The following is a 115,343-nucleotide window of genomic DNA, read 5'->3' as shown; positions in this document are numbered from 1 at the left end:
GAAAACCATTTTCTTCGTTTTTTATTTAGGTCGAGTTTACCATTTTGCTTTTCAAAATATGCTCCAATGGCAAAGGTTCTAAAAAGCGACATTAGATTATAAGCAATCATGGCAAAAGTCAGTGCGGCTTCGGTTGGGTAAAATCCATTTAAGTTAAAGCTGTCAAAACCAAAGTCTTGTTTCAGTTCCTTAATTCTGTTTTCCGCATCCCCTCTGCCACGGTACATCCGCCACACTTCTGCGGGAGCAAACTCGAGATTGGTAACATAGGTAGAATAGCGATAGTTTCGACAGGTTTCATCTTCGGCAAACAGGCGCAATCTCTTTGTTAGTTAAGGATACATCGAATTCCATAGGCTACTTTCTCTAACGCTCTACGCATTAGGATTTTAAGCTGAAAAAATACCCCTTTTTTCTATTGCGTCATTTGGGTTGAAAGCGCTCAAAAGCCCGAAAAAACCCGAAAATGAACCAAAATCAGCCTTTTTCAGCAATTCCGGCCTCAAAAGCTAATTGGAAAAAGTGTTTTCCCTATAGGAATCAGGACAAGCTAATTAGAAAAAGTGTTTTTCCTATAGGAAAAGAGGACAAGCTAATTGGAAAAAGCTTTTTTCCTATAGGAATCAGGACAAGCTAATTAGAAAAAGTGTTTTTCCTATAGGAAAACAGGGCAAGCTAATAGGGAAAAGGGGTTTTCCCTATAGGAAAACGAGTCAAGCAAATAGGAAAAAGTATTTTTCCTATAGGAAAACAGGCTATGCAAATGCCCCTTCCGGTCCTTTTATTTCCGAAAATCAATGCACCATTATTTTTTAACCATTAAAACCTAAACAACATGAGAAGAGTAAGGGTAGCACTTAAATTTTTAAAAAATCTGCCACAGAGAAAGTGGCGCTGGGAGATAGTAACATTGCGAAGATTGCGGCCAACCCCGGCACCTTTGTCACCCCCAACGTGACCCTCGCGGATATGACCCCAAAGAATAATCAACTGCGCACCGCCATCACGGCCGCCGCCAATGGCGACTGGCAGAAGATTGCCGACATGCACAACGTCGAAAGAGATTGGGACGGGATGTAACTATCCATGCCTTCGTACATAAACCCTTCAAAATCTATAAATTACCCCGTAGATCCTGCTCTCTCTCAATCGCTTCAAACAGCGCTTTGAAATTTCCTTTGCCAAAACTCTTGGCACCGCAGCGCTGAATGATTTCGAAGAATACCGTAGGTCGGTCCTGAACAGGTTTAGTGAATAGTTGAAGGAGGTAACCTTCTTCGTCACGATCAATGAGTATATTGAGTTTTTTAATCGCCTGATGGTCTTCATTGATTTCGCCGACTCTACTCCACACCTCGTCATAATAGGTTTCGGGAACATAAAGAAACTCTACTCCCCGCGCTCTCAGTTCAGTAACTGTTGCTATTATATCATCTGTGGCAACGGCAATGTGTTGTACACCAGCACCGTGATAAAACTCGATGTATTCCTCAATCTGTGATTTCTTTTTTCCATTTGCCGGTTCATTGATGGGGAATTTGACGTACCCGTTGCCGTTGCTCACTACTTTGCTCATCAGGGCAGTGTATTCGGTAGAAATATCTTTGTCATCAAAGGTGATAAGAAGTTTAAAACCCATCACCTGTTCATAGAACTTTACCCATTCATTCATCTTGCCCAGTTCCACGTTGCCAACACAGTGGTCCACATATTTCAAACCTACTCCTTTAACAGGAAAGTTAGATTTCTTTGGCTGATAGCCAGGTAGAAATGCTCCCTTATAATTTTTACGTTCCACAAACTTGTGGATGGTTTCTCCATAGGTTTTAATAGCCGAAATCACCACCTCACCGAATTCATCCTTCAGTACAGTTGGTTCCATGATCCCTATACCGCCGCGCTTCGTTGTCTCTTCATAACTCTTACGCGCATCATCCACCCACAAGGCTAGTACCTTGATACCGTCACCGTGTTTTAGATAATGTTTATTGATTTCGCTTTCGGGGTGCATACCGGAGGTGAGTACGATCCGGATTTTATCTTGTTGCAGTACATAGCTGGCACGATCACGCAACCCGGTTTCTGGCCCCGCATAAGCTACCAGTTCATAGCCCCAAGCTGCTTGATAATAATAGGCAGATTGTTTGGCATTGCCGCAATAGAATTCAATGTGGTCGGTACCGTTAAGCGGAAGGAAATCTTCAACTATAGGGGTTTGTTTGCTTTTTTTTGTTGCTGTTTCCATGATATAGCTGTGTTTAAGTAATTGGTTATAAAATGCTCCGGTCTTCTTGTCTTGATGTAAAAGATATTTCGAGATGGCGAATAGCACTACTATCACTATATCTCCTAGGCCTTTCAGCGATATTATTCATGGTGGAAAGTGCTGTCCGTTTTAGTTGATCTTTGATAGTATAGTCTTTTGACAATGGTCGCAGCACAAGCAAACCACAGGAACAGTTCACCAACTTTCTTACCGCTTTACGGCAGTCTAAGTCTTCTAATTGTTCCATCTTTCTCATTTCTAAAACTTCAATAATTAAATGCTTGCGCGACATTTAGTCTATCCAACTCTTATAATAGTCCGGACTTTCAATTTTCAAGGCCTCTTCGGTAATCCATAAAGGGTTAAAAGTATCTACCATGACGGCTAACTCTTTAGTCTCCTTTGCCCCGATGCTTTTTTCCACCGTTCCGGGATGCGGACCGTGGGGAATTCCAATAGGATGCAGAGTAATCATTCCGCGCTCTACATGTTTGCGGCTCATGAAGTCGCCATCAACATAATAGAGTACTTCGTCGCTATCCACATTGCTGTGATGATATGGAGCAGGGATTGCCTTAGGATGATAATCATAAAGACGAGGGACAAAAGAGCAGATCACCAAGTTGTGGGCTTCAAAAGTTTGATGAATTGGTGGCGGCTGATGCAATCGGCCGGTAATCGGTTCAAAGTCATGAATGGAAAAGATGTATGGATAATGTTGCCCATCCCATCCTATAGCATCGAAAGGATGCGCAGCATAGTGGTAGGGCCACAATTGCCCCTGTTTTTTTATATAAACTAGAAAATCACCTTTCTTATCAATAGTCTCAAGATTTTTGGGGGCGCGGATATCGCGTTCGCAGTATGGAGAATGCTCTAATAATTGTCCAAATTCATTGCGATAACGTTTGGGATAAGCCAAGGGGGAGAAAGACTCTACAATCAACAGGCGATTAGCCTTAGTATCAAATTCAATTTGGTAAATGGTTCCGCGAGGGATGTTGATATAATCTCCGTAACTGAATTTCAAATCGCCATAAATACTTTTCAGCGTCCCGGTTCCTTCGTGGACAAAAATCAATTCACAGGCATCACTGTTTTTATAGAAGTAGCCTTTAGTGGATTTGCGCGGGGCAGACAATATGATGTGGCAATCATTATTGACCAACACCGGAACTCTGGATTTTAGAAAATCATCTTGAGCCGCCACCTGGAAACCATTATAGCAACGGTTCTGCAAACTTTTCTTCATAGCGACCTTTGGACTCACATCTATCGGATCATCAATTTTCTTCACCATGGTAGGTGGATAGCAGTGGTATATAAGTGAGTAAACACTGGAAAATCCTTCGGTCGAAACCAACTCTTCGCTATAAAGCCCTCCTTTGGGTTTGGGAAACTGAGTATGGCGTTTGTGAGGCACTTTGCCTCTCGTTACATAATGTGGCATAAAAAGGAATTAGAAATTTGAAACAATAGCAAGTTATTCTCTTGACGTTTCAAAGTTATCCAGAATCCGACGATAAGACAAATTTATTTTTGTCATGGGAACTTATAGCCCTGGTGGAATGAATGATGGCTTATAGCGAACTATGGTTTGCCAAAATAATCTTTCAGTATTTTTGAACGAGTAGTTTGACGTAGACGTTTTAGTGCCGCAGTTTTTAGTTGTCTTACTCGTTCATTAGAGACCTTCATTCTTTGTCCTATCTCTTGTAAATTTAACGGCTCTTGTTCCCCAATGCCAAAATAGAGTTTAATAACCTGCGCTTGTTTTTCGGTAAGTAAAGAAAGCGAACTATGTAACTCCTCTCGCAATGATTCGTTATGAACAATCTCATAGTCCGTCGGTTCAGCATCTTTATTCTCCAACACATCTAACCAAGAACCGTCAGCATCTAGAGAAATAGGGGCATCTACTGAAACCTGGTTTTTATCCAATTCAATCAGAAGATGTATTTCATTGGTATCTACTTCTAAAATACGTGACAATTCTTCGCAACTGGGCTCTCGCTCAAATTCCTGCTCAAGCATGGCAAATGCATTTTTTATTTTGTTGAGTGACCCTAGCTGATTTTGAGGAAGCCTGATAATCCTCGAATGTTCTGATAGCGCCTTCATTATGCACTGCTGAACCCACCAAATGGCATAAGATATAAATTTGAATCCTCTAGTTTCATCAAATCGTTCCGTAGCCTTCAGCAGGCCTAAATTCCCTTCACAAATTAAATCGGGTAAACTCATACCATTATTCTGATATTGTTTAGCTACCGCAACCACAAATCGGAGATTGGCTCTTGTAAAATGCTCTAAGGCATTCGTATCACCAACTCTTATCCTTTTTAAAAGAGCAATTTCCTCCTCACAGGAAAGGACTTCGATATCACCAATTTCTTTTAAATAGCGATTCAGGGAGTTGCTATCCCTTGTGGTAACCCTTTGACTAATTCTTATCCTGCGCATATTGGCTTTTAAATATGTTATCAGCAGTACGACAAGTCACTTGAACTAAGTGCTTGATCCAAACCATCTACTCAATTTGGATTGTACTGCTCACCGATAAGATATGGGTGACCTATACTTTTGTCAATACCCAAACCACTATTATTTCATTATTTTGAAAGAATAAATGAGTTATAACACAGATTGTTTTCTGGAAACGAAACGAAAGGCAGGAAAATGACAGCTGAAGCTATCGCTTTAGACGAACCGGCACTTTAAAATAAGAAATCAAGGCATCCATAGCTCTCCGTGGACCTTCATCCTTTGAGGTGCGCTTATAATTATCCTCTAATTTTTTTAGATACTGTACACTCTGAGTACTTAACCATTTTGCAAGATAATAGTAGGTATGAATACTAATGTCATTGCCCTCGTAGATTGGTTTGTTCTTTATGGTTTTTTGATACCGCCTAAAAGTCTCGTTACATTTCTCATAATTCCCTATTGAAAAATACCCTACCATCAGACTCAGAAATACGCTATCCGTACTACCCGAGAGATTGATTTGTTGATATGAGAGAAGGAGCGACTCTAACTCTTTAATCCCCCTAGAAACATTTTTACCCCCTGAAAAAATCAATAAACTCCCGTATAACATCCGGAGGCTGATTATATCATTTTTATAAATGGCCCCTCCGCTGTACTTCTGCAGCACCTCTCCAGTTTTTGTGATTAACGATTCTATGGTTGCAAGATCCTTAGGACGTATGACATCATGATAGTCAACCCTATGAATCTGGAAGTGATACCGAGATAGAAATTCTGAAGCACGAATGGCTATAAGAAACATGAGTGGCACATTGAGAAAATGCTTCCAAAACAATATAGAATCAAAATGCTTATGAAGTTCTTGCAGGAATTTTTCTCCTTCCTTTGATCCAGATTTGATGAGAGAAGAATTAAGTACTAGAAAGCCCAGCACCCCTTTGATATCAAGGAGGAAATGAAAAACCACATAACTACTATCCCGTAGGTCTTTTTCAAGTGATTTGATAAGAATCAAATCCTGAGCTTTGTCAAACATACCCGGGTTGTAATAGTATAAAGAATAGATGTGCGCGTATTTGCTTACAATGCGGATAGAAGCGGACACATCATTCTGGAACTTCTTGTAGAACAGAATTAAATTCTTCAGGTTCTCAGGCTTATGGCCTGAGTCTGGCTGATAAAATGTTTTGCGCAGCGATAAAATTATCTGTTGATAGTTTGCCTCGTTTTCATAGGCCTTTTTTAAACGCGAATTTAGTTGAAACCCTATGGCAATATCTTTCGTTAAAAAGGCCTGCTGTGCTAAGATTTTAAGAACACGGATTTCACAATGAAAATCTTCTACTAATCCCGATATATCCAATAAGTTGTCTGCAACTATCTGAGCTTCAATCAGTTGTCCTTTGTTAATGAGCTGTTCGATTAAAGATATGTTGTGTAGGAGGTAGGAAGGGTAGTTTCTTGATAAATAGGCCGAAAGGCGAAAAGTGTGCGCGGTTAGTTGATTAAAATTCCGCTTCTCTATAGTTTGATTGTTGCCATACATAACTGTACATAACTCTGCCGGTGTATGGAAATCTGGAAGCTTTTTGCGAATGGACTTTACCAGTTTCTCAGGGAGTACAGCTTTGAGATCAGCCAAATGACCGATAAACACTTCAAAATGAAAATCATCCAGTAGAGAAACGAATTTCTGAATGGTTAATAGACTAACGTTAGCCCTCATAATCAGAGCAGTAAATAATTTAAACCAATATTAGTTGTACTAGTGTCAGGAAGCAGAGTTCAACAAAAGTAATAAAACTCTGCTGACTAACTAAGGATAGACAATGATTGTAGTCATTTAGCGATCTAAAATTTCATAATGAAAACAAGCAGGCTGAACTGGTCTTCCTTGATGAAACGAACCTTCTAAACCCTTTCTTCAATTTGGCTAAAGGTAACCTTTGAATAGGTTGGGCATGTTTGCTTGGAACAGGCAGTAAATCCAAATATAAATATGAACAAAGCACCTACAACCACAATTTTTTTCATGACAGTTTTCATAGAAGTTTACTTTTGATTTATAAACGCAAAGGTACCAGAAATATTTTGTTAACTTATGTACAAATAAAGAATCCGTGAATATTCATTTTATAGCAATAGGCGGGGCGGTGATGCACAACCTTGCTATAGTTTTACGCAGGAAGGGTAATAATGTTACCGGCTCAGACGATAAAATTGTAGACCCGGCTAAAACCAATCTCAAATCTGAATCAATTTTACCCGCTCAAGTTGGCTTTTTCCCGGATAAAATTACTAGGAACTTGGACGCTGTTATACTGGGAATGCACGCACGTGCTGATAACCCTGAATTATTGAAGGCTCAAGAATTAGGTTTGAAAATTTATTCCTTTCCTGAATATCTTTATGAGGTCTCCAAGGAAAAGAAGAGGGTAGTAATCGCAGGGAGCCATGGAAAGACAACGATAACCTCTATGGTGATGCACGTGTTGAAAGAATGTGCCTATGATTTTGACTACATGGTCGGTGCAAAAGTGAAAGGATTTGATACGGGAGTAAAGATTACTGAATCGGCCCCGTTAATCATTCTGGAGGGCGATGAATATTTAGCATCCCCTATTCATCCGGAATCTAAATTTATGTTTTACAAACCGCATATTGCACTGATCAGTGGTGTGGCCTGGGATCATGTCAACGTTTTCCCAGATTACGGAGAATATGTTAATCAATTCAGAAAATTCGGTTTAAGCCTTGAAGAAGGTGGGGTTATCACTTGGTTTGCTGAAGACGCAGAATTGAAAAATATTTTCAAGAATTACCCGGGGAAGGCAGCTACAATTCCATATCACACGCATCCCAATATCATTCGCGGCGATACTTCTTTTCTTTCTACTCCTACTGGCGAATTTGCTTTAAAGGTATTTGGTGACCATAACCTTCAGAATATTGCTGGCGCTAAAATTGTTTGTAATCAGTTGGGCGTAACGGACATGGCATTTTACCAGTCTATCTCTTCCTTTGAAGGAGCAGAAAACCGACTACAACTTGCTGGCAAAAATGCACACACGGTTATTTATAAGGATTTCGCACACTCCCCGTCTAAACTTAAAGCCACTATCAAGGCGGTTAAACAACAATTTGCAGGAAAACAATTGTTGGCCGTAATGGAACTTCACACGTTTAGCAGTTTAAACCGTGAGTTTTTAAGTCAATATAAAGATGCCATGAACGAAGCTGATATTCCGGTGGTGTTTTATGACCGGGAAACATTTGAACTAAAGAAAATGCCAATCCTAAATGATGATTTTGTTAGGAAATCCTTCAATAACCCACATTTAAATATTTTCACCGCTCCCGAATCGCTGGCAGAGTTTCTCCAAAAGCAAAACTGGAAAAATAAAAACTTGTTACTGATGTCCTCAGGTCATTTTGGTGGGATGGATATTAAAACCTTATTTTCAGTCATTCTGAATTGACCAGTATCTCAAATTTTCTAAACAATACATTATTAATCTAAAAATGCCTGACCAACTAAATCTTTTCGGCGCTGCCACTTCGAAGCTAAACCTGAAGCGACCATTAGCTTTTTTTGATATTGAGTCCACAGGAGTTGACTTTGCCAAGGACCGCATAGTGGAAATCAGTATTTTGTTATTGAACCCCGATGGAAGTAAATCCAGCAAAACAATTAGGATTAATCCTACAATTCCCATTCCAATCGAAGCTTCTAAAATTCACGGGATATACGATGAAGACATTATCACTTGTCCAACTTTTAAGGAGGCCGCAAAAGAAATTTTTGACCTGATGGACCCAGCAGACCTTGCAGGATTCAATTCCAACCGGTTCGACGTTCCAATGCTGATGGAAGAATTCATTCGGGCTGGGTTTAGTTTTAGTATTGATAACCGAGCATTAATTGATGTCCATCGAATATACACCCATTTTGAAAAACGTACGCTCGAAGCAGCCTACCAGTTTTACTGCGAAAAAAATCTAGATAATGCTCATAGCGCTGAAGCAGATACAACTGCTACTTATGAAGTATTTTTAGCGCAACTTGAACGATATAATACCGAGCTAAAACCAGATATACAGTTTCTTCATGACTTTTCCAATGAGGAACGCTTTATTGACAGTGGAAGACGGTTTATTTTTTCAGGAGGAAAAGCGGTTTTTAATTTTGGCAAATACAAGGGAAGACCTGTCGTGGATGTTTTGAAAACTGATCCGGGATATTATAGCTGGATAATGCAGGGAGACTTTGCTCAACACACCAAACAAAAACTGACAGAGATAAAAGAGCGAATGAAAAAAGCCTAATGTCAGGTTCTAGAGCTATATAGTTCTCATATCTACTATTCATTGTTCTTCCATTTTAATCTGTTGGCAATTTTCCCCAGATTTCCTTTATAAAAATTTTTCCTTTACCCCCTTAATTTTAAACACAAAAGAGAGATGTTATTGTTGAACGGAAAAAAGATTTCGGAAGAAATTAAAGCTGAAATTCGCCAAGAAGTTCAAAAGATAAAAGCAAACGGAGGCAAAGTACCACATCTGGCTACCATTCTGGTTGGTGATGACGGAGGCAGCCTAACCTACGTCGAAAAAAAATGAAATCCTGCGAAGAAGTTGGATTTAAATCCACCCTACTTCGCTTTGATAAATCTATATCACAACCATCCTTACTTGAAGAAGTCAGAAAGCTAAATGACCATCCGGATATTGACGGGTTCATTGTTCAACTACCGCTACCGAAACATATTGATACGGACCAAATTATTATGAGTATTCATCCTGGCAAGGATGTAGATGGCTTTCATCCTGAGAATGTGGGTAAAGTCACTCTGGGGATGCCTGCTTATGTGTCTGCCACTCCTCTTGGTATTACCAAATTGCTTGAACGCTATGATATCGAAACTTCTGGAAAGCATTGTGTGATTATTGGCAGAAGTAATATTGTAGGCAGGCCAATGAGTATCTTGATGAGTGGTTCGGGTAAGACGGGAAATGCCACAGTTACTATCTGTCACTCTAAGACCAAGAATATCAAAGAGGTTACGGTTCAGGCAGATATTATTATTGCAGCCCTCGGTAAACCTGGCTTCCTAACTGCCGATATGGTAAAGGAAGGAGCAGTAGTAATTGACGTAGGAACTACTCGGGTGGGCGATCCCACGGCAAAAAACGGATGGAGATTGAAAGGAGATGTTTGTTTTGATGAGGTTGCGCTTAAATGCCGGGTTATATCACCCGTACCCGGTGGGGTAGGTCCGATGACCGTAGTATCTTTATTACTCAACACGTTAAAAGCCGCTAAACATGAATTTTGACAAAATCAGCAATCCTAAATCAAAAGACCGAAAATTCTCCTTACTTAAAGGGGGAAATCCGAATTGCCATGTTCAGCATAAGACCATATTTCTGGTGTTCTGTTCTCTGTTTCTTATCACCTTATTCTTTGTTTCATCATGTAGAAATTCAAGCAAAAAACCCCAAAGCGATACCGCGGCTATTTCTGGAAAAGAAACATATATAGACACAGGGTCATCTTCGGTTCGTGTATTTGATGAAAACGGAAGGGTATGCATTCAACAGAGCAACACTAACTATGAGGTAATAAACGTTTACAACCGCAGGATTAAAATCCCTCTGTTGCTGAAGATAAAAAAAACGGAATTGTGTTTTGCTGATTCCATCAACAAGCACAAGGTTTACGAAATTTCAGCGAAGAGCGTGAACGCTGCGGAGCCGTTGCATTGGGAAGCAAAATTTGCAGCCACTGATTTGCAATTTACTGACAATACCTTGTTGGCAATTCATGAAGGTGTTGGGCAGGAAGAAGATTATTTCAAACGGTTTAGCCTGACGACTGGTGAGGAAATATTTAGTTGCTCTTACGGAGAATTAAAAGTGGTTATTCCCAACGTAAAAGACAAATATTTTGTGGGTTTTACCTCGTTGGATGCCACTTCCGAACCCATTCAACAGATGCAAGAGGAAAACCTATTGGGTATTTTAATGTATTCTGATGGGCAGAGCAAGATTAACCAGATCATGGTTAAGTTAAAACGCTCAAAAGTGGCTAATAGAATACAGCACGCTACCCCCGATATGATATTTGAAGCTGTTGAAGGTGCTACCACGGCCATAGATAATGGCAAAACCATTATCTTGATGAAAGCAGATGAGCACTTCACCTCAGCTGACATTAAAGATTTTTCAATAAAAATGACTTTTTATTATGGCGACGATAACGAATTTACTACCATCATCATACCGGTAGAACATAATCGCTTGGATTTAGCTCATGCCCTATTTGATAAGGAAGTCTTTGAACTACATGAGAAAACACCGTAGCTCTTTCCTGTTACCGATCGCTCTAATTATTGTTTTATGCAATTAAGCAATAAATCTCCCAACCTTCTTCCCGTTATGGAGCACTTCTACACCATTCAGGGGGAGGGTTTTTATCAGGGGAAAGCAGCGTATTTCGTGCGACTAGGCGGCTGTGATATAGGCTGCTCCTGGTGTGATGTAAAGGAAAGCTGGCTTTCCGAAAAGCATCCACTTTGGACTGTAGAAGAGATCATCAATGAAGTGACGCGTTCCGGCTCACAAATATGTGTGATCACCGGTGGGGAACCCATGATGTATGATTTAACAGAATTGACAAGCCAACTTCAAGCCAATCAAATTAGAGCTCATCTGGAAACTTCAGGTGCTTATCCAATTAGTGGTAACTGGGACTGGATTTGTATGTCACCTAAAAGATTCAAATTGCCATTAGAAAAATGCTTGAATGTTGCAGATGAACTGAAAGTAATTGTAGCTCACCGAAATGATTTGCGTTTCGGCGAAGAACATGCAAGAAAAGTAAACAAAGATTGCAAGCTTTTTTTTCAGCCGGAGTGGAGTGTTGAAAAGGAAATGTTGCCAATAATCGTTGAATATGTGAAACAACATCAAGTTTGGGAAATATCTTTGCAGATACATAAATACATGTTGGTGCCTTAAATCAAACGCATGAAGTTGAACCGAATAATTTTTTATATCGTATTTCTTATGCCTGCTTTCACCATGGCTCAGGTGATTACAAAGGAAACCGTGCGAGGAAACGCAAAAGAATTTTATGAGAGGGGCGATAACAGCTATGCCTTTGGCAAACTCGAACAGGCCGACTCCTTGTTGCGCCTTGCGGTTCAAGAGAAACCTACATTCATAGACGCCTGGTTGCTGATAGGTCAAATAAATTTGGAGTATCTGAATCAATATGAAAAAGCCTTTCAAGCATACCAAACGGTTAAGACTTTACAGGCAAACTATCTAAGTGATGTGGACTTTCAACTTGCTAAATGCCATTTCAATATGAGCGATTATGCACAGGCAAAAGAATTGCTAAATACCTATTTACAAACACCAAAAATTCCGGCTCAAAACAAAATCATGGCTGACAAAATGTTGTTGGATTGTGGTTTCGCCGCCGAAGCGATAAAGCACCCTTTGGATTTTAAACCTGTGAACCTTGGACCCGGCGTCAATACATCAAACGATGAAAGTATGCCTTCGCTCACCGCCGACGAAGCGTATCTGTATTTCACCCGCCATACCGGTTCAGGAAGATATCAAGATGAAGATTTGTATGTTTCGAAGAATGAACATGGAATATTTTCTCAGGCCAATCCAATATCCGCCATTAACACTGAAAACTATGTAGAAGGCGCACAGAGTATTTCTCCCAGTGGCAAATACCTGTTCTTTACCAGTGCAGATCGCAAAGATGGAGAAGGCAGAGCCGATATCTATATGACCCGAAAGACCGGTGAGACTTGGGAGCGCGCTAACAATATGGGTCCGCCGATCAACAGCCCCGGCTGGGATGCCCAGCCCTGCATCAGTTCCGATGGAAGAACATTATATTTTGCCTCTGTGCGCGCAGGTGGACAAGGAGGAAGCGATATATATGTAAGCCATTATGAAAACAAAACTGGTTGGAGCCAACCCGAGAATCTGGGGGAATCAATCAATATCATGTTCGATGAAATGCGTTCTTTTATTCATCCCGATGGTCAAACGCTCTATTTCTCTTCTAATGGCTGGCCTGGCATGGGAAACTTCGATATTTTTATGAGTCGAAAACAAGCTGATGGTACTTGTGGTCAACCGGTAAATTTGGGCTATCCGATTAATACAGCAGGCGATGAACTGGGTATTCATATTACTACGGACGGCAGCAGGGCGTACTATGCCTCGGAACAAAAAGACAGTTATGGGCAAAAAGACCTATACAGCTTTGAACTTTCCAGTGACTTCCGCCCGAGCTTTACCTCTTACATTCGTGGCAACGTATTCGATGATGAAAGCAGAGAACCAGTGTCAGCCAATATACAGATTTATGACCTTGAAACCGGAAACTTGTATACTACTCTATCCTCCGATAAGGTGAACGGAACTTTTCTCTCCACCCTTCCTGCCGGAAAAGATTATGCAGTGGAAGTGCTGAAAGACGGCTATCTTTTCTATTCACACAATATTTCCTTGAAAAATGTGAAGGGAGGAAAACCCTTTGATGTGGATATACCACTGCTGAAAATTAAAGTGGGCCAAGTGGTAGTGCTAAACAATATCTTCTTTGAACCTGAAAAATATGAATTGAAACCTGAATCGAAAACCGAAATGGGAGTCATGATTAAATTATTGGAGAAAAATCCAGAATTGAAAATTGAAATCAGCGGTCATACCGATAATAGCGGCATAGAAGAAAAGAACAAAACACTGTCGCAGAACCGGGCCAAGCAAGTATTTGAATATCTGGTCAGCAAAGGCGTTGAGGCATCGCGAATTAGCTACAAAGGCTATGCCTCATCACGTCCCATTGCGTCTAATTCAACAGCAGAAGGCAAAGCCAAAAATCGTCGGACGGAATTTATCGTTGTAGCGATTTAGCGAGTCTGTGGAATAAACGGTGTTAGAGTTAAAATAAACCAGAGAAGAGCGTCGGCGCTATTCCACGTAGATTTAGGGAAGGATAGTGATATAATCCTTCTTGGATGCTTGCTTGCCTCCATTTATTACCAGAAGGAATATCTCAACGGTTCCTGCGCTATCGAAGGAACGGGTTACAATTTTCTGGATATAGGTGGAAGTATCAGAAGGAGTGTTGAACTCCCAATAGAATTCTTTCCCCGAATCGCTACAAGTAGCATCGAAACTCACTTCTTGGTTAACATGAATACTATCCATGGGGACATTTGTAATATAGCAAGGAAAAGGTTTTAATCCACAGGAATTAAACAGCACTATTACAAGAGCGACAGAAGCGATAAAAAATGATGCCCCCTGCTTCATAACCTATCCAGCGATGATAAGATAATAGTTCTTCTTTCCTTTCTGAACCAAAAGATATCTGCCGTGCAACAAATCAGCTTTGGTGATTCTCTTTTCCAACAACAACTTTTCTTTGTTAATACTCACTCCATTTCCCTGAATACTTTTTCGCGCTTCACCTTTTGATGGGAAAATATCCGTCTTTTCTGCGAGCAGACTGACCGGTTCAACTTCGGCAGAAAATAAATCCTGCTCAACGCGAAAAATGAGGTTTTCATCAAAGGCATCTTCAATATCCTTTCCATCCAGTTTTTTGAATTCATCAAAGGAAGAACCAAAAAGGATTTCGGTAGTTTGCTTCGCACGAGTCAAATCTTCAATCGAGTGAACCCGCTCTGTGATTTCATCAGCAAGGTCTTTTTGCAGCAGGCGAAGATGTAATGCTTCGATATGTTTTTTTTCCAGTATTTCTATTTCCTCTTTGTCTTTCATAGAGAAATATCGAACGAGTTTAGATACATCTTCGTCTGAAACATTCAGCCAATATTGATAGAAGCGATATGGAGAGGTCTTTTTCGGGTCTAACCAAATATTTCCCTGTTCCGATTTTCCGAATTTCTTCCCATCTGATTTGGTAACCAAGGGAATGGTAAAGGCAAAGGTTTCCCCTCCATCCTTTCGCCGAATCAATTCTGTACCTGTAATGATATTACCCCATTGATCGCTACCTCCCATTTGTAGTTTTACTCCCTTGTTTTTCCAGAGGTAATAGAAATCGTACCCTTGAATTAATTGGTAGGAAAATTCGGTAAAACTAATTCCTTCATCAGAGGTCATTCTGGATTTCACACTATCCTTTGCCATCATATAGTTGACGGTGAGTCGCTTTCCAACATCACGGAGAAAGTCGAGAAAACTCATTCCCTTAAACCAGTCAAAGTTGTTGACGAATTCTGCTGAGGTAGCCCCACAGTTAAAGTTTAAAAACTTTTCAAGCTGTTTTTTTTGACAGGCCAAGTTGTGTTGAAGCGTCTTTTCATCCAGTAAGTTTCTTTCAGTAGATTTTCCCGAAGGATCCCCAATCATTCCTGTGGCTCCACCAAGCAAGGCAATAGGTTTATGTCCCGCCTTTTGGAATCTCATTAATAGGGTAACTTGAAGCAAACTGCCTATATGCAAGGAATCGGCGGTAGGATCAAAACCAATATAACCGGTAACCAATTCGCGGTTTAATAAATCTTCGGTACCAGGCTTGATGTCCTGCAACATATTCCGCCACCTTAACTCTTCTATTAGCCCCATAAACTGTTTTGAATTTTGACGCAAATATATTCTAACAAAGTAAACGCGATTTCTACATTAAAACCAGTTGTCCATCTCATAAAAGTGGTCTCGGATTTTTGAGATACCTATGTCGTACTCGCTCTTTTTAACCGGTCATTTATAGCTCTTCCCAACCCAATGTCAGGAAAGTGTACTGCCAAAATCAAATCCACATTACTATTATCTAACCTTCTCATGGCGGCAAATAAGTTCTTTGCTGCCTCGCTCAAATCTCCTTTAGGGGAAAGTAAAATTTGGTTTTCCTTCGAAATCGTTTCTATATATTTATCAAAAGCAATGACTCCCATCCTTCGCTTGTCCAACTTCTCAAGTTCATGACTCTCCTCTCCTACTAACCTCAATTTTTTAATCGGTGCATAATGACTGCTCAACATGCCCGGAGCAGCCGGATTGGAACTATCCTGTATCCGTATCTGAACCTTGCCAATGACCCTTTCGATTTTTTCAATCGTCAATCCACCAAGTCGGAAGACTACCGGTTGCTCGCCTTCAAAACCTACTATGGTGGACTCTACTCCTACCGTAGCCACTCCGCCATCAAGGATGTAGGGAATTTTCCCTTGCAGTTGGTCAGCCACGTGCTGCGCTGTTGTTGGGCTGATATATCCGAATGGATTGGCGCTGGGCGCAGCCAAAGGAAATTCTAGTTCCCTAAGCAAAGAGAGGGTCAAAGGATGATTGGGGATGCGCATGGCTACGGTATCCAAACCGGAAGTAACCAAGTCAGGAATAATTATTTTCTTTTTAAGAAGTAGTGTGATGGGGCCGGGCGAGAACTGCTGCAATAGTATTATTGCTTTTGCCGGTATGTCTTCCACATACTTTCTCATCGCATCTAATGAATAGGTATGTACAATCAGCGGGTCGAAAAAAGGGCGATTCTTCGCAGCAAATATTTTTACGACCGCTTCCTCAGACAATGCGTTAGCAGCCAATCCATAGACCGTTTCGGTGGGAATAGCGACAACCGAGTCCTCTAATAAAAGTGCTTTGGCTTTGTGAATGTCCTGGCCAATCTCTGTATGAAACATATATGCCTAATAACCACCCAAATATTTCCGAATGAACCACTCAGCGGAAATCAGCGACAGCAACAACAACAAAATCCACTTGAAATGAATCGCATTTTCTGTGGTGAAGGTGTCGTATAGAACGGGTTTCAAATGGTTTGCTGCATCAATTTCACCGGCGATTTTATCCATGTCATTCAGATGGTGCATGTTGCCCTGATGCTGCGATGCTAGTTGATACATCACTTGGTGATCTGCCCTAGTTCTAACATCTTCTAATTGAAGCGGGCTGACAGAAAACTTACCTTGGGTGTTTAACGTTGCATTGCCAAATCGGGCTGATGCTTCGTAGGAGTAATTTCCCACCGGTAGAAATCCGGCATTCAGGTTGTAAGCGTGCTCTGTTTTATTGAACGAATATTTGTACTCCTTTCCTTCTTCATCTTTTATAAGCATCGCAACCTCTGGCGCGTTGACCAACTCATAATTCGCATTATAGAGTTGTGCATCAAAAGTAATTGCCTCATTATCTTGAAAAATGTTTTTAGGCAAGGAAACACGAAATGGGCGCTTGTCGCCTTTCACAGATAAGTATTGAACCGTTTTGTTGATCAACTCATCTGTGGCCTCTTGATTCTTATTCATCATGAAGTCCTGCAAGCGCCACCGCCATAAACCCTCGCCGCAAATCACTCCTGTTTTCACCTCGCCCGTTTCGTTAAAGAGCCAGAGCGGAAAATCCGTTAGAACTGAATTGATTTTCTGGTAAAGCATTATTTTAGAAGACGGATTAGCGGTGAATTCCCCAAAGGCACAAAAGAATGGCGGCAATTTGGAAACGGTTTGCAGGGTGCGGTCTGACAACGTAAACAGAGCAAACTCCTTAGACACATTTGCGGTTACCTCATTCAACTGTGTACCATTGCCACGAATGGAAACTGCATTCTGCACCTTTGAGAATTCAGTCAACAGCGTTTGCGAACCCACAACAAACAACAAAGACTTTTTCTGCTCGGCAGCCTCCTTTAATATATTGCTGACATGATTGACGGACGAAGGTAATTGATGAAGTATCACCAGATTATATTCATTCAGTTTTTTCGAAAATGTTTGAGCGTATTCTACATCCAATTGATAATTCCGGTTGCTTTCAATAGCGGCTTTGAAGCAAGCGATATCGGGATGCGGGGAATTTGCTACCAACAAAATCTTCTGCCTTCCGTCCAATACTTCTATAAAAATATCGCGGCTGTTGTTCTTGTAAGTAACTTCTCCATCTACGTTCGCCAGTGTTATCCGATAATGAATGATTCCGGTTTTGTCGGCAGGCAGAATGAAATCAAGGGATTGGAAGAAATTGTCTGAATTATAATTCACCTCCTTCGACTGAAGCAACTTAGCTTGACCACCGGCTTGCAGTTCGTAGATATGTAGCGTTGAATTTTTCCCCGACAAGTTGGTTGCCTCCACATCTACCCGCATAGCGAATTGATCATTCAAAAAAGCGATGTTGTTGAAATAAGCGTTGGAAACCTTCTGATCTTTTTGAATCGTAGTATCTCCCAAGGCTATGGTATAGATAGAATAGCTTGCTTTGGCCGCCGAATAAACCGGATTGATACCCCGATTATAGATGCCATCTGAGGCAATGACCACGGCACCGAGATTCTGATTATAAAACAGATCGTTTATCTGCTCGATGGCTTCGCTCAGATTGGTAGATCTATCACGGAACGAGAAATCAATTCCCTTTCTCAAATCATCGCCCGCCGAAAATTCTTGCACTTCATATTTTCCGCTTAGTTCTTCCTCTAGTTTCGTTAACCTTTCTGCATAAGCAGCAGTATCCTTTCCCAAACCAGTTTTAACGGATTCACTATTGTCCTGAACAATGGCAACTATCGGTTTGAAGGTTTGCGTATTTCTGGCACGGATGAAGGGGGACAAAAGCAATATCGCCAAGATAGAAACGGCCAGAAAGCGAAACAAAGCCATGCCTCGTTTCCAGTTTGCGGTGCCGGAAGATTTTTCATCAAAGGTATGGTCGCGGTAATAAAGAATGAAAGCATAAGCTGCGCCCAATGCAAAGCACAGCAAAAGAAACCAGACAGGATATTGAAAAGAAAGGCCGCTGTTCAAAATGAAGTTTTAGGGAGTAATATTAACCAATATCAAATGGGCCGGTCTCCGCGAGGGAGATGTATCTTAGCGACTCATCGCTCCGCATACGCTGATGACCTGTCCCGAAACATAACTCGACAGGTCGCAGCCGAGAAACACCGCTACGCTCGCCACTTCTTCGGGCTGCCCCATGCGTTTCATAGGCACCTGAGCGAGAATGTTTTTCCGTGTTTCTTCGGGCAGCACAGCGGTCATGTCGGTTTCGATGAAACCGGGCGCGATGGCGTTGCAACGGATATTGCGCGAGCCAAATTCTTCGGCAATAGATTTGGTGAACCCGATGATTCCGGCTTTGGATGCTGCGTAGTTTGATTGGCCGGCTTGGCCCTTGACTCCCACAATGGATGTGAGGTTGATGATGGAACCGTTTCTATTCTTCAACATCACTTTCGATACGTGTTTGGTCAGGTTGAAAACAGATTTCAGATTGGCGGCTATCACTTCATCCCACTGCTGTTCATTCATCCGAAGGATTAAGTTGTCGCGTGTAATGCCTGCATTATTCACCAATATATCTATCGTTCCAAATTCTTTTACCACTTCCTCGACTAACTTTTCGGAATCGGAATAGGAGCCTGCATCACTTTTATATGCCTTGGCTTTGACACCCGAAGCAGCCAGTTCTTCTTCAAACTTTTTTGCTTTTTCATCCGAGCTTAGGTAGGTGAAAGCCACGTTGCATCCTTCGGCGACAAACCGCTTGACGAGGGCATAGCCAATTCCGCGGGAGCCGCCGGTGATGAGTGCTGTTTTGTTTTTTAATAACATCCCTTCTGTTTTGATTGTCGCAAAGAAAAAAGAATTTAAGCAGTAGGGAAGTTTTGAAGGTATACAAATTGGCGGAGATTGTTTCTTTTTCCATATTCTCTTCCAATCAAGTTAATTTTCGATTAAAAACAGAAAGTCCCGCCTCGGCGGGACTTTCATTCAGGCTATAAGAGCCTGTGACGAAAATGATGTGAATCATTTTTTTTGAAATAGTCCGCCAAGGGCGGACTCCAACATGTTAGATGCTCGCGGTGTGTACACTGATGTCGCTCGGCAATCCGGTACTGTGACGACCTACTGCGTAGATACGTATCCAGTACAATTTACCAGGCACCAAACCAGTGAAATCTAACCGGGTTTTGAGTGTGCAAAGGTGGAAACTGAACGGACCATTGGCATCCGTATCCGAAAGCTCCACTACATAGGCACCCGCTCCCACGACTCTGTCCCAGATAGCACGAATGCTACCGACAGGAATGCCGTGTTGGAGGCGCAGGTTATGCACCTGCGCCACCTGAGTAGGATCACCTCTCCTTACCACGTCAAAACCACTGGACAAGATGATTTCCTCACCCCCCGAAGACTCTGCCTGCACATACGCTGCCAGCTTCCTGTTAAGCTCCATTAGCTCTTTCAGGCGCAAACGCATGGTGGCTGTCAGTGTCTTACCTCCGTCGCGCGAATTGTTGTACGCAGCCAGAAGTGCATCCGCAGCGGTCGTTACATCAGCCAGCGTCGGATCAGGTGTGGGAAAGTTCGGGTTTCCCGTCATCTTAGTCACTATAAGCGTGGATCTATCTATCACCTCAGCGATACTCAATCCTAAAAAGCCCATTTTTAGTTTCATGACATTTAGTTTTTGTTGAACAAGTTTAGAAGTTTTTTCAAGCGAGACTTCATTCCTCTCTTTTGGTGAAACCATAGTAGAAGTTTTTTAAAGCGGGACTTCATTCCCCTCTGTTTATTTACAAGAACGATATTATGTACATAAAGCAAAAGCATATACAATATTATACGGCAGTACATTTCAGCTTGTTTCATTTTTATAAGCATATTATAAAACATATACTTTGTATTATACTAATAGTACTTTATTTTTAGGCTAATACATATAATAAAGCGGTCAATGCCGCTAATTAGCCTTATGGTTATGGAACATTTGGCTAACCAAATTATATAAACCCAAAGCTAACCTGCAAACAGACATGAACTAGCACCGATTAGCTTCTATTCTGCTAGATTAAAGTCTAATCTGTTACGAATTAGCTTTCATTCTGCTACGATTAGAAGCTATACCGCTACTTTTTTTTTTTTTCCGAATAGACTTTAACTTGCTACGATTAATGTCTATTCTGTTACGATTGAAGTTTAAGCTGCCACGCTTAGCTTTCATTCTGTTACGAATAGCCGCTGACTTGCTGCGAATAGAAATTAAGTGATTGAAAATGGGGGAAAACAATATGGGGTTTGTGGATTTCAATGACGAGATAAGCTATTTAAAGGATAAAGCCAAGGACTGTTAAAAAACAAAGCTTACCAAATACAAAAATAAATTTAGCTTGCTGTTCAATTGGTATAAAATACGCCGCATTTAGATAGATAGGAATGTAGAGATTTTGAATATTGTTTAGCGGTACATGAGTTGATTTATTAACCTCAAAATAAATACAATGAAAACAGTTTTACATCTTGGAGTTATTACACTCCTATCCTTAATTTTTAGCAATTCATTTTCTCAAACTCTGTTAAATCAGCGATGGGCGCTTACCAGCTCGATAGCTAACCAAGCCGACTATCATATCCTTAACTATGTAGATCAGGAGGATAATACCATTGTCATCACCAGCGATTATTCCACGCTTTTGGGAGATAACATTGCCATTCGCAAATATGACTCTGAGGGTGGTGCTTTGGGAAACCATGCTTGAAAATGTAGAAGCCTATGCTACTGATGCGGTAGTAAAGGGAGATGATATTTACTTAGTGGGCACTTTTGGTGAACCTGATTCCAGAGATGTCATTTTCGGTAGGGTAGATAACGAAGGGAATGTGCTTTGGGTACAGTATTATGAGGGTGATTATGAGGGTGACGATATTTCCTCCTCGATGCTCGTAGATGATTCGGGATTTGTTTATGTGGCGGTGACCGAGCAGACGGACGTAGATGATTACATGCTCACCTTACTGAAATATGACACTGCCGGAAATGAAATATGGATTGCATATCACGACAGTGTAGGGGCTCCGGATGTTGCTGTCCGGTTATTGAAAGATGAAGTTATAGCTCAACAAATAGGGGGCGGGCCTTGTATTGGATTGATTGGCGGAGTGGGAGTCAGCACCACGGAGTGGATACCTCAGATGGTAGCATTTTATAAAGATGATGGGGAAATTGACCATATCAATTATGGAAGCAATGATAGAAATCAATTTACGAAAGCCATAGATATAGCCGTAGATGGCGTCACTCGTGATATTTACCTGTTGGCTCTGGCTGATTCTGCCGGATTAGATCCGCATGTAAAACTGATGAAATTTGATGTAGGGCTAAACGTAAAATGGGTGGAAGAATGGAGAGCGCCGGGTAGTGTTGCTACGCTACCCACCGGATTGGCCTATAATCCATTTACACAAGTTTTGGCCGTTTCTGCTACGGCGATCAAATACACTGGCGAAAAAAATGCTGTAGCGCTGACATATCAAAGCGACAGTACTTTCTTATGGGACAGGACAATTACTTCCTCCATTCCCGGGGGTATTGCTATAGCCAATGCGGTTGCGATGGATGACAGCAGCAATGTTTTTATTACCGGAGGTATTCAGAATGGCAGCCATATCAACTTCCTGACCAGTAGCTATCAGGCGGATGTCGCTGCGCAGTGGACAAAAACATACAGTCGCTGTGCGGATTGTGATGATGTAGCTTACAGTTTTGCCAAGACCTGGGGTGGCACATATATTGAGCAATTAGTCAGTCGGTTTTTTTTACTAGTGACAGGGCGCAGCACCGGACCTGTGGATACGGTATATGCTACGGTGTTTTACCAACAAACAACCGCATTTATCCCAATAGATACCTCTGGCGCTAATGAGGCTTATGCCTTCTATGAAAACCGGGGGCAAATATTAGGTACCGACTCCTACCAGCAGATAGCGTGTTTTACTATACCAATGCCGGAAACCCGCAAATGTATGTGGGCGATGGAAGGTTATCTTATGTCACTGCACATCTTCACGCGCCGGATGACACGGTAAACACCACAGATACCTTATACCGGATAGATATGAGTTTCATATCAAGAGGAGAATATGTTTACTCAAAATTCAAAACTTATACTTCCGAAAAAACAGAAGCTTTTCTGAACTATTTTCTTGGCTATTTGCCGGAAGCTATTACCGGAGTTGAAGGGCATAGCCGAATTGTTCAAAAAAATGTTTACAACGGTATAGATTGGCAGGTTCATTCCAGCGGCGAGGGAATGAAATCATTATTGGTGATAGACCCCACGGTTACATTTTCTACCGGAGCGTTGAAGTATGACGGAGCCGACAGCATAATTGCAGAAGCCAACAAGTTGCGTATTTATGCAGGTGGTTCATATATATCAGAAGATACCCTCATTGCCTATCAATTTGATGGAGATGAGAAAGTTTATGTGGATATTGCTTATGAAGATTTGGGAGATAATGAGTTCGGGTTCGAGTTGGGGGATTTTGATGATGGAAAAAATTTGGTGATTGAGCAAAGAAGCGGGCCTCGCGATATTGAACACATAAGCTCACCTGACTGGTCCACTTATTTAGGTGGGTTAGGGTCAGATGAAGGAACAGATCTTGCAGTAGATGGCGACGGGAATGTCTATGTGTGCGGCTTTACGCAAAGCACTGATTTTCCCGTTAATAAGGGTGTATCTTTGGGAGCATTTAGGTTTTCGGCTGGAGGCTATGATGCTTTTATATCCAAATTTGGTTCTGCCAATGGCGCAACACAAGGGGTAGTGGAGGATGCAGACCGATTCCTGTGGGCAACTTACTGGGGAGGAACCTCAGATGAAAAATCTTATGGGATTAAAACGATTGGGAATGGTACGGCCACTGGCAAAGTTTTTATCACTGGATATACCGAAAGCGATGACTTTCCTACTTTTTCAAATAGCGGTGTTTATCACCAAACCGCTCTTGAAGGTAGCAGAGACGCTTTTATTGTAGGATTGGATAATGCGCGTGGAGGTCAGCTTCCTTTAAGCCGTTGGGCTACTTATTTTGGAGGAAGCGGAGAAGAAACGGGACGTTCCATCACGAACGATGGATCTAACAACCTTTTCGTGGGTGGATATACGTCGACAAATGCTTACTCCTCAACCAGTTGTGATGTTCCGGGAGATGGTGAATTTCCCAAGTGCCATCCCGTTGGCGCGTATAACAGCGACGGAGAGGGCGGGGCAACTGATGGTTTCATTGCGAGGTTTGACCCTACGGGTGAGCTTACCTGGAGTACTTTTTTTGGAGGTATAGACGATGATTATATTTATGACATAGCTATGGACGGCAACTCAAACTTATTTGTAACAGGTAAAACAACAGGTAATTTGCCAATCACAAACAATGCTTCTATCGGGGCTTATAATCAAGGAACTATCGGAGGTAACGAAGATGCTTTCCTCGCACGTTTCACTTCTGTCGGGGTAAATAATTGGAGTACTTATTTTGGTGGTGGAGGAAACGACGAGGCCAGAACAATAGCCCTAGACGGAAATAACAATGTTTATATCGGGGGGAGTACATCTTCATCTACACCTAATTCAACTTTATGTGAAGAGCCAACCAGTGGTGGTTTTCCTGTTTGCAAGAGCGGAACAAAATATTTCCAAGATAATGGTATCGGAGCCTACATTTATGGAGGCGGAGCTTCAGACGGATTTATGGCAAAGTTGAGCGCTGCCGGAGCTTTTGAATGGGGCACATATTACGGTGGATCGGGTGAAGATGTTATCAATGGACTATCCGTGGATTTTGAAAACCGGCTTTTCTTTTCCGGCCAAACAAACAGCACTAGTAGTTCTTATATTTATCAGCCCTCATCAGGCATCCCATGGTTTTATAATGAGGGATCAATTAGGGCATTTGGTTATGATGATGCCTTTCTGGGTTATTTTAATTCTGATAACGAAAGAATCTGGGCCACATATTATGGCGGTATCTTGTCTGATAAAAGCAATGCGATAGTTGTAAACTCCACTAGTAGCGATAATCACTACTGGTATATAGCCGGCAGCACAACTAGCCCTAATTATAAAGTTGCAACTAACTGGTCTGATAATTTTTTCACCTTATGTTGTTCCAATGCTTACAGGCAACTTGCCCCTCCGGTTATCAATTCCGATGCGATTATGGCACGTTTTAACTTTAACGAGCATTGGATGGTCGATGTGAAAGATATTTATTCATCAGGATTAGAAGTGCAGGTATTTCCCAATCCATCATCGAACACGATAACGATTAGATTGCCTAACTCAATAACAGAAAACGTTTCTTTTGAATTACTTTCAATAACCGGTCAAATTCTCAAAACATCAAGAGCTAGTAGTAATACCGCGCTAAGTTATCAGATGGATTTGAGCGATTTGACTAATGGTATATATCTTCTGGTAATCAACGTAGGTAGTCAGCGTACCGCTAAGCAAATAGTTAAGCATGATTAATAAAATGAGATTGATTTTCATGGGATTTGTTTTGCTTTCTCCCGCTTCATCCTTTTCGCAACACTGGAGTAAGGCCGGCACAGGCTTTAATTTCTCCCCTGATGTGTTTAAAGTGGATAATGCAAGTAATTTAATGTATGCTTCTGGAAGCTTTACTAAAGTGGGTGAAATACCTGTACATTATGCGGCCCAGTTTGACGGAACCGATTGGGATTCTATTCCATTTTTGCACCAATACTACGCAGACTATAACATCACTTCATTTCAGGGTAAAATTCTTTTTGGTGCGATCACTCTTTTAAGTTGGGATGGCAATCAGGTAGATACTTTTGCCAAAGTTTCCGGAGGATCTATCTTTGGAACAACAATTTACAAAAATGATCTGGTGGTTTATGGTCTTTTTGACAGCATAGCCGGAGTGGCCGCTAAATCAATTGCGAAATGGAATGGGGTGTCGTGGAGCGCGATTGACACTACTAACTGGGGAAATGGACCAATTGGTGTAGCAGTAGAGTATCAAGGCAATTTATACATAGGGGGCAATTTTGTGACTAAGGATGGGGTGCTTGATCGCCTGGCTTATTGGAACGGCGCTAAATGGCTTCCGGTCGGCAACGGCATAAGAGGCGGGGCTGCCGGTGTGGGAAGTTTTGAGATATATGAAGATGATCTTTACATCGGTGGAGGTTTTGACACCACGCTTGGTAATCCTGGATTTTGTGTCGCCCGGTGGAACGGAACACTATGGAAAGATGCGGGAGCAGGAATGACCAGTTTAAACGCTTTTATCAGCGACCTACAGGTTTTTAACGGTGAGCTATATGCATGTGGGAGATTTACAAGGATAGGGGATGTACCTATCTTGGCCATTGCGAAGTGGGATGGTTACAAATGGTGTGGATTAGGCCAAAAATTCATTCCGAATTTTACAATTGCAATGAACTGCATGGCGGTATATAATAATGAACTTTATGTCGGAGGCCCCTTTTTAGCTATTGATGGAGATACGGTTAACTATGTGGCGAAGTGGTTGGGGGGTGATTATTCGGATACTTGTAGCACTATAACAAGCGTGGATGAAATCAACAATGGAACTTTTCACGTAGGTATATTTCCTAGCCCTGTTTCAAATCACTTACATTGTATTTCTCATTCTCTTGCCACCAACGCCTTTATCCAAATTTATAATCTGGAAGGGAAAATAATTATGGATAATCTGGCAGTTCTAAAGAAAGACGTTGAAATTGATGTTTCTACTTTTTCTCCCGGTCTTTACTTTCTGGTTTTACAGGATGATAAACAGCGGGTGGTGAGAAAGTTTGTGAAGGAGTGAGGCTGGTGAAACGAACACCAACGCGGGCAGGGCTATTATATTTTGCGATTAAAATCTGGCAACAAACTTTTTAATACTAATTTCATCAAACAATGAAGCCGCTCTTTTTGCTATTACTGAGTTTTTGTTTCGCTATCCATTCATTCGGTCAATGGACAAAGGTCATGTTGCGTAATGATGTTTTAGTAACAGATCAGATATACGATGCCTATTTTATCAATACAGATACGGGGTATTTAACAACAAAAAATGGAGTGCTTTATAAAACACGTGACGGCGGATATTCATGGACATTTGATACTGTAAACCCTGGCGGCTCATTGAAACGGATATTCTTTGCTACAAATGATATCGGTTATATGACTGTTGGTGGTGGTAATTATCAAATCATTGGTACAGTTTTGAAAACTACAGATGGCGGGTCTACATGGTCTGATGTGGGCAGAGGCAATAAAATGGGCTTTGCCTACGGGCTTTATTTTTTGAACCCAGATACTGGATTGTAGGTTGTGGTGTTGGTCTTTATTTTACCACCTATAATGGCGGGCAATGGACATGGAATTTTTAGACGCGCTGGAGATTACCGATATCCGCTTTTTAACGATACCTCCGGGTATATGTTTCAGCGATGCGGGCTTATAGTTTTGTTGGGGGGTAACTACAACTAAAGATGGAGGTATGACTTGGAAAACACATTGTGACAATTTGACGTATCAGATGTTTGGCATAGGTTATGCATGTATGCTAAACGATTCGATCTATATTGGAATTAGCGACCGATATAAGTTGGTTAAAGGTCATATTGATAGTATCCAGGGCAGAGTATTACTTGAAAAAGGTCGCACAGGAGGAAATGTTTATCCTCGAAACATCCATTTTTATTCGGAGAAGTTGGGCATGATAGCATTTGGAAGTAGGGTGATGCGAACAGAAGATGGAGGGGAAAACTGGGTATATACAGATATGGAACCATACGATTCCACCGCTAACATGGCCATTTATGGCTATGCATATCCTGCCCTTCAATACATAGTAGCAATTACTGAAAATAAATGGATAACCTTCGGCGAATATGGCAGGGTATTTATCACTGAGAATAAAGGTGGATTGATGACAGGGTTAACAGAAGCTAAAGGCAATGAAATGTTCACTATTTATCCCAATCCAGCCAGGGAGAGAATTTCAATTTCTTTAAGTCCAATCTCTTCAATTCTGAGCTTCCAAATATTGACTCCGGATGGTCGGTTAGTTTTGCAAGGCCGCCTAAACGGTGAGGAGGCGGGAGTTAATATATCTGGCTTGTCCTCAGGTTTGTACTTCATGCTAGTGCAAGATGACAGACAAAGAGTGGTGAGGAAGTTTGTGAAGGAGTGAGGGGCGGCAATCGGCGCTTAGCGAAGAATCGTAACGCTTCCTTTATATAATTTCTCGGTATAGCCGTCCACAAAAATTACTTTGAACTGGTAAACATATACACCGGGGTTTTGCACCACGCCTTTGAACTTTCCATCCCACCGGAAGTTGATGTCGTTTGATTCAAAAACTTTTTCGCCGGTACGGTTGAAGACTTCTACATCCAAATATTTTACACCGGATTTGTTTCCGAAGTATTCAAAAAAATCGTTTACTCCATCATTGTTTGGAGTGAACACATTGGGAATGAAAATATCGTAGTTGGCCGTGACCGTTACCGGTAGTTTAATTGTAGCCTCACAATCCAGTTGATGTGGGTGCGCCACTGCGCGAATAGAATATTCGAGGCTGTTATAGGTGCCGACATTGGCGTTGGGGCAGGTAGGGCAATCGGTGCCGCTTTCGGGCGACCAGGAATAGATAACGTTCGGCGCAAAGTTGCTGATGATTTGGACCGCACGGCTTTCACCCAAATTCATTTGGATAGAATCGGGAATGATGGAAAGGATATGCGGTGGGGGTTCGTTGATGTTGGTGGCTGTTTGCAAAGAACATCCTCCTGCGTCGTTGATGGTGATGGAATAATTTCCGGGAGGTAGATTGTTGAAATTTCCGGAAGAAGAAGGGGCATTGTTATTGAGCACATATTCGAATGGTGGCACTCCGCCGGTAGCAACTATGGAGATAGCGCCGTCGTTGTAGCCATAACAGTTAACAGAATCGGCCACGATACTTTGAATGCTGATTAGCGGCGGCTCGTTGACGGTCAGTTGCTGAGATACCGCACAATTATTTCCGTCAGAAAAAATGATGGTATAGTTTCCTACACCGAGGCCGGTGAAGGATCCGGTGGTGTTGGTAGATATAGTATTCCCATTCTGAAGTAGAGAATAGGTATAGGTTGGAATTCCTCCCACACCGGTGGCGGTGATTGTGCCGTCGAGGTTTCCGGAACAAAGAACATTCGTTGATTGCGTTTGAATGTTTAATGCAGGTGGTTCAATGACGATAAATGAATTGGATAGGGTGCATCCGTTATTGTCGGTGATAGTTACATCATAAGTACCCATTTTTAGATTCTGGGCGGCGGCGGTGGTGCTAACAGATGGCTGCCAGGAATAGGTGTAGGGCGCTGTTCCGTTAGATACGATTAGCGCAATAGAGCCTTGTGCGCTGTCATGGCACAAGACATTATCAACGGTGGAGGTAGAAGAAAGTTTGGTGGGTTCATTAATAACAACCGTTGTGGTGGCCGTGCAAAGGCTGTCGTCGGTGGCGGTCACCACATAATTTCCGGCGGATAGGTTTGAAGCCGCCGTATCATTTTGGATGGGGTTTGTATTCCATGAATATATATAAGGTGCATTGCCGCCTGAGGCAGAGGCAGTTGCCCTACCGGTATGACCGCCAAAGCAGACGTTGTCGGTTTTGGAGGTGATGGAGATATTCAATTGGGAAGGTTCGCTGACCACAGATGAAACAAGGGTTGTGCACTGGTTGTTGTCGGTAATAGTTACCGTATAGCTGCCGGCACCGAGATTGGAAATAGTTTGAAACGATTGGGGAGGATTTGTATTCCAGGAATAGGTGTAGGGCGGTGTGCCGCCGCTCATGAGCGCGGTAATCTGTCCATTGTTTCCGTTATAGCAGGATACGTTTTTTATAACCGGATCCATGACCGCAGGCGGTGGCGCGCTGATGACCGCACTGGCCGTGGCTATGCAGCCTGTCGAATCGGTGACACTCACTGTATAAGTGCCCGCAGAAAGATTTGATATGGAATCGCCTGTCGAGACCGGTATGGTATTCCATTGATAGGAATAAGGAGGGATACCCAGGTTTGCATTAGCCTTGAGCACCGCATTGTTATCGCCGATACATTGCAAAGCAAAGCCTCCGCTGCCGGAGCGGATGTTAGCCGTAACGAGCAATCCCTGCGGAATTAATACTTGTTTATGAAGCGTATCGGGACAACCATACGAGGATTCGGCAATTAAGGTGACATCATAGCTGCCTGCAGCGGGAAAAGAGAAGGTAGCCGCTGGCTGGGTGGAGATAATCGAATCATTAATAATCCATTTCCAGCCGGTGACCTGCGCACCGGTGGCCGATATGGTAGAGGAATCAGAGAACACCACCTGATTGTTTCCGCAGACAGTGTTGATGCTGTAGTTGGCCTCGACCGGTGGGTTTTGAAGGAATATGTATTTCAAAGTAGAGGTACAAGTAACCCCTTGGAAAGGAACACATACCACAGTAATAGAGTCGCCGGGAACCGGATTAGTGACCGTAATGGCTTGAGCAGATTCTCCGGTGGACCATTGATAAAACTGAAAACCAGGTGGAGCGGTGAGGTCGGCAATAGGGTCGCCGGGGCAATAGTTGGTAAATATTCGGAGGGGCGCACAAGAGGCATCAATATATGCATAGCCGTAATGGCCACCCAAATCACAATCGCCGGTAGAAAACTCCACCGTGATATTTTGTCCTATATATGAGGACAAATCCACCGCAACAAATGACCAGTTCTTCCAAACTATGCTCCCCGTGCGTTGAAAGCCGGGGATGTTGCCACTGGCAACTACGTTATAAAAGCCACAGGGAATGGTAGCGCCATCTGTATCCATCACATTTACCTGAAAGCGCGGTTGCTGGGCCGGAGTGTGGCTGGGGTCTTCGAGTATTACCGCATATTGATAGGTGAAATTGGGATTGGCAGCAGTTACGTTAAGGGTATAAGTTAAACGCTCGGCTTGTGCTCCTATAGAAGAATTTCCGAGGCGAACAGAATAGGTGCCTCCATAAGGCGATACGACGGGAATCTGCGGGATGACCGGATCATTACCTGCCCCGGTCATAATGGTGTGGCGGGTAGAAACAAAACCGACTGTATCGGCGGTAATGGGACAACAAACGCCTGTATATCCTGTCCAGTTTGCAAAAGTGCCGCTTTCAAAGTCAACGTTGTTGCAATTTACTTGTGCAGAGACGGTGTTGGGTAAAATCAACGAAGCGAATCCGATTAGAAAACAATAAAACAGCTTTGCTTTGATACGCATAGTTATGATAAACATAAAGCTATTTTTCCCATGTAATAGCGTGAATGAAATTAGCAATCATAAAGGTTCTCCATAATATTGAGTTTATCTAGGTGCCTCGCGTTGTTTATATCCGGTTAATTTATTTTCCTTTTGTGAAAATTATCAGCACTTGCTAATTGATACAAATCAAATTTGTTTCCGCTATAAATTTTTATAAAGTCTTGTGAGGGCACCTTATCTGATTTTCCGGAGTAAGTAATATAATAGTTGGTTTCTATTTCCGAATCTGGCATACATATCTTGATCTTATAAAGACGAGATAAATAGGAAAAGAGATGCCATTCGCTGTTTAATTCCCACGGTCCTCGCAGAATAGCACCATCGCCGGTTAAAGTTTGCATCTCCGCTAGGTCATTTAATAGCGCCTTGTCTCTTGAATAAATCCCTCGGTTGTTAATGCAAAGAACAATACACAATATGATGATGCTAGCAGATAGAAATTTTGTGGCGCTTAGTATTTTATACCTAAGAGGATACCTGTCAAATAAGTCCATTGATTTTTTTAACGCAGGAAGCAGAAGCAGTGAAAACCCTAAAGAAAAAATACTCAGAGAAGGCAGCAGATAGAATTTGCTTTGCTTCGTACTCATCATGATAGGTATAGAAGCGGTTAGGCCTATCAACAAAAAGGAAAGACCGATTAGGTTCTTGTCGTTTCGAGACAGCAGGCTATCATCCTTTTTAATCGCGGTGTATAAAACCACGATAATTACTGCCCCGAATATTGGAAGCAAAGCCAATAGAAGTTGCAAGATGATTTCAAAAGAAATTCCTCCGTTTTGATGATTCAAGGCCGGCCTTAATTGCACGTCTAAATATTGATGTAAAAAAGTTTGCGGAGCCTCCATTGAAAACACCACCACAAAGACCAAAAAGAATACGAAGGCTTGAACGAAAGTGAAGTAGAAAAATCTTTGTCGGATAATATTTTTGTTCATTAACATAAACACCAAAGGCGCCGCTAGGGGGAAAAGGCCTACGGGGCCTTTTGATAATAGAGCAAGAAAAATCAAGATCCCTCCGGCAACGGCGTATTGTATTTGCTGATTTCGCAGATACAGTAACCAGACCACGATGGAAGAGGTGGTGAAAATGGACATGGAGTTTTCCATCAGATTATTGGAATAGCACCAGCCGGTCAAAGGAGAAGCGAGCCAAAGCAAACAAGGAAACCATCCATATTTTCCGCGCTCATCGTTCTTATCGAAACAGAGCTTCCATGCCCACGCGATTAAGGCCATTTGTATGAAGCCGCAAATCAGAGAGTATATCTTTTCAATAAAAAAATAATTGCCAAAACATTTATAAAGCACGGATAAGATATAGATACTTAGCGGAGCCGAACCCCATGCTGAGGGATTGCCTATATAGTTGGATTTAGGCGCCCAGAACGACGCAGTGCCTTCTGCAAGGTTCACCGCATAGAGCGCATTGCACACTCCATCTAAAAACATGCCTTTTGCCAATAGAAAAGGGAGCCAGTATAAACAAGAAATTGCGATGACTAACCACCACCCAACACTAATGTTTCTCAAAATGCTTTAAATTATGAATAGAGAAAACTGCTAAACGAAGCTAAGTAATTGAATATGCCGACCGGTATCTACTGCGTCAATTCTTTAAACACATCCTCCAGAGAAAATTCTTCTTTGTTCAAGTGCAATAAGGTCAGATTTTTTTCTTTAGCAAAATTGAAAACGCTTTCTCGGACATCTTCTTTCCCCGAGGAAACAAGATTCCATCTTCCATCGTTTGATTTTGTTAGGGACTTGACGCCCTTTATCATGCCCAACATTGCTTTGTCAACAGGCTGTTTGAATTCAACCGTAACAATTGTTTCGTTGCGCAGTCGGCTCTGAAGGTTACTGGTTAAATCATCTGCGACAATCTTTCCCTTGCTGATAATAATCACCCGGTCGGCGATTGCCTGTACCTCCTGCATGATATGAGAAGAGAAAATGACCGTCTTGTTCTGCCCCAGTTGTTTTATCAGCGACCTGATTTCGAGCAACTGATTCGGATCAAGACCGGAAGTAGGTTCATCGAGAATAAGAACCTCCGGATCGTGAAGCATGGCCTGCGCCAGCCCCACTCTTTGTTTATAGCCTTTGGACAATTGCCCCACTTTCTTTTTTCGTTCCGCTGTCAATCCGGTGACCTCAATCATCTCATCAATGCGTGTCTGTATTTTGCTGCCCATCTTATGAAGCCCACCCATGAACTCAAGATATTCACGCACATACATATCGTAGTAGAGCGGATTGTTTTCGGGCAGGTAACCAATCTTCTTTGTTACTTCTAAAGGCTCGAAGGAGGTATCATGTCCACAGACGCTGACTGTGCCTGATGTCTGCGGCACAAAACAAGTGATCATTTTCATTGTCGTGCTTTTCCCCGCACCGTTCGGTCCGAGAAAACCTAATACTTCGCCCTTCTTGGCTTCAAAGGAGATATTGTCCACTGCGCGTTGGGTTCCGTAAATTTTTGAAAGTTCGTTAATGATTACTGACATATTTCATTGGTTAAAATTTATACTTCCGACTATTCAATCCAAATTTCTTCTTTTCCTTCTTGCTGATACAAATACAACTCAGCTTCAAAGGGGTCGCTAACAAACGTACATTAGGTGGGATTTTCCCTACCATTCCACAAAACGAAACCTTCAATCCTTCCTTCTTATATTCATCGGGAAGTTGATTAGAAAAATATCTTCCGTTTGGGTTTTCATCTGGAATAATAATCCATGTTTGTTCAAATTCAAGCATGGTGACCTTTCCTTTCACCCCATTGATCTTCCGAATCCATTCAAAATTATCTTCCTGACTGAAAAGAGAGGTAAACAGAAATAGGCAGGCACCAATAATCACCCATTTATTCGCCGAACATATCCTAAACATAGACGCCAAAAATACAATCAATATTAAATTGACAGGTAAATACTAAGCATGGCAGAAGAATAAAGGCCTAACGCTAACGCTCTTTACTTCTTTCTAAACCACTTAGCATCCAATTCAAATTGAGTCCTCACCGTTAAGATATTATCCTTCAAATTACGGCTTATATCGGTAATTCCTGTTGACTCATTAATCACCCAATCGTAATACACCATCAACTTGAAAAAGTCCAATGGGCGGAACACATAACCCAAGCCCACCGTGTGATATTTTACATCAGCCGCGCTTACTTTAGAATCACTAATCGAATTTAGTTTCTGTCCTGCCAATTGAGTGTTCGGATCGAAAAAATCATACTTCACCACCAGCTCGTGCCACATAGAATGCCTTGCATCATGAATCGCCTGCACAAAGTAGGCATAAGCTCCACGAAATTTCCGATTATAAATATCATTACCGAGAACGGTAGGAGTGCCGCTGCCAAATGCCGTACCGGGCTGCTTGCCAAAAATATATTCCCCACGAAGTGTTGTGCTTCCCCATTTATATATCCCGCTAACCTGCAAATCAAAGCCAACATATTTCCGCTTGAAAAATCGCTTTCCCACACCGGTAGAATCCTCATGAGCCGTATATCGAGGTGGATTGCCACTACCGGCTGTATTCTCCAAAGAATAATACACCGGAGTACTTTGAAGAACCCGTCCGTTATAATATGAAGCCCCGCCAGAGAGTTTCAAGTGATCGTTCAAAAACAATTTATTTAAAACCACCTGTCCGATAAAGTCTTTACCCTTATCTATTTCATTAAAACCAAGTCCGGTGCCATTATAAAGCCCAGCGTTTATTTTGAAGAAACCCCATTTACTCGTTTTGGGTGGTTCAATCGTAGCCATAAAGCCCAAATCGCGTTCCTGAGGAAAAAGTGTCTGAGACATCCTGGCTCGATCGGGTGTTTCACGTATGCGCGATGAATAGATGATTTCATATCCAAACGGACGGTTCATCATGCCTCCGGTCAGGGAAAACCAGTGAATGAACGGATCATAAACCCTACCGAAATATTCAACAAGATTAAATCCTGCCTCGGAAAAATTTACTTGAACAGCGGTATATAAGAGACTCTGTCCCTTTTTATCAGCATGATTAAACTCTAGTTTCACTCGTCCTCTCCTTATCCGAAAGCGGTCAGACGATGCCACAGGGAAATCGCCGCCCGAATATGTCTTTGCTCCTGCCGTATCCGCATGCTGATATTGCATCTGAACATATCCCCAGAGATTAAACTTGTTGAGAATGTCGAGGGCGGTAACTTTCTTCTTTAAATCCGCCACATCCTTGCTCAGCGAGTCGGTTTGATTTTGAGCTGATAGCCCCGAGCAGACAAGCAGAAAACATACCAGTATAGATATTTTAATCATGAAATAATACGTTTAAAATTTCCCATCTTTAAGGTAAAAAGAAAGTCCACAAAGGTAATGATAATGCAAGCTAATTGTTATCGCAATTCTCAATTTGAACAATTGCTATTTTCGCCGCCTATGAGTCAAGTCAATACACAGAACCTTTTTCAGGAAATCATTTCGCACTGCAAAGAATATGGTTTCATCTTTCCATCTTCCGAAATCTATGATGGTCTCAGCGCTGTTTATGATTACGGCCCTTATGGAATCGAACTGAAAAAGAATATTCAGGAATACTGGTGGAAGAGCATGGTGCAGCTTAACGAAAACATCGTGGGTCTGGACGCTGCCATCTTCATGCACCATAAAACGTGGAAGGCCTCCGGTCACGTGGACGCTTTCAATGACCCATTGATTGACAATAAAGATTCCAAGAAACGCTATCGTGCAGACGTGCTGGTTGAAGATGCGATGGCCAAGATGGAGGAGAAGATTAATAAGGAAGTGGACAAGGCACAGAAAAAATTTGGCGACAGCTTCGATAAGGAGATGTTTCTGAAGACCAATCCAAATGTGCTGCGTGTAAAAGAAAAATTAAACGGAATTGAAACCCGCTTCAAAAAAGCACTAGACGACAATAACCTCGAAGATGTTCGTCAAATCATTATTGATTTAGAAATCGCCTGCCCAGTCAGCGGTACCCGCAACTGGACCGAAGTGCGACAGTTCAACCTCATGTTTTCTACCGAGGTAGGTTCTATTGCCGAAGAATCCTCTACCATTTACCTACGCCCCGAAACGGCACAAGGGATCTTCGTTAATTTCCTAAACGTACTCAACACCTCCCGTCAACGCATTCCTTTCGGCATTGCACAGGTGGGCAAAGCTTTTCGTAACGAAATCGTAGCGCGGCAGTTTATCTTCCGCACCCGTGAGTTTGAACAAATGGAAATGCAATTCTTCGTGCGTCCCGGCACCGAGATGCAATGGTACAACCATTGGAAAGAGTCGCGCATGAAGTGGCACCGCTCGCTTGGTTTCTCTGAAACGAACCTGAAGTTTTATGACCACCTCAAGTTGGCGCACTACGCCAACGCTGCCGTGGACATTCAATACAACTTTCCTTTTGGTTTCAAAGAAATCGAAGGCATCCATTCGCGCACCGACTTTGATTTGACACAACACCAAAATCTCTCTACCAAAAAGTTGCAATATTTTGATTCGGAATTGAATCAAAGCTATGTTCCTTATGTAGTGGAAACCTCTGTCGGTTTGAACCGCACCATCCTCGCTGTGCTGTGCAACGGTTATAAAAACGAAAAGCTGGAAGACGGCAGCGAGCGCACCGTACTCGCTCTTCCGCCTTTCCTCGCCCCGGTACAAATCGCCATTTTCCCCTTGGTCAAAAAAGACGGATTGCCCGAAAAGGCAGACGAAATCTTCAGCGACCTGCGTTGGGACTTTCGTTGTTTCTATGAAGAAAAAGATTCCATCGGCAAGCGATACCGCCGCCAAGACGCTATCGGCACGCCCTACTGCATCACCATAGACCATCAAACCTTAACCGACAATACCGTCACCCTCCGCGAGCGCGACAGCATGAAGCAAGAACGTATCTCGATTGACCAATTAAAATCTGTGGTAAACGAAAGAGTGGATTGGCGCAAGGGCTTGAGGTAAAATTATTGTGTGATAATTTTGCAGCGCTCGAATTTGACTTGAGAGCCTGTCTGTCTTCTTTGCATTGGATAATCTTCTGCTCAAACCATTTTAATTTGTGAAAAAGAACAGTTTGTCTTTCCGCTTATGTATCTACCTTTACAACATCAACAAAATAAAACAATCTGCTTATGAAAAACATTAAAATCCGATACCTACTGCTGATGTTGTGGTGTATCGCGCTGACCAAAGTGCAGGCTCAGCAATCAACCACGGCTGCCGGAGGCGATGCAACAAGCACCGGAGGCTCCATCAGCTATTCCATAGGACAGGTAGCCTACATTGCTGCCACCGGTGGAGGTGCTTCGCTAAGTCAGGGGGTGCAACAGCCTTACGAAATCTACACCCTAAGTGTAAAGGATGAAGCACCGTATATTAACCTGCTGCTGTCGGTCTATCCAAACCCGACAACCAACCTACTGACTTTGAAGGTCGAAAACAACGAAACGCAGAATTTATCCTACCGTCTTACTGACCTAAAGGGACAGGTTTTGGGAAATAGATCTGTTGAAGAAAGTGAAACGAACATTCCTGTTTCGCAATTTGCGGCAGGCATTTATTTTTTAACCGTATCTGAAAATCAAAAGGAAATCAAACAATTTAAAATCATCAAAAACTAAAAACCATGCGTAAACTATCTACCTTATTCCTATCCCTGATTCTATTGCATACTGCTTTCGCGCAAGCACCCCAAAAAATGAGCTATCAGGCCGTGGTGCGCAATGCCAGCAATAGTCTAGTAACCTCTGCCGCCGTCGGAATGCGCATCAGCATTTTGAAAAGCTCTGCCTCAGGCACCGCGGTTTATGTTGAAACCCAAACCCCCACCACCAACGCCAACGGACTCGCTAGTCTGGAAATTGGCACAGGAACGGTGGTCAGCGGAACTTTTGCAAACATAGACTGGTCCTCAGGATTATATTTTATCAAAACCGAAACAGACCCTGCCGGAGGCACTGCGTACTCCGTCACTGCTACCAGCCAGTTGATGAGTGTGCCTTATGCCCTCAATGCAAAAACCGCTGACAGACTGTCCAAGAGAAGCATTTCGCTAAACATCTACGGAGCCTACCTGCCGAGTGGCAACGCAACTTTTTCAAATGGCTTTGGAGCTAGTGCGGCTATCCAGTTCCCCGACGGTGTGAATTCTAGCTTCTTTCACAATTTTACTGTTCCTGCCGATTACAAAGCTGGAGATTCGATTGTGTTGCATTTTATCGTGAGCTCTACTGCAACCGGTACTATCTATTTTTCGCCCAATGCCATCAGCATAGCGCACGCGGGTGTCGGCTTTGTTCAGGGGGGAACAGCTGGTTCAGGGCTTACTATCAGTCCTATTAATATTACGACGGCCAATAAGCCCATCGAAGTCTTAGCATACATCCTCTCACCAGATCCCCCAACCAAGATTGCTCCCGGCGATGGAATTTCCTTCGGTTTCTATAGAGGAACAGACGCTAATACCGGCACCTTTAAGATTCATGCAATGAACATTACCTACTAATTCTATCCCGCCTGTGTGGTAGAAACGAAAACATTAAAAACCAAAAAGCCCTGACTCCTTGTCGGGGCTTTTTTATTTCCGTAAACTACAAAGGTCATAAAGCCTTTTGTTTTTGAAGTTCCAAAACAGCTACGAGTTGCAACCATCGCAAGGAACGTATGCAAAAAGCCTACAGAAGCCTAATACACCACCTTTCGAATTACCTTCTTGTTTTCAGATGCAATCAGGTAAATGCCCGACGGCAATGCGACTATCGTTGTTTCATCAGGCGGCAAAACACAAGACCGGACAACTCTCCCCGCCATATCGGTAATCGTGATCCGCTGAACGTCAGCCATCGTAGATTGAATCGTCAACGAGCCACTGGCGACCGGAGAAACCACGAAGCCTTCCTCCTGCCTGTAATCCAAAACACCGGTAGAAAGACACTGTTGATTATAGAGCATATAATAAGACCGCACCGCTTTATTTTTCAAACCATAATCCGGATGATTGACCACTTCATTTCCATAAGCAGACAAAGAACCGAACTGCCCATTAGTGCTCAACTGTCGCGCTGTACAATTATCGTGGCTCCATCCCCAACAAATCCACGGCATTTGAAAAGTTTCACAAAGATGAAACAGCGCACGATAATTTAAACCGTACTGACAAGGATTTGCATCATCCTGATAATTAGCCACCTCACCCAATATCACCGGAAAATTCAGCGCAGATGCCGCAGAAAGCAGCGCGGCCATTTGCAACGAATCATTTTGCGCATAAGAATACCAGTAAGCATGCGCGCTGAACATCAGATTATGCTTCGGGTCGGCATTTTGCAACGCGGCAGCCACCGAACCAATGAGCGAAATATCCGTGCCACAATCCGGTGCGTCAATCATCAAAGGAAAATTAAGCCCTCCGTTGCGCAAGCGGTTGACAATCGTACTGTACGTATTGATATAACTATTCACCGCTGCCGAAGGCACCGCCGCCCAACGATGATACAACACCTCGTTTGCAATGTTTACAATCAAATAGGCCTGATGCTTCTGCAAAATAGCCGCCACATCCGGCCCCGTGTACCAATCTGCCAGCGACACTAATTGGGCACTGTCATTCTGACAAGTCTGGTCATGCAACTCAAGAACAGGTATCATCCGCCGTTCAGCACAACGCGCCAACACGCTATCCAGATTTTCGTTCGTATAATAAGGCGCACTGCCATCGGCATACCACACCAACCGCACACAATTCGCCCCCGTCTTCTCTATTTCAACCGTCTCCTCACTACTCTGGTCATAGCCCCAATTATATGGCGCATAATTGATGCCTCGCAACAGCACCGTATCGCCACAAGGATCCAAAAGATATTTCCCCGACACATAAAACGTGCTTTGCCCCTGAAGAAAGCAGATAGCTATCAAGCAAAAGAAAAGAGCCGACAAAAATTTACCACCACCTGTCTTCATCCGACGAAGATGTAGATAATATGTATTGCGCCTCATTAAATTTTATCGCGCCACCAATCGCCTTCCCCCATTATCCCTAAACAACCTATTCCTAATCAATACCCAAACAAACACAATGCAAAAAATAATGGCGCGTCCCCCGCCTCGTTCCTCGGCGTCGGTCGGGCTTTACGTTCCAATCTTTTCTACTCGTATATTCTTAAAAGAAGAAAAGGATTTCCACTGCAATCTCTCGCGCAGCTCAGCGCTCATCAATATAGATTGTCCTTACAAGGTCTTTTCAAATCAAGAATACATTTCACGCGGAGCGCGCAGAGATGCAGAGTATGGAGTCTTTTTACTGTATTTTCTCTGTGTTCCCAGCTACGCTGCGCCCTCTGCGTGAAATAAAGTCAAAACCAAAGGTTTTAAAGACTTTTGTAGTCTTCGTCCACCTATTTAGTTTGGTGAGACGCCTACCGGTAGGGGAATTTCGATTATTTTTTGAGGATAAATTCCTCTTTGAATTCCAAATACTCGTGCCGATTTCTAAATAGAGATCTCAAAATATCGTCGGCAGTGATAGATGTAGATTGGTAGGCCATATCTCTCCTTGCTAAAGCAGCCAATTCTGCCCAATTCCATAAACGATAGCCAACTTTCAGTTGATTTTCTTCCCACTCAAAAAACTTTCGAATAATTTTATCATTTCCATACAACATTAAGTCCCTCTTTACATTCATTAGACGACTTAAAGTTTCATCCTCTGATATTGTCGTTAGCTTCTGTTGCTGCTTTACAATGTCAAAAAGCACCGCCAGTATTTCATTATAGGTATCAAATTTTTTTTCAGATAGTTTTGACTTAACATCTCTTAATTCATCATGTGATTTTTTTAAAAAAACGGTAATTAATACTACCAATATTGACAGTACTCCAATTAGCACTTGTAATGATGATTGAGACATATTTCTATTTTACTTTGTTGCTTCTGGATCTCTTCCCTAATTTCCCCAACTCTCCTTCCGCAACAAATCCTTCACCGTAATCGGTACAATTTCTATTTCGCCGTCTTTGTCGAGGCGCTTGATTTCTTTGATGGCATCGGAGGTGTAGTCGAAAGAGATGAAGTAGCCTTTGCGGCGGCCGTCGCGGCGGATGGCGGTTTCAAAGGCATCAATGTCGGGTCGGCCCGCTTTGTCTTTTTGTTTCACTTGGATGGGATAATAAATATCGCTGTCGCCAAACAAATCGGAGCCGGTTTTCTTCTGCTTTACTAAATCTACCGGATAAAGTTTTCCATCTATTCCATAATCACCCACTTTGATTTTGTTTGGAATGCCGCCGAGGGCAATGACCGCCCAGTTCTCAAACTCGAAGTGCGGAATCTGCCGCAGTTCTTCTTCGGTGTGTGGCAAGTCGGAAAGTTCAAAGTCTTTGCCTTCATCCAGTTTAAAAATATCCCAAAGTCTTTGCGCCATCACGCGGCAAGCGGTGGGCGAAATGTCTATGCCTATCCATTTTCTGTCCAGCTTTTGCGCTGCCACCAAAGTAGTGCCACATCCGCAAAAAGCATCTAACACTATATCGCCTTTGTTGCTGCTCGCTTCCAGTATTCTTTCCATCAGCGCAATGGGTTTTTGTGTAGGGTAGCCCAATGCTTCTTTCGATGCACCTTGCAGGTTTTGTATATCCGTCCAGACATTTGAAATCAATTGCCCTTTTTGTTCGTTCAAATATCTTTTGAAAGCCAGCCGCTTTTTAAAGTCAGGAACTCCTTTTTTATCTATCGGAAAATAAATTTTACCCTCTTCATCCAATTTCTTCATGGTTTCTTCGGAATATCTCCAACCTCTTTCTGGTGGTTCATATCCTTTATAGTAGTACCATCCATTTGACTTTCCGGTTTTCTTGTTTATTGCAGCCATTCCTCCACCTGCTGGTGCTGACATGTCACCCATCCGATATACTCCCTTCCCATCATTATCATCGAACCTGTAAAAGTTCTTGATGTAATCTTCATCGTAAGCAGTGTATTGAACATTAAAAGAAGTTTTATCTGATTTAGCATAATAGAAAATAGAATCGTTCACTACACCAAACTGACTCTTTGCATCATTGTGTGCATTGGTTCTTTGCCAAATAATATGATTGCGAAAATTATTTGCCCCAAATATTTCATCCAACATGAGGCGCACATAAGAGTCGGCGTGCCAGTCGCAATGGAAATAGAAACTGCCCGTCTTTTTCAACACGCGATAAAGTTGTTCGGCGCGGGGGCGCATGTAGTCTATGTAGGCTTGTGCATCGCCAAAGCGGTCGTTGAAGGCGCGCTTTTCGGCGGCATCGCCCCAAAACACTTCATAGTTTCGGTTGCTGTTGAAGGGCGGGTCTATATAAACAAGGTCAACAGATTCGTCGGGCACTTCTTGCAGCATCTTGAGGTTGTCGCCGCAATAGATGGTGTGGGGTTTCAGTTGGTGTTTTGCCATTGGGCGAATAAAAAGATTATTTGAGTAGTCGAGCTTTTCGATTTAAACATAGCGAATGTGGAATCCCGCCTCCTGGGTGTAGGCATAGCCCACACCCTTCCAAGCATCCAGCATATAGCTGAATAACCCCCACTTGACAATTTCCCTTTTCCGCTTTATCTTAGCAAGGCATACACAATTGTCATTTTGGTACACCAAAAACCCAATATCGCTATGGATGATTATTTCTTGCTACCTGTGCAGGGTTTCGAACGATCTGTTAGAATTTTTTACGACCAACTGGTGCTGGCCACCAAGCTGTCTAACTACATCCGGTATCACCACTTGGAGCAGGACGAAGGGAGCGGGTCTCCTAAATCCAGAGAATACTATGTGAAGCTGACCGTAAAGGACTGCCACCTGTTGAAGCTCCCCGAGTTTATGACCGTCAATCGCGGGGTGATTATCAACCGCAAACATGTGGTGGACTGCTATCAGGCGAAAACAGCCAGTAAACAACTACACCTCCTAATGTCCAACGGAATGACGGTGGCCGTTTCGAAGACACACATCAAAAAAGTGCGCGAAATTTATTTTCCGCACGGAAAAATAAAGGCCAAAATACCGGACTAAATCGCCGTTCATACCCACTTGGTGGCCATTCATCACCTTTTTCTGCCGCAATGCCCGCCGCATATACTTTTGCAGTTCTAAAACAAAAACTATATGAGCAAAGCAATCTTAAAAATGTATGGCAAGACCGCCACGGTGGTCATCGCCCTCTTCCGCGCCTGCATCGCAGCGATGACCGGCAATATTAATTTTTCAGTACCCCTTCCATCCTTGGCAGACTGGACTCTGGCCACCGATGCCTGGGAAGCAGCCGAAACGCTGGTAACCACTCTAAAGCATCAGTTGAGCATGGCGGTGGCCGACTCTAAACTGAAAAAGAAGGCAGCGATGGATATAGGCGTAAAAGTAACGGCATACGTTCAAAACGTGAGTGGTGGCGACCCGGCGATTATTGAAAGCGCTAACATGTTTATTCAGGACTTCAATGCTCCCGATGTTACGAGTCCGCCGCAGGCTCAGAATCTTTCTTTAACGCACAATGACTTGTTCGGACACATAGATGCGCATTGGGATGCCGTGCATCACTTCGGCCATATTTGGTACAACATGCGCTACACTTTCAATGACCCTTTTGGCACAGACCCCATCGTCTGGGTGCCGTTCGACCATGATGTTTCTTCTACTGCTATTGACCTTTCCAATCCGGCTCATGCAGGTCAGCGGGTTTGGGTACAGGTGCGGGCGGTAAATTCTGCGGGTGCAGGTCCCTGGAGCGCCGCCAATTCTATTATTATTGCTTTAGGAGCAACATCTTAAACCCCTTCAAAGGTTCATTTTATTCAAAAAACCCCGCTTTTTGCGGGGTTTTTGCGTTTTACGCTCTTAGCATAGACTCTTATTTTCAATTTTCGGGTCCTTGTCAGCCACCCAAGGGCCCTCATTTTCCAGAACAGGAACCTCATGCGCCAGTCAAGGGTCCTTGTCGCAATAAACAAGGGTCCTTATTCTCTGGATAAGGGTCCTTATGGCAGAGAGGAGAGCCCTTCGCTGCCAGAGAAGAACCCTCATCCGTCAGACAAGGGTCCTCATCGGAAAGAGAAGGGCCCTTGTGCCGTGCCGAAGGGCCCTTATTTTTGGGCTGTATTCGCGCAATAAATAGATATTGGTTGCGGGAAATGGATGGTAGCAGTAATGCATAAAAATCTCTGCAAACATCAAACCCAACTGAGCGTAGGCTGTGCCCATAAGTGTTCGAAAGCTTATATAAAGATGTGTGGCACTGATTCCTTGACCCGTAGGGTCAAAGCCTTTGGTAGAGAATTTACAGTCAACCAAGCCAAGCCCCATCGGGGCGACCGAATGTTTTGTATCGAACGTTCCGACGGAAATTGAATGAGTGGCTGTTTATTTACTACCAAACATATAGCTCCTACGGAGCTATAATGCACAGTCAGTATTTGTTTTGTGCTATTCAAAAACAAACGTCCTAAAGACTTTTGTTTTTATCTATAGAACTTGATGAAGAGCGCTGCACTGCGGCCGGGATAGAGGCGGCATCCTTTTTCATCCTTTAAAATATAAGCGAGTCGAAAAAGATATAGCCGAAAGCCCGTAAGCCGCCCAAATGATTTGCTTATTTCTTACGGCCTTCGAGCACGGTGATGACATCGGCCAGTCCATAGCCCTTTGCACGCAGCAGGATGAGGTAGTGGAACAACAAATCGGCGGCTTCGTTCAGAAACAAATCCGGATTGTCATCCTTGGCTTCGATGATGAGTTCGGTGGCTTCTTCGCCCACCTTCTGTGCAATCTTGTTGATGCCTTTGGAGAAAAGTTTTGCGGTGTATGAATCTTCCGGCGCTGCATTTTTGCGCGCGGCGATGGTGGCTTCCAGTTCGGCAAGGAAAGCAAGCGGAGGGGCGCTGTTCTTTTCATTCCAACAGGTATCGGTACCGGTGTGGCACACCGGTCCGTGGGGTTTTGCTTTTATAAGAAGCGTATCATGGTCGCAATCAATCAGGATGGAAACCACATCAAGAAAATTGCCGGACTCTTCACCCTTGGTCCACAAGCGGTTTTTGCTGCGGCTGAAAAAGGTGACGCGCTTTTCGGTCTGCGTTTTCTGAAAGGCTTCTTCGTTCATAAAGCCGAGCATGAGCACCGCACCGGTAGCAGCGTCCTGGATGATGGCGGGAACAAGTCCCGCGCCTTTGGTGAAATCAATTTTCATAGTCCGTTTTTCCTTTTTATAAATTATTATTTATCGCACGGAGACACAGAGATAACAGCCGAGAATTGTATTCTCCGTGCCTCTGTGCGAAATATCTTTTCATCCTAATAGCTTCGTATGACTAATCCTTTTTGTTTGAGATATGCTTTCAAATCGGGGATACTGATTTCTTTAAAGTGAAAAATGCTGGCAGCCAAAGCGGCATCGGCTTTGCCTTCGGTGAAGGTATCGAAAAAGTGCTGCATGGTTCCGGCGCCACCGGATGCAATGACCGGTATGTTGACGGTTTGAGAAAGTTGCCGCAAGGCATTGTTCGCAAATCCGTTCTTTGTTCCGTCGTGATTCATAGAGGTGAAAAGAATTTCACCGGCACCGCGTTGCTCGCCCTCCTTCGCCCACTCAAACAATTCTCTTTCGGTTTCCAGTCGCCCGCCGTTGAGAAATACTTTCCAAATTCCATTCACCTCTTTGGCATCTATCGCCAACACCAAACATTGATTGCCGAACCGGTCAGAGATTTCATTCAGCAGTTGCGGATGGCGCACCGCCTCGGAGTTGACCGAAACTTTATCGGCCCCGCTTTGCAACAAGGCATAGACATCATCCACCGAGGCAATTCCGCCGCCAACGGTGAAAGGAATGTTGATGTTCTGCGCCACGCGCTCTACCAGTTCAATCAAAGTTTTTCGGCGCTCGTGCGTGGCGGTGATGTCGAGGAACACGAGTTCGTCGGCTCCTTCGGCCGCATAAATTTTGGCAAGCTCCACCGGATCGCCCGCATCGCGCAGGTTGACAAAGTTGACCCCCTTGACCGTGCGCCCATCTTTGATGTCAAGGCAAGGGATGATACGTTTGGCAAGCCCTCCCAACCCTCCCCGAAGGGAAGGGCTTTGAAATGAAGAGAGTTGATCAAGCGAAATATTTCCCTCGTAAATTGCCTTGCCGACAATAGCGCCGTACAAACCCATTTCGTTCAGACGGATTAAATCATTCATCTCGCTAACGCCTCCGCTGGCAATCAGTTTTACTTCAGGAAAACGCAAAAGAATTTTTTGATAAAGATTGAAGGAGGGTCCCTGCAACATGCCATCTTTAGAAATGTCGGTGCAGATAACATACCGGATACCTTGCTGAATGTAATCTTCTAGGAAGTCGAAAAGATTGAGCGAGCTGCTTTCCTGCCATCCGTTGATGGCGATGGATTCGCCTTTTACATCGGCACCAAGAATTATTTTCTCGGGGCCATAATGCTTCAACCATTTTAAAACTGTCTCGCGCGATTTTACGGCAATACTGCCCACGGTGATTTGTTTTGCTCCGTTTTCAAAGGCGAGCTTTACATCCTCATCACTTTTTATTCCGCCGCCAAAATCAATTTGCAGAGAGGTGTTGCCCGATACTTCTTTAAGAACGGCGTGATTAACGATGTGATGCGACTTCGCTCCATCCAAATCAACCAGATGTAGGCGCTCGATACCTGCTGCTTCAAATTCTTTCGCGACTTCGAGCGGGTTCTCGTTGTAGATTTTCTTCTGCGCATAGTCGCCTTGCGAAAGGCGCACGCAATGTCCGTCAATGATATCTATGGCGGGTATAATGAACATTATAGCTCTAAAAATTTCATGAGTAATTTTTCTCCGGCCTCGCCGCTTTTCTCGGGATGAAACTGCATACCGTAGAAATTGTCTTTCTGAATCGCGGCAGAGAACTCCGTGATGTAATTGCAACTCAGAGTGGTGTATTCATTTTTTGGAACGTAGTAACTATGAACGAAGTAGAACCAGTCTTCATTAGTTGTTAGTTGTTGGTTGTTAGTTGCTGGATAAGAAGTGATGACCTGATTCCAGCCCGTGTGCGGCACTTTGAGTTTTGGCTCAAAGAGTTTAACCGTTTCATCAAAAATGCCAAGGCAGTCTGTATTTCCTTCTTCACTAAATCGGCACATAAGTTGCATGCCGAGACAGACTCCTAACACCGGCTGCTTTAATTGTGGAATCAAACGGTCGAGCTGTTTCTCCTTCAACACATTCATCGCCGCTTTTGCATGACCGACACCTGGGAAGATTAGTTTATCGGCGGAAAGTATTTCGGTTTTATCATCGCTCAATATCGGGCTTGCGCCTAATCGTTGCAATGCAAACTTCACGGATTGTGTATTGCCGGCTCCGTAATTGATGATGACTACTTTCACAAGAGCCCTTTTGTGGAAGGTAGTTGAAGGTTGGTCACATCACGCTTCACCGCCATTTTAATGGCCTTGGCAAATGCTTTGAAGATGGCTTCGATTTTGTGATGTTCATTTTCGCCCTCGGCTTTGATGTTGAGGTTGCATTTGGCTGCATCGCTGAACGACTTGAAGAAATGAAAGAACATCTCGGTAGGCACATCGCCTACCTTTTCTCTTTTGAATTCAACGTTCCATTCAATCCAATTCCTTCCACCGAAATCAATGGCCACTTGTGCCAAGGCATCATCCATCGGCAGACAATAACCATAGCGCTCAATTCCTCTTTTATCGCCTAAAGCTTTAAGAAATGTTTCGCCCAGAGTAATCGCGGTGTCTTCTATAGTATGGTGTTCGTCAATGTGCAAATCTCCTTTGGCAACTATCTTCAAATCAATACCACCATGTCTGGCAATCTGCTCCAACATGTGATTAAAGAAATTCAAACCGGTAGATATTTCCGCCTTACCGGTTCCGTCTAAATCAACTCCTACCACGATAGAGGTTTCTTTGGTAGTGCGAATATGTCTTGTCCTTCTCGATCCGCCTTTCAGAAAATTGTAAATCTTTTCCCAGTCGCGGGTATCGAGGGCAATATACTCGGCCAGTTCCTGTTCCTTTTCCGAGATTTCAGTTACGCCTAAGCCTCTGCCATCGTTCAGCCAGATACATTTACAACCGAGGTTCTTAGCCAGCATCACATCCGTAATCCGGTCGCCAATAACGAACGAGTTTTTCAAATCATACTCAGGCGAAAAATATTTTGTCAACATTCCGGTGCCCGGTTTGCGCGTTGGCAGCATGTCGTGCGGAAATGATTTGTCAATATGAACCTCCTTAAACTCAACGCCTTCTCCCTTAAAAGTCTCCATGATAAAATTTTGGACAGGCCAGAAATTTTCTTCGGGGAATTCCTTAGTTCCCAACCCATCCTGATTGGTGACTAAAGCCAATTCGAAATCCATCTCGCAGGCAACCCGTGCGAGATACTGAAATACTTTCGGAAAGAACTTTAGTTTATCAAAGGAATCAATCATAAAATTATCCGTCTCAAGGATAATGGTTCCGTCGCGGTCTATGAACAAAACTTTCTTCATGAATATTGTTTTAAGGTTTTTATGAGCAGCGTATTTTCTTCCTGAGTTCCTACGCTTATTCTTAGGCAACCTTCGCAAAGTGTCACATTACTTCGATCGCGAACGATAATACCTTTCGATACGAGATAATCGTAAACCTTCCTTGGTTCTTTCATTTTCGCTAGGAAGAAATTTGAATCGGTAGGAAATATTTTTTCAATCAGCGGAAGAGATTTTATCTGCTCTATTATCTGCTCCCTTTCCTTCACCGTTTGGCGAATATGGTCATTCACCCAATTGATATTATCTAGTGCGGCCATAGCTAATTCCTGAGTGGCTAGATTTACATTATAGGGCGGCTTCACCTTGTTCATGTATTCAATGATTGCTTCGGATGCGAAAGCCATTCCAAGTCGAAGAACCGCCAAGCCCATGCCTTTGAAAGGTTTGCATCACAACCAGATTTGGATAGTCAGTCAGTAGCCTGATGAACGAAGGCTGCATGGAATAATTGATGTAAGCTTCATCTATCACCACTATTCCTGTAAACTTTTGAATGAGTAATTCAACATCATCTATGTTCAAAGAATTTCCAGTCGGATTATTAGGAGAGCACACAAAAAGCAATCTGGATTGCGCATCTTCATTTTCAAGAATGCTCTCCACATCCAGTTCAAACGTCGGAAGAAGAGGGACTTTCTTTAAAGTCACGTTATTAATGTTGGCACTCACCTCATACATGCCGTATGTAGGCGGACAGATGATGACATTGTCTTTTTGGGGTTCGCAAAAAATACGGAACAGGATATCAATGGCTTCATCGCTCTTGTTGCCTAGAAAGATGTTCTGTGCAGGAACGCCCTTGATGCTACTCAGCCTTCCCTTTAACTCCAATTGCAAAGGATCTGGATAACGATTGTATTTTTCAGGCAGAGGAGAACCAAAGCTATTTTCGTTGGCATCCAAAAACACCTGAGCATCACCCTGGAACTCACTGCGTGCGGAAGAATAGGGTTTCAAATTCCGGATATTATCCCGGACTATAGTTTCTATATCAAACATGTTCTACTTTATTTTTTTCAAACGGATGCCGACTGCATTTTTATGAGCGAGCAAACCCTCTGCTTCCGCCATCGTTTCAATTGTGTTTCCTAATTTTCTTATTCCCCCCTTTGAAATCTTTTGATAGGTTATTTTCTTGACAAACGAATCGAGCGATACTCCACTATATGCGTGCATATCCATTAGTAGGCAGTGTGTGATTGGTCCCGCTAGCATAATCGCCCGCGCTTTCGGGTGTGTAGTTGCCAATGAAAACCGAGCCTGCATTATTCACGTTCTTTAGGAAGTACTTTTCGTCTTTCGCCGCAATGATTAAATGTTCGGGAGCGTATTCATTGATAATATCTACTGCATCTTGCTTGGTCTTCACCAAGAAGAATTTGGAATGACTCAAGGCATCTTGTGAAATAGTTTTACGTGGTAGGTCCTTCAATTGCTTCGTCAATTCACATTCTACCTCACGCAAAAGATTCTCCGTAAGTGAAACAAAGATAACCTGCGAATCAGGTCCATGCTCCGCCTGCGAAAGCAGGTCAGCCGCAATGAATGAAGGATCAGCAGTTTCATCCGCCACAACTAATACTTCAGAAGGCCCGGCGGGCATATCAATAGCGACTCCGTCTTTTTGCGCTAGTTGCTTTGCCATGGTAACATAGGAATTTCCGGGTCCGAATATTTTCTGCACGGGTCGAATGCTTTCTGTACCATAAGCCATTGCGCCAATCGCTTGCGCACCTCCTACTTTGTAAATTTCATCTACACCACAATACTGTGATGCAAGTAAAATAGCAGGGTGAATGCCCCCCTTTTTATCAGGAGGGGTGCACATCACTATTCTTTTACAGCCAGCAAGTTTTGCCGGAATGGCAAGCATCAGCACAGTAGAAAAAAGGGGCGCACTTCCGCCGGGGATATATAAGCCAACCTCTTCAATCGGGCGACTTTCGCGCCAGCAAACCACGCCTTTGGTGGTTTCTATCTTCTTCACCTTTTGTTTTTGAGCAGCGTGAAATTTCTGAATGTTTCTACAAGCCGTCAGAATAGCTCGTTCCAGTTTCTTGTCTCCTTTTTTAATGGCATCTCTAATTTCAGAAGCCGAAACACGAAAACCTTTGATACGGACTTTGTCAAACTGCAAGGAGTATTTCCGCAGTTGTTCATCACCTTTAACTTGTACCTGCCATAGTATTTCCAAAACCTTTGTCTCATCCGCATCATGTTTCGGCCGGCGGAGTAGTTTCGGCAAATCTTCTTTAGAGGGATATTTAATAATTTTCATCTTACATCACCATTTTTTCAATCGGAACTATTAGAATGCCTTCGGCACCGGCGGATTTAAGCGCGTCTATCTTTTCCCAAAATTCTTTCTCGCTAATCACCGAATGCAGCGAGCTCCATCCTGATTCTGCCAGTGGAAGAATCGTAGGACTCTTCATTCCAGGAAGAATAGAAATAATTTCTTTGATCTTTTCGTTAGGGGCATTGAGCAAGATGTATTTGTTGTTGCGAGCAGCCAGAACCGAGTGTATGCGAAACAGAAATCTATCGAATAATTTTCTTCGATCCACATCCATTTTCTGAGCGGCAATCAATACCGCCTCGGAATAGAAAAGGACTTCTACTTCTTTCAATCCATTCTTAAACAAAGTGGAGCCGGTACTCACAATATCGCATATCCCATCTGCCAGACCGATATTGGGAGCTATCTCCACAGAACCTGATATCTCGTGAATCTCGGCAGTGAGTTTATTCTTCTCCAGAAATGACTTTAACGTCTTGGGATAAGAGGTTGCCAATTTTTTTTGGTTGAAATAGGATAAGCCTGAGTACTCTTCGTTTTTGGGTATGGCAAGCGACACCTTGCATCTGCTGAAACCTAATTTTTGAATGGTATTCACCTGATTAGGTTTCTCCATCAGAACATTCTCACCGATGATTGCAATGTCTGCTACTCCGTCTTCTACATACTGAGGTATGTCAGAATTACGAAGAAAAAACACCTCCATAGGAAAGTTGCGCGCAGTAACCTTAAGCTGATCCTCTCCATTATCTATGGAAATGCCGCAGTCTTTGATAAGTTTGAGCGAGTCCTCGTTCAGCCTGCCTGATTTTTGAATTGCAATCCGTAATTTGTTATCCATACTTTTTTAAATTAAAACGCCCCGCAGCGTGCGGGCTTTATATAATTGGATGATCCCTCATCAAACATCATAACGCTCCGCACTCATGCAGATTGAATGAAGATGGTGATACATGCTCTGAATTTTCTTAACTAACATACGGGTGCAAATATAGAATATTGAAAAAGATTTACAATAGACTAACACAAACCATTCATTTCTCTATTTTGCAGATGATTATATTCGAAATATGAATGAGCAACTACTACAGTTTATCTGGAAGTTCAGAATGTTTCAGCCATTTACCCTAACATCGGTTCAAGGACATCTGGTTGATATACTTCACCCAGGAGAACAGAATGCAAACTCTGGAGCTGATTTTCAAAATGCCAGGGTTCGACACGGCGATGTGGTTTGGGCCGGAACAGTGGAATTGCATGTCAATGGAGATGATTGGCACAAACATCGGCATGATCGAGACAAGGCGTATAATAACGTCATTCTCCATGTCGTTTATGAAAATGGGAACAAGAACACCTATAATGAAAAAGGCCAAGCCATTCAGGTCGTAGAGTTAAAAGACCTTATCGTGCCCGGAATATTAGCACGCTATGAAGAATTAGAGCAGCGAAAAAGCTGGATTCCTTGTCAAAAGTTTTTTAATCAGGTAAATCACTTTACCGTTAGGCATTTTATGGAACGCCTTGCTATAGAACGCATGGAGCACAAAGTGCAACAGATACAAGCATTACTTTCTGAATCAAAAAATGATTGGGAGCAAATCATGTTTGTAATGTGCGCACGCTATCTTGGTGCATCCATTAATAAAGAACCCTTTACTCGGCTTGCCCAGTCCCTGCCCGTCAAGATTTGGGCGAAGCATCGTGACGAATCATTGCAACTCGAAGCGCTGGTTTTCGGCCAGGCTGGTTTCTTAGAAGAAGAATCGGAGGATGAATATCCTAATCAGCTTCGTAAAGAGTATTTATATCTCAAACGCTTATATTCTCTTAAGCCTATCGAAAAACATGAGTGGAAATTTTTACGCCTTCGGCCTTCTAATTTTCCTACAATACGTTTAGCTCAATTGGCTTCTATTATGAACAACGAGGAAAAGATATTTTCTCAAATTTTGGAGATAAAGAGTCCTAAGAAGATTCAGATGCTTTTTGATGGGCTTGTATCTGACTATTGGCAGCAACATTATGTATTTGACAAACTTTCAAAATAAGTAAAGTTTCGTCTGGGTAGCGGGGCGAAAAACGTTCTCCTAATCAATGCGGTTGCACCAGTGCTATTTGCCTATGGAAAGTATAAGGACCAAGAGGAATATTGCGAACGCGCATTGAAGCTTCTAGAAGAATGTGAAGCAGAAGATAATGCTATAATTAAAAATTGGATACTATTAGGGATAAAACCTAACGATGCATTCGATACCCAGGCTTTGTTACAATTAAAAACTGAATACTGTAGTCATTTTCGTTGTCTGGAATGTGCTATTGGAAATAAGATTTTAAAATGATTTTATAACTTTCGGAATAAAACCATGAAAATGATGTCCTTGGAGTCCACTCGTTTTGTCATCGAGTCACGTATATTCGGTGTTTGTGAGCGTATTGGAGAAAAACTCAAAATGCCCGCTCGAGACATTCGGCTGTTCTTTATTTATACCAGCTTTCTTACTGTAGGCTCACCAGTTATTCTCTATATGATCCTTGCATTTTGGATGCGGATGAAGTATTTCATCCATAGAAAACGAAACCCGGTTTGGGATTTCTAATCCGTTCTCTAAACAGAATATTTAGCGATATCCCAGCGCCCTATTAGTGTTAGCTAAAATCAGCAATCCCCAACGAGAATTGTCGGGGATTGCTGATAACAGGGTAAATTACTATGGATGTATCATGACTGAAATTGTTTTAGTAGTCACCATCGGAATGTGGTTTTCGGCTTTTGCCTCAACAAATGCATTTGTGGGAGTTACTACTGAAGGTGTGATGAAGAAAGTGTCAAAATCAAAACTTTCTAAATCATGAGTGCTGTAATTAGCAGAAAACATTACGGAGCTGTCTGCCTGCCATTTAACTGCCACCATCACCTCGTGCAATAAATGAGCGTCATCTGTTCCCGATGCCAATGCCGTACCTTTCAGGTACATCGTATCGCCAGAGCTAAACATCTGTGCTGCAGTAGGTGATGAAATACTCAGGTTTGGATAGCCTGAATCCTCTTTTTTTGTGCAAGCCGCAATGGATAAAAGAAAGATTGCTGTGGCAACGATGCCGGTTGTTTTGATTTTCATGTTGTTTGTTTTAATTGATTGAATAAAAATTTTAGAAATTATAGAATAGTCCTGCCTCTAGCATCAACTTGCGAGTAACATCTCCCACACCCGCATAGTTATATGCTACAGGCTGAACTGAAAGGCTTAGAGCCAATGGTTTATAAAAAATATCACAGGAAAAATTAGTGCTAAGCACTTCGGAGGGCGAAAGATAGACTGCTTCTCCACGATTATAGTTATGAAAAGAATGAAGGTACTTTATACCAACAGCAGGCATAAAACTCCAACTGCCACTCTTCAAAATGTAAAAAGCATTAGCCCCGCCTTCTAGCTTGTCTCCAAATCTAAAACGATAGGAGTTTACCGTATTGGCTCGATACGATCCACTGACATTCATGCCGAAATCGTTATAGCGATATGTGTAAATAGCGTTAAAGAAAAAATCCGTACTGCCCGTTCCGGGTTGAACGCTAGTGGAGTAAAGATTATTATCCTCTTTTTTGTGCTTACCACTCGGCAATTTGAAGCCGACTCCTAAGCGAAGCTGGTGTTTGGATTTGCTTCCGTGACATTTCAACGGGTCGAGTACAAGAAACTGCATCATCATGCTAATATCTCCCAAACCAGTGGTTTTTTGATTGGAAATCCTCGATTGTTCACTCACAAAATTTACTGGAACAAAGGCGGATAACTGCAATAGTCTATTCAGATTAAACCGACCGAAAAATTCTGCCGTATTAAAATTTATGTTGGTCCGCATACCGTTCAGTTCTGGATTTAGACTGATTTTTTCAGAATATAGGTAGCTGTATGTCCACCGCAGCCCAACTACATTCTTGTTGAGATTAGGAAGAATGGAATAATTAGAGCCCGCGCCGGTACAACAGCAGGATTGACCCAGCGACTTAGAACTCCATCCTACCATGAAGAACAACAACATGACGAAGCAGAACTTCGTCATGTTGCCATAATCCTTTTTATATGAAATTATGGGATGCATTTGAAACTTACTTTTTTGCCGATTGAATTACCATCGTGGTCAAGAGCAGCAATAATCTCAAGCTCTACATCAGTCGTATCGGTAATTATTGTATTCACCCAAAACTGATCTATAGTAATTTGGGTCGCATGTTCGTGAACATTAAATATCGCAATAGACGATTTGTCGGCTTTATTACGGAGATATATCTGATAACCATGAAGCGTAGAATCTGATGTGATTGTACCACTAATTTTTACTGTATCATTTGGCGAATAAATTGAAGAAGACAAAGGTGAATCGATGATAATGCTTGCCGTAGTCAGCAAATGGGTGTTTTCATCTTTGCTGCAAGACACGAAGAAAATACTGAACAGGGCAGAAATAGCTAAGAGGGATATAATGAGTGATTTATTGTTTTTCATTTATTAATTGATTTAGAATAGAAAATAGTAGCAAATACGCGATATCGCCTCCAGCCTAAACATTTAGATCTGTACGAACGGCAATAACCAACAAGAATGTTTATGCGACTAACTTAGGCGGCGGAATGATTTCCGTGAAAGGAGGAGTAGTGCCTGAATTAGGATAAGGAATATAAAGACCCGTTTCCACAAACTGGGGGAAATAGGAAATGCGCAATACTTCGTGAGTCGTAACCACCTGCTCTTCCTTTTCTTTTAAGGATTGCGATTGTTGCTTTTCGTTTTCTTCGGCTTTCTTCAATTGCTTGGTCAGATAACAATGACCATTACAATGCAATTGGGGATTGTTCTTGTTGATACAAAGTTTCTCGGCAATCATTCTTTTGTTCAGGTTATAGTAAGCATACAACCCTAAATTCATCAAGCCCTGAGCAACGATTATGAAAGCCAATAACACCCCAAACGTCTTACGAATCACGCGGCAAAAATAGTTTTAGCCCACAAACTTCCTAATGAGTCTCATCAAGCGAATTTCTGACCTTCATCATCAAACAGCAAAGCATATCTTGTTCAAACCAATATTTTCGTCGCATGAAAAGACAGCTTATTTTAATCCGCCACACAAAATCTAACTGGGACAACCCACTTGATTCAGATTTTGACCGACCTATCAATAAAGACCGGGTAAACGATACTTTAAGAATGTCAAAGAAGCTGAAAGACTTAGGTTTGAAACCTGACCTCATTCTTTGCAGCCCTGCCAATCGCACCCGGCAAACCGCTGAATACTTTTGCAAGGCTTTAAATTTTGAAACAGAGAATGTACTTTTCGATAAGCGCCTCTATGAATCCCCTGCCGAAGAATATCTCGAGGTCGTACAAGAAACAGAAGCAGACATAAAGACGCTCGTCGTCGTAGGTCACAATCCATCTACCACACACTTTGCCAACTTGTTCCTTGACGAAAAAGTTCTCCAAGTACCAACCACCGGCGTGGTCTGGATAGAGTTCAATCATCCCGATTGGCACCTATCTCCTCCATCAGTGAAAGGCCACTTGAAATACTTCCTGACTCCAAAAGCCTTATAGGTGATTATGAAATCTTTACCCGCCACCATTAAGTGCCAAGAACTCACAAAATTCATGTTAGCTAACGTTAATTATACCAGTTGGGTTCGGGTGCCGGAATACTTTTGTTCTTGAAATTTTTCAATCAAAAAAAACCCAGTAAAATGAAACATGTTTTTTTGACGCTATCCGTAGCGTTCGCAGTACTCGCAGTCAGTGCTCAAGGTGTAAAAACTGAAAACAAGACTGCACACAAAGCCGAAACCAAAATGGTAAAAACCGAAGCAAAGGTTGGCGAGAAAGCCGCTAAGACCGAAGCCCGGACAGAGACCAAAGTAGCCCACAGCGGAGCTAGGGTTGAAGCTAAAGCTGTTAAAATGGAGGCTAGACCTGTCAGCAAGGCCTCCGAAATCAAACCGGTTGACAAGACTGCCCCTAAGAAATAGGTGCTTTTTTCAAAAGATTGAAATAAATCCCTGCCATTCGGTGGGGATTTATTTTTTTAGCCCCTCATGAACGCTACAAAATCCGTTGCTATTATCCTCGCCGGTGGCTTAGGCACGCGCCTTCGCTCGGTGATTTCCGACTTGCCCAAACCAATGGCACCGGTCAACGGAAAACCTTTTCTGCACTATATCTTTCAATACCTTGCCAAGAACCAAATTAGTGAAACCATCCTATCCGTCGGATACAAGCATGAAACCATCAAAGAATATTTTGGTGAGGAATATTTGGGAATAAAAATCCGGTATTCCATCGAAGAAGAACCACTCGGAACCGGCGGAGGAATTAAGAAGGCTTTCGATATGGTGCAAGACGAAGCATACGTCCTTAATGGCGATACCTTTTTTGACGTGGACTTATCTGCCCTACGCAATTTTTATTTTCAATCAAACAGTGATCTTGTTCTTTCCTTGAAGAAGCTAAGCAACTTTGACCGCTACGGAACCGTAGAGTTGGATGCCAACAACCGCGTTACCGAATTCTGTGAAAAGAAATTCATGACCGAAGGCCTCGTTAACGGTGGCGTCTATTTCTTCCGCAAGAATCTTTTTGCACAAGTAGAAGTCTCCGAAAAATTCTCCTTTGAAAAAGATGTTTTAGAGAAATACTCCTCTTCCCTGAAATTCAGCGGAAAGGCATTTGATGGCTATTTCATTGACATCGGCATTCCCGAAGACTACCAAAAAGCCCAACATGAATTTAAGTGAACTGAAAATCAACAAAACCTGGACGCTCTTCCTCGACCGAGATGGCGTGATCAATCTTCACTACCCGAACGATTACGTCAAAACCTGGGACGAGTTCTATTTCCTCGAAGGCGCGCTTGATGCCATCCGCGATTTATCTCAACTCTTTCGCCGAATCATCATCGTCACCAACCAACAAGGCGTGGGCCGCGAAATTATGAGTCAGGAAGATTTAGATTTTATCCATGCCGAAATGATGCGCGAAGTGCGCAAACATGGCGGAAGAATCCACGCCATCTATTCCGCTACTGAATTGAGAGAGCGAGACGTAAACCAAATGCGCAAGCCCGCCATCGGTATGGCCAAAAAGGCAAAACGTGATTTCCCCGAAATTGATTTCTCCAAAGCCCTGATAGTGGGCGATGCCGCCACCGACATGCAGTTCGGCCGAGCCGCCGGTATCTTCACCGTCTTTGTAGGCGATAAAAAGAAATTGAATGAACCGGAGCAGCAACAGGTGGACACCTATTGCGATTCCCTCCGCGACTTTGCTAATTCACTAAAGCACTAACCTCTGTCTTTGCATACTCTTTCAGCCCTGCTTCCAAACAAGAAATAGCTGCTTTCAAATCTTCCGTGTTCAACACATAAGCTATGCGCACTTGGTTCTTACCCGAACCCGCCGTGGAATAAAAACCCGAAGCCGGTGCCATCATCACCGTAGCGCCCTGATGCGAAAATTGCTCCAACATCCACTGACAAAAAACATCCGTATCGCGCACCGGCAGCGATGCCACCGCATAAAAAGCCCCGCCGGGATTCGGGCAATACACACCCGGTATTTTATTCAACCCCTCCACCAACACATCGCGACGCTTCTTGTATTCTGCCAGAATCGAATCATAATATTCCTTCCCTAAATCAAACAAACCTTCACCGGCTATCTGCCCCAGCGACGGCGGACTCAACCGCATCTGCCCGAACTTCAACACCGTATTCAGCACCTCCTTGTTCCTCGTCACCAAAGCTCCAATCCGCGCTCCGCAGGCGCTGAAACGTTTAGAAATAGAATCAAACACAATCACATGCTGCTCCATCCCCTCCAGATTCAAGGCGCTGAAAAATGTTTTATCGCCATACAAAAACTCTCGATACACCTCATCCACAAAAAGATAAAGATCATGCTTCAAACAAATTTCCCGTAGCGTCAACATCTCTTCTTTGCTATAAAAATAACCCGTCGGATTATTCGGATTACAAATCAAAATCGCTTTCGTTTTCGGCGTAATCACCTTTTCAAAATCCGCCATCGGCGGCAATGCAAAACCACTTTCAATCGAAGTCGGAATCGGCCGCACCCGAATATGCCCCGCCGTCGCAAAACCAATATAGTTGGCATACATCGGCTCCGGAATAATAATTTCATCCTCCTCATTCAAACAACTCATCATCCCAAACGACAACGCCTCGCTCGCCCCCTCCGTAATCATAAACTGCGACGCATCCACCTCAATCCCTATCCGGTTATAATAACCCGCAAACTTCTTCCGATACGCCTCCAGCCCATTGCTCGGACAATACTCCAGCACCTTCATATCCAACTTCTTCAGCGTCTCCCAAAACTGCTTCGGCGTCTCCAAATCGGGCTGCCCGATGTTCAAGTGATAAATCTTCGTCCCCCTCTTTTTTGCCGAGTCGGCATAAGGAACTAATTTGCGAATCGGCGAGGCGGGCATCTCCTGCCCTTTCTTTGAAATCTTTGGCATAGTCTTTAAAAATGAACCGCGAAGAAAACAAAAAGCGAGGAGATAATAAATATGAATCTTTGGGCGGCTTACGGGCTTTCGGCTATATCTTTTTCGACTCGCTTATTTTTAATGGATGAAAAAGGATGCCGCCTCTATCCCTGCCGCAAACAGCCAGTGACCGCATTCTAAATTTATCAACTTTCTAAAATTTTGTTTCCTCCACCTCCGTCTTTTTCTGCTCCGCAGAAAAAGACACCTCCGCCAGCCGGAGGACAAACAGCCGCCCTCATATCGAAGGCTACCAGTAAATTGTAGGGCTACCCTTGTCCTCCGATTTCTATGGTTTAAGCAAGTAAAGGGTAATATATTTTTTCATACACTCTGTTGTCCCTGACACATGCAAAAATCTGATGCACAATTTTATTTCTTACTGCATTAATCACATTCATTTTGCTTTTCCCTTCAGCTACCTTTCTTGTATAGTATAATTTCATTTCAGGATTGTGAAGGATAGCGGTCATGGCAACCATGTGTAATAGAGATTTTGCATGCAGGTTGGCTTTACGAGACACCCTTGTTTTTCCTCTAACACTACTCCCTGAAGAATGTTCAAAAGGTGCTACTCCGGCATAACAAGCATACTTTCTCGGCTCCTTAATGCGCTTAAATTCATTGGTGCTAATAACAATTGATGTAGCGGTTACCACTCCTACACCAGGCACAGAGGTTACAATGGTAAATAAACGTTTAAGCTCGGAGTCGTTCTCAATCACTTCCTTTATTTTCTTTTCAGTAGCAGCAATATCTGTAGCTAAAGCATGAATACTTTTCTTGCAACAAGCCGCCATGTATTTGGTCACTTGTTTGGCCTGGAAAGATTCATTTTCCTTTAACACAACTTCCAACTGTTTCTTAGCTGCAATTAAACGGTCGCGCATCCCTGTAAGCTGCTTGAGTTGCGTAATGACTGCTCTGGGAGATTGCCATAGTTTTATTTCTGCTCTGTTTTTGTAAACATATTGAGCAATTCGAAGCGCATCTACCTGATCGTTTTTGCCTCGCTGTAACCCTCCGGATTGCTTAATATGAATAGCCGATTCCAAGCACAAGTTCCATTGCTGTTCTTGGGCCACAACAAGTAAATGGTTATTGTAAATACCGGTATGCTCTACTCCAATCAAGCATACCTTTAAATCAAAATCAGGATACTTCTTCTGAAGGTCTTTGATTAAAGACTTTATAGCCGGAACCCTGTTCTCGATGATTCCCTGATACTGCTTTTCATTGCCTTTGAGAAGTGCAATATCTAACTTCCCTTTGGATACGTCTATGCCCATAAACCATTCATAAGTTTTCATACTTTTATATTTAGGTTACAAACTTGCTGACCGCATTTGAACACAATCAATACCTTGCTAATGGGTCTTACCCAAATTTCTATTTGATGCTTGTTCAAATAACCAACTGTAGGCTCAATCGGAGGATGGGTCTTACCCTGCTGGCGGAAGAGTTCCCTACAGTTGGTGGTCAGCTTGTTTAATAAGGTTAAATTATAAAAACAAACCTAAAGGGCTGGCGGAGGTGGCCCCGACGTTTCAGTAGGGGACGGAGGTGGTAATCAAACAAATGTCGTGGAAGTAATTAATCCCAACTGTCTCAAGTTTGCAACTTAATCCCGTACTCAATTTTCCCCCAAAAATAATCGCGCTTCCACCACAGCCGTGTGCGTTTAGGTGGGAAGTGAGCGCATTAAACTCAGAAATTAGCGCATCTGGCCATGAGGCGTATGCACTAAACTAGGAGATTTGTGCAGTTGGCTATGCGACGTGTGCACTAAGCGCCGGAATGAATGCACCTGGCCAAGCGGTGAGTGCATTTATCCTATAAATTAACGCAGGTGGCCGGAGGTGGTAATTGCACTTAATCTGCGAGCCAATGCAACAAGCCGGAAAATGAGCGTATTAAAATTGAAAATTAGAGCGCATTGAACCCGGCACAAAACGCAAAAAACAGGCAAAATCGCCTCTTTTTGTGTTTTATGGACTCTTATTTTCAATTTTAGGGCCCTTGTCCACCACATAAGGGCCCTCATTTTCCAGACTAGGAACCTAACGCTCCAAATAAGGGTCCTTAGCCCGTTAACTAAGGGACCTAATGCTATGGAGAAGGGTCCTCATCGTCGTGAGAAGGGCCCTTAACTTCAACAAAAGGGCCCTCATTCCTCAGACAAGGACCCTCATTGGAAAGAGAAGGGCTCTTGTGCCAAGCGGAAGGGCCCATATTTCCGGGGGGTATCCTCTCATCCGTTTTTTCTTTTGCCATAATTTTCAGGATTAAAAAATTACGATCTTGAAATTAAACAAGAATTTCAAAAAAAGAAGCGATGGAAGGGAGTGTGAATGGGAAAGGTGAAAACTTTCGTTATCTGGTTTATATTTGACTAAACCATTGCAAAAGCCCCAAAGACCTTTGTTTTTAACTTTATTCCACGCAGAGGGCGCAGCGTAGCTGGGAACACAGAGAAAATACAGTAAAAAGACTCCATACTCTGCATCTCTGCGCGCTCCGCGTGAAATGTATTCATTCGATCGCTCCGATGGAGCTTGCACAGTGGAGACTATTCATTTCTACCAAAAGATAGTTCCTACGGAACTTGATAGATGTTATTCGCGAATGTTTGTTTGCGGTGGTTTTCAATCCGTAGGATTGATGCCTGGCCGAAGACTACAAAAGTCTTTAAGACTTTTGTAGTTTAAATCACGGCTAAAGCCAATACAAATCTTCCAAACCCTCCGCCATGAATGGCGGAGTTATTAACAGCGTGCTTCAGCGTGGTGAGAATCTGGCTCTTGTTAAATGGCTTTAGCCATAATGGTCGAAGACTACAAAAGTCTTAAAGACTTTTGTAGTTTAAATACTCTGATTGATTTTAATGGAATTGAAATCGTAATGACAATCCGTTTAAAGGAGCGCTGAGCTGCGCGAGGGATTGCAGTGGAAATCCTTTTCTTCTATTTAAAATATACGAGTAGAAAAGATTGGAACGTAAAGCCCGGCCGACGCCGAGGAACGAGGCGGGGGACGCGCCAAAACAGTTGGTAGTTGGCTGATGGTCCGTTATCAATTAACTTTTTTTGCGGCGAGTTGGAAGGGGAAAGGGAGGATGGTCGAGCATTAATTAATTACCTTCGATGTCCTTTGGGAAAATGAAAAAGGGATTCTTCGTTGCGCTTCTGGGATGTTTGTTTTTGAGCGGTTATGGTTTTCATATCGTGGGAGGTTTTATGTCGTACCGGTATGTTTCGGGGACGACGTATCAAATCAGGTTGACGGTCTATCGCGATTGTAATTCTACTACGCCTTTTGACGGCACGGATCCGCTGACGGTGGCGCCGGCGTTGGTGGGGGTCTATGCGGACGGCGACCCGAATGCGCTGGTGATTCTGGATATGGGCGCACCGGTTATTACGCGCATCAATCCGCCGATTGATAATCCGTGTCTGACGAATACGTCGGGCGTTTGTGTGGAGCAGGGCACGTATATTTTGAATTATACTTTTCCTTCGGGTACGACCGGTTATACGCTGACGCACGTGCGCTGTTGTCGCAATAGTTCTATCAGTAATTTGTTTGATCCGGATAATCAGGGCGCGACGTTCACGGCGCGCATACCGGCTACGAATACGTTTCATAATACCAGTCCTTCGTTCACGCGCTTCCCTCCTATTTTTATTTGTTTGAATGCGCCTTTGCGGTTTGATCATTCGGCTACGGATAACGACGGCGATCAGTTGGTGTATAGTTTGTGTTCGCCGCTTCAAGGAGCAGATAATTTGATCCCGGCTCCATCGCCTCCGCCGGGTCCGCCTTTTACTGATCTGAACTGGGCGGCGGGTTTTTCGGGTGCTAATCCGATGGGAGGTAATTCGCTGAAGATAGATCCGAACACAGGGTGGTTGAGCGGTGTGCCGAATACGGTGGGGCAGTTTGTGGTGGGGGTTTGTGTGAGTGAATATCGGAACGGGGTGCTGATTGGAAGCTATACCCGCGATTTTCAGTTTAATGTAACGGAGTGTAAAATACCGATTGCCAATATTCCGAGTACTGAAATAAATCCTGCATCGGGTATTGGTTTGTATGAGTTGAACTGTGAGAATTATACGGTCAGCTTTCGAAACAATTCGTACAATCCACCTCCTACCGGTACGCCGCTTGGATTCAACTGGGACTTTGGTGTGAGAGGGATTTCGACGGATACCTCTACGGCAGCGCTGCCTACGTACACGTATCCCGACACGGGAACTTTTTTAGTGAGGTTGGTGGCGAATAAAAGTAATGGCATACAACCGTGCACCGATACGACGTATGCTTTTGTGAAAATCTATCCAACGTTTAGAAGTGATTTTATGGCGGCGAATCGTTGTCAGGATTCGGCGGCGCATTTTACCGATGCCAGTGTTTCGACTTGGGGAACGGTGAACCAATGGAACTGGAGTTTTGGTGATGGAAATAGTTCTTCGCAAAAGAATCCTGCTCATTCTTATTCGGCACCCGGAACTTATGCCGTGACGTTGATGAGTGAAAACACGGCGGGATGCCACGATACGCTGGCGAAGAATATCATCATCTATCCGGTGCCGGTAGCAAATTTTTCTTTTGGAACTACCTGCGTGAATTCGCCGGTGATGTTTACGAATAGTAGTACGGGAAACAATTTGGGTTATAACTGGAATTTTGGAAATGGACTAACAAGCAATCAGCAGAACCCTTCACCTATCTATTCCGCTTCGGGAAATTATTCTGTGCGTTTGGCCTTGGCCTCTTCAGACGGTTGCCGAGATACCGCCACGCAGAGTTTGACGATACACCCCTTACCGGCCGTAACGCTGAACAGCGATACACAGATTTGTCCATTCACGTCCGTACAACTTTTGGCAAGCGGAGGGACGAGTTATGTATGGACACCGACAGCAGGATTGAGCAATCCAAATATTTCAAATCCTATTGCTACTCCGTCTCCGCCTGCTCCGGTTGTTTATACCTTGCGGATAACCGATGCTTTTCAATGTAGCAATACGGGTATGGTGCGTATTTCATTCCATCCGATTCCGAATATTGATGCAGGGTTAGACACTTCGGTTTGTTTGAACCCGGGAAGTTTTCGGGATAGTGTATTGTTGCGCGCTACCGGAGGAGTTAATTATCAGTGGAGTCCAACTACCGGCTTGAGCAACCCGAACATTTCTAATCCGGTCAGCCGGCCAACAACGAATACGACCTATTACTTGACTGGTACAGATGTCAATGGTTGTTCGCTCACCGATTCAGTGGCCGTCTATTTTCTGGATCCTTCGCTTGAATTGATTATTGATACCTCCATAGGTTTTTGTGTTGGAGATACTGCGCGTCCGCGTATTCTGAATCAAGGGGCTTCGCTTTATTTATGGAATCCAATTCAATATCTGACGCATCCTACTTCATTTAATACAGGGTTTTTTCCGCCAGATACCCTACAGTATGTACTGACCGTTTCTAATTATTGCTATACCAAAAGTGATTCCTTGTCGGTCATAGTTTGGCCGCTTCCGGTGTTGGGATTGAATCCATTAGATTCTGTTTGTATTGGCGATTCGATTCAACTGAATGTAAGCGGGGCAAAGACTTATCAATGGAATAGCGAACCAACGCTCAGTGATTTACAAATTCCAAATCCGGTGGCGAATCCGGTTTCAACTACTCAATATACGGTTACCGGAACCAGTATAAACGGCTGTATTAAACACGACTCTACTACCATACTTGTTTATCTTCCTTCGGTTATTCGTTTGGCTCCGCAGGTGTCTTTTGTCTGCGAAGGAAATCCTGTTCAGCTATCGGCAACGGGAGCGGCAAGTTATGTTTGGAGTCCCGCAAGCTCTTTGGATTCTTCCACTTCGGCTAATCCAATTGCTTCACCGGCTGATACTACTTGGTATTTTGTCAAAGCGACCAATGTTCATGGCTGTACGAGCAATGATTCTCTTCTTCTGCGGGTGCAACATCCGGTGACGGCAAATACAGCATCTCCTTTTAATGCTTGTGTCGGCGTACCGCTGCAACTTGCAGCTTCCGGTGGTTTTTATTATGAATGGTTTCCGTCGAAAGGATTGAATGATGCGTTCAGTAATCATCCGTTTGTGCTAGCTGATTCAACCACCAATTACATCGTGCGGGTATCAAACGATTGTTTTTCTGATACGGCTGTTGCCGAGGTGATTTTACATCCGTTGCCAGAGGTAGATGCGGGACCGGATACATTGATCTGGAGAGATACAGACGCTATGCTTGAGGGCGCTACGAATGAAAGCAATCATTTCTGGCATCCTTCGGACTGGCTGAACCGGCCCTTTGAATTGAATACAAATGCTACGCCGCCACGGACCATCTGGTATGAACTATTTGCTGTGGATGAATTTGGATGTGTTGGAAAGGATTCGGTTTTGATTACCGTAGAACCGCACACCATTCTATTGGTTCCGACCGGTTTCTCTCCGGATGGCAGTGGGGTGAATGATGTCTTTCATATCGTTCGATGGCTGAACATCGAAAGGCTAAAGGAGTTTTCTGTTTATAACCGTTGGGGAGAAAGAGTATTCAGCACGAAAGATATTTCGCAAGGATGGGATGGTAGTTTTAGAGGAAGGCCTCAACCTATTGGGGTATATGCGTGGAGCATCATCGCTCAAACCAGAGACGGAGAAGAAATTATGCGAAAGGGAAATGTCACCCTGCTTCGATAATGTTATTCCTGAAAATAAATCCTTTTGACGCGAGCAGAAATGCCGGTAAGAATATCATAAGAAATAGTTCCTGCAGCCTTCGCCACCTCTTCAATCGGTAGGCCGGTTCCAAAAATAATCACTTCATCTCCTTCCTTGGCATCAATACCGGTGATGTCAAGCATAGTCATATCCATACAAACATTCCCGATAATAGGTGCGAGGTGTTTTCCGACAAGCATTTTGCCGTTTCCGTTGGAAAGACTTCTTATTAAGCCATCAGCATAGCCGATCCCTACGGTTGCAATGGTTTTGTCTTCTGAAACTTTCCCCACTCTTCCATAGCCCACCGTATCTCCTTTCCTAACCTTTTTGATTTGGGAGATAGTGGTTTTAAGTGTAGAAACTGTCATCAACTTTCCCTTTATTTTTTCTGAAGCATCAATTCCATATAAGCCAATTCCCAATCGGACCATATCCAATTGTCCCTCCTGATGTCTTGAAATACCGCTGCTGTTCAGAATATGTCGGAGAATCTTATAGTCAAATGCAACACATAAAGTTCGGCTCATGGAATCGAATTTCTCCATTTGCAGTTTGGTGAATTCATCCTGCGACTTATCCTCGCTTGCCACGAGATGAGAGAAAACGGAAGCTACTTCCACAAAATGGTTTTCGCTTAGTTTTTTCAACAATGATGGAATTTCATGTTCTTCAAATCCCAGCCGGTTCATACCAGTCTCCAGTTCAATATGAATTTTGATTTTATTACTTAGTCCGTTTCCAAAAAGCATCAGCACTTCTGAAAATCTTTCGAGCAGAGCAAACGAATAAATCTCCGGCTCTAAATTGTATTGAATCATAGTTTCAAAACTATGCCACTCCGGATTCATCACCATGATAGGGAGCGTGATTCCATTTTTTCGCAGTTCCACTCCTTCATCTGCATAAGCCACGGCGAGATAATCTACCCGGTGGAACTGAAGAACATTAGCAATTTCAAAACTGCCGCTACCATAACTAAAGGCTTTGACCATAGCCATGATTTTAGTTTCAGCCTTTAGTAGAGATTGGTAGGCTTTTAGGTTATGTGCTATCGCATTCAGGTTGATTTCCAAAACGGTCTCGTGAGCTTTCCTTTCCAAAAATCTACTAATAATTTCAAAGCGGAACTTGCGAGCACCTTTTAATAAAATAGCTTCATCCTGAAATGAAGATGTATCTAAATGCTTTAAATAATCATCCGTGCTTTCATAACACTCCCACTGAAGATTTGCGTTTTTCTCAAAAAGCCTCTTCTGTCTAGAAAGAGAGGGGCCAATGCCTATCAGTCTATTTATTTTGTTCTCCCCCATCAGTTGAGCCACCTCCAAATAAAGTTCAACCTCGCTACGACCGCTTTGAAGAATATCAGAAAGGATAACTGTTTTCTTCGGATGTTGTTGTTGTTGTTTCAAAAAATCCAACGCAATCTTTAGTGAGCCTATATCAGAATTGTAAGAGTCATTAATAAGGGTACAGTTATTTACAGCCTCCTTCATTTCAAGCCGCATCTGTATGCCGGTCAGGTGCTTCACTCTCTCCTGTATGACAGAAACATCCTTGCCAAGATACAACATCACACAGGCGCAATGAATGGCATTCTCCACAGAAGCCTTATCAATGAAAGGAATCTGAAAATCCAGTTCTTTTCCCTGATACATGCAGGAAATATATGATTGGTATGCCTTCTGCATAACATTTATCACGTTAACATCTGCTTCGCCGTTCAAACTCCATGTAAAAGTTCTAATCCGACTATCAGTCTCATTTACCCCTTTTGATAAAGCATTGATTTCTGCAATGCTCTGGTTGATTTCGGGATAGTCTCTACAATAAATCAACATTTTTACATTGATAAAAAGATTCAGTTTTTCTTTTGTCTTATGTCGCATGCTTAGAAACCCTTCACTGTGCGCTTCGCTGATATTAGTGAACAAGCCGATAGAGGGGCGAATCATCTTTGCCAATTTCTGCATTTCGCCAGGTTCAGAAATCCCCGCTTCGATAATGCCCAACTCGTGGTCTTCATTGATTTGCCACAAGGAAAGAGGTACCCCAATTTGCGAATTATAACTCTTGGGACTTCGTACAATATTGAAATCCTCATGAAGCAGTTGGTAAAGCCACTCTTTGACCATTGTCTTTCCGTTGCTCCCGGTAATGGCAATTATCGGAAAATCAAATTTGTTTCGATGAAATTCGGCTAGTTTCTGCAAAGCTACAACGCTGTCTTTCACTATTATAAAGCCGGCTTCCGGAAAATTTTTCAAATCCGGAACTTTGTTCACCACGAAATTTCTTACCCCCTTTTGATATAAGTCTATGATATAGTCATGACCGTCCTTCTTCGGCCCGGTAATAGCAAAAAAGATTGTCTCGGTAGGGTGAATTAACTTACGCGAGTCAGTTAAAATCTCTTTGATAGCAGAAAACTCACTTTTATGAACGGCTAAAGTCCCGACCACCGCAGTAGCAATCTCTTCTAATGTATAACTTTTATTCATGGGTTAGTAAGCAGTCCGAGATATAGTTGGCCCCGTGCCAAGAGTTCTTCTTCGATTGTCAACAGGGTTAATCATCTCATCCTCATTCAAAAATACCTATTCATTTCAATCCTATCTGAAGTAATGTGAACAATAGAAACAAGTATGGATTGAAGGGTTGCTCCAAATGAGATCAGCAACTATCCATCCATATCTTATGAAGAAGGGCAATTATGGTTGTTAGATATGACCTTTAAAAATAAAGGCTTCGATTATTAAACTTCATAAAATGTTTGATAACGCATCGAAATCCAAAAAGACGTCTTACTACATTGTCTGATCGTCAATCCCATCTAAATAAACCTCTAATTCTTTGAACAAAGGTTCTAAGAAACCTTCTTCAAAAGGAGAGTGCAAGTTTGATAGTTTGACCAGTTCGAGAAAGGACATACTTCCTCCGGCCTTGCACAAGCGCAGGTAGTCTTTCCATGCGCTCTGGAAATCACTGCGGCTGCGACTCCAAAACTGAAAGGCACAAATTTGAGCAAGACAATAATCAATATAGTAGAAAGGGGTTTTAAAAATATGTCCTTGGCGTTGCCAGAAACCACCACGCTCTAAATAACTCAGACCATCATAATCTACCCAAGGCCGGTATTTTTTTTCCATTTGTAACCATAGCTCCTTGCGCTCGGCTGGACTAAGATCTGGGTTCTCATAAATATGATGCTGGAACTCATCAACCGCAACCCCATAGGGCAGGAATAGTATGTTGGAGGATAAGTGAACGAATTTATACTTCTCGGTATCTGCTCCAAAGAAAAGGTGCATCCACGGATAAGTAATCTGCTCCATGCTCATAGAATGAATTTCACAAGCTTCCATGGTGGGAAATAAATATTCCTCCACTTCAAAATCGCGACTCTCATATCCTTGAAAAGCATGCCCTGCCTCATGAGTTAGTACATCTACGTCGCCAATTGTACCGTTGAAGTTAGCAAAGATGAAAGGTGCTTTATACTTATTAAACATGGTACAGTAACCGCCAGCAGCCTTCCCCTTTTTATTCACCAAATCCATTAACCCGTTGCCCACCATGAATTTGAAAAACTCATTGGTTTCAGGAGACAATTCCTCATACATTTTCAAACCATTAGCAACAATTTCATCCGGCGTTCCTTTTGGTTGCGGATTGCCTGAATTGAAATTATGTGCCCAGTCGTATTGCTTAAGGTTTTCTACACCAATTCTTTTTTGCTGGCGCTGACGAAGTTTGGCTGCCAAAGGCACAGCATACTTCAACACCTCGTCGCGAAACACCGTCACCATCTCAGCATTATAGTCGGTCCGCGACATCCGGTTATACGCTAACTCAATGAAGTTTTTGTATCCCAGTTTTTTAGCAATGGACGTTCTAACCTTAACCAATTTATCGAAAATTAAATCAAACTTCTCTTCATGTGCGGCAAAAAAACTCCAGTTGGCCTGATAGGCCTTTTTTCTGATTTCGCGGTCCGTAGATTCCATAAAAGCCGAAACAGCAGGCAGCGTCAGCTTCTTCCCGTTAAAATCAATCTCTGCACTAGCAACCAATTTAGAATACTCCGTGCTCAGTTTATTTTCCTCTTTTAAATCATCCATCACCTCTATCGAAAAAGTTTTTAAGCTGATTTCTGCTAAGCGAAACAATTGCTTTCCATACTTCTTCTCCAGTTCTGGTTTAAATTTCGAATTGTTTAATACCACATAGAGTTTGATATAAAGATCCTTAATCCGTGGTTCGTTCGTGTCAAAAACTCCTGTTCGATTTCAAAGAAGGAATTGGTTGTGTCTATTGAATTATGAACCGATGCTAATGAAGCATTAGTTTGAAACTCATTTCTCAAGCGATTGATTTGAGCCAAGGTATTTATCTGTTCATCAGCCGTTACGGCTTCGCTGAACTTTTCGATCAACTCATTAAAGTCCTTCTCAATTTTTGACAAGTCCGGGCGGACATAAACCATTTCATTAAACTTCATGATTCGATTTTTGAGGTGCAAACCTATTATTTTCTGCCGGTCGTGCCACTGTCCAATTTTCTCCTACCAAACCATAACTTGTTAAAAGATGACCTGGAATATTAATGCATTAATAGCCAAATTTGCGTTTATGAATCAATTGGATACCTATAGGCAACAGGGACTACGGAGAGAATTGGTTGTGGCACTTAGCAAAAAGGAAATTAGTGATCGAAATGTGTTAGATGCCATTGGGAAGGTACCTCGCCATCTTTTTTTCGGTGACGACAGTATTTTCTTCGAAACTCATGCCTATCAAGATAAGGCATTTCAGATAGGTGAAGGCCAAACCATTTCACAGCCTTATACCGTCGCTTTCCAATCCCAATTACTTCAGATTCGACCAAACGAAAAAGTTCTCGAAATTGGAACAGGAAGCGGTTACCAAGCGGCAGTACTTTCTTCAATGGGTGCCCGAGTCCATTCCATTGAACGGCAGCGCAATCTTTATGACAAAACAAAACCTCTTCTACAAAAATTAGGATACACGAATATTAGATGTTTTTTCGGTGATGGGTTCGAGGGTTTACCTACCTATGCTCCATTTGACAAAATCATCATCACAGCAGCCGTAAGTGAGCTTCCTAAGAAACTATTAAAACAACTCTCCATCGGAGGCAAAATGGTTATCCCATTCGGTTCAGAAACCAATTGCGATATGGTTCGCATTACTAAACAGGGTGAAAATCAATATAGCGAAGAAGTATTTGGGAAATTTGCTTTTGTACCGATGCTTCGTGGAAAGGTTTCTTAGGAAAATTATTTCCGAAACTTTTTCATCACTCGATCCATTTCTCTTTTATTCTCTTTTAGTTTTAGGCTCTCTCGTTTATCAAATCGCTTCTTACCACGGCCCAGACCTATTTCAATTTTTGCAAAACCCCTCTGATTGATAAACAGGCGAAGCGGAATTAAAGCCAATCCTCGTTCACGGATTTTTGCATCAATCCTTTTCAATTCCCTTTTAGTTAAAAGTAATTTTCGTAATCGCGTTGGGTCATGGTTTGAGTAGGACCCGTGAGAATACTCAGGGATATTCATGCTTTTAATAAACACTTCATCATCACGCACAATGCAAAAAGCTTCATTTATGCTTCCTCCACCATTGCGGATAGATTTTATTTCACTGCCAGTTAATAGGATGCCAGCTTCAAAACGGTCAGAGATTTCGAATTCAAAACCTGCCTTTTTATTCTTGATATTTATCTTATCTGCATTAATCATAACAAAACATAAAACATTGATTGCCTTTATAATGATAACTTCTGGCGAGAATCATCTCTGCACAGAATCAACATTCTATTTAAATTTCAAATTGTCCAACAGTCGTTCTATTTTTTCTTTCTTCAAAATCTTCTGCCCGGTTTTTCCTTCGGCAATCACTCGTCCATTTACTTTGGCAATAAAAGAACAATTCAATGCGTTGTCAACTAATTCATCTATGAAAGATTCAAACAGAACGATATCGCCTTCTAAAGCTGGCGATATATGATTCACGTGAACAAAGTTGCCGATTCCTTCCTCGTCGTCGTCTTTTATTTCCAATACAAATAACCGGCTACTCCACTCAGCGTCGCGTGCAATAGCAAAGGTGGCATATACCGGATGCACATTGCTGCTATCAAAAGTAGCAATGTCTTCTGGTCGCACCTTTCTTTCAAAAGTTTTTTTGTCGCCTTTATTGAAAATGGATTTCATAAAAATATTTGATGTGCATTAGACTACTAATACGGTACATTTCACTTTGTGTCGTACTTCAGCAATGGTTTCGCCAAAAATCATGTCTTTGAATCCACGGTGACCATGTTTCCCTATTACCAGCATTTCAATATCCAATTCATTTGAAATACGCGGTATCTCCTTTTTGGGATCACCAAACCCAAGTTTTTCTTTTATACTAAATCCTTGTAAACGCAGCCTGTCTCCATACTCCTTCAACTCTTTGAAATCCTCATCTGTCTCAAAATCTTCAATTTCACTTCCCATCGAGCGCGCTCCTGCGCTTTCAACCACGTGCAACAAATAAAAATCGGTTTCCTTATCTCCCTGAGATATTCCTTGAGTGATCGCTTTGATATCGCTCGAAGAAAAATCAATACAAATGAGAATACGACTATATTTCTTCTTTTGAATTACCGGAATATCCTCTGCCCTTCCATGTGGTGTTTTCATCCGGTGTTCAAACTTTTTTCCAAACCAGGCATTCCAAACAATGTAACATAATAATACACCCGCCAACATCACCACCGGCATAATGCCAAAATTAAAAATCCAGGAATGTTCACTTAATTCTATACGCCAATCAGCTAAAGTATCCAACACTAATTTAAGATTCAACAAGACTATGATTAGGGCAGAAACCCATGCCAGAGTTTTTAAGATAGGTCCAATCGCAAATTTGCCCATTTTCTCTTTGTCGCTGACAAACTGGATTAAGGGTATGACTGCAAAGCCAAGTTGTAAACTCAAAATTACTTGAGAAAGAATGAGCATGTCACCTACTTTTTCATCGCCCATAAAATAGATAACCAGTACTGCAGGCACCACCGCAATCGCTCGAGTAATTAATCTCCGAAGCCAGGGTGCAATCCGCAAATCAAGATAACCTTCCATCACAATTTGTCCTGCCAACGTACCAGTGATGGTGGAACTTTGACCTGCAGCAATTAACGCTATAGCAAAAAGTATTGGTGCCAGTTTTTTGCCCATCAGAGGTTCAAGTAGATTATATGCATCTTGAATCTCGACAATACTAGTATACCCTTGTTTGAAGAATACTGCCGCGGCCACCACCAGTATAGAAGCATTGACAAAAAAAGCGAGATTCAGGGCAATGAAAGAATCAATAAAATTAAATTTGATGGCTGTACGGATGCCGCTATCGTTTTTATCTCTTCGACGAGTCTGGACTAAGGAAGAATGAAGATATAAGTTATGGGGCATCACTGTAGCACCAATAATTCCAATAGCAATATAAAGCGCTCCGCTATCTTCTAGACCGGGAATAAAACCGATTATCAATTCGGAAGGATCGGGATGAGCAAAAAATATTTCTACCAAAAATGACAACCCGATAATAGCAACCAGTGCGAAGATAAAAGCCTCTAAATATCTCATCCCCTTGCTTTGGAGATAGAGAATAATAAAGGTGTCGAGTATAGCAAGAGAAACACCCCAAATCAAGGGTAGGTTAAAAAGAAGATTAAGGCCGATGGCCATACCGATTACTTCGGCCAGATCGCAAGCGGCAATGGCTATCTCAGCTAGGAACCACAATGAATAATTGGCAAGAGGATGATAGTTTTCGCGAGAAGCTTGTGCTAAATCGCGACCACGCACAATACCCAAGCGGGCAGATAAGCTTTGCAGCAGAAGCGCAATCAGGTTGCTCATCAACAATACCCAAAGAAGAGAATAGCCATACTTGCTCCCACCTGCAATATCCGTAGCCCAGTTGCCGGGGTCCATATATCCCACAGCAACTAAAAAGGCGGGACCTGTAAACAGTTTAAACCGTTTCCACCACCCTTGTGCATTCGTGGTATCAATCGTTCCGTGAACTTCTTCTAAAGATTCGTGTCTCACATTAAAAAAGGCTTCGTCTCAAACATAAAAAGGAATGGCCGAGGGTTTGCCAATTCGGACAATGCCCTTATATTTCTTTGAAAGAATTTAAAATACGGTCAATATCCTTTTTAAATCTCAGCTTCCGATCTTCGCCCCGTGTCCAGATACTTAGATGATAAAAACTGTTCTTCTTCCCCTCTATCACCAGTTCGCTGAAATAAATATTCTCATCATTCATCTTTCCATATACTTCAGTTCTGATTCCTGGCAAGCCGTTAATGATTACCGACATCGAATCGGTTACCACCGGATTTTTCATAGATTGCTTCAACACATTCAAATAACGGTTCGTCAGAGTTGAAATATCCTGATGTTCCTTGGATTCAGTATTCCCAATCATATAGAAATTCCGAAACCGATTGGCATATTGTAGTACAGCGCCTGGCTTTAAGTCATCTTCTGTTTTTAGCCAACCGGGAATAGAAACCGAAAAATCATTCCCCGCATTCACCGTTTGATATTCTTCAGAATAGTTACAGGCGGATACCCCTAAAAGAATTAGAAAAATGAGAGAAAATGAATAACGAATCATTTTTTTTCTTTTAGTATTTCAACTCCAACACTTTTTATAGCGACGAGTGGATTGACCCTCATATCCTGTGATAATTTAAAAGTGTATTTACCCGTCAAAGGGAAGTGTGCAGCTTGTTGAATCGGGATGTGAATGTCGCAGTTATCACTCAGACAACTTCCCAGCCAATGCCCATCAGCTTCCCCTAATACCAAATTAACTCTTCGCTCAAATTCTCTTCCATCCGGGAAAGTTGTTTCAATTTTTACCCAAACATTCCTCCATTCGAAATCAGCACTATGGCGCAGGTTGATGTAAATATCATATTGAAGTGTCGTGTCCATTATTTCCGCAATAAAAGTTTTGGAGTCGGCATATTCCCATTTATAATCCTTCAGTATTTTGTTTTCATCCAAGATGTAATTCTTTTCGCAGGAAATAAGCATTAGGCCAATGAACATTGGAACGATAGCTCGCGAAAGCAAATTTTGTTGCTTTTTACTCATAGCATATCTCATCTTTCATGCTAATTTTTCTTTTGGGGTGGTTTGTTTTTATCACCTCCCTTACGCTTTCCTTTATGCTTTTTCTTTCGGTCCTTTTGTTCCAGCGTTTGCAGCGTAACCTGACCTACTAAGTCTTCGTGCTTGGACTCATCAACCTTTATATCCTCAATAATGGCAAAGTCTTCAAGGCTCTTGGGTTTTTTGCCACCACGATTCATTTCGAGTAGTTCTTTGACATCCTCAATGTCCAATTTGAAATAAGTGCCCCTGTTATCTTCATATTCATAGATCATCTGCTTCTTCAAAATCACTGTTTTGCGAAGATAGGCCAGTCCTTGTTCGGTTTGTATCTTATCGGCATTGCGTGGAAATTTGCGCAACGCATCATTATATGTATCCAACTCATAATTGAGACAGCATTTCAATCTGCCGCACTGCCCACTCAGTTTATCCGAGTTAATCGCAAGGTTTTGATAACGCACAGCCTGAGTAGTAACCGATTTAAAATCGGTCAACCAAGTAGAGCAACACAACTCGCGACCGCAGGTTCCGATGCCACCAATTCGTGCTGCTTCCTGTCGGGCACCAATTTGTCGCATCTCGATTTTTACTTTGAAATCACGGGCATATATCTTTACTAATTCGCGGAAATCCACCCGGTCGTCAGCAGTATAGAAAATGGTGAGCTTTTTGGCATCACCCTGATATTCCACGTCGCCGATCTTCATCTCTAATTTGAGCGTGCGGGACATAGCTCGTGCGCGAACCATTGTATCTTGTTCCCTAGAGCGTATATCTATTAAAGTATTGATGTCCTGATCATCTGCTAAGCGCAACACGCTACGGATGGTATCGTCGCGCTCGGTCACGCGGCGCTTCTTCATCTGCATTTTGACCAATTCTCCTTGCAAAGTCACTTCACCTACATCATATCCCTGCGCTGCCTCCACTACCACTAAATCGCCACGGGTTAAATCCAGTGCTGAGCTATTACGGTAAAAGCCTTTGTGTGCCCCTTTTTTAAAACTTACCTCTATAATATTAAACTGTTCATTGAACGAAAGCGGCACATCGGCCAACCAGTTCGTGACGTTCATCCGAGAGCATCCGCCGCTAGAGCATCCGCCCTTGCTTTGGCATCCGGCCACCACTCCGTCCTTTGCTGTGGTGCATGTTTTACATCCCATCTTCTACAATAATTTATGATTAGGGCAGATATTTTACCCGAAATTTTACTAAGCGACGAAAGTATAAGAAATAATTAAAGAGCAGAGAGAATGAGCCATCTCACGCGTCTGCTGAAATTGAACGAAATGCCTCAACTCAGTTTAATCATCAATGCATGTCCGTTAAGGTTGTGAATTATCATCCTATCTGATTTGCTTTTTTGTTCATTCACATACTTGGTTACTCCATCGCATGTGTGAAATCCATAATCATCAAAAACGATGACCCCTCCTACGATCATTTTATTCCAAATCCAATCAACAATGCCTTTTGAAGATTCATAAACATCCACATCTATATGGCATAATCCAAACTTTATTTTGTCGTCAATCAAAGCAGATGTATCATCCGGAAATATGCCTTTTAATATTTTATACCCGTGAAATTTGTTTTTGACCAATCTCTCTACTATTTCTTGAGAGGTATCGGCATGTTCTCCTCCGTTATAGAATGTGTCTTTATCTGAGGTCTTTGCTACACCAACAAAGGTGTCGGCAAGATAAAAGTTGATATTGGAATTCAGTAAGGCTAATTTTCTTCCAATGATTGCGGCTGTTCCACCTCGCCAAACGCCAATTTCTAAAAAGTGAGCATTGGGATTTAAACTCCAAATTTTCTCTGTCAACTCCCACAATTCATAACACCTATAAATATCAACCAGCGTATGTGTCTTTATTTCCTGATAAATCTTCAGAAACTCTGCATCTGCCAGCCAAGGAGAATAATTCGCGCAAGGAGCAACTACATTGTATTGGTAATCGTTGATCTTAAATCGGGTGCTTCCGTTATATCTGGAATTTCTGGTCAGGTGTAAACCAAATTTAGAAAGGGTAGAGTTTAGAAGGGTTTTGAGCATATTGGGTTTAATCGTTTATCTATGATTGTTTGGGTTCTAAATCGTATTTATGTCAAGGTGTGGTTGGTGCAATAAAGCTGAAAGAATGGGACAAATTTCGATAAAATTCGGCATTTGTACTTATCGAATCCAAAATCAGAAAAAAAGGAAGCCTTTTATTGGCAAAGCCATTACTTCAGCATCATAAATATCAGGTTAGCTTTTTCCATCCGGTGAATCGCTGCCAAAAGACAAAAGACCTTTAATGAGCAATGGCTGGTTATCCTCTTATCCTCCAAATTTATTAATCCGAAAACAGTAAGAACCGCATGTATAGCACATGCTTACCTTTGGGACTTCTGCAATAGTCAAGAACGATTACACCATAGCTATCGTTTCGAAATTCCAGATCAGAAAGAGCTTTTGACTCTCGATTGGGAACACAAGAAGCCTTCCAACCCTCTTTGGCGGGGAAGTTTTCCATCAGCTTTTTCTCAAAGTCTTTGTAGGTCTTAACGAAATTACCATCCACTTCATCTGCTTCTTTTAGCACCGATACAAAATCCAATTGAGAGTAATCAAAAGGGAAACTATACAGCATATTGTATTTCTCGCCCGGGTATTTTAAGTCCGGTAGTATAGGTGTATTTATAGTTCCAGAAATTTCCTGTAGGGCGGATATTTCCTTTCAGTTTTGCAAAGGCAGATTCTTTATAAGACTCAAACACTGAAAGAATACCACGTTTGAATTCACTATAACTGCTCTCCATCTTTGCCATTTTAATTTCTGGCGTTGGAACAGAAACAACCGAGGTTGGAGCGGGAGACTTATGAGCTTCATCTTCCAAACTCTTCCTTTTTAATTCTTCCTTTACTACAGTCATTCTCTTTTCTAAAGGAACCCGAGGCGTTTCATGGAAATAGCGGACATATTGGATGTCCCAACTTTTGAAGGAAGCGAAGGCTATTTCTACCCCGGTATTTTCGCGATTGAATTTTAATGAGTTTTTACCCAAGAGCTTTTCCGTAGCTCCCAACTTCTTAATCAGTTTGGCGGTGTCGTCATTCCAACTGATACCAAAAGGAAGCACCGAAGAAAATGATTGAAACCTAGTTTGACCGGTTTCATAATTCTTTCCAGCCAGAATAATGCTTTCTACGCGCCCGTTGACTTCATTCACTACTAACTTCACTCCTTTGGCAGGATTAGCATATTGCTTATCCAAGCTCATGACTGTTTTCCATGTTTTGAATTCAGGCGAGTTTTTATCCTTGCCTAATACAGAGAGCATGTTGTGACTTTGAACATCGGAAGCTACCCGCGCCATGCCTTGCAGAGAACATAAAATGAAAAGAAGATGGGGTACGAGTTTCTTCATTTATTAAATTGGGATGACGAATATAGGATACGAAATGCATCCTGCAAGGGTTAAATACATTCATTGGTTTTTTACAATTTTGGCTTTGTGGCGAACCTTATTTAGCCAAGCTGGGTTTAAATAATCTACTATTACTAAGTATAATTGCCATATTTGCGCCTCAACTAAACTGTTTAGCTATGGACTTTATCGCTACGAACCTCAAATTTCTAAGAAAGCAAAGAAAATGGACACAAAATGATCTGGGTGAAGCCCTCAACATCAAGCGTTCCTTGGTGGGTGCTTATGAAGAAGACCGGGCACGCCCTTCGTATGAAACGCTGTATAACCTATCGCAGCTTTTCAAATACAGCATTGACCATTTAATCACCAAAGACCTGAGACAAACCGAGAAGGTGCCTCTTTTCGACCCTTCGAAGCTGACCAACGACCCAACGGGCAAAGACCTGCGTGTGTTGGCTGTTACGGTGAATAATAAGGAGAAACAAAACATTGAAATGGTGCCGGTTCAGGCGGCGGCTGGTTATTTGGCCGGCTATTCAGATCCAGATTTTATAAAGGAATTGGAAAAGTTTCGTCTGCCGTTTTTGCCTAATGGCACCTTTCGCGCTTTTGAAATTAAAGGAGATTCGATGTTGCCTATCCATCCGGGGTCGGTCATTATAGGAGAGTATCTTGAAAACTGGAAGCACATCAAAGATGGCCATGCTTATATCATTCTTTCAAAAAATGATGGGATTGTGTTCAAGCGGGTGTTTAATCAGATTGAAGATAACGGCACGCTGACGCTGCGCAGTGATAATCCATCTTATCCGGCCTATTCTATCAAGATTGATGAAGTGCTGGAAGTATGGAAAGGCGTATTGAACATCAGCTATCTGAACAAAGCCGGTGATCTTTCTTTCCAAAATATTCTTCAAATCATGCAAGAGTTGAAGCGGGAGGTAGCCGATATGAAGAAGAATTAAATCCCCACTTCTCGGTTGCCTTTATTTGCCGAACAAAAAGATACAATACCGCTTATTGATAAGCGGTATTTCTTTTTTCCAGTCTTTCATCTTCCGAGTGTGGATGAATTGAGTGGACAAGCTCAAATCGCAAGCGATGCAGAGTAAAGTTTCATCACCGCAGGTTCTCAATATCTCTTCGAGAAGTTTTTGATTGCGGAAGGGTGTTTCCATAAATATCTGAGTGATTCCCTTTCCGGCATTGGTTTCCAGTTGCCTGATTTTGCTGCTGCGTTCCGGTTCTTTGACCGGCAAGTATCCATGAAAGGAAAAGTTCTGCCCGTTAAAGCCGGAAGAAATTAAGGCCAACAAAATGGAAGAAGGGCCCACGAGGGGAATTACCTCTATATTATGATGATGCGCAAAAGCTACCAGTTCGCTGCCCGGGTCGGCGATGCAGGGATTGCCGGCTTCGGAGAGGATGCCTGCATCTTTTCCTGCCAAAATATTTTCCAACAAGGCCTCACAGTTTTGTTGCGCGGCGTGTTTATCTAATTCGCGGATGATAACCTCGGTATCGAAATTCTTTTTGTAGCCAATGGCGCGCAAATAGCGGCGGGCGGTTCGCGCATCTTCCACGATGAATTCATCTAATTGCTCCACCATCTTTTTTACCTGATCGGGAATGATGTCCAGGTTATTTTCTCCGAGGAAGGAGGGTATCAGATATAGTTTTCCGGTGGAAGGCATTTTTAATTTTTAGAAAGAAAGATCGGAAGATGGTTCTTTTTTTTTGACGGTATCCTTCACCGCTTCGCAATCCATCTGGATGGTGAAGGAAGAATCTCTCGGCATACTGAAGTTTGATTTCGGAAGGCGCAAGGAACGATCTTGGTAGGTGTTTTTCAAAAACTCTCCTACCATCGGCATGGCGGCGGTGGCACCGGCACCGGTTCTGTTCGATGCAAAATGAACGCTCGGTTGTTCAAAGCCCACCCATGCGCCCACCACCAGTTGGGGGGTGTAGCCCATAAACCAAGCATCGCTGTTGCTTTGCGTGGTACCGGTCTTTCCGGCCAGCGGCATATCTAAACCATACTTGCTGCGGATGCCCGCCGCGGTTCCTTTGTTCACCACGCCTTTCAGCATTTCGGTAGTGACGTAAGAGGTTTTTTCATCTATCGCTTCCTTATGTGTTTGGCCAAATTGCGCCAGCACATTTCCCGACTTGTCGGTTATTTTTTTGATAAAGAAAGGTTTGCTGTAGGTGCCGAGGTTGGCGAAACAAGTATAGGCGCCCACCATTTCAAACAAAGAAATATCGCAAGTGCCAAGGCAGAGCGAAGGCACGGCTTCGAGGCGGCTTTCTATTTCAAAGCGCTTCGCAAAATCAACCAACAAGGACGGGTTGCCGAGTTCGCACATAATGCGCGAGGTGATGCGGTTGTCGGAATAGGCCAGTCCGTCTTTCATCGGCACCATCGTTCCTTCGGCCCAGCGATTGGTGGCGTCGGGATTCCAGGAGGCATCAATGCCCAGACAGTCGGGCGGGAGATATGGAATCAAGGTGCAGGGCAAATAATTTCTTTCAAACGCCAGTGCATAGAGGAAGGGTTTCATGATGGAACCCACTTGGCGTTTGGTAGATTTCTTGACGTGATCTAATTGAAAATAGCGGATGTTTGGCCCGCCGATCCATGCGCGTATTTCGCCGGTTTGCGCTTCTACAGCCAAGAAGCCCACTTGAATAATTTGCAGATAATATTTCAGCGAATCGAGGGGGCTCATCGTCGTATCAATTCCTGCCGCTTTGTTTCCATGCCATGAAAAAATGGTCATATCCACCTTATCTTCAAAAGCCTTTTTGATTTCCGCCTCGCTCCTCCCCTCTTCTTTCATGCCTCGGTAGCGGTCGCTTTGCTTCATCATTTTTTCCAGCAAATCGGGTTTGGCTTTTGCGCCAAATTTCCAGGGCAGGCGGCCTTTCCATTCTTTAAAATAAGCATCTTGCAAAAAGGTGAGTTGCGTCTCCATCGCTTGTTCCGCATATTTTTGCATCCGCGAATCAATGGTGGTATAAACTTTCAATCCATCTTCATAAACATTCCATTTGCTGCCGTCTGGTTTGGGATTTTTATCGCACCAGTTCTTTAATTCCTGCCGAATATATTCGCGGATGTAGGTAGCGGTTCCTTCGCGGAAATCGGGATTATGAAAATTGAGTTTCAGTTTTAGTTTAGTTAAGGAATCGCCCTGAGCGGCGGTGAGCGAACCGGTTTCGACCATGCGGCGCAGCACCAGATTTCTTCTATCGGTGGCCCGCTGTGCGTGCAAGCGCGGGTTGTATAATCCCGGTCCGTTCAACATGCCTACGAGCAAGGCGGCTTCTTCGGGTTTCAGTTCCAGCGGTGTTTTGTAGAAATAGGTGAAGGAAGCGGTTTTAATCCCATAAGAATTATAACCAAAACCGATGGTGTTGAAATAGAGATTGATGAGTTCTTCTTTGGTGAAGGTGCGCTCGAGTTTGGCGGCCAGCACCCACTCTTTTATCTTCTGAAAAGTTCTTTTGAAAACACCGGCGCGCATGTAGTCTTGGTGAAAAAGGTTTTTGGCCAATTGTTGTGTGAGGGTGCTTCCGCCGCCTTCGGATTGTTGAAAAACACCGGTCATAATCACTGCGCGAAACAGGCTTTTTAAATCTATGCCCGAATGTTCGTAGAAGCGTTTATCTTCCGTAGCCACCAGCGCCTGGACGAGATAGGGCGAGAGTTCATCGTAGGAAATCTCAATCCGGTTTTCGGTGTAATAACTTCCAAGCACTTCATAATCATCCGAAAAAATAGTGGTAGAAATGGAGTTGTTGGGGTTCTGGATGGCGTCGAGGTCGGGCATTTGGCCAAAGAGGCCATAGTTGACACCGACAAAAAACAGCACGATCAAGAGGATGAAAGACCAGAGGACGATTTGAACGCGGATGAATACTTCTACAAATTTGTTGGGGTTGTATTTGAAGAAGGAGGCGCCCTTTTTGCGCCGCTTGACCGGTTTTTTCACGGGGCGAATTTAGCAAAGCGGAGAAAGGGCGGTAGGGTTAAAGAGTTAAAGATTGAAGCGGTTGAAAATCTGTAAAGTGGCGGAGGGAGGATTTTTATGTTGAACTATTTTGTAGAAAGATTTTTTTCCTAACTTTGCTTTGCAATCGAAGGACTTTGGTCCGGCTTGGAGGCTTAGACAACTTCAGAGTAGATAGCAACGGAATTTTTTTATTGGGATTCATCTTTTTAAACTTAAAAACTTAAAACTATGGCAAGCAATTCGGAAACCGGACACGCAGTGAATATTGCAAACTTCAAAGAAATGATTGATACCTGCACGAGTTTTGCAGGGGATTATCAACCCACCAACCCCTTGTTGAACTTGGGAACGATGAACACACAATGGTCGGCGGCGAACACGGCGCACGAGACCTTGTCCAACGCGCTCTTTACTGCTAAAGGGCCTATCAATGCGCGAGGACTGGCGCATGAGCCTTTGGATAAATTGATTACCCGTACGATAAACGGGTTTGCAGTTTCGGGGGTGGATCATGCAATTGTCAGTGATGCAAAAACATTGGCGAATGATATTCGGGGCTTTAATGCGCATAAGCCAAAGGGGCCGAATGCGCCGGACGACCCAGCGGGCGACCCGGAGTGGGTAAGCCAAAGCCACCAAAGTTATGTGCAGCGGGTGGATCATTTCAATAATTTTATTAACCTGCTGACGGGTGCCGGTTGGGCACCTAATGAACTTGATTTGCAACTTTCGGCTCTCACTGCTTTGTATGCCACGCTGAAAGGCTTGAATGATAATATCGGAAACATTTTGGTGCCGATAAAGAATGCGATGATTACTCGCGACCAACTTTTATATACTGAAACAACGGGGATGGTGGATGTGGCACTGGATTGTAAGAAGTATGTAAAGAGTGTTTATGGTGGCACGAATGTCAAATCAAGGTTGGTGGATCAGATTAAGTTTAAAAATCTGAAGAGAAAGGATATCCTCCATCAATGATTGGTGGAACACAAGGCCCCGACGAATGGATTCGTCGGGGCTTTTTTGCTTTTGGGGCGTATTCAGATGCGAGACGCTGCGAGACTGATTCGAGCGAATGGGATATTGAGCCGAGCGGAGCCGATATTGATGGGGGTGAGGACGATTCTGGTACGAGCGAGTGCAATATTGATGTGAGCGATTGGCATATTGATGCAAGCGGATGCGATATTGATGCGAGCGATTGGGATTCTGATGCGAGCGGGTGCCTTTCTGATGCGAGCGGGTGCTTCCTGATGCGATTTTGGTGTTAAAATGAGGGGAAATGGGGTGGTTTTCATTTCTCCTTAATATTTACTTTTTGAACCTTAATTTATCTTCATTCGCACTAGAATACCATTTTAGAAGAAATCAAACCTAAAACCATGACCCGACTCCAATATTTTGTAATAACTTTCTTCTCCGTCTCTATCGGACTTATGGTTGGCAGTTTCGTGTATGAGTTGTTTGACGCTAATTTTAGCGACATCCCCGCTATCATTCATTTGCTATGGAAAAGTTCGGTGAAAGGAGTTATTGTCGGTTTGATATTAGGATTGCTCAACGCCTATTTCCGCATAAACTTTGGAAACAAAAATAAAGGCTGAAATTTTCACCCCATTTGGTATTTTTTCCCACCAAACAGTTTTGGGTGTGTTATAGAGGTTAGTGACTAAAAGTAGCTGTACGCTGAAATACTGGAGTGGATGTAGGCAAATAGCTTATAAGTGTTCGAAACCTTATTGTTTTAGTCCAAGTATCAAGGCTAAAGCCATTTAATAAGAGCCAATTTTCACCGCGCTGAAGCATGGTGTTATAAACCGCCATTCATGGCGGAGTAGTGTGTGTGAAGGGGGCTGACTTTAGCCACAGATTATCATGTTTCGAACACTTATGGGCAAATAGCCTACGCCTAGTTTGGGTTCTGTGAGTGAGGCACCACAAAATTCGGAGGATGACAAAACAAATGCCGACCGTGCATTTTTAGCTCTGTAGGAGCTATGCGTTTGGTAGTGAATGAAAGAGCATCTTAATTTAAGTTCCGTAGGAACGCGCGATAGAAAACAGTGAGTTGCCGAGATGGGCAATGTCATTGTTTAAGCGGTGGAGTGTTTAGTTTCCATCGTTCATCCCTACAGGATTTGGTAAATGAATGATTGTGGTTTCTACCAAAGGCGTTGACCCTACAGGTCAAGGAACCGATGCCACATCGCTTTATATTAAGGTTCGGAACTTTGTGGTGAGTCATAGAAAGATTGAAAATGACCATCTATATTATGGAGCGCTAAGCCCGCGGCAGGGATAGAGCCGGCATCCTTTTTTATCCTTTATAAAATAGACGAGTCGAAAAAGATATAGGCGAAAGCCCGGCAGCCGCCATAATTAGTTGTAAGTAGATTAGTTGTCGGTTGTTAATTGTCTATTGTAAATTGGTCATTGTTAATGGTCGGTTTTGGGTGGTGGAAACATTTTTTTTGTGGAAGTGCGGATGTTTTTATTTTCGCACCACATTTAAACCAAAGAACATGTCAAACAACATCGAAGAAAGAGTTAAGAAAATCATTGTGGACAAGCTGGGCGTGGAAGAAAGCCAAGTGACGAATGAGGCGAGTTTTACGAACGACTTGGGTGCCGATTCGTTGGACACCGTGGAGTTGATTATGGAGTTTGAGAAGGAGTTTAATATCTCGATTCCGGATGAGCAGGCTGAGACGATTGGCACGGTAGGCCATGCGGTTGATTATCTGAAAAAGACGGTAAAGTAAATTCATAGAATAACGAGCAGATGGCGGATGAAGGTCTGCCATTTTTTTTAGGCCATGTTTAAAAGAGTTGTTGTTACGGGTATTGGAGCCTTGACTCCTATTGGGGATACTGCTCCTGAGTTTTGGGATAGTTTGCTGAAAGGCAAAAGCGGTGCGGCTCCTATTACGCGATTTGATGCGACGAACTATAAGACTCGGTTTGCCTGTGAGGTGAAGAATTTTGATCCGACTAAGTATATAGATAAGAAAGAGGTGAGGCGCTTGGATCGCTATGCGCAGTTTGCGTTGGTGGCGAGCGATGAGGCGATTAAGGATGCTGGGTTTGATAAGGAAGGAATTAATAAGGACCGGATCGGAGTGATTTGGGGTTCGGGCATCGGCGGCTTGGATGTGTTTATTGAGGAGATTACGAATCTGGCAAATAGCAATGGTATGCCTCGTTTCAATCCTTTCTTTATTCCGAAGATGATTGCGGACATTGCCGCAGGACATATTTCTATGCGGTGGGGTTTGCGCGGCCCAAACTATGCGACGGTGGCGGCTTGTGCTTCTACGAATGTTGCTTTGTGTGATGCCTTTAACCTGATTCGGTTGGGTAAGTGCAATGCGATTGTGGCGGGAGGTTCTGAGGCGCCGATTTCGACGGGTGGTGTAGGTGGATTTAATGCGATGAGGGCGCTGAGTGAGCGAAATGATTCGCCGGAAACGGCTTCTCGCCCGTTTGATAAAGACCGCGATGGTTTTGTGATTGGTGAAGGAGCAGGCGCTATTATTTTGGAGGAGTTGGAACATGCCAAGGCTCGTGGTGCCAAGATTTATTGTGAGTTTGGTGGTGGTGCAATGAGCGCTGATGCTTATCACTTGACGGCTCCTCATCCTGAGGGACTTGGGGCATCGTTGGCGATGACCGGCGCGTTGGAAGATGCGCAGTTGAAAACTGAAGACATTGATTATATAAACGTTCACGGCACTTCGACCCCTCTGGGCGATATTGCTGAGTTGACTGCTATTAAAAAGATATTTGGAGCGCACGCTTATAAGCTGAATATTTCTTCTACTAAATCTATGACCGGCCACCTATTGGGGGCGGCGGGAGCGGTAGAATCTATTGCCAGTATTTATGCGGTGATGAATGATATAATCCCTCCTACGATTAATCATTTTACCTCCGATCCGGATATTGATCCGAAATTAAATTTGACCTTGAATAAGCCACAAAAACGAACGGTGAATGTTGCCTTGAGCAATGGTTTTGGTTTTGGCGGACACAACGCGACGGTTATATTTAAAAAGTACGTGGCGTAAATCTTGGCCCTTATGAAGGGCTAAGTGGTTTGAGGTATTGTTTTATCTTTAGTCCATAAATTCGTCTTTCTGCTGTTCAAGTTCTATAATCTCTACTTGTCGCCCGATAAGAAATTGGCTTCTTATATAAAAGCCATTACGGGTATTGCGCCCTCCAATCTTAGAATTTACAAGCAAGTATTTCATCATCGTTCGATTTTTATTGAGCCAACCAAGAATAATGAACGGTTAGAGTTATTGGGTGATGCGGTGTTGGATTCTGTGATCTGTGATTGTCTTTATAGAAAGTATCCCTGCAAAGAAGAAGGATTCCTGACGGAGTTGCGCTCGAAGATTGTGAATCGGAAATCGCTGAATGAGTTAGGCGAGCGATTAGGTTTGTTAGACCATTTGAAGTTGAACCGAAAGAGCATGACGGAGGTGAGCCGTGATTTAGGAGGGAATACGTTTGAGGCCTTGGTGGGTGCGGTATATCTGGATGCAGGGTTTGAAAAAACGAAGAAGTTTATTCATCAGCGGATTCTACACAGCCTCATTGATATAGATCTATTGGAGCTGACTAATACAGATTATAAAAGCCAGATTTATCATTATGTGCAGAAGGAGGGGGTGAGTATTGATTTTAAGGTGGGTCAAGAGCAGATGAAAAACCGTCGTACTTACTTTGTTATCCATCTTGAAATCAGCGGAAAGTTTGTTTCGACCGGCGAGGGCTTTAGCAAGAAAGTGGCGGAACAGAATGCCGCCATGAATGCCATCACGGTATTAGGTTTGAATGGAATAGAAAACGGTAAAGCCTAAGTCTCTTATTCTGCAGCGACTTTTTCGTCTTTGAATAGATTTTTCTCATCCACTATTTTCACGAGGTCGCCGCTATTCAGTGTTTTGGAAATAGCTTTAAAGGGGGCTTTAATTACCGGTTCTCCTTCTGTTAACCCAGCGATGATTTCTATATAGTTGACATCCTGAATACCGGTCTTTACTTCTTTGGCTACGACCTTATCTTTCTCCACTACAAAAACAATTTCTTTCAACTCTTTGGACTCTGCATCTGTATCTTCTGTCTTATTTGATTTTGCGTGTGCTTCTTTTGATTTAATATCCTTTTGCTCTCGGGTCGTTACCGATTGGATGGGCACGGTCAATACATTGGTTCTCGATTCGGTCTTAATATCTACGGTGGTGGACATGCCGGGACGAAAAGGAAAATATTTGCCCAGTTCGGGTTTAATCAAATCCGCATAAGAGTCTTTCAACACTTGAATTTTGACGGTGAAGTTCGTAGCCTGAGAGGTACTCACTACTTGCTGCACTGCTGTGGTAGATGAATATGAAATCTGGCTGACGATTCCTTTAAACTTCTTTTTGATGTAGGCATCCACTTCGATGTCGGCGGTATCGCCGATGGAGATACGCAACACATCGTTTTCATTCACATCTACTTCTGCCTGCATGTTGCCGAGGTCTGCTACCCGGATGAGTTCGGTACCGGCCATCTGTGCGGTTCCGACCACTCGTTCACCGCGCTTTACATTCACCAGAGAAACCATGCCGCTCATGGGGGAATAAATTTTTGTTTTCAGCAAGTTATCTTTTGCCTGCTTCAATTGTGCTTCGGCGCTGCTAACGCTAAATTCGGCTGCATTGACCTGTTCTTGCGCGGTTTGGAAGTTAGCGTTGGCCTGATCGTAGGAAAGCTTGGCGGCTTCAAACTCGGCATCGGCAATTACTTTATCATCATGCAATTGCTTGTTGCGTTCGTAGGTCCTTTTTCCTTGTTCAAAACCAGCCTTGGCCTGAATCAAACTGGCTCGCGAACTGGATAGGTTTGCCTTTACCTGATTCATGCCTGCGGTGGATTGAGTAACCATCGCTTCGTAAATAGCGGGATTAATCACACACAATAAATCTCCTTTCTTAACCGAATCGCCCTCGACGACATTTAACTCGATTACTTCACCTGAAACTTCGGAACTTAATTTTACTTCGGTTTGTGGATTAATCTTTCCACTGGCGGTCACCGTCTCAATAATAGACCGGCGCGCTGCTTTCTCAACGGCCACTTCCATAGCACCTCCTTTTCCAAACCAGCCCTTCTTTTTTCCTACTACGCCGCCTACAATAATCAACACTAATAAAGAACCAAGAATAATGATGAGCTTATTTGATTTCATGGATTATTCAGTTTAAAGTGATGGGTTTGTCTTGGTAGAAATCAAGAATTTTCAGCCGGAAGATATAGGTGTATTTGGCCTTTACGATTTCTGATTCCGCGGCCACTAGGTTGTTTTTTGCCTGCTGCAAGTCGAAGTTGTTGGAAGCTCCTGCCCGGTAACGGTTTTCTGCCGCATCATACGCTCTTTGCGAAGCCTCTACACTTTTTTTATTTGCCAAATAACTTTCTGCGGCTACACGAGCGTTGGCAAAAGCCTGCTCGATATCTTGTTGCAATTGATTCTTCGAGCCTTCTAAGTTTAGCTGGGTAATCTGTTGTTGTAATTTAGCTTTTTGTATGTTCAGTATTCTTTGTCCACGGCTGAAGATAGGGAAGTCTAAACTCAGCCCTACTGCCTTCCTGAAATTATTTTGAAACTGGTTCTTCACCGGTGTCTTTTCATATTCGGCAGAAACCGGAATGGGTATGCCGGCAACGGTATCATAAATAGTGCGCACCAATGTCCGATCCTGACTGAAATACCCTGAACTGAGGCTACCGAAGGCTGAAATAGTTGGACTAAGTGTGCCTATCGAAGCCTTGCGCATGGCATTGGCGCTTTTTAATCGTGCTTCTGCACTTTTAATAGAAGGTTGGCTCTTCAATGCAAAATCAAAAATACTTTGGGAAGAAAGTGAACCGATGTCTGCCATATTATCAGCATTCACCGCAGGCATGTCAATATCAAAACCACTTTCGGAATGAAGTTGCAGTAATTGACGAAGCGCCAGCACGGACAAGTCCACTGCGCTTTTAGCATTTATCACCCCGACATCATCGCGTCCTAACTGCGACTCTATATCATACATTGAACTTTCGGGCAAGGCTCCTGCTTTCACCCGGCTTTTCACCATCTCTTTCTGATCGGCAGTCAGGGCGTGTTGCTTTTCTGCAATTTTTTCAATCTCTTTGTTCAATAGAATCTGCAAATAGGCCGAAGCCACAGAAAGCGATATGTTGTTTTTAGCGTTTTCATAATCGAAATGGGCGGCGAGCAAATCATACTTGGCTCGCTCTATATTATGAACTTGCTGTAAGCCGGTGAACAGGGGAATACTGGCAGATAAGGAAGGTTGAAAGGATTGAGAATTTCCCTGAGCGAAACTATAAGTTTGCGGATTGAAGCCGTTCCCGAAGTTATTGCTGTAGGTGGCACCTGCGTTGATGCTCGGCAACAAATTGAGCCAACTTTGCAGGTTATCTTTTTCGGACACCTGTGAAGTCAGTTGTGCCCGCTTCACCTGAAGGTTATTCTTCAACGCATAGTCAATACATTTTTCCAAACTCCATTTCTCATTCGTTTGAGAAAAAGAAAGAAGAGATAGAAAACAGAGAGAAAACAGTACAAGCGAGTAACGCAATTTCACCGGATAATTTTGAGTGCGCAAAAGTAAAAAATATCTGCTTCTGGGAAGCTCATTAGTCTCATCAATAGTCCGGCAAACCATATACTATAAGCATAAACAGAAAAGCCCCCTTCTCATTCAGAAGGAGGCTACTTTCCCTTAAATAATCTTAGTAAGACTTGGGAGGCTTTGCTTCGTTCACTACCAGGTTTCTGTCCTGGAAGGAAACTCCGTTCAACTGGGCGATGGCTGCAGAGCCTTCGCTATCGTTCGGCATTTCAACAAAACCGAAACCACGGCTTCTGCCGGTTTGACGATCAGTTACGACCTTTACGGAAGAAACTTCTCCGTATTGCTCAAATAATTCCTTCAATTGTTCCTCCGACGCGCGGAAGCTAATGTTAGCTATGTAAATATTCATTGTGGTTAAAAATAACGATTAAAAAATCCGACTAAAAACTGCTTTCTCATCTGTGCCTGATATGGAAGCTATCGAGTTTCTCTGAAACAACAATTTTAAAATCGCATCAAAAATAAACTAAAAATTGAATTCGGAGATAATTTTCAAGATATTTCTAGAACGGCATCCTGAGTCTGATCCTGAACTCATCAACTGACGATGAGCTAAAATGAAAAAGCAAACAAGATATTGTCTGCTTTTTACATTCCGGGTAAGGATTAGCTAGCGGGTCGTGATACCTACTTGCAAAGACTGTGCCATCGAAGAGCGGCAGAGAAAGGATTGACGGGCTTTCCCATTGCTAATAGCCCAAAACAGCGGGTAGTTGTCTTGATTACACCCGTATTGCCGGTGAACAACTTTCTATCCACTGTATTTGCTTCAAACCAAACTGTTTAAAATATTGGATAGGTCAGCGTATGAAATACTATACAAGTGGGAGGTATTTGCCTTTCGACAACATCGAAACTATTCTGTGCTACAGGGTAGTTAATCGTTCAGCTTCAGCACGGCGATGAATGCCTCCTGAGGCACCTCCACTCTTCCAAATTGGCGCATCTTCTTCTTTCCCTTCTTCTGCTTTTCAAGGAGTTTGCGCTTGCGGGAAATATCACCTCCATAACATTTGGCGGTTACGTCTTTACGCAACGCTGAAATACTTTCTCGGGCAATAACCTTTGCTCCGATAGCCGCCTGAATAGGAATCATAAACATCTGTCTTGGGATAATATCCTTCAGCTTTTCGCACATGCGCCTGCCAAAATCCTCCGCCTTGCTTCGGTGAATCATAGAAGAGAAAGCATCTACTTGTTCGGCATTCAAAAGAATATCGAGTTTCACCAAATCGCCGACGCGGTATCCTATCGGCGAATAATCGAAAGAAGCATAGCCGCGTGAAATAGATTTCAGCCGGTCATAAAAATCAAATACAATTTCTGCCAGCGGCATTTCAAAATGAAGTTCTACACGATCTTCGGTCAGATAGCTTTGGTTAATCAAAATACCCCGTTTGTCCATACACAAAGTCATTATGGCGCCGATATATTCGGGCTTGGTGATCACCTGTGCCTTGATATAGGGTTCTTCGATTCGTTCAATGCGCGTCACGTCGGGCATATCGGCGGGGTTATGAATCGTGAGCTTCTCTCCTTTCACCAAATAAGCGTCATAGCTCACCTGTGGCACTGTGGTTAGAATACTCATATCATACTCGCGCTCCAATCTTTCCTGCACAATTTCCAGATGCAGCAATCCGAGGAATCCACAACGAAATCCGAAACCCAGCGCAATAGATGTTTCGGGTTCAAAAACTAAAGAGGCATCATTCAACTGCAATTTCTCCAGCGAATCGCGCAGGTCGGTATAGTCGTCGTTATCCATCGGATAAATTCCGGCAAAGACCATAGGTTTCACATCTTCAAAACCATGTATTCCGGTCTGGCAAGGGTTTTCCAACAAAGTAATCGTATCGCCCACTTTGATTTCCTTGACGTTTTTCACTCCGGTGATGACATAGCCCACGTCGCCGGTCTTCACCGAATCATGCGGTTCTAAATCAAAACGAAGACAACCTACTTCATCCGCCACATAAGTGCTACCCGTATTGAAGAATTTGATTTTATCGCCCTTCTTCATCTGTCCGTCCATCACCCGGAAATAGGCAATGATTCCGCGGAAAGGATTGAACATAGAATCAAATATCAAAGCTCGGAGTGGTGCATCTGGATTTCCTTTTGGAGCCGGAATCCGGTTGATGATTGCATCAAATATTTGCTCCACTCCTATCCCCGTTCTTCCGCTGGCATGTATAATTTCTTCCTTCTTGCAACCCACTAATTGCATCATCTGCTCTTCCACCAATTCAGGATTCGCCCCCGGCATATCAATTTTGTTCACCACCGGAATGATGGTCAGTCCCTGATCTACCGCAAGGTAAAGATTGGAGATAGTCTGCGCCTGAATGCCTTGAGAGGCATCTACCAACAACAAAGCCCCTTCGCAAGCGGCCAACGAACGAGATACTTCATAACTGAAATCTACGTGGCCGGGTGTATCAATCAGGTTCAATACATACTTCTCTCCTTTGAACACAAAATCCATTTGGATGGCGTGGCTCTTGATGGTGATGCCGCGCTCGCGCTCCAGATCCATATTATCCAATACCGTATCCATCATATTTCTCGAACTGATGGTTTTGGTCGTTTCAATCAAGCGGTCGGCCAGGGTTGATTTGCCGTGGTCAATGTGGGCGATAATGCAGAAGTTGCGCGTATTTTTCATTCGGGGCGCGAAGATAATTGAATTGACGAATTGCGAGACGGATGCGATGCCGGGTGGAGGGCTCTGCTACCTCTCTTTTAACAGCGCCTCATTAAAAAATCACATTTTATTCGGCTTTGGCAGCATTATTTCTAAATTTGCGAAACACTTTTTTTCATGGCTAAGTATATTTTCGTAACCGGCGGCGTTACATCCTCATTGGGTAAGGGTATTTTTGCGGCATCGCTCGCTAAGCTATTGCAAGTGCGTGGCTATCGAGTCACCATCCAAAAGTTTGACCCCTATATCAATGTAGATCCGGGTACTTTAAATCCTTATGAGCATGGAGAGTGCTACGTAACCGAAGATGGCGCAGAGACCGATTTGGACTTGGGCCATTATGAAAGATTCCTCAACACCCCCACTTCTCAGGCAAACAACGTGACCACCGGAAGAGTATATCAAACCGTTATCAACAGAGAGCGCGAAGGCGCCTATTTGGGCAAAACGGTTCAGGTCATTCCACACATTACCGATGAAATTAAAAGAAGAATGTTGCTCTTGGGTCAAACCGGTGAGTTCGACATTGTGATCACCGAGATTGGCGGAACGGTGGGCGACATCGAGGCGCTGCCCTACATCGAAACCCTGCGCCAGATTCGTTGGGAACTGGAAGAACACGATACGCTGGTTTGCCATCTCACGCTGATTCCCTATTTGAAATCGGCCAAAGAACTGAAAACAAAACCAACGCAACACTCGGTTAAAGAACTTCAAACCATTGGAGTGCGCCCCGACATCTTGGTGTGCCGCACCGAAATGGATTTGACAGACGAAATGCGCCGCAAGCTGGCCTTGTTCTGCAACGTAGATAAAGCCTCGGTCATTCAGGCGCTGGACGTAGATACTATCTATGCCGTGCCGCTCGAAATGCAGAAAGAACATCTGGATTCTACGGTGCTGAAAAAACTTCAACTTCCTACAGACCATATCGCCGACATGTCGAAATGGCATGACTTCGTGAACAAACTACGCAATCCGAAACACGAAGTACGGATTGGGCTGGTGGGAAAATACATCGAATTGCAGGATGCTTATAAATCTATTCACGAATCCTTTCTTCACGCCGGGGCTGTAAACAATGTGCGAGTGGTGGTTGAAAATATTCACTCCGAATTTATTACACACGAAAATGCAGCCGAAAGATTAGGCCACTTGCATGGATTGCTCGTCGCCCCGGGATTTGGCGCTCGCGGCATCGAAGGCAAGATTGAAGCCATCCGCTATGTGCGCGAAAACAACATACCTTTCTTTGGCATCTGTCTGGGCATGCAATGTGCCGTGATTGAGTTTGCACGAAATGTGCTCGACCTGCGCGATGCCCACTCTACCGAGATGAACGCCAAAACCCCGTATCCAGTCATTGACATGATGGAGGAACAAAAGAAAATAAAGAAGAAGGGAGGAACCATGCGTTTGGGTGCCTATCCTTGCGACCTCAAGCGCGGCTCTTTGGCCGAGCACGTCTATCAAGCCGAACATATTTCTGAACGCCACCGCCACCGCTTCGAGTTCAACAACACTTACTTAGAGCAATTTGAAAACGCAGGAATGATTGCCTCCGGCATCAACCCTGATAAAAACTTGGTAGAGATTGTCGAAATACCGACCCATCCGTTTTTTGTTGGCGTCCAGTTTCACCCCGAATTGAAATCTACGGTGGATAATCCGCATCCGCTTTTCGTTGCTTTGATCAAAGCCTCCCTGCTTTATAAAACGGCTGAAAAAAAAACGGTTGAAGTGAGAAGAGCGGTAGAAGCATAAAAGCTCATACAACTTTATAAAAACAAAAAAGGCGCTCCCGGTTCAGGGAGCGCCTTTTTGTTGATAGCTAATTCAGCTTATTTAGGACGGCAGGTAATCCAAGGACTGAAGCCCCGTTTCCTCCTGTACTAATTGTTGCTATGCGGAAGTAAAACAATGCACCAGAAGTTAAACCATTGAGGATTGTGTTTGCCTTCGTGCACTCCACGTTTCCTTTCACTGCATCAGGTCCCGGATTCAAAGCATACTCAATAATATAAGAGCTTCTCTTTTTAACCGAGTTCCACTTCAGCTTTACCTGACCTTCTACTGTAGTCGTATAGGCTACAAAAAGTTCAGGGTGAGCAAGAAGGCCAACCACACTCTTCGCATCGCGAATATCAAACCCACTGGTTACCCCTACTTCCGCGTTGCCACGCGATATCAGGTTGACATAAGTCAACTCTTCGCTGAGCATAAACTTCACCTCTTTGAGGCGCGCATTGCGTACAATGGTTTTGGCTCTCGAACCGTCCATCGCTTGTTCCGCTGCGGCCAGCGCATCAATAGCCATAGTCAGGTCTGCCAGCGTGGGCTGCGGATCTACAAAATTTGGATTGCCGTTCATCATAGCCACCACATTGCGGACGAATATGATGATTTGAGCAACCGATTTTCCTCTAAGCCTTGTTACAGCTACGATGAAAACGAGAATAAAAGACCTGCTGTTTTGAGTCCGGAGGCTGGACTTTGGTTTTGTTGTTTTTTCATAATTGGTTACATTAAAAAAGTGAAAAAATATCAGTTCTTCCACAGGGTTGAACCGCTAGCCGTCTTTAGATAACCATCTCTGGTTTTTTTAATCTTTAGAACATGTTGTTGTATTGGTATACGGCAAACATTCTATAAAGGTTACGTTTACTGCTATCTTAATCATAAACTATTTATAATTGACTATTAAAAAGAAGTTTTTTATTATCACAGGCTTGATGTTTCAAGCGATAGAATTGATGCAGCATTACCGTGAAATGATCATGCACTACGATGAAATGATGGAGCATTACAGCGAAATGATCATGCATTGCAATTAAATGATGGTGCATTACAACAAAATGATCATGCATTACGATGAAATGATGGTGCATTACAACGAATTGATACATCAATACGATGAAATGCTATATCAATACGGACAAATGCTATATCAACTCAATCAAATGCAGTATCAAATAGTAGCGTTCTTCAACCGCAGAGTCCTTTTTGCGTTTATATTTATCGTAAAAAGAGACGGTGGGGGGGAAATGCGCATATCCGCCATATTTTGGTTGGTATGTATCCCCTCAAGACACATGTTAATGGATAAATTATACTTTTGGGAAAAGTAAATATGGAATATAAGTCAGGGGATTTAGTGTGGATAAGAGATGGAGTAACAAAAACTCAAAACTCTAATATTGACCTATTAAAAAATAGAATGCTAGTTGTAAATCATTACCATAATTCAATTGATGAGCCTATTACATTGATGGTAAATATTGTTGGCGATTCTGCGCCGTTGCTCTATTTAGTTTCCGAAGAACAAATAAATCTTGCTCAATAAAAAGCCCCCGTTGGCGCGAGTTTGTAACTCGTGCCAAATGGGGGGCCTGCCACAAGTTTTTATAGATTTATTGCGGCAAGCCGATAGTTATGCGTAACCTTACAGACCGCAACTAAAATTCAAACAATATGGCAATAGGACTTTTTATTGACGCATCATACGTCTACAAAGTTTTCAGAGACAAAATGGATTACATGAAACTCAGAGCTCACATCGAGAAGACTCTTGGAGACACAATTGATGAAGCTTATTATTTTAATGCAGACAATGACCCTCCAACAGCAGAAAAACTACACGGCTTTTTGACATTACCCTATCCAAAAGGACCTGGATTTAGAGTAAAAATATATTGGTTAAGCAAGAAGCCTCTATTTTGGCCTGAACAACTTGGTGGACTTCCTGTGATGCACCCAACAGAATCAGAAGTTCAATATGAATTGAGAAGTCAAAAAGGTGTTGACGTGGGGCTGATTTACCACATGACCCGTTCATATTACCGAAGAAAGTGGACTAAATTGGTATTGGCGGCTGGTGACGGTGACTTTCATGAACCAGTTCAAAGCCTAGTTGAAGGTGACGGTGTAGACCTTCATTTGGTAGGTTCTATTCCATCTATATCATCTGAGTTGCGGTCATATGCAAGGTCTATCATTGAAATTGACAAAGCCCCACTTCATAACGAGTTAAAGATGCCGGCAAGAAACCAATAAAGGCAACGCATAACAGCGGTTTGGCAAAAGTGGCGGTTCAGTGCCCCCACTCGTCCTCGTCTGAAGGAAAGCAAGTGGGAAAGCGACGAGTGGGGTAGCCGCAATCAATTTTCCCCCCGCAGAGTTTCCTCTTCAGAACTCTGCGCAAATGAAAGAGTAAACTAAATAGCGCAGAGTCCTTTTTACATTTATATTTATTGTAAAAAGAGACGTTGCCTTTAGATTTGTGCTTTAAATATTCATCATTCAGCATGCGATGTTCTTTATTGTTTTAAATATCGAATATTGAACGCCGAATAATGAAGGTAGAACTTGTAAGCCATAGTCAGCACTCCCTTCGCCTTTAAGGGTTCAGAAGTAGTTGTTGGTGACGTTCATTATATCAATTTCAATGGATGAACTAAACACCAACGGCACAGAAGCCTACTCAAGATCACAATCTCCCGCAAATGCTCCGGCATTTCCATCTAATACATAACAGGAATCTATTTGCTGGCTGCGAGTAAGCGAGGTAAGATTATATTCTGTCTTAGCTCCGCTCAAATAATGGCAATAGCAAACTCCTAATGCCCTCTTTTTGCAAGACGTGATAAGCAGGGAAGCAACAAAGATGATGATTACACCTTTTAAGATTTTAGTTTTCATAATGGCATATTTTAGTTGTATCCCAAAGTAAGCTTAAAAATCCAGATCACTATAACTACTTCTCAATTAGTGCTTTTTTTATCGCCGTGCGCCTTATGCCCCGGTTGATGTTTTTCCTCTAACTGGGCGTAGGCTATTTGCCTACGTCCTGACAAGATAACAGCTTATAGCTGCAAAATGTAGCCGGAGGCCACAAGTTTATTTCGCAAAACTTCCTTCTATCTTCACGCCCCGTTATGAAATTTAGTTTAATAGCCAAAGACCCCGGCACCAAGGCACGCGCCGGAGAGATTACGACCGACCACGGCCAGATTGAAACACCCATCTTTATGCCGGTGGGTACGCTCGGCGCTGTCAAGGCCGTTCATATTCATGAGTTGAAAGAGTTTGTCGGCGCACAAATTATTTTAGGCAATACTTACCATCTTTACCTCCGTCCCGGGACGGAGGTGATAGAGAAAGCCGGCGGCCTGCATAAGTTCAACAATTGGGATGGCCCCATCCTGACCGATAGCGGCGGCTATCAAGTGCATTCGCTGTCTGAGATTCGGAAGATTAGAGAAGAAGGGGTAGAGTTTCGCAGCCATATTGATGGCTCTAAACATTTTTTCTCTCCCGAAGGGGTGATGGATATTCAGCGCAAGATTGGCGCCGATATCATCATGGCTTTTGATGAATGTACGCCCTACCCCTGCGACATGGACTATGCCAAAAAATCCATGCACCTGACGCACCGGTGGCTGGAGCGCTGCATCGGTCGCTACCGCGAAACGGAATGTCCTTATGGATATGAGCAGACGCTCTTTCCGATTGTGCAGGGAAGTGTGTATCGTGATTTGAGAAAAGAGTCGGCGGAGTTTATTGCTTCGATGGGGATGGATGGAAACGCTATCGGCGGTCTTTCTGTCGGCGAACCGGATGATGAAATGTATGAAATGACGGAACTGGTCTGCGATATTTTGCCAAAAGAAAAGCCGCGCTACCTGATGGGTGTAGGCACGCCTGCCAATATCCTGGAGGGAATTGCGTTGGGGGTAGATATGTTTGACTGCGTGATGCCCACGCGCAACGCACGCAACGGCATGTTGTTTACGAAGCAGGGCATCATCAATATCAAGAATGAAAAATGGAAAGATGATTTTTCGCCGATTGATGAGCAGAGCGATTGTGCGATGATGCGCAATCATTCCAAAGCCTTCGTGCGCCATCTGGTGCATACCGGCGAGATGTTGGGCGCGCAGATTGCTTCTATTAATAACCTCAGTTTATATTTATGGCTGGTGAAAGAAGCGCGTCGCAAAATCATTGAAGGAACTTTTGCAAGCTGGAAAAAAGAAATGGTGGTGAAACTGATGCAACGGTTGTAGGCATGAAGAAATTGGACTGGTACATACTGCGGAAATTCCTTGGCACGTTTGTGTTCATCATGGCGCTGTTGCTGTGCATCACGGTGGTGATTGACGTGCAAGAGAAGATAGATGCTTTTGTGACGAATCATGCTCCGTTCAAAGCCATTGTGTTAGACTACTTTGTTTATTTTCTACCTTGGATTACGTCCATGATCGGGCCTTTCTTTGTGTTGGTGGCCGTTATCTTCTTCACTTCCCAGTTGGCAGAACGTTCTGAAATAGTTGCTATCTTGAACAGTGGAACGAGTTTTTATCGGTTGCTATATCCTTACTTTCTGGGAGCCACTATCTTGGCATTGGCTTTTTATGTAGGCAATAATTATTTCGTTCCCTTTTCTAATGAGAAACGCCTGGAGTTTGAAAGAAAATATGTGTATAAGCCACCCGAATGGATACACTACAATTTCCATCGGACGATTGCACCCGGTACCGTTATTTATATGGAAGGATATAAACCCAAAGACGGTACGGCGAATAAATTTGGTGTAGATAAATTTAAGGATGGTAGGCTCGTTTATAAAATTCGCTCGGAGAAGGTGGAGTGGTTGAAAGAAACGAAGAAGTGGCGACTCAATAAATACTACACGCGGGAGTTTAGAGACAACGGAGACCTGATTACGAAAGGAGAATTTATGGATACTACTTTCTCCTTCACTCCTATTGATTTTTCGTACACCGAAAATCAAAAAGAAACGATGACCACGCCGCAATTGAAGGAATATATCCAGTATCTATATCAAGCGGGACAACCCAATATCGAGTATTTTGAGATTGAGTTGTATCGCCGTACTTCTTCTGCTTTCAGCATTTATTTAATGACCTTGATAGGGGTGAGTGTGGCCTCGCGGAAGGTGCGCGGAGGACTGGGCTGGCATTTGGTGATAGGCATCGCTCTGAGTGCCTTATATGAAATGACCATGAAATTCAGCACTACTTTTTCCACCAATTCATCTTTACCTCCGATATTGGGCGTCTGGATACCAAATTTTATTTACGCGGCAATAGGGTTATACCTGTTGAAGCGTGCGCCCAAATAGAGGGCAATAACAACTCAATATATATTCTATGATCCTTATTGCAGAAAGCGGCTCTACCAAAACAAATTGGCTGACAGAGAAAAAAGAATTGTATGAAACAATTGGATTGAATCCATTGTTTCATACCTCCGAAAGTATTTATGCCGAATTGATGAAACAGCCCACCTTAGTTCAAATCAAGGAGCAGGTTAAGGAGGTGTATTTCTATGGTGCGAGTTGTTCCAGCGATGAACGGAAGAAAATTGTCTATGACGCCCTGAACAGTTTTTACTCCAAAGCCGCAACAATCATAGTCGAACATGATTTAAAAGCAGCGGCGGTTGCCACCTACGATGGGCGACCGGGTATTGCTTGTATTTTAGGAACCGGTTCGAACTCTTGCATCTATGATGGAAAAGAAATCCTTCAGGGTGTTCCTGCTTTGGGATATGTTTTGGGTGATGAAGGAGGCGGTGCTTACTTTGGTAAAATTTTGCTCGCCAAGTTCCTTTATAATGAACTGCCAGAAGCTACGATCAAAATACTTCGCGATGAATACGGCCTGAACAAGGAAAACATCATTGACAGCGTTTATCGCAAGCCACATGTCAATGTTTACTTAGCGCGATTTGCAAAGGTGATGAGTGATAGCCCCGACAAAGATTTTATGAACTGGCTGGCAGAAGAAGGCTTCGATGATTTCTTCAAACATCATATTCTTTGTTATGAAAACTATCAGGGATATCCCGTCCACTTTGTTGGCTCCATTGCCTTCTATTTCAAAGAAGCATTAGAAAGTGTTGCTGCTAAATACGGATGCGAATTAGGAATAGTGGACCGCCAACCTATTTATAGGTTGTTGGAATGGCACCTAAAAAATAAATAAGGAGATTAAGCGGCTTTCAGCTTGCTGACGTTTGCTTTGCCCATCTTTTCTTCTACGAATTCACGGGTAACCGTAAACTCTTTGACAGAAGTATCAGAGGGCATTTCATACATCGCATCGGTCATCACGGCTTCACAGATGGAGCGTAATCCACGGGCACCTAACTTAAATTCCAGGGCCTTCTCTACGACATATTCTATAGCATCATCTTCAAAATTGAGGGCAATGCCATCCGCTTTGAAGATTTTCTTGTATTGTTTGAGCAAAGCATTTTTCGGTTCCAACAAAATAGAACGCAATGCTTCCGCATCAAGTGGGTCTAGGTGAACCAGTACCGGTACACGACCGATGAGTTCCGGAATCAATCCGAAGGTTCTTAAATCAAGGGGTGAAATATGTTTCAGGAAATTGTCCTTATCCACTTTTAGTTTGTCTTGACCTTTCTTGAAAGCCTACCTTTGATTGATTTAAGCGGATGGCAATCAACTTATCAATTCCTTCAAAAGCGCCGCCGCAGATAAACAGGATATTAGAGGTATCTACTTTCACCATCTTTTGCTCCGGATGTTTTCTACCGCCTTGTGGGGGAACCAATACTTCTGTTCCTTCCAACAATTTCAACATGGCCTGTTGAACACCTTCGCCAGATACATCACGGGTGATGGAAGGATTATCCCCCTTGCGAGCAATTTTATCAATTTCATCTATATATATGATGCCATGCTGTGCAGCACTCACATCATAGTTGCAAACCTGAAGCAGACGAGAAAGAATACTCTCCACATCTTCACCCACGTAGCCTGCCTCTGTAAACACCGTAGCATCTACAATAGCAAAAGGGACATTTAAAAACTTAGCAATCGTTCTGGCCAATAAAGTCTTACCGGTCCCGGTTTGACCTACCATCAGGATATTGCTCTTTTCAATCTCTACTTCATCTGTCTTGGACTGGTTCAGTCTTTTGTAATGATTATAAACGGCCACTGAAATAAATTTCTTCGCTTCGTCTTGCCCTATCACATAAGTATCCAAAAACTGTTTGATGTCTTTGGGCTTGACGGAGTTCGGCAGGTTGAACTGAAACTTTTTTTGCTTTTGAAAAAGCTCTTCATCTATAATCTGCTGCGCCTGTGCCACACAGTTTTCGCAGATATGGCCTTCTATGCCTGAAATAAGAATCTGTGTCTCGCGCTTTTTTCTACCACAAAAGGCACAGGTCGGTTCGTTTTCCTTCTTCATAAGTTTGTGAATATGTAATTATGATACGAAATTGGACTCAAAAGGTTGTATCGTACAAGGTGGACTATTTCTTCGAGGTGCGGAACAGCACTTCGTCAATCATGCCATAATCTTTGGCTTCTTGAGCATCCATCCAATAATCGCGGTCGCTGTCTAAGGCCACTTTATCCATCGGCTGACCGGAGTGCTCACTGATAATTGTATAAAGTTCTTCTTTGATTTTCCGAATTTCCTTAACCGAAATCTCGATTTCACTCGCCTTGCCACCAATGCCTCCAAGCGGCTGGTGAATCATCACTCTGGCATGTTTCAATGCGGTGCGCTTTCCTTTTTCCCCAGCGCATAAAAGCACAGCAGCCATCGAAGCGGCCATACCGGTGCAGATCGTCGCAACGTCCATCGTTACATATTGCATGGTATCATAAATCCCCATGCCCGAATACACCTCGCCACCAGGGCTGTGGACGTATATCTGAACATCGGAACGCGAATCACTGCTTTCCAAAAACAATAGTTGCGCCTGAATAATTGCTGCGATATAATCGTCAATCGGCGTACCGAGAAAAATAATCCGATCCATCATCAGTCGAGAGAACACATCTACCTCACGAAAAGGCATCTGTCGTTCTTCAATCACCGTACGGGTCAGGTTATTGATTCCCGAAGCGTTGCTATACACTTTCTTGACGTAATTATCTAAGTGCATACTACTCATGCCGTGATGTTTCACCGCATATTTCTTAAACTCTTGTGCTTCTTTTATGTTCATTATCTTTAAAATAGGGTTCTAAAATGAATTTGTTTTGGCAATAAAACAAACTTCCACCAACACTTACAAGGGGAATTTGTTTTTTACAAGGATATGGGAAATGCTCTCGGGGAACATATCAGTAATCTCAACCATTCCTGAACGAGGGAAAAACAACAGGATATAACACCTGATTTAGCTTTGTGCCTTTTTCTTCTGTGGCGGTTTAGGAAGCCCTACAACCCGGAGGATTTCATTTGCCTTGTCAACCTTATCCTGAAAAACCGGAGTGTTCTTGAATTTTTCAAGTGATGGGTCAATGCGGACAATCGGAACTTTACTTTTATTCAACTGCTTGATATTCATGTTGCGAATTTAGCTCTTTTCTTTCCTCTTTGCAATAAATCCTTCGTATTCGGTATTTCTGGAAAAAGGTTCCCATTCCGCGTTACGAAGACCATAAACCTCGTAGTCTTTTTTTACTTCCTCCAGATATTTGGCAATGCCCATTCTGTAAAGCCTTGTGCGCGACTTAGTGCTACTAGTTGCCAGTACATAAACGTCAGGATATTTTTGTGTAAATGCGTAAAGGGTTGCAATGACCGTGACGAGAACTTTTTCACTATCATTATTATTAGAGATAACCGTGTCGTCAATCTCTCCCGTCAAGTGATTCTTATCTCCAAAAGCCAGATTGTAAAAACCTTTCAGGTTGGTTTCGCTGTATTTTACCAGTTTCGGTATTTGCCCTTTTGGGCCCTCGCTGATGAACTCAAAAACCATCAAAGACTTTTCGGCTTTGAGCGGATATTTTGGCAGTTGCATTTTCTATAATTTCAGTAGCGTCAAAACTAAAAAAGTAAATTCATTGTTATTCAAGTCACCTTGCTCCGGTTCTCCGTCATCTCTGCGCTCCCAATGAATTTGTTTTGGCAATAAAACAAAATATACCAACATTTACAAGAGGAATTTGTTTTTTACAAGAACGGAGGAAATAGGAAAAGCCTCAGCTTCCTCTAAAAATTGAACCCTATATTGAAATACGCATCTGCACCTGTTCCGACATTCGGAGCGATAAATGGCAAAAGATTGTCTGAACCAAAACCAATGACAAACACACCTGCTTTGATGGAAAGAAATGGACCAATGGAAAATTTATTATAGCCAAGAAAGCCCATATTAATACCAAGATTCAACACATTTTTCAGGCTGTACATATAGCCAAGAGAAAATGCTGGTGTTTTGGTAGCACTATATGCGTTTTGCAGACCTTGAATATAGGTCAGGTAAACATGATGCTGAAAATAACGACGCGTGCTATCTCTTTTCAAACCCCAGCCCGACTTTCCAAACCGATATTCAGCGCGCATGGTAATCTTACTGCCAAGGAGTGGTATAAGAATTCTCAGTCTTAACCGGGTCTAAAATTTCTTCATTAAGGCTGATGTTAATCCCCCGATCCCCTTCCTCATCCGTAAAGAGTTTAGCCTCAGCGCCATCATAACGATATGTTCCGGTTCGTGAATAATTTTTCGCTTTGTTTTTAAAACGGATAGCCCCCACATCAACCAATCCAACATCCAAAGAAAAGTGTTCATCAATGTTGATGCCTAAACCTAAATCTATACCCCAACCTAAATTATTAGCACCTGAAAGCCCACCGGTAGAATTCGGTATCGAAGTATTGACCAGATAATTCAAATTAAAATCTACATACTTCCCCTCCGGGTCGGTGTACATATTTGCATCTCCCCGTTCGGTATAAACATTGCCGATACCCATCAAGAATTTACCCCGAATAGCAGGTCGAATTTGTGCGGCATGGTTCTTGGAATGAATGTTTATAGGAAAAGCTATTCCTACTGGAAATTCCCGAACATAAAGTGCATTACCAATAACTGGCCCTAAAGGCACATCCTTACCCGCAAATTGTTTATTCCCCTGAAGCAGCAAACTAAATAGGTTCTTATTATAATGAAGGTTGGCAGTGATTCGTTCCCGATGACCAAATTCCATAGAGAAAACTTCGCGCTTTTTCTTTCTGACCTTGAAAGCAATGTTGATGGATTGTACATCCACCCCTGCAAAAGCGCCGTTCTTTGTTTTCATTTGTCCAACAATCTTTGCCGCCTGATCTTCAGTAAATTCCGTACCAAAATTAGGTTCTGAATAGAGGAATAACTGACTGAATTATTACTGACCCAAGGCATGAATATTAACCAAATTGAATTCTCCTTTTCAAAGCCCTCTCCCCAAACGGCTGGGAAAATTGCGGGCATCCATCCCGTTGATATGCGGGTCATATATGTTAGCCGAAACCTCCTTTTTCTTTTTGATGGGTTCTTTGGCATTCTCGGTTTCGGCCTTACTTTTTTCAATTACAGATACAGAAGAGGCGGTTTCGTTAACGGTTACTTTTGATTCGGCAGCTACTGTTTTCGGTTTTATTTCTTCAACTTTTGCTTGTGGTAAAGTGTCAGGCTGTCTCACAATCGGCTCGATTATTACCGAAGCAGGTTTCGGAACTGTTTCAACCGGGACTTCGGGCTTTTTCGGAATTTCTACATTCACTGGCTCCTCCTTTTTTTGTGCGGGAGGCACAGAAACTGGAGGTACAGGTTCCTGTATCTCTACTTTGGGTTTAAGCTCTGGAACCGGAATCGTAGCTTTCGCTTCAGCAGGTGGGTTTGGAATTGAAGGTTTGATTTCTTCTTCGGATGTTTTGTTAATTGCCAGTGCGGGCTTTGTCTCTTCTGGTTCTATTTTAGGAGCCGGAATTTCCAGCGATGGCTTTGATTTTACAGGGATACGAAGGACTTGTCCAGGAACTACTTCATCCCCTAACATAAGTATGGAATCATTCGCGTTCATCAATTCGGTCATATTGATTTGATACGTACTAAAAGCAAGACTGCCCCATGTTTCTCCGGGCTTTACGACATGAAGGATATAATTAGTGTCTGACACAATAGTCTGTACCTCAGCGGGTTTATTCATTGTTGGCAGCTTGGTTTCCTCTGCAGATGCTTTTGGATAAGAAACCGGCGCAGGCTTCACTTCTGGTACTTCTATTTTAGGAGCCGCAATTTCCGGTGCTGGTTTTGATTTTATAGGAACACGAATTACCCGCCCAGGGAATAAATCACCAACGGGAAGATTCGCATACATTAATTCTCCCATTGTGATGTGATATTTTGTCGCTGCCAAATTCTGCCATGTATCTCCTTCTTTTACGGTGTACAATATGAAATTAGAGTCCGGCTCGGCGTTTTGAGTACTAACAGATGCTTCCTCTTCTGTTACCTCGGGAAGTGGAATGTTCAAAACCTGACCGGAAGAAAGCTTGTTGTTCCTTATTTGGGGATTCGCTTTTTTCAATGCCTCCACCGTAATTCCATAGACCTCCTTAGCCAAATAATTAAGCGTTTGACCCTCTTTGACCACATGACTTTGATATTGACCGGTCGAGTTTATTTGCGCCGATAAAGACAACAAACAAAAAATAAGGAATATGGTAGCAGTTAGTCGCATGGCCTATTTAAACAAACTCGCTATTCTGATTTTCAAATCACCGGTGATGAGTACCTGTAAATTACTATTCGCTCCCACATACACCTCACTTCCTGGTAAACCTTTTGTATCTCCTTTTAACCGAAAAGCTACAAACCTTGCCTCCTTCAACTTTTTGATTCGGCTGGCATTCAATGAGAATGCAAATGATGTATCGGTAGAAGTTAATGGATTACCCAAGAGATATTCCGTTGTTCCGGCGGGGGAATACATATCGGAACTTGAAATAGAATCTATTGCTCTTTCCTAGAATCATCCAGAAAGTACATCTGGAAATTGTAATTAATGGGCATAGCATTGGTCAAAAAAACGCGAAGTGTACCCTCTGCTGCGTTATTGTCATAATCTTTTACATCATCCGTAAACAGTATTTCGGTGGTGTCCATTTCGGTATGTTCCTTTTCGGTGCGGACGGCTACTTTAGATACTTTCAGAAATTTGAAATCAAAGTTTAGCTCTAATGGCCCATCCTTGAAATAGACGCCGTTCCCGCCGGGAGATTTTAAGTTTTCAAGGCGGAGATAGATGTCTGAAGTAACCAATCTATTATTGTAGATAAACTCAGAGCGGGAATACCTTGCACCAGGGGTAATATTTTCGCTTATTATGTGCCGGACAACAACATTGGATTCATCAGTTGTGTGATAGGAGGTACGGAGAACGATTTCTGTGCCTGCTAAAATTGTAATAGGAAAATTATTTATTAAGGTGATCTGGAGTGACGCTAGTATCTACCTTTACGTAACTGAAATAGTCAGATAGTTGAATTTTAAATGGCTTCGTCTTGGATGGAGTATCAATAACCGGTACAAACTCCGGTTCAGTAGTTGAAAATCCACCCAAATCCAAGGCAGTAATTTGCTGTGTGAATTTCTTGTTCTTTAAATCACAAACTTCCTTGGCCGTTAAGGTAGATTTGATAATCGGTCCCAGCAAATCAGGCGACCACTTGTCTATATTAAACTCTTTTTGCAAGAGGATAAAAGCAAGAACGCCGTTAAAATTAACAGGATAGGTTTCAATGCTCTCCCCTGAATCATAAGTATGTTAGCTGCCTTCAAAGTATTATTTCGAGTTATCGCTGATTAAGGTTGCTAAAAATCTATTGTACCACCACCTCCGGTTCAGCATCACCTCTCCCGCCTTTAGCTGCAAGATGTAAAAACCTTTCGCAGCTATCCCCAAGTTAATTTCTCTGGAATAAAGACCAGTGGCCTTTACCGGTTGTTCTTCATAAACCAGTCGCCCCACTATGTCAAATATCCTGATTTCGATGGGGTAGTTCTGATATGATTCAAATGTTACCTTAAAATTGCCATTGGAAGGATTGGGAACAATACTTAGATTTTGTATAAAGGTTTCTTCAATACCAACCGGACAGTTCCGCTGCATGGGAGAAGAATAGACATCGCAATCGGGGTCATACAATGACCGGATTCTCACATAATAATCACCGTCACCGCTATTGGCAAAAAGATTATTAGAAGTACCATTCGCTATCATTCCACCATCAAAATACCACTGATAAGCAACGCTATCAGGGTGATATTCGGTAGTTACCGAGAACCAACATTCCTTAGCACTCACGCTTGGAGTACTTAGCGTTTCTACGCACTTCCCATCACCACCACTACCGGCTTTTTGATTAATCGTGTAAAAGTACGTTTGAGGAGGTGAGGAATGAAGCGTAATTTTCAAAATACATTTCCTTTCTATGGTGTCAGGGTTTTTAGGAACGGAGTATGTTACCATAGAATCCGTTAGGATGGACCCTCCGGGTAAGCCTGTCACACCCATGGTGCTACATGTATTTTCTATGCTCCATGAGCAGTTTGTGCCTTGCAAATCAACACTAAAGGATTTATTAACAACCCCGGTATCGCTAATATAAACGCTGTTTGGAGAAACAGACAATTTACAGGTGTCCGGTGGAACCGGAACATAATTCACTGTAACAGACGAGCTTGCCGTACATCCTTTTGAATCAGTTACCGTAACTGTGTATATTTTAGTTGTTGTAATACCCGTAACGCTGGGATTGGGTGTTGTTGTAGAACTTAAACTAACCGCCGGTGACCATCTATAAGTATAGGGACTAGTTCCTCCCCCTGCTGTAGGGCTACCGCCAATAGGAATGGAACCATTGGAATAGTTTTTATCGGGTCCTGCATCGGCGGTGGGTTTGGCATTGACCGTTACTGCTTTGAACGCTGTGACCGTGCTGCCGCAACCGCTTACCGTGTATGTAATGTTCGCTGTTCCTGCTCCTACCGCCGTTACTACTCCTGTGCTTGAATTCACCGTAGCCACAGAGTTATTGCTGCTGCTCCATGTTCCTCCCGATGTGCCGCTGGTCATATAACTTGCCGTGGCATTGACACAGAGCGGACTGGTGCCGCTGACGGTACCTGCGGTCACATTGGTAGTTACCGTTAAGGTTTTGGATGCTGTCACCGGACTGCCACAACCACTGTTAACCTTATAGGTAATATTCGCCGTTCCTGCCCCTGCCGCTGTTACTGCTCCTGTGCTTGGATTCACCGTAGCTACAGAGGTATTGCTGCTGCTCCATGTTCCGCCCGATGTACCGTTGCTCAAATATGTCGCGGTACCATTGACACAGAGCGGGTTCGTGCCGCTGACGGTACCTGCGGTCACATTGGCATTGACCGTTACTGCTTTGAACGCTGTGACCGTGCTGCCGCAACCGCTTACCGTGTATGTAATGTTCGCTGTTCCTGCTCCTACCGCCGTTACTACTCCTGTGCTTGAATTCACCGTAGCCACCGAGTTATTGCTGCTGCTCCATGTTCCTCCCGATGTGCCGTGGTCATATAACTTGCCGTGGCATTGACACAGAGCGGACTGGGTCTGCTGATTCACAATCTCCGGTCACATGGTAGTTACCGTTAGGTTTTGGATGCTGTCATCGACTGCCACAACCACTGTTAACCTTATAGGTAATATTCGCCGTTCCCGCCCTGCCGCTGTTACTGCTCCTGTGCTTGACTCACCGTAGCTACAGAGGTATTGCTGCTGCTCAATGTTGCGCCCGATGTAGCGTTGCTCGAATATGTCGCGGTACGATTGACACGGAGGGGGTTCGTGCCGCTGACGGTACCTGCGTTCACATTGGCATTGACCGTTACTGCTTTGAACGCTGTGACCGTGCTGCCGCAACCGCTTACCGTGTATGTAATGTTCGCTGTTCCTGCTCCTACCGCCGTTACTACTCCTGTGCTTGAATTCACCGTAGCCACAGAGTTATTGCTGCTGCTCCATGTTCCTCCCGATGCCGCTGGTCATATAACTTGCCGTGGCATTGACACAGAGCGGACTGGTGCCGCTGACGGTACCTGCGGTCACATTGGTAGTTACCGTTGGGTCTTGGATGCTGTCCGGACTGCCACAACCACTGTTAACCTTATAGGTAATATTCGCCGTTCCTGCCCCTGCCGCTGTTACTGCTCCTGTGCTTGGATTCACCGTAGCTACAGAGGTATTGCTGCTGCTCCATGTTCTGCCCGATGTACCGTTGCTTAAATATGTTTATTGCTGCTGCTCCATGTTCCACCCGATGTGCCGCTGGTCATATAACTTGCCGTGGCATTGACACAGAGCGGACTGGTGCCGCTGACGGTACCTGCGGTCACACATTGGTAGTTACCGTTAAGGTTTTGGATGCTGTCACCGGACTGCCACAACCACTGTTAACCTTATAGGTAATACTCGCTGTTCCTGCTCCTACCGCCGTTACTGCTCCTGTGCTTGGAATTACCGTAGCCACAGCGGTATTACTGCTGCTCCATGTTCCACCGGATGTACCGCTGCTCGTATAGGTCGTCGTGGCATTGACACAGAGCGGGCTGGTGCCGCTTACGGTACCAGCTGTCACAGAGGTAGTTACCATTAATGTTTTGGATGCTGTCACCGGACTGCCACAACCACTATTCACCGTGTATGTAATAGTAGTGGTTCCTGCTCCAACTGCTGTTACTGCTCCTGTGCTTGGAATTACCGTAGCCACAGCGGTATTACTGCTGCTCCAGGTTCCACCCGATGTGCCATTGGTCATATAACTTGCCGTGGCATTGACACAGAGCGGACTGGTGCCGCTTACAGTACCAGCACTAACATTGGCATTGACCGTTACTGCTTTGAATGCTGTGACCGTGCTGCCGCAACCGCTGACCATGTATGTAATGTTCGCCGTTCCTGCTCCTGCTGCCGTTACTACTCCTGTGCTTGGATTCACCGTAGCCACAGAGTTATTGCTGCTACTCCATGTTCCCCCTGATGTGCCGTTGGTTGTATAAGTTGCTGTGCCATTGACACAGAGCGGATTAGTGCCGCTTACGGTACCAGCTGTAATATTGGCATTGACTGTCACTTGCAAGGATGCACAAGAAGTAGTATTGCATCCTTCAGCGCGGCAATAATATGTTGTATTACCTACAGGGGGATATATGATAATTGAACTGCCAAATCCTTGATAAGTTCCACTAGTGCAATTTCCACTATACCATTTCCATTGGGCCCCAGAACCAAGCGAACCGCCGATGACTGTCAGAGTTACAGGATTACCATAACAGAGAGGGTTTTGAGAGGCGCTAATTGAAGATGGCGAAGTCGAATTACTGCAATTACTTTTGTATGCGAGAGTAACACTAGTAGTATTATTCGCGCAAGGGTTTGTCCAGGTTGACCACTCGTTTGTCTGCATTCGCACAACTCCGGTGAAGTCCGAAGTCCATGTTATTTTTGGATCCAAGCTTGATGAGCCACAAGCGTCACAATTGCTTGCAAGAAATCCATTTGTAGCATTATTATAGAGATTTATTCGCAAGTCAATCGAATTTGAATTGCCGCCACTTCCGTCATTGTTGCAATAACTCCAATAATAAGTTACTCCAGAAATGACATTATATAAACTATATTGACCTGCCTGTTGAGATTGCGTTGACCAATTTACGGTAGGGTTAAGGTGCTTGATGGATTTTTAGAACCCGCAGGCTGACATTGGCATTGACAATCAATTTTCAAACTATAAGCACCTGAATAACCGTTGTAACCATCAACGACAATGTAGTAAACTCCGGGTGGAGCATTGGCCAATTCAGCATATTCTGTCGCAGGAACTTCGTATTCGCAGTTCCCACTATTGTTGTTGCACGATGATAAAATGAACACATCCAAGTTGCCATTCGCATTTAGCAATTCAGCTCTGATTTTACCAGTTGTGGTAGTGTTGATGACATATACCTTTTCAGGTCCGCTTTCATTCCACGAAGGAATACAAGCGTATGAATTAGCGTTATTCGCTCCACCAACAGTAGTTTGATTTGTTAGTACTGTGCCACAATTTACAGGAATTGCATTAGAGCAATTCAGTTGACCACCACCGCCACCACAAGAAGTTAAGCAGGATGCGGAATTATAATTGTTACGTATCAAATTTCCGGGCTGAGTTCCAAATCCATTTGAAAAATTGATACCGGGATTTGGTGATAAATGACAATAGCTCATTATCGTTCCTCCATTGCTGGGGCTAGGCCCTCTATTACATTGCCCTTCAGGAGTATAACAATTATCTATGGCACCTCCGGCCCAACTGCATGAATGAGTATGAGGGGATCCCATATTATGGCCTAACTCATGAGAGACCACTTGTATAGTCCATGAATAAACAGGCGGTGAGCTTGACGTATAAATGTTAAAAATATTGCTATAGGCATACGAAAAATTCTTATAACAAAAACCATTCACGACATAAGATAAAGGTCCCGCAATTCCACCTATATTAATTGATCGTGTAGAAAGTAGATGAGCAAATGTTCCACTATATGATGTGCGATAATTGCTGAAGGCATTGATAATTGTTGGAGAGGTGGAATAGTTGATATATGGATCAGTACTTGTCCAAACGTAAATCGAGCTAATTTGAACATCAATACTTTCTGCTGAGTATAGGGCTTGCACCACATTAAATAAACCGGTCACATAGTTTCCCACATTGGTTGTATTACTCGCTCTATCAAGATACATTTGATAATCACATTCAAAATATATTTTTACGCAACCGCTGGCACTTTGTCCTCTTGCGCCGGAGTTTTTTTATCGTATTATCTAACCCCTCTTTAACAGAACATTGAAATTCTTGCTTATTCGTTAAGTCTTTAGTATTGTAGAGGATATATAGGTTATTGTTCCTTGCCTCTTCGTTTTTCAATATTAATTCGTAGTTGCCATTTTTATTCGAAAACAGACACATGATGTAATCTTTGAAAATACTTAAGGTAGCTATCGAAGTGCTATCACCTTTGATTTTTCCTTGATAATGTAATCCAGGTTCGTATTGAATAGAGTCATTTGAGCTAGTAACCAACGCGAAACCCGAGGAAAAAATATTTGACTGATGCAAAGAAAGTACTTCAAAAGTGGAATCCGAAACTGGAATTTTCAATTCCAGCATCTCTGGCTTGACCCTATTAAGTTCTGACAGTTTTGAAAAGTCAAGAAGGATATACAGTGGGTCTTTTATAAAATTAGTATCATTTATAAACTGCTTTGGTTTTTGGGTTATTGAAAAAAGGTTTTGAGATTTTATGCTGACTATTTGCGCATTGGTAATAAATTCAACCAAAACAAATGCAAGAAGAAGGATGATTTTTGATTTCATTTTTATTAATTTGAGTACTTATGGAATTTAAAAAGGATATTGAAAACCAAGGCCATTATTATAAATCTGTGTTATTTCGATGGGAGTTAAAATTCTACCCCATAAACCTATTTCATCAAGGGAGCCATTGAGCCATTTAGGATCAGTAAGTCGGTCACCAATAACAAGGGGCACTGCTGCAAATTCGACATTGCCCACATAGCATTATCAGCGCCAAGGAAACCTCCGTTGACGTAAACTTTGGCGTTCCCACCGCTCATCTTCGTTACAACTACGTGCGTAAAAACTCCAAGCGGAAGAGTGTAAGTAACATTTGAAGTTGGTGCGCCAGTATTGTTGCCTAAACAAGCAATACTCTGCGTTCCCCCATTATTATATAATTCAATACCCCATCCCCCTGACCCCGACACATCATCTCGTTTAGTCATGATAGTCATTACGTTGTTAGATGTAGGTAAGGAGAGTGGCTTAACCCAAAATGAAACGCTTAAATTGGATGGGGAAAGCGCAGGGTCCTGGGGCACAACAATTCTGCTTGACAAGCCATTAAATCCAGCACCGTTATTGATTATTCCATTGGCGTTAGAATAACTGATGTTCGCATCTGCTCCATTGTGTCCATTCACCATATCAATGCTGTTACCGTCCATTTTCCAATATGCAATGATTCCGTTAACAATGGAAGATGACTGGAATCCAAAAACGGACACTATCAAATCCCATTTCGAATCAGCGGCATTGTAAATGAAAATTGCGTAATCAGTATTTTCCGCTCCTGAAGTAGCGGTTGGAAGTGGAAGGCTGGTACTTCCTCTGAACACCAAATTCCAAACAAACGTCTGCACGTTTGTTGATTTGATTCTAAAAATAATTTTTTGACCATCACGAGGTGTTCCGGATGGAGCATTTACTGTAAGTAAACCGGTTGGTTGTGTATTCAACTGGGTATTTTCGTCGGCAGAGTCGGGTGTAAGAGTAAATGTTGCAGCATCAGGCATTGGAACAACACGTGGAAGTCCAAAACTTTGGGGTCCAGTTGGCCCCATTATTCCAGTCGCACCAGTTGGCCCAGTTGCTCCAATTGTGGTTATACCTGTAGGCCCTGTATTACCTTGAATACCTTGTACTCCTGTTGCACCCGTTGTTCCTGTAAATCCAATTCCAGTGGCACCAATCGCCCCTGTATTACCGGTAGGGCCAGTTACCCCTTGCACTCCGGTTGGTCCGCTAACGCCGTTTACACCTGTAGGTCCTGTAGAGCCGGTGGCACCGCCTCCGCTTCCTGCGGTGCCGGTGGGACCAGTTGGCCCTGTCGCTCCGGAAGGGCCGGGAAGGCTATTGGCAGAAAACAGAGCATAGGGAACACTCAGCAATTGTGTGGAACCCATGCTGATATAATTCGTTCCGCCGCTTATGTCAATTAATACCTCAAGATATTTTTCTCCACCTGTCCAGCTAACCAGCAAGATTTCCACCTGAGCCAATACTATAGTTGATTAAACCAAATTGATTGGTTGTAACTGATGCGTTCTCCTGAAATACTGTATTGCCATTGGGTGTTAAATCATGAACTATAAACTGCATAGAAACATTCGCATTGGCTAAAGGTAAGCCATTAGAACCCCTAACGATTGTCTGGTAATTAAATTTTTGAGGTGCTTGTCCCTGAACTGAAAATAAGAGCACAATGCTCAAAACGAGAAAAAGAAATTGCTTTTTCATTTGCACTGATTTATATGAAATGAATACTTGAATGTTTATTTACTTAGTATTTTCTGCTTCTGAGCATCATATTCTTCTTTAGTTAGAACACCTGCATCTAAGAGATCCTTCAATTTTTTCAATTCATCAGCTACACTTACAGACCCTTGCTGAATGATAATAGGCTTTCCTTTTC

Annotated in this window: 108 protein-coding genes and 8 pseudogenes (1 of these 116 running past the window's edge); 44 read left to right on the top strand and 72 right to left on the bottom strand. The window is 43.0% G+C overall.

What is annotated here, in order from left to right; all coding sequences use genetic code 11:
- On the bottom strand, nucleotides 1–314 hold the 5' portion of the coding sequence (locus IPP77_05910) for a transposase (GenBank protein MBL0309212.1). Its footprint begins 52 nt before the window's first position; 314 of the gene's 366 nt are visible here — the first part of the coding sequence; it begins with the start codon at nucleotides 312–314; its stop codon lies off the left edge, out of view.
- A 574-nt stretch (nucleotides 315–888) separates the two neighbouring features.
- On the opposite strand from IPP77_05910, the gene IPP77_05905 reads away from it, so the two are divergent.
- Nucleotides 889–1,080 (top strand): hypothetical protein, encoded by a 192-nt coding sequence (locus IPP77_05905; GenBank protein MBL0309211.1) that lies wholly within the window; start codon nucleotides 889–891, stop codon nucleotides 1,078–1,080.
- Between the two features lie 34 nt (nucleotides 1,081–1,114).
- Here the strand turns inward: IPP77_05905 and hppD are convergent, their stop codons facing one another.
- The 5 genes from hppD to IPP77_05880 all read right to left on the bottom strand — a co-directional run bounded on the left by hppD (nucleotide 1,115) and on the right by IPP77_05880 (nucleotide 6,482).
- Complete coding sequence (gene hppD / locus IPP77_05900) at nucleotides 1,115–2,209, bottom strand: 4-hydroxyphenylpyruvate dioxygenase (protein ID MBL0309210.1); 1,095 nt, start codon at nucleotides 2,207–2,209, stop codon at nucleotides 1,115–1,117.
- 61 nt (nucleotides 2,210–2,270) lie between these two features.
- The gene (locus tag IPP77_05895) at nucleotides 2,271–2,522 is read right to left on the bottom strand and encodes a four helix bundle protein (GenBank protein MBL0309209.1); all 252 of its coding nucleotides are present in this window, start codon (nucleotides 2,520–2,522) and stop codon (nucleotides 2,271–2,273) included.
- Between the two features lie 36 nt (nucleotides 2,523–2,558).
- Complete coding sequence (locus IPP77_05890; GenBank protein MBL0309208.1) at nucleotides 2,559–3,716, bottom strand: homogentisate 1,2-dioxygenase; 1,158 nt, start codon at nucleotides 3,714–3,716, stop codon at nucleotides 2,559–2,561.
- Between the two features lie 140 nt (nucleotides 3,717–3,856).
- Nucleotides 3,857–4,729: a sigma-70 family RNA polymerase sigma factor gene (locus IPP77_05885; protein ID MBL0309207.1), complete on the bottom strand. Its 873-nt coding sequence runs from the start codon at nucleotides 4,727–4,729 to the stop codon at nucleotides 3,857–3,859.
- Between the two features lie 229 nt (nucleotides 4,730–4,958).
- Nucleotides 4,959–6,482 (bottom strand): hypothetical protein, encoded by a 1,524-nt coding sequence (locus IPP77_05880; protein MBL0309206.1) that lies wholly within the window; start codon nucleotides 6,480–6,482, stop codon nucleotides 4,959–4,961.
- A gap of 394 nt (nucleotides 6,483–6,876) precedes the next feature.
- Here IPP77_05880 and IPP77_05875 point away from each other — a divergent pair, with 394 nt between their 5' ends.
- The 6 genes and pseudogenes from IPP77_05875 to IPP77_05850 all read left to right on the top strand — a co-directional run bounded on the left by IPP77_05875 (nucleotide 6,877) and on the right by IPP77_05850 (nucleotide 13,705).
- Entirely contained in the window at nucleotides 6,877–8,235 is a 1,359-nt protein-coding gene (locus IPP77_05875) for a peptidoglycan synthetase (protein MBL0309205.1), read from the top strand.
- Between the two features lie 43 nt (nucleotides 8,236–8,278).
- Nucleotides 8,279–9,082 (top strand): ribonuclease H-like domain-containing protein, encoded by an 804-nt coding sequence (locus IPP77_05870; GenBank protein MBL0309204.1) that lies wholly within the window; start codon nucleotides 8,279–8,281, stop codon nucleotides 9,080–9,082.
- Between the two features lie 135 nt (nucleotides 9,083–9,217).
- A pseudogene (locus IPP77_05865) lies at nucleotides 9,218–10,092 on the top strand (bifunctional 5,10-methylene-tetrahydrofolate dehydrogenase/5,10-methylene-tetrahydrofolate cyclohydrolase).
- Nucleotides 10,082–11,119, top strand: coding sequence for a hypothetical protein (locus IPP77_05860; GenBank protein ID MBL0309203.1), 1,038 nt, complete (start codon nucleotides 10,082–10,084; stop codon nucleotides 11,117–11,119). Before IPP77_05865 ends, IPP77_05860 begins: the two are co-directional and overlap by 11 nt.
- Nucleotides 11,120–11,194: 75 nt before the next feature.
- Complete coding sequence (locus IPP77_05855; GenBank protein ID MBL0309202.1) at nucleotides 11,195–11,776, top strand: 7-carboxy-7-deazaguanine synthase QueE; 582 nt, start codon at nucleotides 11,195–11,197, stop codon at nucleotides 11,774–11,776.
- A 9-nt stretch (nucleotides 11,777–11,785) separates the two neighbouring features.
- A complete protein-coding gene (locus IPP77_05850) occupies nucleotides 11,786–13,705 on the top strand; it encodes a PD40 domain-containing protein (GenBank protein ID MBL0309201.1) in 1,920 nt (639 codons plus the stop codon).
- Between the two features lie 72 nt (nucleotides 13,706–13,777).
- On the opposite strand, the gene IPP77_05845 is transcribed toward IPP77_05850, so the two are convergent.
- The 6 genes from IPP77_05845 to IPP77_05820 all read right to left on the bottom strand — a co-directional run bounded on the left by IPP77_05845 (nucleotide 13,778) and on the right by IPP77_05820 (nucleotide 20,236).
- Nucleotides 13,778–14,002: a hypothetical protein gene (locus tag IPP77_05845; GenBank protein ID MBL0309200.1), complete on the bottom strand. Its 225-nt coding sequence runs from the start codon at nucleotides 14,000–14,002 to the stop codon at nucleotides 13,778–13,780.
- A gap of 108 nt (nucleotides 14,003–14,110) precedes the next feature.
- Complete coding sequence (locus IPP77_05840; GenBank protein ID MBL0309199.1) at nucleotides 14,111–15,388, bottom strand: tyrosine--tRNA ligase; 1,278 nt, start codon at nucleotides 15,386–15,388, stop codon at nucleotides 14,111–14,113.
- A gap of 107 nt (nucleotides 15,389–15,495) precedes the next feature.
- Nucleotides 15,496–16,461: a threonylcarbamoyl-AMP synthase gene (locus IPP77_05835; GenBank protein ID MBL0309198.1), complete on the bottom strand. Its 966-nt coding sequence runs from the start codon at nucleotides 16,459–16,461 to the stop codon at nucleotides 15,496–15,498.
- Nucleotides 16,462–16,467: 6 nt separating this feature from the next.
- Entirely contained in the window at nucleotides 16,468–18,579 is a 2,112-nt protein-coding gene (locus IPP77_05830; protein ID MBL0309197.1) for a hypothetical protein, read from the bottom strand.
- Nucleotides 18,580–18,645: 66 nt separating this feature from the next.
- Nucleotides 18,646–19,389, bottom strand: coding sequence for a 3-oxoacyl-[acyl-carrier-protein] reductase (gene fabG / locus IPP77_05825; protein ID MBL0309196.1), 744 nt, complete (start codon nucleotides 19,387–19,389; stop codon nucleotides 18,646–18,648).
- Nucleotides 19,390–19,627: 238 nt separating this feature from the next.
- Nucleotides 19,628–20,236, bottom strand: coding sequence for a fibronectin type III domain-containing protein (locus IPP77_05820; protein MBL0309195.1), 609 nt, complete (start codon nucleotides 20,234–20,236; stop codon nucleotides 19,628–19,630).
- Nucleotides 20,237–21,059: 823 nt separating this feature from the next.
- On the opposite strand from IPP77_05820, the gene IPP77_05815 reads away from it, so the two are divergent.
- The 6 genes from IPP77_05815 (at nucleotide 21,060) to IPP77_05790 (ending at nucleotide 27,798) form a co-directional block, all read left to right on the top strand.
- Nucleotides 21,060–21,317: a hypothetical protein gene (locus IPP77_05815; GenBank protein ID MBL0309194.1), complete on the top strand. Its 258-nt coding sequence runs from the start codon at nucleotides 21,060–21,062 to the stop codon at nucleotides 21,315–21,317.
- Nucleotides 21,280–22,644, top strand: a complete 1,365-nt coding sequence (locus IPP77_05810) for a hypothetical protein (GenBank protein ID MBL0309193.1) — start codon at nucleotides 21,280–21,282, stop codon at nucleotides 22,642–22,644. Before IPP77_05815 ends, IPP77_05810 begins: the two co-directional genes overlap by 38 nt.
- Nucleotides 22,545–25,091, top strand: coding sequence for an SBBP repeat-containing protein (locus IPP77_05805; GenBank protein MBL0309192.1), 2,547 nt, complete (start codon nucleotides 22,545–22,547; stop codon nucleotides 25,089–25,091). Before IPP77_05810 ends, IPP77_05805 begins: the two co-directional genes overlap by 100 nt.
- Complete coding sequence (locus tag IPP77_05800; protein MBL0309191.1) at nucleotides 25,084–26,424, top strand: T9SS type A sorting domain-containing protein; 1,341 nt, start codon at nucleotides 25,084–25,086, stop codon at nucleotides 26,422–26,424. Before IPP77_05805 ends, IPP77_05800 begins: the two co-directional genes overlap by 8 nt.
- Nucleotides 26,425–26,516: 92 nt before the next feature.
- The gene (locus tag IPP77_05795; protein ID MBL0309190.1) at nucleotides 26,517–26,930 is read left to right on the top strand and encodes a hypothetical protein; all 414 of its coding nucleotides are present in this window, start codon (nucleotides 26,517–26,519) and stop codon (nucleotides 26,928–26,930) included.
- Nucleotides 26,931–27,102: 172 nt separating this feature from the next.
- Nucleotides 27,103–27,798 (top strand): T9SS type A sorting domain-containing protein, encoded by a 696-nt coding sequence (locus IPP77_05790; protein MBL0309189.1) that lies wholly within the window; start codon nucleotides 27,103–27,105, stop codon nucleotides 27,796–27,798.
- Nucleotides 27,799–27,815: 17 nt separating this feature from the next.
- Here the strand turns inward: IPP77_05790 and IPP77_05785 are convergent, their stop codons facing one another.
- The 5 genes from IPP77_05785 to IPP77_05765 form a co-directional block, all read right to left on the bottom strand.
- Complete coding sequence (locus IPP77_05785) at nucleotides 27,816–30,911, bottom strand: gliding motility-associated C-terminal domain-containing protein (protein ID MBL0309188.1); 3,096 nt, start codon at nucleotides 30,909–30,911, stop codon at nucleotides 27,816–27,818.
- A 101-nt stretch (nucleotides 30,912–31,012) separates the two neighbouring features.
- Nucleotides 31,013–32,473, bottom strand: a complete 1,461-nt coding sequence (locus IPP77_05780) for a glycosyltransferase family 39 protein (GenBank protein ID MBL0309187.1) — start codon at nucleotides 32,471–32,473, stop codon at nucleotides 31,013–31,015.
- 68 nt (nucleotides 32,474–32,541) lie between these two features.
- Nucleotides 32,542–33,450 carry a gliding motility-associated ABC transporter ATP-binding subunit GldA gene (gldA, locus tag IPP77_05775; protein ID MBL0309186.1) on the bottom strand — a complete coding sequence of 303 codons (909 nt, stop codon included), beginning with the start codon at nucleotides 33,448–33,450 and terminating at the stop codon, nucleotides 32,542–32,544.
- A gap of 10 nt (nucleotides 33,451–33,460) precedes the next feature.
- Nucleotides 33,461–33,835 carry a hypothetical protein gene (locus IPP77_05770; protein ID MBL0309185.1) on the bottom strand — a complete coding sequence of 125 codons (375 nt, stop codon included), beginning with the start codon at nucleotides 33,833–33,835 and terminating at the stop codon, nucleotides 33,461–33,463.
- An 83-nt stretch (nucleotides 33,836–33,918) separates the two neighbouring features.
- Entirely contained in the window at nucleotides 33,919–35,253 is a 1,335-nt protein-coding gene (locus IPP77_05765; GenBank protein MBL0309184.1) for a hypothetical protein, read from the bottom strand.
- A gap of 57 nt (nucleotides 35,254–35,310) precedes the next feature.
- On the opposite strand from IPP77_05765, the gene IPP77_05760 reads away from it, so the two are divergent.
- The 3 genes from IPP77_05760 to IPP77_05750 all read left to right on the top strand — a co-directional run bounded on the left by IPP77_05760 (nucleotide 35,311) and on the right by IPP77_05750 (nucleotide 38,458).
- Nucleotides 35,311–36,915 (top strand): glycine--tRNA ligase, encoded by a 1,605-nt coding sequence (locus IPP77_05760; GenBank protein MBL0309183.1) that lies wholly within the window; start codon nucleotides 35,311–35,313, stop codon nucleotides 36,913–36,915.
- A gap of 170 nt (nucleotides 36,916–37,085) precedes the next feature.
- Complete coding sequence (locus IPP77_05755; GenBank protein MBL0309182.1) at nucleotides 37,086–37,574, top strand: T9SS type A sorting domain-containing protein; 489 nt, start codon at nucleotides 37,086–37,088, stop codon at nucleotides 37,572–37,574.
- A gap of 5 nt (nucleotides 37,575–37,579) precedes the next feature.
- The gene (locus tag IPP77_05750; GenBank protein ID MBL0309181.1) at nucleotides 37,580–38,458 is read left to right on the top strand and encodes a hypothetical protein; all 879 of its coding nucleotides are present in this window, start codon (nucleotides 37,580–37,582) and stop codon (nucleotides 38,456–38,458) included.
- A 179-nt stretch (nucleotides 38,459–38,637) separates the two neighbouring features.
- Here IPP77_05750 and IPP77_05745 read toward each other — a convergent pair whose 3' ends face one another.
- The 3 genes from IPP77_05745 to IPP77_05735 all read right to left on the bottom strand — a co-directional run bounded on the left by IPP77_05745 (nucleotide 38,638) and on the right by IPP77_05735 (nucleotide 42,383).
- A complete protein-coding gene (locus IPP77_05745) occupies nucleotides 38,638–39,948 on the bottom strand; it encodes a cellulase family glycosylhydrolase (protein MBL0309180.1) in 1,311 nt (436 codons plus the stop codon).
- Between the two features lie 440 nt (nucleotides 39,949–40,388).
- Entirely contained in the window at nucleotides 40,389–40,859 is a 471-nt protein-coding gene (locus tag IPP77_05740; protein ID MBL0309179.1) for a hypothetical protein, read from the bottom strand.
- Between the two features lie 36 nt (nucleotides 40,860–40,895).
- Complete coding sequence (locus IPP77_05735) at nucleotides 40,896–42,383, bottom strand: restriction endonuclease (protein MBL0309178.1); 1,488 nt, start codon at nucleotides 42,381–42,383, stop codon at nucleotides 40,896–40,898.
- A 186-nt stretch (nucleotides 42,384–42,569) separates the two neighbouring features.
- Here IPP77_05735 and IPP77_05730 point away from each other — a divergent pair, with 186 nt between their 5' ends.
- Entirely contained in the window at nucleotides 42,570–42,995 is a 426-nt protein-coding gene (locus tag IPP77_05730; GenBank protein ID MBL0309177.1) for a LytTR family transcriptional regulator, read from the top strand.
- 93 nt (nucleotides 42,996–43,088) lie between these two features.
- Nucleotides 43,089–43,751 (top strand): hypothetical protein, encoded by a 663-nt coding sequence (locus IPP77_05725; protein MBL0309176.1) that lies wholly within the window; start codon nucleotides 43,089–43,091, stop codon nucleotides 43,749–43,751.
- A gap of 817 nt (nucleotides 43,752–44,568) precedes the next feature.
- Here IPP77_05725 and IPP77_05720 read toward each other — a convergent pair.
- The 7 genes and pseudogenes from IPP77_05720 to IPP77_05690 all read right to left on the bottom strand — a co-directional run bounded on the left by IPP77_05720 (nucleotide 44,569) and on the right by IPP77_05690 (nucleotide 51,668).
- Nucleotides 44,569–45,165, bottom strand: a complete 597-nt coding sequence (locus tag IPP77_05720; GenBank protein ID MBL0309175.1) for a bifunctional phosphoribosyl-AMP cyclohydrolase/phosphoribosyl-ATP diphosphatase HisIE — start codon at nucleotides 45,163–45,165, stop codon at nucleotides 44,569–44,571.
- A 104-nt stretch (nucleotides 45,166–45,269) separates the two neighbouring features.
- Complete coding sequence (hisF, locus tag IPP77_05715) at nucleotides 45,270–46,133, bottom strand: imidazole glycerol phosphate synthase subunit HisF (GenBank protein ID MBL0309174.1); 864 nt, start codon at nucleotides 46,131–46,133, stop codon at nucleotides 45,270–45,272.
- A 635-nt stretch (nucleotides 46,134–46,768) separates the two neighbouring features.
- The gene (gene hisH / locus IPP77_05710) at nucleotides 46,769–47,356 is read right to left on the bottom strand and encodes an imidazole glycerol phosphate synthase subunit HisH (GenBank protein MBL0309173.1); all 588 of its coding nucleotides are present in this window, start codon (nucleotides 47,354–47,356) and stop codon (nucleotides 46,769–46,771) included.
- A complete protein-coding gene (hisB, locus tag IPP77_05705; protein MBL0309172.1) occupies nucleotides 47,353–48,486 on the bottom strand; it encodes a bifunctional histidinol-phosphatase/imidazoleglycerol-phosphate dehydratase HisB in 1,134 nt (377 codons plus the stop codon). Before hisB ends, hisH begins: the two co-directional genes overlap by 4 nt.
- Nucleotides 48,483–49,527, bottom strand: a pseudogene (gene hisC / locus IPP77_05700) (histidinol-phosphate transaminase). Before hisC ends, hisB begins: the two are co-directional and overlap by 4 nt.
- Before the next feature lie 3 nt (nucleotides 49,528–49,530).
- A pseudogene (gene hisD / locus IPP77_05695) lies at nucleotides 49,531–50,806 on the bottom strand (histidinol dehydrogenase).
- Between the two features lies 1 nt (nucleotide 50,807).
- Nucleotides 50,808–51,668, bottom strand: coding sequence for an ATP phosphoribosyltransferase (locus tag IPP77_05690; protein ID MBL0309171.1), 861 nt, complete (start codon nucleotides 51,666–51,668; stop codon nucleotides 50,808–50,810).
- A gap of 229 nt (nucleotides 51,669–51,897) precedes the next feature.
- On the opposite strand from IPP77_05690, the gene IPP77_05685 reads away from it, so the two are divergent.
- From IPP77_05685 to IPP77_05675, 3 genes are read left to right on the top strand one after another with little or no spacing between them, the layout of a single operon-like run.
- A complete protein-coding gene (locus tag IPP77_05685) occupies nucleotides 51,898–52,878 on the top strand; it encodes a DUF2851 family protein (GenBank protein MBL0309170.1) in 981 nt (326 codons plus the stop codon).
- A gap of 12 nt (nucleotides 52,879–52,890) precedes the next feature.
- On the top strand, nucleotides 52,891–53,169 hold the full coding sequence (locus tag IPP77_05680; protein MBL0309169.1) for a DUF2851 family protein: 279 nt from the start codon (nucleotides 52,891–52,893) through the stop codon (nucleotides 53,167–53,169).
- Between the two features lie 39 nt (nucleotides 53,170–53,208).
- Nucleotides 53,209–53,427 carry a hypothetical protein gene (locus tag IPP77_05675; protein MBL0309168.1) on the top strand — a complete coding sequence of 73 codons (219 nt, stop codon included), beginning with the start codon at nucleotides 53,209–53,211 and terminating at the stop codon, nucleotides 53,425–53,427.
- Between the two features lie 111 nt (nucleotides 53,428–53,538).
- Here the strand turns inward: IPP77_05675 and IPP77_05670 are convergent, their stop codons facing one another.
- The 4 genes from IPP77_05670 to IPP77_05655 all read right to left on the bottom strand — a co-directional run bounded on the left by IPP77_05670 (nucleotide 53,539) and on the right by IPP77_05655 (nucleotide 55,813).
- Nucleotides 53,539–53,949: a hypothetical protein gene (locus tag IPP77_05670; protein ID MBL0309167.1), complete on the bottom strand. Its 411-nt coding sequence runs from the start codon at nucleotides 53,947–53,949 to the stop codon at nucleotides 53,539–53,541.
- A 31-nt stretch (nucleotides 53,950–53,980) separates the two neighbouring features.
- Entirely contained in the window at nucleotides 53,981–54,931 is a 951-nt protein-coding gene (locus IPP77_05665; protein ID MBL0309166.1) for a hypothetical protein, read from the bottom strand.
- Nucleotides 54,919–55,335, bottom strand: coding sequence for a hypothetical protein (locus IPP77_05660; GenBank protein MBL0309165.1), 417 nt, complete (start codon nucleotides 55,333–55,335; stop codon nucleotides 54,919–54,921). The genes IPP77_05665 and IPP77_05660 overlap by 13 nt, the downstream gene beginning before the upstream one ends.
- A gap of 100 nt (nucleotides 55,336–55,435) precedes the next feature.
- Nucleotides 55,436–55,813 (bottom strand): hypothetical protein, encoded by a 378-nt coding sequence (locus tag IPP77_05655; protein ID MBL0309164.1) that lies wholly within the window; start codon nucleotides 55,811–55,813, stop codon nucleotides 55,436–55,438.
- A gap of 113 nt (nucleotides 55,814–55,926) precedes the next feature.
- Here IPP77_05655 and IPP77_05650 point away from each other — a divergent pair, with 113 nt between their 5' ends.
- From IPP77_05650 to IPP77_05635, 4 genes are all read left to right on the top strand, one after another.
- Nucleotides 55,927–56,424 (top strand): histidine phosphatase family protein, encoded by a 498-nt coding sequence (locus IPP77_05650; protein ID MBL0309163.1) that lies wholly within the window; start codon nucleotides 55,927–55,929, stop codon nucleotides 56,422–56,424.
- A 110-nt stretch (nucleotides 56,425–56,534) separates the two neighbouring features.
- Entirely contained in the window at nucleotides 56,535–56,849 is a 315-nt protein-coding gene (locus IPP77_05645; GenBank protein ID MBL0309162.1) for a hypothetical protein, read from the top strand.
- A 66-nt stretch (nucleotides 56,850–56,915) separates the two neighbouring features.
- A complete protein-coding gene (locus IPP77_05640) occupies nucleotides 56,916–57,614 on the top strand; it encodes a nucleotidyltransferase family protein (protein MBL0309161.1) in 699 nt (232 codons plus the stop codon).
- A complete protein-coding gene (locus tag IPP77_05635) occupies nucleotides 57,601–58,164 on the top strand; it encodes an HAD-IIIA family hydrolase (protein ID MBL0309160.1) in 564 nt (187 codons plus the stop codon). Before IPP77_05640 ends, IPP77_05635 begins: the two co-directional genes overlap by 14 nt.
- On the opposite strand, the gene IPP77_05630 is transcribed toward IPP77_05635, so the two are convergent.
- Together IPP77_05630 and IPP77_05625 are read right to left on the bottom strand one after the other, a co-directional pair.
- A complete protein-coding gene (locus tag IPP77_05630) occupies nucleotides 58,145–59,359 on the bottom strand; it encodes a pyridoxal phosphate-dependent aminotransferase (protein ID MBL0309159.1) in 1,215 nt (404 codons plus the stop codon). The genes IPP77_05635 and IPP77_05630 overlap by 20 nt on opposite strands.
- A 326-nt stretch (nucleotides 59,360–59,685) precedes the next feature.
- Nucleotides 59,686–60,699 (bottom strand): IS110 family transposase, encoded by a 1,014-nt coding sequence (locus IPP77_05625; GenBank protein ID MBL0309158.1) that lies wholly within the window; start codon nucleotides 60,697–60,699, stop codon nucleotides 59,686–59,688.
- A 1,833-nt stretch (nucleotides 60,700–62,532) separates the two neighbouring features.
- Between IPP77_05625 and IPP77_05620 the strand changes: the two genes are divergently transcribed.
- A complete protein-coding gene (locus IPP77_05620; GenBank protein ID MBL0309157.1) occupies nucleotides 62,533–66,120 on the top strand; it encodes a PKD domain-containing protein in 3,588 nt (1,195 codons plus the stop codon).
- A gap of 2 nt (nucleotides 66,121–66,122) precedes the next feature.
- On the opposite strand, the gene IPP77_05615 is transcribed toward IPP77_05620, so the two are convergent.
- Both IPP77_05615 and IPP77_05610 read right to left on the bottom strand, forming a co-directional pair.
- Nucleotides 66,123–68,645: a bifunctional UDP-N-acetylmuramoyl-tripeptide:D-alanyl-D-alanine ligase/alanine racemase gene (locus tag IPP77_05615; protein ID MBL0309156.1), complete on the bottom strand. Its 2,523-nt coding sequence runs from the start codon at nucleotides 68,643–68,645 to the stop codon at nucleotides 66,123–66,125.
- 306 nt (nucleotides 68,646–68,951) lie between these two features.
- Nucleotides 68,952–70,645: pseudogene (locus IPP77_05610) on the bottom strand (M3 family oligoendopeptidase).
- A 130-nt stretch (nucleotides 70,646–70,775) separates the two neighbouring features.
- Here IPP77_05610 and IPP77_05605 point away from each other — a divergent pair.
- Nucleotides 70,776–71,438 carry a protein-L-isoaspartate(D-aspartate) O-methyltransferase gene (locus IPP77_05605; GenBank protein ID MBL0309155.1) on the top strand — a complete coding sequence of 221 codons (663 nt, stop codon included), beginning with the start codon at nucleotides 70,776–70,778 and terminating at the stop codon, nucleotides 71,436–71,438.
- Between the two features lie 5 nt (nucleotides 71,439–71,443).
- On the opposite strand, the gene smpB is transcribed toward IPP77_05605, so the two are convergent.
- From smpB to IPP77_05560, 9 genes are all read right to left on the bottom strand, one after another.
- Nucleotides 71,444–71,908 carry an SsrA-binding protein SmpB gene (gene smpB, locus IPP77_05600; GenBank protein MBL0309154.1) on the bottom strand — a complete coding sequence of 155 codons (465 nt, stop codon included), beginning with the start codon at nucleotides 71,906–71,908 and terminating at the stop codon, nucleotides 71,444–71,446.
- Between the two features lie 75 nt (nucleotides 71,909–71,983).
- A complete protein-coding gene (locus tag IPP77_05595; protein ID MBL0309153.1) occupies nucleotides 71,984–72,382 on the bottom strand; it encodes a hypothetical protein in 399 nt (132 codons plus the stop codon).
- An 18-nt stretch (nucleotides 72,383–72,400) separates the two neighbouring features.
- On the bottom strand, nucleotides 72,401–74,269 hold the full coding sequence (locus tag IPP77_05590; protein MBL0309152.1) for an Nramp family divalent metal transporter: 1,869 nt from the start codon (nucleotides 74,267–74,269) through the stop codon (nucleotides 72,401–72,403).
- Between the two features lie 67 nt (nucleotides 74,270–74,336).
- Nucleotides 74,337–74,843 carry a hypothetical protein gene (locus tag IPP77_05585; protein ID MBL0309151.1) on the bottom strand — a complete coding sequence of 169 codons (507 nt, stop codon included), beginning with the start codon at nucleotides 74,841–74,843 and terminating at the stop codon, nucleotides 74,337–74,339.
- A complete protein-coding gene (locus tag IPP77_05580; GenBank protein ID MBL0309150.1) occupies nucleotides 74,840–75,340 on the bottom strand; it encodes a gliding motility lipoprotein GldH in 501 nt (166 codons plus the stop codon). Before IPP77_05580 ends, IPP77_05585 begins: the two co-directional genes overlap by 4 nt.
- A gap of 8 nt (nucleotides 75,341–75,348) precedes the next feature.
- Complete coding sequence (locus tag IPP77_05575; protein MBL0309149.1) at nucleotides 75,349–76,515, bottom strand: Signal peptidase-like protein; 1,167 nt, start codon at nucleotides 76,513–76,515, stop codon at nucleotides 75,349–75,351.
- Between the two features lie 131 nt (nucleotides 76,516–76,646).
- The gene (locus IPP77_05570) at nucleotides 76,647–77,411 is read right to left on the bottom strand and encodes a class I SAM-dependent methyltransferase (protein ID MBL0309148.1); all 765 of its coding nucleotides are present in this window, start codon (nucleotides 77,409–77,411) and stop codon (nucleotides 76,647–76,649) included.
- A 283-nt stretch (nucleotides 77,412–77,694) separates the two neighbouring features.
- A complete protein-coding gene (locus tag IPP77_05565; protein MBL0309147.1) occupies nucleotides 77,695–77,991 on the bottom strand; it encodes a hypothetical protein in 297 nt (98 codons plus the stop codon).
- The gene (locus IPP77_05560; protein MBL0309146.1) at nucleotides 77,981–78,769 is read right to left on the bottom strand and encodes a hypothetical protein; all 789 of its coding nucleotides are present in this window, start codon (nucleotides 78,767–78,769) and stop codon (nucleotides 77,981–77,983) included. The genes IPP77_05565 and IPP77_05560 overlap by 11 nt, the downstream gene beginning before the upstream one ends.
- A gap of 179 nt (nucleotides 78,770–78,948) precedes the next feature.
- On the opposite strand from IPP77_05560, the gene IPP77_05555 reads away from it, so the two are divergent.
- Complete coding sequence (locus IPP77_05555) at nucleotides 78,949–79,737, top strand: LexA family transcriptional regulator (GenBank protein ID MBL0309145.1); 789 nt, start codon at nucleotides 78,949–78,951, stop codon at nucleotides 79,735–79,737.
- Between the two features lie 21 nt (nucleotides 79,738–79,758).
- Here the strand turns inward: IPP77_05555 and IPP77_05550 are convergent, their stop codons facing one another.
- Complete coding sequence (locus tag IPP77_05550) at nucleotides 79,759–80,466, bottom strand: SAM-dependent methyltransferase (GenBank protein ID MBL0309144.1); 708 nt, start codon at nucleotides 80,464–80,466, stop codon at nucleotides 79,759–79,761.
- A gap of 9 nt (nucleotides 80,467–80,475) precedes the next feature.
- Nucleotides 80,476–82,770, bottom strand: coding sequence for a transglycosylase domain-containing protein (locus tag IPP77_05545; GenBank protein ID MBL0309143.1), 2,295 nt, complete (start codon nucleotides 82,768–82,770; stop codon nucleotides 80,476–80,478).
- 249 nt (nucleotides 82,771–83,019) lie between these two features.
- Between IPP77_05545 and IPP77_05540 the strand changes: the two genes are divergently transcribed.
- The 7 genes from IPP77_05540 (at nucleotide 83,020) to rnc (ending at nucleotide 87,662) form a co-directional block, all read left to right on the top strand.
- Entirely contained in the window at nucleotides 83,020–83,772 is a 753-nt protein-coding gene (locus IPP77_05540) for a hypothetical protein (GenBank protein MBL0309142.1), read from the top strand.
- On the top strand, nucleotides 83,769–84,065 hold the full coding sequence (locus IPP77_05535) for a hypothetical protein (GenBank protein MBL0309141.1): 297 nt from the start codon (nucleotides 83,769–83,771) through the stop codon (nucleotides 84,063–84,065). The genes IPP77_05540 and IPP77_05535 overlap by 4 nt, the downstream gene beginning before the upstream one ends.
- A 111-nt stretch (nucleotides 84,066–84,176) precedes the next feature.
- The gene (locus IPP77_05530; GenBank protein MBL0309140.1) at nucleotides 84,177–84,398 is read left to right on the top strand and encodes a hypothetical protein; all 222 of its coding nucleotides are present in this window, start codon (nucleotides 84,177–84,179) and stop codon (nucleotides 84,396–84,398) included.
- Nucleotides 84,399–84,943: 545 nt separating this feature from the next.
- Nucleotides 84,944–85,096 carry a hypothetical protein gene (locus IPP77_05525; protein ID MBL0309139.1) on the top strand — a complete coding sequence of 51 codons (153 nt, stop codon included), beginning with the start codon at nucleotides 84,944–84,946 and terminating at the stop codon, nucleotides 85,094–85,096.
- Nucleotides 85,097–85,316: 220 nt separating this feature from the next.
- Entirely contained in the window at nucleotides 85,317–85,556 is a 240-nt protein-coding gene (locus IPP77_05520) for an acyl carrier protein (protein MBL0309138.1), read from the top strand.
- 54 nt (nucleotides 85,557–85,610) lie between these two features.
- On the top strand, nucleotides 85,611–86,861 hold the full coding sequence (gene fabF, locus IPP77_05515) for a beta-ketoacyl-ACP synthase II (protein ID MBL0309137.1): 1,251 nt from the start codon (nucleotides 85,611–85,613) through the stop codon (nucleotides 86,859–86,861).
- A gap of 96 nt (nucleotides 86,862–86,957) precedes the next feature.
- A complete protein-coding gene (rnc, locus tag IPP77_05510) occupies nucleotides 86,958–87,662 on the top strand; it encodes a ribonuclease III (GenBank protein ID MBL0309136.1) in 705 nt (234 codons plus the stop codon).
- A gap of 5 nt (nucleotides 87,663–87,667) precedes the next feature.
- Here the strand turns inward: rnc and IPP77_05505 are convergent, their stop codons facing one another.
- From IPP77_05505 to lepA, 4 genes are all read right to left on the bottom strand, one after another.
- The gene (locus tag IPP77_05505) at nucleotides 87,668–89,035 is read right to left on the bottom strand and encodes an efflux RND transporter periplasmic adaptor subunit (GenBank protein ID MBL0309135.1); all 1,368 of its coding nucleotides are present in this window, start codon (nucleotides 89,033–89,035) and stop codon (nucleotides 87,668–87,670) included.
- Between the two features lie 7 nt (nucleotides 89,036–89,042).
- Nucleotides 89,043–90,443, bottom strand: a complete 1,401-nt coding sequence (locus IPP77_05500; GenBank protein MBL0309134.1) for a TolC family protein — start codon at nucleotides 90,441–90,443, stop codon at nucleotides 89,043–89,045.
- 148 nt (nucleotides 90,444–90,591) lie between these two features.
- On the bottom strand, nucleotides 90,592–90,843 hold the full coding sequence (locus IPP77_05495) for an RNA-binding protein (protein ID MBL0309133.1): 252 nt from the start codon (nucleotides 90,841–90,843) through the stop codon (nucleotides 90,592–90,594).
- Nucleotides 90,844–91,371: 528 nt separating this feature from the next.
- Nucleotides 91,372–93,162 (bottom strand): elongation factor 4, encoded by a 1,791-nt coding sequence (lepA, locus tag IPP77_05490; GenBank protein ID MBL0309132.1) that lies wholly within the window; start codon nucleotides 93,160–93,162, stop codon nucleotides 91,372–91,374.
- A gap of 156 nt (nucleotides 93,163–93,318) precedes the next feature.
- On the opposite strand from lepA, the gene IPP77_05485 reads away from it, so the two are divergent.
- A complete protein-coding gene (locus IPP77_05485; GenBank protein MBL0309131.1) occupies nucleotides 93,319–94,965 on the top strand; it encodes a CTP synthase in 1,647 nt (548 codons plus the stop codon).
- 67 nt (nucleotides 94,966–95,032) lie between these two features.
- Here IPP77_05485 and IPP77_05480 read toward each other — a convergent pair whose 3' ends face one another.
- The gene (locus IPP77_05480) at nucleotides 95,033–95,758 is read right to left on the bottom strand and encodes a DUF4398 domain-containing protein (protein ID MBL0309130.1); all 726 of its coding nucleotides are present in this window, start codon (nucleotides 95,756–95,758) and stop codon (nucleotides 95,033–95,035) included.
- A 136-nt stretch (nucleotides 95,759–95,894) separates the two neighbouring features.
- Here IPP77_05480 and IPP77_05475 point away from each other — a divergent pair, with 136 nt between their 5' ends.
- From IPP77_05475 to IPP77_05460, 4 genes are all read left to right on the top strand, one after another.
- On the top strand, nucleotides 95,895–96,035 hold the full coding sequence (locus IPP77_05475) for a hypothetical protein (GenBank protein ID MBL0309129.1): 141 nt from the start codon (nucleotides 95,895–95,897) through the stop codon (nucleotides 96,033–96,035).
- Nucleotides 96,036–96,329: a hypothetical protein gene (locus IPP77_05470; protein ID MBL0309128.1), complete on the top strand. Its 294-nt coding sequence runs from the start codon at nucleotides 96,036–96,038 to the stop codon at nucleotides 96,327–96,329. It begins immediately after the preceding gene.
- Nucleotides 96,317–96,544 carry a hypothetical protein gene (locus tag IPP77_05465; protein ID MBL0309127.1) on the top strand — a complete coding sequence of 76 codons (228 nt, stop codon included), beginning with the start codon at nucleotides 96,317–96,319 and terminating at the stop codon, nucleotides 96,542–96,544. The genes IPP77_05470 and IPP77_05465 overlap by 13 nt, the downstream gene beginning before the upstream one ends.
- Nucleotides 96,545–96,672: 128 nt before the next feature.
- Nucleotides 96,673–97,254, top strand: a complete 582-nt coding sequence (locus IPP77_05460; protein MBL0309126.1) for an NYN domain-containing protein — start codon at nucleotides 96,673–96,675, stop codon at nucleotides 97,252–97,254.
- Nucleotides 97,255–97,677: 423 nt separating this feature from the next.
- On the opposite strand, the gene IPP77_05455 is transcribed toward IPP77_05460, so the two are convergent.
- On the bottom strand, nucleotides 97,678–97,899 hold the full coding sequence (locus tag IPP77_05455; GenBank protein MBL0309125.1) for a hypothetical protein: 222 nt from the start codon (nucleotides 97,897–97,899) through the stop codon (nucleotides 97,678–97,680).
- Between the two features lie 236 nt (nucleotides 97,900–98,135).
- Between IPP77_05455 and tgt the strand changes: the two genes are divergently transcribed.
- The 3 genes from tgt to IPP77_05440 are packed head-to-tail and all read left to right on the top strand — an operon-like array spanning nucleotide 98,136 to nucleotide 101,210.
- Entirely contained in the window at nucleotides 98,136–99,266 is a 1,131-nt protein-coding gene (tgt, locus tag IPP77_05450) for a tRNA guanosine(34) transglycosylase Tgt (protein MBL0309124.1), read from the top strand.
- A gap of 2 nt (nucleotides 99,267–99,268) precedes the next feature.
- Nucleotides 99,269–100,345 (top strand): LptF/LptG family permease, encoded by a 1,077-nt coding sequence (locus IPP77_05445; protein MBL0309123.1) that lies wholly within the window; start codon nucleotides 99,269–99,271, stop codon nucleotides 100,343–100,345.
- Nucleotides 100,346–100,373: 28 nt separating this feature from the next.
- On the top strand, nucleotides 100,374–101,210 hold the full coding sequence (locus tag IPP77_05440) for a hypothetical protein (GenBank protein MBL0309122.1): 837 nt from the start codon (nucleotides 100,374–100,376) through the stop codon (nucleotides 101,208–101,210).
- A gap of 5 nt (nucleotides 101,211–101,215) precedes the next feature.
- Here the strand turns inward: IPP77_05440 and clpX are convergent.
- The 7 genes and pseudogenes from clpX to IPP77_05405 all read right to left on the bottom strand — a co-directional run bounded on the left by clpX (nucleotide 101,216) and on the right by IPP77_05405 (nucleotide 106,689).
- A pseudogene (gene clpX, locus IPP77_05435) lies at nucleotides 101,216–102,449 on the bottom strand (ATP-dependent Clp protease ATP-binding subunit ClpX).
- A 64-nt stretch (nucleotides 102,450–102,513) separates the two neighbouring features.
- Nucleotides 102,514–103,212, bottom strand: coding sequence for an ATP-dependent Clp protease proteolytic subunit (locus IPP77_05430; GenBank protein MBL0309121.1), 699 nt, complete (start codon nucleotides 103,210–103,212; stop codon nucleotides 102,514–102,516).
- A gap of 180 nt (nucleotides 103,213–103,392) precedes the next feature.
- Nucleotides 103,393–103,563 carry a hypothetical protein gene (locus IPP77_05425; protein ID MBL0309120.1) on the bottom strand — a complete coding sequence of 57 codons (171 nt, stop codon included), beginning with the start codon at nucleotides 103,561–103,563 and terminating at the stop codon, nucleotides 103,393–103,395.
- A 9-nt stretch (nucleotides 103,564–103,572) separates the two neighbouring features.
- The gene (locus IPP77_05420; GenBank protein ID MBL0309119.1) at nucleotides 103,573–104,022 is read right to left on the bottom strand and encodes a hypothetical protein; all 450 of its coding nucleotides are present in this window, start codon (nucleotides 104,020–104,022) and stop codon (nucleotides 103,573–103,575) included.
- Between the two features lie 191 nt (nucleotides 104,023–104,213).
- Nucleotides 104,214–104,567, bottom strand: coding sequence for a hypothetical protein (locus IPP77_05415; GenBank protein MBL0309118.1), 354 nt, complete (start codon nucleotides 104,565–104,567; stop codon nucleotides 104,214–104,216).
- Between the two features lie 7 nt (nucleotides 104,568–104,574).
- Nucleotides 104,575–105,306: a hypothetical protein gene (locus tag IPP77_05410; GenBank protein MBL0309117.1), complete on the bottom strand. Its 732-nt coding sequence runs from the start codon at nucleotides 105,304–105,306 to the stop codon at nucleotides 104,575–104,577.
- 129 nt (nucleotides 105,307–105,435) lie between these two features.
- The gene (locus tag IPP77_05405) at nucleotides 105,436–106,689 is read right to left on the bottom strand and encodes a LysM peptidoglycan-binding domain-containing protein (protein MBL0309116.1); all 1,254 of its coding nucleotides are present in this window, start codon (nucleotides 106,687–106,689) and stop codon (nucleotides 105,436–105,438) included.
- A 19-nt stretch (nucleotides 106,690–106,708) separates the two neighbouring features.
- Here IPP77_05405 and IPP77_05400 point away from each other — a divergent pair, with 19 nt between their 5' ends.
- Nucleotides 106,709–107,017 (top strand): hypothetical protein, encoded by a 309-nt coding sequence (locus IPP77_05400; GenBank protein MBL0309115.1) that lies wholly within the window; start codon nucleotides 106,709–106,711, stop codon nucleotides 107,015–107,017.
- Here IPP77_05400 and IPP77_05395 read toward each other — a convergent pair.
- The 13 genes and pseudogenes from IPP77_05395 to IPP77_05335 form a co-directional block, all read right to left on the bottom strand.
- Nucleotides 107,001–107,309 carry a hypothetical protein gene (locus tag IPP77_05395; protein MBL0309114.1) on the bottom strand — a complete coding sequence of 103 codons (309 nt, stop codon included), beginning with the start codon at nucleotides 107,307–107,309 and terminating at the stop codon, nucleotides 107,001–107,003. The two genes, IPP77_05400 and IPP77_05395, sit on opposite strands and share 17 nt — an antisense overlap.
- Before the next feature lie 154 nt (nucleotides 107,310–107,463).
- Nucleotides 107,464–107,742: a hypothetical protein gene (locus tag IPP77_05390; protein MBL0309113.1), complete on the bottom strand. Its 279-nt coding sequence runs from the start codon at nucleotides 107,740–107,742 to the stop codon at nucleotides 107,464–107,466.
- Nucleotides 107,743–107,832: 90 nt separating this feature from the next.
- Nucleotides 107,833–109,650, bottom strand: coding sequence for an Ig-like domain-containing protein (locus tag IPP77_05385; protein ID MBL0309112.1), 1,818 nt, complete (start codon nucleotides 109,648–109,650; stop codon nucleotides 107,833–107,835).
- A 107-nt stretch (nucleotides 109,651–109,757) separates the two neighbouring features.
- Nucleotides 109,758–110,027, bottom strand: coding sequence for a hypothetical protein (locus IPP77_05380; GenBank protein ID MBL0309111.1), 270 nt, complete (start codon nucleotides 110,025–110,027; stop codon nucleotides 109,758–109,760).
- 4 nt (nucleotides 110,028–110,031) lie between these two features.
- Nucleotides 110,032–110,286: pseudogene (locus tag IPP77_05375) on the bottom strand (Ig-like domain-containing protein).
- A 130-nt stretch (nucleotides 110,287–110,416) separates the two neighbouring features.
- Entirely contained in the window at nucleotides 110,417–110,677 is a 261-nt protein-coding gene (locus tag IPP77_05370) for an Ig-like domain-containing protein (GenBank protein ID MBL0309110.1), read from the bottom strand.
- 33 nt (nucleotides 110,678–110,710) lie between these two features.
- Nucleotides 110,711–110,962: pseudogene (locus IPP77_05365) on the bottom strand (Ig-like domain-containing protein).
- Nucleotides 110,963–110,965: 3 nt separating this feature from the next.
- Nucleotides 110,966–111,490 (bottom strand): annotated as a pseudogene (locus IPP77_05360) (Ig-like domain-containing protein).
- A gap of 245 nt (nucleotides 111,491–111,735) precedes the next feature.
- Entirely contained in the window at nucleotides 111,736–112,812 is a 1,077-nt protein-coding gene (locus IPP77_05355) for a hypothetical protein (protein ID MBL0309109.1), read from the bottom strand.
- Nucleotides 112,813–112,825: 13 nt separating this feature from the next.
- Nucleotides 112,826–113,446 (bottom strand): hypothetical protein, encoded by a 621-nt coding sequence (locus IPP77_05350; GenBank protein ID MBL0309108.1) that lies wholly within the window; start codon nucleotides 113,444–113,446, stop codon nucleotides 112,826–112,828.
- A gap of 107 nt (nucleotides 113,447–113,553) precedes the next feature.
- Nucleotides 113,554–114,921: a LamG domain-containing protein gene (locus IPP77_05345; GenBank protein MBL0309107.1), complete on the bottom strand. Its 1,368-nt coding sequence runs from the start codon at nucleotides 114,919–114,921 to the stop codon at nucleotides 113,554–113,556.
- Complete coding sequence (locus IPP77_05340; GenBank protein ID MBL0309106.1) at nucleotides 114,902–115,168, bottom strand: hypothetical protein; 267 nt, start codon at nucleotides 115,166–115,168, stop codon at nucleotides 114,902–114,904. Before IPP77_05340 ends, IPP77_05345 begins: the two co-directional genes overlap by 20 nt.
- Before the next feature lie 35 nt (nucleotides 115,169–115,203).
- On the bottom strand, nucleotides 115,204–115,329 hold the full coding sequence (locus IPP77_05335) for an SHOCT domain-containing protein (GenBank protein MBL0309105.1): 126 nt from the start codon (nucleotides 115,327–115,329) through the stop codon (nucleotides 115,204–115,206).
- Nucleotides 115,330–115,343: the final 14 nt, after the last annotated feature.

It is taken from the genome of Bacteroidota bacterium (assembly GCA_016722375.1).
In the GTDB taxonomy this organism is placed as follows: domain Bacteria; phylum Bacteroidota; class Bacteroidia; order Chitinophagales; family LD1; genus Bog-950.
This window is presented reverse-complemented; position numbering and strand designations above follow the sequence as displayed.

Excerpts from the sequence above, each read along its gene's own strand:
- IPP77_05895 (MBL0309209.1), bottom strand. The coding sequence starts at position 2,522 with ATGAGAAAGATGGAACAATTAGAAGACTTAGACTGCCGTAAAGCGGTA.
- IPP77_05890 (MBL0309208.1), bottom strand. The coding sequence starts at position 3,716 with ATGCCACATTATGTAACGAGAGGCAAAGTGCCTCACAAACGCCATACT.
- IPP77_05885 (MBL0309207.1), bottom strand. The coding sequence starts at position 4,729 with ATGCGCAGGATAAGAATTAGTCAAAGGGTTACCACAAGGGATAGCAAC.
- IPP77_05880 (MBL0309206.1), bottom strand. The coding sequence starts at position 6,482 with ATGAGGGCTAACGTTAGTCTATTAACCATTCAGAAATTCGTTTCTCTA.
- IPP77_05870 (MBL0309204.1), top strand. The coding sequence starts at position 8,279 with ATGCCTGACCAACTAAATCTTTTCGGCGCTGCCACTTCGAAGCTAAAC.
- IPP77_05860 (MBL0309203.1), top strand. The coding sequence starts at position 10,082 with ATGAATTTTGACAAAATCAGCAATCCTAAATCAAAAGACCGAAAATTC.
- IPP77_05855 (MBL0309202.1), top strand. The coding sequence starts at position 11,195 with ATGGAGCACTTCTACACCATTCAGGGGGAGGGTTTTTATCAGGGGAAA.
- IPP77_05850 (MBL0309201.1), top strand. The coding sequence starts at position 11,786 with ATGAAGTTGAACCGAATAATTTTTTATATCGTATTTCTTATGCCTGCT.
- IPP77_05845 (MBL0309200.1), bottom strand. The coding sequence starts at position 14,002 with ATGGATAGTATTCATGTTAACCAAGAAGTGAGTTTCGATGCTACTTGT.
- IPP77_05840 (MBL0309199.1), bottom strand. The coding sequence starts at position 15,388 with ATGGGGCTAATAGAAGAGTTAAGGTGGCGGAATATGTTGCAGGACATC.
- IPP77_05835 (MBL0309198.1), bottom strand. The coding sequence starts at position 16,461 with ATGTTTCATACAGAGATTGGCCAGGACATTCACAAAGCCAAAGCACTT.
- fabG (MBL0309196.1), bottom strand. The coding sequence starts at position 19,389 with ATGTTATTAAAAAACAAAACAGCACTCATCACCGGCGGCTCCCGCGGA.
- IPP77_05820 (MBL0309195.1), bottom strand. The coding sequence starts at position 20,236 with ATGAAACTAAAAATGGGCTTTTTAGGATTGAGTATCGCTGAGGTGATA.
- IPP77_05815 (MBL0309194.1), top strand. The coding sequence starts at position 21,060 with ATGAAAACAGTTTTACATCTTGGAGTTATTACACTCCTATCCTTAATT.
- IPP77_05810 (MBL0309193.1), top strand. The coding sequence starts at position 21,280 with ATGACTCTGAGGGTGGTGCTTTGGGAAACCATGCTTGAAAATGTAGAA.
- IPP77_05800 (MBL0309191.1), top strand. The coding sequence starts at position 25,084 with ATGATTAATAAAATGAGATTGATTTTCATGGGATTTGTTTTGCTTTCT.
- IPP77_05795 (MBL0309190.1), top strand. The coding sequence starts at position 26,517 with ATGAAGCCGCTCTTTTTGCTATTACTGAGTTTTTGTTTCGCTATCCAT.
- IPP77_05790 (MBL0309189.1), top strand. The coding sequence starts at position 27,103 with ATGACTTGGAAAACACATTGTGACAATTTGACGTATCAGATGTTTGGC.
- IPP77_05785 (MBL0309188.1), bottom strand. The coding sequence starts at position 30,911 with ATGTTTATCATAACTATGCGTATCAAAGCAAAGCTGTTTTATTGTTTT.
- gldA (MBL0309186.1), bottom strand. The coding sequence starts at position 33,450 with ATGTCAGTAATCATTAACGAACTTTCAAAAATTTACGGAACCCAACGC.
- IPP77_05770 (MBL0309185.1), bottom strand. The coding sequence starts at position 33,835 with ATGTTTAGGATATGTTCGGCGAATAAATGGGTGATTATTGGTGCCTGC.
- IPP77_05765 (MBL0309184.1), bottom strand. The coding sequence starts at position 35,253 with ATGATTAAAATATCTATACTGGTATGTTTTCTGCTTGTCTGCTCGGGG.
- IPP77_05760 (MBL0309183.1), top strand. The coding sequence starts at position 35,311 with ATGATAATGCAAGCTAATTGTTATCGCAATTCTCAATTTGAACAATTG.
- IPP77_05755 (MBL0309182.1), top strand. The coding sequence starts at position 37,086 with ATGAAAAACATTAAAATCCGATACCTACTGCTGATGTTGTGGTGTATC.
- IPP77_05750 (MBL0309181.1), top strand. The coding sequence starts at position 37,580 with ATGCGTAAACTATCTACCTTATTCCTATCCCTGATTCTATTGCATACT.
- IPP77_05745 (MBL0309180.1), bottom strand. The coding sequence starts at position 39,948 with ATGAGGCGCAATACATATTATCTACATCTTCGTCGGATGAAGACAGGT.
- IPP77_05740 (MBL0309179.1), bottom strand. The coding sequence starts at position 40,859 with ATGTCTCAATCATCATTACAAGTGCTAATTGGAGTACTGTCAATATTG.
- IPP77_05735 (MBL0309178.1), bottom strand. The coding sequence starts at position 42,383 with ATGGCAAAACACCAACTGAAACCCCACACCATCTATTGCGGCGACAAC.
- IPP77_05725 (MBL0309176.1), top strand. The coding sequence starts at position 43,089 with ATGAGCAAAGCAATCTTAAAAATGTATGGCAAGACCGCCACGGTGGTC.
- IPP77_05720 (MBL0309175.1), bottom strand. The coding sequence starts at position 45,165 with ATGAAAATTGATTTCACCAAAGGCGCGGGACTTGTTCCCGCCATCATC.
- hisF (MBL0309174.1), bottom strand. The coding sequence starts at position 46,133 with ATGGGTTTGTACGGCGCTATTGTCGGCAAGGCAATTTACGAGGGAAAT.
- hisB (MBL0309172.1), bottom strand. The coding sequence starts at position 48,486 with ATGAAGAAAGTTTTGTTCATAGACCGCGACGGAACCATTATCCTTGAG.
- IPP77_05690 (MBL0309171.1), bottom strand. The coding sequence starts at position 51,668 with ATGGATAACAAATTACGGATTGCAATTCAAAAATCAGGCAGGCTGAAC.
- IPP77_05685 (MBL0309170.1), top strand. The coding sequence starts at position 51,898 with ATGAATGAGCAACTACTACAGTTTATCTGGAAGTTCAGAATGTTTCAG.
- IPP77_05670 (MBL0309167.1), bottom strand. The coding sequence starts at position 53,949 with ATGAAAATCAAAACAACCGGCATCGTTGCCACAGCAATCTTTCTTTTA.
- IPP77_05665 (MBL0309166.1), bottom strand. The coding sequence starts at position 54,931 with ATGCATCCCATAATTTCATATAAAAAGGATTATGGCAACATGACGAAG.
- IPP77_05660 (MBL0309165.1), bottom strand. The coding sequence starts at position 55,335 with ATGAAAAACAATAAATCACTCATTATATCCCTCTTAGCTATTTCTGCC.
- IPP77_05650 (MBL0309163.1), top strand. The coding sequence starts at position 55,927 with ATGAAAAGACAGCTTATTTTAATCCGCCACACAAAATCTAACTGGGAC.
- IPP77_05640 (MBL0309161.1), top strand. The coding sequence starts at position 56,916 with ATGAACGCTACAAAATCCGTTGCTATTATCCTCGCCGGTGGCTTAGGC.
- IPP77_05635 (MBL0309160.1), top strand. The coding sequence starts at position 57,601 with ATGAATTTAAGTGAACTGAAAATCAACAAAACCTGGACGCTCTTCCTC.
- IPP77_05630 (MBL0309159.1), bottom strand. The coding sequence starts at position 59,359 with ATGCCAAAGATTTCAAAGAAAGGGCAGGAGATGCCCGCCTCGCCGATT.
- IPP77_05625 (MBL0309158.1), bottom strand. The coding sequence starts at position 60,699 with ATGAAAACTTATGAATGGTTTATGGGCATAGACGTATCCAAAGGGAAG.
- IPP77_05620 (MBL0309157.1), top strand. The coding sequence starts at position 62,533 with ATGTCCTTTGGGAAAATGAAAAAGGGATTCTTCGTTGCGCTTCTGGGA.
- IPP77_05615 (MBL0309156.1), bottom strand. The coding sequence starts at position 68,645 with ATGAATAAAAGTTATACATTAGAAGAGATTGCTACTGCGGTGGTCGGG.
- IPP77_05605 (MBL0309155.1), top strand. The coding sequence starts at position 70,776 with ATGAATCAATTGGATACCTATAGGCAACAGGGACTACGGAGAGAATTG.
- smpB (MBL0309154.1), bottom strand. The coding sequence starts at position 71,908 with ATGATTAATGCAGATAAGATAAATATCAAGAATAAAAAGGCAGGTTTT.
- IPP77_05595 (MBL0309153.1), bottom strand. The coding sequence starts at position 72,382 with ATGAAATCCATTTTCAATAAAGGCGACAAAAAAACTTTTGAAAGAAAG.
- IPP77_05585 (MBL0309151.1), bottom strand. The coding sequence starts at position 74,843 with ATGATTCGTTATTCATTTTCTCTCATTTTTCTAATTCTTTTAGGGGTA.
- IPP77_05580 (MBL0309150.1), bottom strand. The coding sequence starts at position 75,340 with ATGAGATATGCTATGAGTAAAAAGCAACAAAATTTGCTTTCGCGAGCT.
- IPP77_05575 (MBL0309149.1), bottom strand. The coding sequence starts at position 76,515 with ATGGGATGTAAAACATGCACCACAGCAAAGGACGGAGTGGTGGCCGGA.
- IPP77_05570 (MBL0309148.1), bottom strand. The coding sequence starts at position 77,411 with ATGCTCAAAACCCTTCTAAACTCTACCCTTTCTAAATTTGGTTTACAC.
- IPP77_05565 (MBL0309147.1), bottom strand. The coding sequence starts at position 77,991 with ATGCTGTATAGTTTCCCTTTTGATTACTCTCAATTGGATTTTGTATCG.
- IPP77_05560 (MBL0309146.1), bottom strand. The coding sequence starts at position 78,769 with ATGAAGAAACTCGTACCCCATCTTCTTTTCATTTTATGTTCTCTGCAA.
- IPP77_05555 (MBL0309145.1), top strand. The coding sequence starts at position 78,949 with ATGGACTTTATCGCTACGAACCTCAAATTTCTAAGAAAGCAAAGAAAA.
- IPP77_05550 (MBL0309144.1), bottom strand. The coding sequence starts at position 80,466 with ATGCCTTCCACCGGAAAACTATATCTGATACCCTCCTTCCTCGGAGAA.
- IPP77_05540 (MBL0309142.1), top strand. The coding sequence starts at position 83,020 with ATGGCAAGCAATTCGGAAACCGGACACGCAGTGAATATTGCAAACTTC.
- IPP77_05535 (MBL0309141.1), top strand. The coding sequence starts at position 83,769 with ATGATTGGTGGAACACAAGGCCCCGACGAATGGATTCGTCGGGGCTTT.
- IPP77_05530 (MBL0309140.1), top strand. The coding sequence starts at position 84,177 with ATGACCCGACTCCAATATTTTGTAATAACTTTCTTCTCCGTCTCTATC.
- IPP77_05525 (MBL0309139.1), top strand. The coding sequence starts at position 84,944 with ATGATTGTGGTTTCTACCAAAGGCGTTGACCCTACAGGTCAAGGAACC.
- IPP77_05520 (MBL0309138.1), top strand. The coding sequence starts at position 85,317 with ATGTCAAACAACATCGAAGAAAGAGTTAAGAAAATCATTGTGGACAAG.
- fabF (MBL0309137.1), top strand. The coding sequence starts at position 85,611 with ATGTTTAAAAGAGTTGTTGTTACGGGTATTGGAGCCTTGACTCCTATT.
- IPP77_05505 (MBL0309135.1), bottom strand. The coding sequence starts at position 89,035 with ATGAAATCAAATAAGCTCATCATTATTCTTGGTTCTTTATTAGTGTTG.
- IPP77_05495 (MBL0309133.1), bottom strand. The coding sequence starts at position 90,843 with ATGAATATTTACATAGCTAACATTAGCTTCCGCGCGTCGGAGGAACAA.
- lepA (MBL0309132.1), bottom strand. The coding sequence starts at position 93,162 with ATGAAAAATACGCGCAACTTCTGCATTATCGCCCACATTGACCACGGC.
- IPP77_05485 (MBL0309131.1), top strand. The coding sequence starts at position 93,319 with ATGGCTAAGTATATTTTCGTAACCGGCGGCGTTACATCCTCATTGGGT.
- IPP77_05470 (MBL0309128.1), top strand. The coding sequence starts at position 96,036 with ATGATGGTGCATTACAACAAAATGATCATGCATTACGATGAAATGATG.
- IPP77_05460 (MBL0309126.1), top strand. The coding sequence starts at position 96,673 with ATGGCAATAGGACTTTTTATTGACGCATCATACGTCTACAAAGTTTTC.
- IPP77_05455 (MBL0309125.1), bottom strand. The coding sequence starts at position 97,899 with ATGAAAACTAAAATCTTAAAAGGTGTAATCATCATCTTTGTTGCTTCC.
- tgt (MBL0309124.1), top strand. The coding sequence starts at position 98,136 with ATGAAATTTAGTTTAATAGCCAAAGACCCCGGCACCAAGGCACGCGCC.
- IPP77_05445 (MBL0309123.1), top strand. The coding sequence starts at position 99,269 with ATGAAGAAATTGGACTGGTACATACTGCGGAAATTCCTTGGCACGTTT.
- IPP77_05440 (MBL0309122.1), top strand. The coding sequence starts at position 100,374 with ATGATCCTTATTGCAGAAAGCGGCTCTACCAAAACAAATTGGCTGACA.
- IPP77_05425 (MBL0309120.1), bottom strand. The coding sequence starts at position 103,563 with ATGAATATCAAGCAGTTGAATAAAAGTAAAGTTCCGATTGTCCGCATT.
- IPP77_05420 (MBL0309119.1), bottom strand. The coding sequence starts at position 104,022 with ATGCAACTGCCAAAATATCCGCTCAAAGCCGAAAAGTCTTTGATGGTT.
- IPP77_05415 (MBL0309118.1), bottom strand. The coding sequence starts at position 104,567 with ATGCGCGCTGAATATCGGTTTGGAAAGTCGGGCTGGGGTTTGAAAAGA.
- IPP77_05410 (MBL0309117.1), bottom strand. The coding sequence starts at position 105,306 with ATGAAAACAAAGAACGGCGCTTTTGCAGGGGTGGATGTACAATCCATC.
- IPP77_05400 (MBL0309115.1), top strand. The coding sequence starts at position 106,709 with ATGGTAGCAGTTAGTCGCATGGCCTATTTAAACAAACTCGCTATTCTG.
- IPP77_05370 (MBL0309110.1), bottom strand. The coding sequence starts at position 110,677 with ATGGTAACTACCTCTGTGACAGCTGGTACCGTAAGCGGCACCAGCCCG.
- IPP77_05355 (MBL0309109.1), bottom strand. The coding sequence starts at position 112,812 with ATGTATCTTGATAGAGCGAGTAATACAACCAATGTGGGAAACTATGTG.
- IPP77_05350 (MBL0309108.1), bottom strand. The coding sequence starts at position 113,446 with ATGAAATCAAAAATCATCCTTCTTCTTGCATTTGTTTTGGTTGAATTT.
- IPP77_05340 (MBL0309106.1), bottom strand. The coding sequence starts at position 115,168 with ATGAAAAAGCAATTTCTTTTTCTCGTTTTGAGCATTGTGCTCTTATTT.